Source organism: Acidobacteriota bacterium (assembly GCA_016208495.1).
Taxonomy (GTDB): Bacteria; Acidobacteriota; Blastocatellia; order Chloracidobacteriales; family Chloracidobacteriaceae; genus JACQXX01.
In genome coordinates, this window is sequence record JACQXX010000037.1 from 1 (window position 1) to 115,343 (window position 115,343).

Genomic DNA, 115,343 nt, shown 5'->3' on the forward strand with positions numbered 1-115,343 from the left:
AGAGTTGGTGCCGAGCATACCAAACGAAGAGTAAATGACCCTGAAATCCGGACGTGGACGCCGCGCTGGAGGGTCAAGGAACTTCTTTTGGCACGTCATCTGGCGTGGAAAAAGGCCCGCTTGGAACCGCCTGAACGCCCGATGGTGGAGTCACCACCGGATGACGGGAAGGTAGACTGTTGCGGGGCCGACTCAAGAAGCTGGTCAACCGGAAGCTGGGGCAACCGGGAGGACACGACCTGTCCGCAGGGGAGAGCGCCAGAGGCTCGTCACGACCTGCCAGCCACTCTGAGCGCGAAACTTCCGAAGGCAATCCGCTCACGCGGCAAAACCGTCGGAGCAAAGCATATAGCAACTTAATATGTTTTGTGGAACAGTCCGCAACACAGGCGCTCCAGCCATCGGATTTGCTGGACCGGGCTGAACCCCGGACAAAGAGCGGGAAGCCAAGTGCTTCGCCAACGGAAGCGGTTTCTTCGAGGCTGGTCAGTGTCCGGCTTTCGGGTGTGAGTCCTGAGAGCAGCGGGTAAGCGCGGTCAAATTCCTGGGCGGTCAGATGTTCATCAATCGAATTGATGAGCCGGATGCCTTTTTTGAGCGCTTTGGTGTAAATCGCCGCGTAGCGTTCCGCCGATGGAATGAACCCAATCCACACGCCCACAGTTTCGGTTGTCTGTTCCGGGATATGCCAGAGTGCATTTTCAGCCGTTTCACACACTGAAAAATCACTCGGGATGAAATACACCTTGCATCCAGCCATCTGTGCGGCATCGGTCAAGTCGAGGTTATTTTGCTCGCTCGGCGTGGTTGGATTTTGGAGCGTGGCTTCACTGAGGATGATCATAGGATTAGGGTTTAGGGGCATAAGCGCCAGGATAAGAAAGCCAGTGCCCTTTCCGTTGGTATTGAATGATGCTCTTGTAGGATCTGGATTCGATCCTGGCCGTGACCGTGGGCTTCGCACCACGGCTATTAAACGACGACCCTCCGGGCCTAAAACCCTTATCCTGGCACTTATGGGTTCAGGGGGCAGGAGGTTCGAACCCTTTTTCGTTCTTCTTGTCCTTCTTTGTCTTTTGATTTTCTGGAACTCGAATTCCTAAACTGCTTCATATCCTGGCGGGTTACCATATTTGACCCGATTCCAGGCTTGTTCGAACAGCAGATGATGCGGTTGGAGCGGCAACACGAGGTTGAATGGCATTTCGTAGGTGCTGCCTGTTTGCCACACAATACCGTAGAGCGGCAGTTTCCAGGTTTCGAGCGGTAAATTCGGCGTTTTCAAAACCGTCCAACCACCTGGGAGAAAGAATGTACGTCCGGCACGGGCGCGTTTGGCTTCCATCAGAAGCGACCGACTGACGAGTTCTGCCACCGCTTTTTTGGTACGTTTGGCTTCCCAGCCGTTCCATTTCTTGAGGTTGCTGGTGGTTGGTTCAGCCAGTGCCAGAACCTGAAGGTATAAAATCGTAGCATCTTCGCTGAGTGCAAGCGTGGTTTTGACTTCGGCCACGAGTTCCGGAGCGGAATAGAACGGGTTGGTTTCCCATTGTCCAGCCGGCACGGGTGTTGACCGGATGCGCTCGGCGATTGCGGCCATTCCTTCCGATTTGAGCTGAGCAATGTGATTTGGCCGGGCCTGAAAATTGGCGCTCTTCGCAATTTTGTTCAGCGCTTCGAAGTCTATCACCTTCGCTGGACGAAAACAGACGCCAAAGGAGCCGGTTGTCATAGTTGGGTGCATTTTCAGAAAAGCAACCATATCTCCGGTGTCCCGGCCTGTTATTGATGCTCCTGCTTGTTGTTCAAACACCTGGTAGGGTTCATCCCCAAAGGCTCGAAGTGCGATATCTCCTTCATTTTGTGAACTTACCCAGCGAAAGCCAAGATCCACCAACAATTCAGGGTTTTTGAGTCGTTCACGGCTCAACTGAAAAACCTCAGCGCAATTGGTACGGAGTGCATGGCCCACAGGTAAGTTTTCAAATAAGAACGGCACCCAGTAGGCAATCGTCGTGGCTACGTCGTGGCTAAAATGTCGAGTTCGCCAGTGAGGATTGACCAGATGTTCATCCGGCGACAGCGGTCTCACTGGCTTACAGGTCTTGGAGTAATAAGACCAGTCACTTTGAATTTCCCAAACTACGTCTGTTGTGAGGTACCCCAAATTCTCAGGTCTTGAAATCAACTGCAGGAGAAGACTGGTTTTGAGCGGCAGCCTTTTGAGTTTCTTTTGAACCAGAGTTCGAATGGCGTCTGAGACGGAGATTCGCTTACCAAACCGAGTATTCCAGACGTGAGCCAGACGTGACACCAGGCTGGTTTCATCATCTGGCCCCGTGCCCAGCGGATTCCACAATGTCTCAACTGCCTCCGGCATAATCTCGGCATAGAGTTCCAGACTGTCTTCAGTCGAACACTCAGCGCTCAACTCTTCTTCGCGAGCGGTGTAGGCCATTCCTTTTTTCAACCCAAACTGGGTGAGAAACGCTTGAGGAAGAAAATTGGGTTCATACAACGACACATCAAAATGCAAACACCCAAACCACAACAAAATCGCAGCAGTTCGACTCAGACCGGTTTTTTGTGAGAGCGTTTCAGCAATTGTTTCACTCCAGGGAATCCCTCCGCGTTGACGGACCAGTTCGACGAATGTACGAATGCGTTCTGTACCGTTCCAGCTTCTGATTGGAATACTGGTATGGATAATTGTATGACCCAGTGGCTTAAAGTCTCCGATTGGTGCCAGCTCCAGAGCTGAAAAGGTGATTTTATATTCAGCCGCCTGCCATTCCTTGGCGACGCGGGTGAAATAAATATTGCCATTCTCCACGAATGCCGAGAAACTCCCTGGTCTCTTCCATTTGGCATCTTCCTCGCTAGAACTGGTACATGTGCCTTTGAAAAACCGAAACTGGAGTGTGTCGTCCGCAAAAATGGTGTTGGCCCAGCTTTCAAGGAAGTCCAGGATTTCAGAGCTATGCACCAGTGGACCATCCAGCGCTGACTGATAGTTCACCGCTGCGATAAATGCTGGCCCACCAATTTTTCCCATCAATCGAATGAAATGAAAATCTGATGAGCTTAATGGGCAAGCCTTCAGTTTATTCAGTTCTTCTTGATTCCCAAGGTATGCTGCCCGAAACCAGTTGCTGATTTCTCCGATATGTTTGCCGATGGATTTGCCCTGGTTTGAGTTGGAATAGATTCCAAAGGGTTTCAAGGCCAGGTTGATCTTTTCATCGAGTGGAAATGGAATCAGATCAAGATTTTCAGCTTCAACAACAGGAGCTGGTTTGGGAGGTGACACCAGTTTGTGTAATTTTTTGTTCAAAGTGGCTGTCTCCAGGATGATTCCAGCGACCCCGCGTTTTAAATTTGAATGCGTTAATTCTGGAAGTAGATGCGACAGTTTCTCGACAAGCGAATCAAGGCTTTGCTTGAGATCAGCTTCAAGGTTGAATACTTCTTCGATCCCAAAATCGAATAACAGGTGTGCGGTTTCGTCCGACAGCTTGCGCAGGGCAAGTGACCCGGCTTCATCGCGAACTTTGAGAAAATGCCACCAGACAGGAGGTAAAAACTTATAGGTCCCTCGGGCATACTCTGAGTTAACGTTTGGTGAATAGATATAGGTGCCGATGCGCCCTGATTCAGCCAGGTTCCAAACAGTAACACTATCACGATGTGGGGCAACGGCATGAAAGTCTTCGCATCCAGGAAATTTGAGCATGGCCTGAATGGTTGAATCCCCAAAATCTTTTCTCAAACTCCGTCCATCAATCCCCTCATATTCACGGGGTTGAAAGGCTGTTCCTGGTAGTTGATCCCATTTTCGAGAGCGCCACCCGGCCATCCCATCACGACTGCCGAGCAATGTTCCTTCCAGCTCCTTGGGTAATGGAAACAACTGGACCCGCTCAAAATCAATAGTCGTGCCATCAATTTTATATTCTTCGATAAATGCCGGCACCGAAGCCCGACCTTCTTCATCAGTTTGTGGATTGAATTCCTGGTAGGCATAGGCCCCCAGCTTCTGGACATACTGGTAACGCCAAAATGTCGAACCATCAAACAAGAGTTTAGTTTGAACCTTGATGTTTGGCTCTGTGTCACCAGCTCGTACCACACGACCACCAAAGGTAAATCCACCACCTGGGACTGGAAAGCTCAATCCTTCCAATGATGAGGTGTCATATAAGGCTGGGATTGTAAACAGAGTGGCCGGGTCATGAGACCAGTATGCTTTCGATTTGTCGTTTTTATAGTTCATAACCAGAAGCTGACCATCCACAAATCGTGCTACCCGAATTGGAAACTGTAGTTCGAAGACCCCCACTCTTCCTGGCGGTCCGATGACTATGGCCTGCCTTTGATTTGAAACCACCAGATAGGGAAATGCGCCTTGAAAGATCAGTCCTTCGTGTCGGCGAATGCTTAAGTCATCAATGGCGGCTTCCAGCTCAGGCCATCCAAATTCATCCATCACACCACCGCGCAATGTGCGGCCTAACCCTGGTGAAAGATTGACTTTTTTCAGCCGTTCAAAAATTTCAGGAAATTCATTCCATACCTGTGGAGAGGCAACTTTAGACAACTGGCGCAGGGCATCACCAATATCAAGAAGGAGCCCTGTTTCAATAGTGGTAATTTGCTGGTCAAACCACGCCTGTCGGACAGGTCCAAGACTTTTTTTCCTGACCGAAAGCAAGCGAAATGGTTCAGAATGAATAATCAAAGAGGCAAAGCTTTGATGGACCAGTGGGAGAAATCGCGGATCCTGGGCGACAAAAATCGGATCACGTTGAAATTCAGATGCCTGGGGTGGTTTGAGCCAGTTGTCCCATTTCAACTTTGTTCCTTCGGTTGGATCGGCAATTGGAATTTCCAGTTCAAGAGCCTGATCCAGCAGATCAACATCAAGACCATGATTTGGAATCGCCAGTGATAAAAGAGTCTTTTCAGCTTTGAGTCGATAGGTCATTTGCCTCAGTAATTGAAACAAGCGTACTGGCGGGTAATGGGTCCACCAGCTAGTCGTATGGACTACTTCTTGTTCAAACCATCGGGCGGCACCTTCTTCCGGTTTTGTTTCCGGAGTGGATGAGTCGGCTGGCATCCACAGTGATTCCAATGCCTTACAGTCATCCAGAAAATCAAGCCACCAGATGTGGAACTCCATCGGAGAGTATATTGAGCCGGGGAACAGATTTAATAAAATGCCTCGAATCCGGGGCGATTTCCTGGCCATTGTCACCAGCGGTGCCCGATACGCCCGCCAGAATTGCGGCTGGGCACGGCCAATCACGGATGACTCGATGATTTTTTCAAGTAGTGTCTGATCTTCCTGGTCAATATCCAGTCCAGCCTCAGCGGCAAGTGCGCGCAGGTGTTTGGCCATACCTCCCCAGGGCGGCAAGCCACCACTTGTTCGCCGAATACACAGTTCCTTAAAATATTCATAAGCCTTTGCCGCGCCATATTTTCGGCGCAATTGATCCGCATACTGGGTTAATGCGGAGGTTCGAAGCGCTCCGGCCAGGGCAAATTCCAGAAATGTTTCGCGCCGCTGGGCTTCATCTACTGGCAGGGCGTAGGTTTCTTCCGCCAGACGGGCTTTTTGAAAGTACTGGGCCGCCAGGGTTGGACTTCCCAGGTCAATGAACACACGCCCAACTTCTTCAAAATAGGATGGAAGAAAATGCGGGACAGCCCGTTCTAATCTGACAGCCAGATTGTCAAAACCCTCTATCGCCGCACTCTTTTTCCGCCGGGCCGTTTGGGTGTGCTGGCGCATTTCTTTGACTACGTTGAGCGCAAACGAAGCGTGATCTGGATGGTGAACCAGTGCCCAGCCGGGAAATCCAATTGCCCGCCGCCGTTGTTGGGCCAGGCTGGCTGTGATGTCAGGTGCATCAAATCCCAAGATTTCCATTTCCCGATCAATGCCGGGTGCCAGCACGTCGGCTACCAGCCGCGTCACGATTTGACCCGGAAACGCCCGGTGGCGATAGGTTCGGGCACTAACCTGATCAACCCGAACCTGTTCCGGCACCGGCACATCATGGAGAGCAAGCCCACCAGAATGAAGAATTTCGAGCGGTGAAATCGAAATACCGGGTGTTCTCTGGGCAGGATGCGTTTCAACTGTCTGGGAAATCAGTGGCTGGGGTGACTCCTGGCTGCTGAGTTTTCGAGCTGCGAAAATAAGTGCTGCCATTCGGTTGCCTTCCGAAAACGCAACCGGCCCCACATCAGCCACTTTAAGAATTTTTCCGGAGTCATCCACCCATTCGAGGTTGCCAGTAACCATTGACCCGCTTGAGGAGTCGGTGATGGCATAGCGGGCTTCAATCAGATGCCCACCTTCCCACACCGGACAACGAGCGTGCCCGGCCTGCAATCGGAAGCCCAGTTTCTGACACCGTCCCCAGACATAGCCAAATTTCGAGAATTTCCCATTCGCATACGTGTCCAATCTCTTTAAAGAAGAGAGACTGGCTGGTCGTGGCCAAATTTCCCGAAAAATCTGGTCAATGCCTTGTTTGATGTTTAATTCCACGAGCAATTCTCGAAAATCATTCAGGTCTGGCAACAAAATCGGATGGGGAATTAACATCAAGGGCAGGGAAGTCCACCACGTTTCGCCATCCAGGTTGACCAGCCCGAGTCCTTTCTGAGAGTCAGCACCGCGCAACAAACCTGCCGATTCAAACTGAATCGGGACTGTATGATCAACAGGACTCACGACTGTGTTTTCAAGTGCTTTGCGCCAGGTCAGGTCTTCCCAGAGGGCCTCAATGATCCGCCTCGGCACCGGGAGCGACCGCAACATCCAGCTTTCAACGGTCTGCTGGCACGCCTGTTTGTGAAGTTCGAGAAACTCAAGGGTTGATCGAAGTTGTTCTGCGACCTGGCTTTCTCTGACTGCTTTGGGAATCGAAGTCAGGCTTTCGCCCGCTGCATTGCGACAGATGAGTTTCTGACTTTTGATCGCCAGCGCGTAACCATTTTCAAGTTCAATCCATGGATATTCTTGGGGTTGCGTATTTTTTGATTTGGCCATGTTGAAAACCTTCCGGTTGGGGGGACTGGTAAAAACTCCACCCGCTGACGCAGGTGGTGCTGACTGGTTCAGTATGAAACGGCTAGACCCGTTGCCACTTGTCCGCCATAATCTCTGGCAATCCAAACATTCACCTTCATTCCCACAAGGAGAGTAAACGCACACTTGATGAAACGCCTTGCCGTTACGGTTTTGCTCCTACTCGTGCTGAGTTCAATGGCTCTTGGACAAAAGCAAAAAATTTTCCCGTATCCAATTCATAAAAAACAACTTCCCAACGGTCTTAAACTGGTAGTCGTGCCCTTTGACAGCCCCGGTATTATGGCCTATTACACCGTGGTTCGGGTTGGTTCACGCAACGAAGTCGAGCCCGGCGTCACCGGATTTGCCCACTTCTTTGAACACATGATGTTTCGGGGCACGCCGAAATATTCAAATGAGAAGTATCAGGCCATCTTGAAAGACCTGGGGGTTGATTCCAACGCCTTCACGTCAGACGACTGGACCTGCTATCACAGTACCGCTCCGGCCAGCGCGCTTGAAACCATTATGGATATGGAATCAGACCGCTTCCAGAATCTGAAATATTCACTCGAAGATTTTCAGAAAGAAGCCAAGGCCGTGCTTGGTGAATACAACAAAAGTGCCGCGTCTCCATTTCTGGCGATCAATGAAGCCGAACGCGACACCATGTATAGCAAACACACCTACAAACACTCAACGATTGGGTTTTTAAAAGACATTGTGGATATGCCCAATCAATATGACTACAGCCTCAAATTCTTTGACCGGTTTTATCGTCCGGAATACTGCACGGTGATGGTGGTTGGCGATGTGAAGCCGGAACAGTTCTTTAAACTGGCTGAAAAATACTACGGTCCGTGGAAACACGGCAACCACGTAGCTGATATTCCGGTCGAACCAGCCCAATCCGGAGAAAAAGTCGCTGACATCCCGTGGAAAGGTCGCACGTTACCTTATCTGGTGGTGGCATTTCACGCGCCAGCATTCTCAACTGAAACCAAAGACAAAGTGGCGCTCAATCTGCTGGCGAAACTGGCCTTTGGCAACACGTCGGCGCTCTATCAAAAGCTGGTGCTTTCTGAACAACGCGCCGATTTGCTCGCCGCAAGTGCCGACGACAGCCGGGACCCAGGTTCATTTGAAATCTACGTTCGGGTCAAAAATGAAGCCGAACTGGCCAAAGTCCGCGATGAAGTCTATGCCAAATTGGAAGAATTAAAAATCAAGCCGGTGGATGACGATAAACTGGCCGAAGTGAAATCAAACTTCCGCTACAACTTTGCCATGCAACTGCGAACCCCAGATGAAGTCGCCTATACACTTGGCAACTACATCAAGCTGACGGGTGAACCCGAAGCCGTCAACAAAGCCTTCGAACTCTATGACCAGGTCACTCCGGCTGACATTCAGCGCGTGGCCCAACAGATTTTCACGAAAGAAAACCGCACCGTTTTGACATTGAAAGGAGGGAGCGCGAAATGAAGTTCACCACTCTTTTCAATCGTTTGATGCTGGGGCTGGTGGTCACGGGAATGATGGCGCCAGGACTGGTGCAGGCAATCGGGCCGAAAACTGGTCAATCAAAAGCCAAAAGCGGCATCAGTAAAGTGGTGCTGCCCAGTCAGTCGCCATTGATTACCATCCGGGTGATGTTCCGGGCTGGTTCCGCCTATGATCCGCCAGGAAAAGAAGGCATCGCCAAACTGACCGCCGGGTTAATCGAAGAAGGTGGCAGCCAGTCAATGACCTTTAAAGACATTCTCAAGAAGCTCTACCCCATGGCCGCCGATGTCTCGGTCAAAGTCGAAAAAGAAACCGTGACGATGGTCGGGGAAGTCCACAAAGACCACCTCGACAAGTTTTATGCGATTTTTTCTGACGTGTTGCTCCATCCCCGGTTTGAGCAGGCTGAATTTGATCGGGTCCGCGAAGATGCGGTCAATTACTTGAAGACCTCGCTTCGCAGCACCAACGACGAAGAATTTGGCAAACAGACGCTTGAAACCGAAATTTTCCGGGGCCACGCCTATGATCACGTGATCGGTGGTTCGGTGCGGTCGCTCAACGCGTTGAAACTGGAGGATGTGAAAGCGTTTTACCAGGAGTATTACACCCAGGCCAACCTGATGATCGGCGTGGCCGGCGATGTGCCCAAGACCTTTGTTGCCCAGATGGAGAAAGATTTTTCAGCGCTTCCCGTTGGAAAACCGGCAGACCTCCGGGCTGGAACCATCACGCCGCCTTCGGGGCTGGAAGTCACGTTGATTGAAAAAGATACCGATGCCACGGCGGTTTCACTCGGCTTCCCGGTCAATGTGACGCGCAAAGATTCAGAGTTTTACGCCTTGCTGGTGGCCAATTCCTATCTTGGCGAACACCGGACCTTTAACGGTGTGCTGATGCAGAATATGCGTGGCAAGCGCGGGTTAAACTATGGAGATTATTCCTACGTCGAGCACTTTGTTCAGGAAGGCGGCTCGACCTTTGCACTGCCCAACGTGCCCCGCCAGAAGCAATATTTCAGCATCTGGATCCGACCCGTACCAAATGCCGTCCGGTTATTTGCACTCCGGGAAGCAATGTGGGAAACCGACCGGCTGGTGAAAAACGGGATGACTCAGGAACAATTTGAATCAACCCGCAAGTTCCTGCTCAATTACAGCCGGTTGTGGGTTCAGACATTGAGCCGTCGTTTGGGATACCGAATGGATTCAAAGTTTTACGGAATTGAAGATTACATCCAGGAAATCCAGACGCGGTTACCGAAACTCACCCTGGCCGAAGTCAACGCCGCAATCAAAAAACACCTCAATTCACAGTCATTCAAAGTGGTGATGATTACGCGTGATGCCGAGTCGCTCAAACAGCACATGCTCGCCAACACAGTATCACCCATGAAATATGACAGCACCACTCCGGATGATATTCTCAAGGAAGACAAGGAGATTGAAAAATTCCCGCTGGCTGCCACTGAGAAGAAAATTCGGATTGTGAAGGCTGAAGAGATGTTTGAGTGATTGAGGGGTCAGGGTTCCGGGTTCCGGGTTCCGGGTTCCGGGTTCCGGGTTCCGGGTTCCGGGTTCCGGGTTTTCAAATTTGGGTCCTTTTCGTCCTTTTTGTCTTTTTCTGTTTCTGAACCCGGAACCCGGAACCCTCATCGGTGCAATTATGAAAGCCATGATTTTTGAGCAAGTCGGTCAACCGCTTCGAATGGTTGAACTTCCAGACCCGGTGCCTGGCCCGAAGCAAGTACGGTTGCGGGTTTTAGCCTGTGCCGTATGTCGGACAGATTTGCACGTGGTGGATGGTGAACTCCCCAATCCAAAGCTGCCACTGATTCCTGGTCATCAAATCGTTGGCATCATTGAAGCGGTGGGTGAACAGGTGACGCATCTCAAACCTGGTCAACGGGTTGGTGTGCCGTGGCTTGGTTCGACCTGTGGCATCTGCCCGTTTTGCCAGCGGGGAAAAGAAAACCTCTGCGATGACGCCAGATTCACCGGCTATCATCTGGATGGTGGCTATGCCGAACAAACTGTTGCGGATGAACGATATTGCTTCCCGATTCCAGAAGGCTACCCGGATTTGCAAGCCGCACCGCTGTTGTGTGGCGGACTGATTGGCTATCGGGCCTTGCGAATGACTGAATCGGCTCAAATCCTGGGGTTTTACGGCTTTGGTTCAGCGGCACATATGTTGATTCAGGTGGCGCGATACCAGGGCCGGCGGGTGTATGCTTTCACCAGAAAAGGCGATAGCGAAGGACAGGAATTTGCGCGAAAATTGGGGGCCGTTTGGGCTGGCGACCCAGGTCAGGAAGCTCCAGAAAAACTGGATGCGGCGATTCTTTTTGCCCCGGCGGGAGAGTTGGTGCCGGCAGCACTGCGGGCAGTGACCAAAGGTGGGATTGTGGTCTGTGCTGGAATTCACATGAGCGACATTCCGTCGTTTCCATATCGGATTTTATGGGAAGAGCGGGTGATTCGGTCAGTTGCCAATCTGACCCGTCAGGATGGCGAGGAATTTCTGGAAATTGCTCCGAAAGTGCCAGTTCACACTGAGGTTACGGTGTATCCGCTGGAACATGCCAATGATGCCCTCAATGATTTGCGTGCGGGGCGTATTTGCGGAACGGCTGTGCTGGCAATTCAGTAGAGGGAAAATCAAAAGGAAGGCAAGAACGTAAGGACGCTGTTGCTTTGAACCGCGTCCTACTCAAACACCCGATCATAAATTTCCGTCATCTCAAGTCGGCACCCAACCGAAGTCAGTTCCACAACTCCCTGTTCATCAGTTGTTTCCAATCTACTCCATTCACCTGATTCCTGTTTGATAAACTGGATGACCTGCCGTTTGGTCGAATAAATCACCAGATACTCTTTGACCGAAGGAATCGCCTGATAGATCTCCAGTTTTCTTTCCAGGTCGCGCTTTTCCGAAGTCGGAGAGATAATCTCGACCAGCAACACCGGGTTTACCAGAACATCAATCCCCTGAATGTTTTCAAAGATGGCTTTGCCACAAACGGCTGAAGCGTCTGGGTAACGATACGGAGGAAAGATGGGGGTTTTGACGGCTGAATCTGCGGTATGAACACGACACGATGAGCCTCTAAGCTGGCTAAACAGATTACCCGCAACATTCATCGAGATTTCACCATGCTCTCGGCTACCACCGCTCATGCAAATGATTTCTCCATCCCAGTATTCATACCGGGCGTCATCTGCGTGTTCGAGAGCGAAATATTCTTCAAGCGTGTAGAGATGAACTGGATTGGCAGACATAAAAAACCTCTGTGGGTTGAAGAAATCGGGCTGAAGAAATCGGGCTGAAAACAGATGGAGAGAACTTGGGTTCAATGCTAGACCCGATCATAAATATCCGTCATCTCAAGTCGGCACCCAACCGAAGTCAGTTCCACAACTCCCTGTTCATCAGTTGTTTCCAATCTACTCCATTCACCTGATTCCTGCTTGATAAACTGGATGACCTGCCGTTTGGTCGAATAAATCACCAGATATTCTTTGACCGAAGGAATCGCCTGATAGATCTCCAGTTTTCTTTCCATGTCGCGCTTTTCCGAGGTTGGAGAAATAATCTCGACTAGCAACACCGGATTCACCAGAACATCAATCCCCTGAATATTTTCAAAGATCGCCTTCCCACAGACAACTGAAGCATCAGGATACCGGTACGGCGGAAGTTCAGGTGTTTTGACGGCTGAGTCACTGTTGAATGCTTCGCAGGAAGACCCTGTTGTCTTTGAAAACAAGTGGCCATTCACATTGCGGGCAATGCGACTATGTTCCTTGCTGCCGCCGCTCATACAGACGACTTCGCCTTGCCAGTATTCATAGCGGGCATCGCCAGCGTGTTCGAGGGCGAAATATTCTTCAAGTGTGTAGAGATGGATAGGATTGGCAGACATAGGATTTAGGGTTCAGGGTTCAGGGTTCAGGGTTCAGGGTTCAGGGTTCAGGGCTGAAGATTTTTAACCTGAAGTTTTTAGGTTAGATCTGTCTTCAACCCCGGTCTTTTCAGCCGTATACCATTTTGGATTGACTCCCTTGTATTATGGCAAGGCTAAAACCATTTTGGAATGAAATCCCCGCATTAGAAAATAGTCAGTAATTCAATCAAATAAAGTTAGTGGACTACTGACTACGATCTACTAACTACAAACTGGTATAAATTATTGAAAAGATTGTATTTCCCTGAACCCTGAACCCTGAACCCTGAACCCTAAATGGTATTAGTCCTCATCCCCATTTTCATCTGGCGCATTGATCTCCGGATCATTTGGGGTGGCGCGCAATCCTTGCCGATCTGCCCCGTGGAGCGTTCCGCTTTCTTCGATTACAAATGAGCGGCGTCCAGATTTGTTGTATTCGTTCGGGGTGGCATAGAGCGCAAAGACCGGCGGGCGCTGGTTGTTATTGACGACCAGTTCCAGGCGATAGCCCTTCACTTTGCCGCTCGCAATGTCAGTCCCGACCAGTCCTTCACGGCGCAGATCATCCAGCGACATAGCATAGCGCACCTGTTTTCCATTACCGATAAAGTATTGAGCCTGGGAGTTTTGAACGTTGCGCAAAATCTGCATGATTGCTTCTTCATTGGATTGGATCCGGAGCGCAACCAGTCGCTCAGGGCTGAAGAACTCATCGAGTTTTCCGCCTTCGGCAATACTGTAAAAAGAAGCAATCTGCCAGGGCTTATCTTTTTTCTTTTTGTTTTTGAGCAAAATCACCTGATAGGCAAGGGCGGCTGGTTCGCCTTCAAACTGCGTCAGCCGAACCTCGATGATGGAAAGGTCTTCAGAAACAGCCGGACCGGCAATTTCTGAAAACTGAACTTCTCCGGAAATTTTCCCACCGGAACGGAGCTGAACACGTCGCTGACCACCTGCGCCAGTAATGACTTCGGTGCGGATTCCGGTTTCGGCCAGTTTGGTCAACGGGTGATTGCTCAAAATAGCGCGTTTGATTTCCGCGTACCCGCTGGCATCGGTCGTGGCCATATTGGCAAGCACGGTCTGGGCGCTATCAGTCATAAAGCCACGGATTTTGGTGTCATCATTATTAAAAAATGCCTCTACGCATTGAATGACCACCTCCATCGGTTGCGGGCCTTTGTCTGCCGCAAGTACACTGGAATTCGGCAATCGAACCGCCAGTGGCGCAACCATCAAAAAACACATCGCGACCATCAGGGTCACTTTCCATCCACGCACAAACACATTTTGAAACGGCATATTCGAAACAGTCTCTTTCGGAAGTTATTGTTTTTTTAGTGGTTAGTGATGAGTGGTTAGTGGTTGGTATTTCCTCAAAATGAATGACTAACCACTCATCACTCACCACTAACCACTAACTCACAGCTTATGCACCTTGAAGAAAAAGTCTCCAGTTTACCAACCAGTCCGGGATGTTATCTGCACAAGGATAAATCCGGAAGGATTATCTATGTTGGAAAAGCGAAAAACCTGCGCAATCGGGTTCGCAGTTATTTCCAGGAATCGCGGGCATATGATGCCAAAACCCGTGAACTGGTGTCACGGATTGTTGATTTTGAGTTTATTGTCACTGATACGGAAATCGAAGCGTTGATCCTGGAAAGCAATCTGATCAAGGAATACAAGCCTCGCTACAATGTGATGCTCAAGGACGATAAACAGTATCCCCACTTGAAGCTAACGTTAAATGAGCGATTTCCCCGTGTGATTAAAACCCGGCGTGTGCTCAACGACAAGGCGCTATACCACGGGCCCTATTTGCCGGCGTCGCTGGCGCAGCAGACATTAAAGCTCATCAATCAATTATTTCAACTTCGAACCTGCGAGATTGAAATTGATGGCAGACGCGAACGGCCCTGTCTGGAATACCACATCAAGCGCTGTCTTGGTCCATGTGTCAAAGATCTCTGCTCGAAAACCCAGTATAATGAAGCAGTTAAGGACGTGAAGCTGTTTTTCGAAGGCAAGAAACAGGATCTGATTGTCAGTCTGCGCGAACGAATGGAGAAAGCCGCGGAAGATCTTCGGTTTGAACAAGCCGCGCGCTATCGAGACCAGATCAAGTTGATTGAACGGCTTGGGGAAGAGCAGAAAATGATGCTCAAAACAGCGGCGGACATTGATATTTTTGGGTACTTTCGCGAGGGTGCCCGGGCCGCACTCCAGTTGTTTACCATGCGCGACGGAAAAATCATCGGGCGACGCGAATTTTTCTGGGAAGATTTGCCGCTCGAAGGCTTTGACCCGCGTGACTTTATTGGTGACGCGCTCAAACAGTACTACAGCCTGGGCAACTATGTCCCAAGTGAAGCCCACGTTCCAGTTGACTTCGAAGACCGCCCGTTGCTTGAGGAATTCCTCACCCAGCGGCGTGGCACGCGGGTGAAAATTCTCGATCCGCAGCGTGGTCCGAAACGCGATTTGATTGATCTGGTGGAACGCAACGCCAGGATTTCATTTGACCAGCGGTTTCGGGTGCTCAAACCCGATATGCAGAAAGTGCTCGAAGACTTTGCCGACACGCTCGAATTGCCTTGTTTTCCTGGCCGAATCGAGTGCTTTGACATCTCGCACATTCAAGGCGCTGAAACCGTGGCCTCAATGGTGGTATGCGACAACGGCGTGATGAACAAGGCCGAATACCGCAAGTTTATGATTAAGACGGTGGAGGGCATTGATGACTTTAAATCAATGAAAGAAGTCGTCGGGCGCCGGTACAAGCGGCTCTTGCGGGAAGAAAAACCACTTCCGGATGTCGTGCTGATTGACGGAGGGAAGGGTCAGTTGTCAGCCGCCGCTGCGGCGATGCGTCAGCTTGGGCTCGAAGCCGTGCCGATGGTGGCAATTGCCAAGCGCGAGGAACTGCTCTTCGTCAAAGGCCGCGAACGCGACCCGGTGCGGATTGATCACCATTCGCCGCTGATTCACCTGGTCCAGATGGTTCGTGACGAAGCCCACCGCTTTGCCGTGACCTATCACCGCAAACGCCGTGAAATGCGGGATTTCGATTCGGAACTGCTGGCGATTCCTGGCGTCGGCCCCAAGCTCAAAACCCGGCTGCTGCGCAATCTTGGCAGTCTGGAGAATGTCCGGCGGGCATCCGAAGTTGAATTGACGCCGTTTGTCGGTCCGATCAAAGCCAAACAGATTGTCGAATATTTTGCCACCCGGCGAGCTGAAGAGGCTGAAGTCGCTGTGTCACCAACCGATGATGTGTTTGATGAGGAATTTTGGTTGGAGTGAGTAGCCAGGGTTCAGGGCCGAAACCAAGGGATGAGGGATGAGGGATGAGGGATGAAAAAAATCCCTTGTCACCTTGTCATCTTGTCATCTTGTCCCCTTGTCCCCCTGTCACCTTGTCATTTTGTCACCTTGTCATTTTGTCACCTTGTCACTCTGTCACCTTGTCACCCTGTCACTTTGTCACCCTGTCACCTTGTCATTTTGTCACTTTGTTATCTGGTCGGTGATGTCACGCCAGTGGACTATTTCTGGAAAAGGTTGTTGATGGCGAAAAGCCAGGAAGACCTCAATCACCTGCTCAATTGTGAACCACTCGTTTTGGGATAATCGAAGTTGACTTCCCGCAAAGCTGAGTACCGCGCCATCAAATTCCAGTGGAATAACAGGTTGTTCTTGGAAAGCTCGGAAAATACGCCCAGTTTCAGCATTTTTGTACTCAACAACACAGGTCGCTCGACCACCTCCGACCTGAACCCAGTTTCCCTGAGCATCTGTCAGCGACGCATAGGCTGACCGACCATAGCTTTTGAGAAACCGGAGTTGACGGGCGATCTGGTTGTCAGACGGATGAATCAGATCTTTGGCATTTTGTCGCTGAAAAAGCATTCTTCTTTTAGAAAATAAACGAGGCGGATGACTGAAGGATTTTCTTTTGTTGAATTACCGTTCAGCAACTTGAGCAAATAAATCACCCTGAATCACATTCTTCCGCCGATGATTATGAATTGAGACCACTTTGAAATCATCTGCCGAGGCTTCAGGATTTTCCACAACTTCATTACCCCACTGTGTCCACCCTGGTCGTGGATTACGGGCAAAAAGCTCAAGGTAGGGACCCAAGCTGCAAGCTTCAATCAGAGGATAAAGTTCATCTGGTTTGCGTGAATGTTCGCGTTTTTGGGTTGCGACAAGGTTCACCTGGCGGCGTCCGGGTTTCAGCGTTCGCATACTTCCACGAACACCAAACAACACCAGTTCGGTGACATTGCGAAAGTAGAAACCAACGCCTCGACCATCCGGGCCACCATCTTTGCGGATCTTGTACCACACCAGGTTGGTTTTATAGGTAAACCCCCAACGCTTCATGGTTTCCAGTCCTTCAGCGAGCAAAGCATTTGGAACCCAGAGGTAAAGATGGCTTGTTGCTGCAGCAAGTTGAGACACCGGAAGCTCATAAATTTCTTCAAATTCGAGGGTTGGGTACCGCAATAAGCGTTTGTGCTCAGGTGCCATTTTTCCGGTTCGATTATCAAATCGCCAGGGGGGATCTGCAAGAATGGTCTGATAGGTTCCAGAGACTCGTTGGAGCAAGTCTTGTGCCGCAGTTGGCTGGATCATGCGCGTGGTCCTTTCAGCGTTTAGGATTTTGAAAACCGGGTTCCGGACAGGCATTTTTAACTTGTAGCCAGCAATTGCCTGAAGACCAGCTTGTGGAAAGCAAAGCAACATTGATCGGCGGAACCCGGAACCTGATATCCTGGACCCTAAATGGTATTACCACCGGAAATCATTGTTGATCGTCAACACCTGCCGGGCGAGTTCGGCGGAACGCGGTAGACCTTTTTGGGCGACATCCCAGACCAGTTCGGAATAGGGTGCCAATCCGAAGTTATCCAATCCGGCCAGGATCTGATACACCGTGTTGTCCGGGTGGTTTGACCATTGTTCCAGGGCTTGAGCCAGTGCTTCGCGGGCGCCGTCTTCGCTGGTGCGACCAAGTGCCCAGGCGGCCATTCCAGCGTGGGGTGGGTCAGTTTTCAGGAGTTCACTGAGGGCAGCAATTAAGGCAATGGATTCTTCTTCAGTCAGTGAATGGTGCAGCAAGTCAGGCGTCAGCATGGCTTGATAGAAGCCTTCGTTTTCAATCGCAAACGTGTAGCGCTCCAGCAGAAGTCCAGCCTGGGTAATGGCTCGCAGAATGGGCGAATCACCTGGAGTGGTACTTCCTTCTGGCGGTACCTGGCGACCGGCTGGTTTTCCCTGGATTTGATCGAGGAGATCAGAAATGAGAACGCTGATCATTTCGAATGAATCCTTTCAATGGACAAAGTTGACCGGCATTTACCGAAGAGCCTGGTCTGATCGGTTACAATCAGTCCTGAATCTCCGTCTGTGATCTGAATTCGACTTCCTTCCTGGTCACTTTGAAGCATACCTTGAATGTGCTTGTGATGGGGAATATTTCACCGCATTCCAGGCTACCTTGTCCACAAGATTTCGGTTGGGGAACAGTGGCATCCCGCTGGTATTGAATTCAGGGTTGATCAAGGATTACCTCATTCGTCAGCAGACAATGCGACAGGTCTATTTTATGATGCCCAGGTGCATCAAGCGAAAGATTTGAGGCCCGCAGGGGCGTCATCGGACCGTGGTGCGAAGCCCACGGCCCCGGCCAGGACGGGATTCAGGCCCGACACAAACGTTGTTCAATACCAGCGGAAAGGACATGGTTTTCCTTCTCCTGGCGCTTATGCCTTGTCACCCTGTCATTTTGTCATCTTAGGCGTGATGGTGATTTTTTGCTCGCGGGTACATTTCCCCGTGGAGTCAATGCCACGCACCAGATATGTTCCTCTGGGTAAAACCAGTGCTGGCTGGTTGCTGGGGGTGGTGATCAGGAGTTGATCAACGGGCACTGCCTGAACGCCTTCTTTGGCATGAAATGCCTGAATCAGAACGGGTAATGATGCCTTGAACCACTCCTCTGGAATTGTCCACAGGTGTTTGGATGTGTCTCGCAGCAACCAGTCTGGACGGCTTTGCCGATAGCCGGTTCGAGGATGGAACACCTGCATATCGAAATCGGCTTTGGAACTGGCGCTCACAAAAAACTGTGCCTCTGGGTTTTGAAAAACGGTCGGTGTTTTGACGAGTCCGGCTTCAGTCGCATACCGATAGACGGCTCCTTCAAAGTCTGGGCTGCTGTGCTCCATCATCTTGATCTGGTCAATTGTAAAAGGCGTGATGCCGGTGAGTTCCTGAAATTTCTGGGCCATGCTCGGCGCCGTGGCTGAGAACCCACCCTTTTGAATATGGGCATACCCTGCATAAACCACAATTTTGGCCTTTGGGTTTTTGACCAGAATCCGATCCTTTAAGTTTTTCGCCTGCCCGGTTTCCCGCTCCCGGATGCATTTTTCAGGATCTGCAGCATCAAATTCACAGGGAGACAATTCCTCATAGCCAATCGGAATGTAGCCCAATTGAACCGCCGTTCGAATTAAATTTCCAAAAACTGGTTCATCCGAGTAGAATCCAGTTTTGGTATAGAGCGGGAAGCCCCGTTTCGATAAACCGGTCATTTCAAGATGATCGAATGTCTCAGCCGCGAAGTGGGTAAATCCTTTTCGCCGCAGCACTTTTAACACATCAATCATAAACTGCCGGTGCCGGGCTACGTGGTGGGCTTCGTTGACCATAATCACCTGGTGCTGGTCGGCAATTGTTTCAATCGCTTTGATCGCATCCACCGGTTTGAAGTTCTCCAGAACCGCCGCTTGTTTGGCAATATCGTCACGCGATTTTGGTTTCGGAGGCTGGCCCATTGAGTCCATCCAGGCCATTGCTTTTTGATGGTCACCAGTCAGGCTGCAGTACCAGGCTTCATTTTGGATATATGACGAGGCCAGGTTTGAGTTCAAATAGGCGTTTTCTTGATGGTGGAGTTCAGTCATCGCCACCAGCAACTTGCCATGATCGAGTGTCTGACGGGCATCAAATGCAATTTTATACGGGCTGGGAAGTTGCTGGGCTGGTGGCTCACTGGTTTGGGCAATTGCAGTCAGAACATTGAAAGAAATCGTGAACAGAATCCAGCCAATCACGAACCGATTGTTTTTCATATGAACACAACACCTTATATTTCAGCAATTTATCAGTTGTGGATACCAGAAAGTAGCACTCGCCTGATTGGACACCGCGATACCCACCTCTTCAGCAGGTTTATACATGGCAGTCAGTGTGATTTCAGTCAAGATAAAGTTGGTTTCCTTCGTTGGCAGCAATTCTTTATTTCCAAACAAAGAATTCCTGCTACTGGCGACTGGCTACAAACTGGTGCGAGTTGATTGCCTCTGAAATGAATGTAATTTCGTGCAACTCAACCCAATAACCACTTGTCCTGGTCGTTTTTTGTGCCTAAGATACGTGTATCCAGCAAAAAACTGAAAAGATCCTTAATCCGCATGTGGGGCGACTCTGAGTCGGAAAGTTGCCCAATTAGCCCACTGAAAACACCATGCGCCTGGAACCTGATCAAACAGGAGGAGTGATAATGTCTGAGAATCGCGTTTTCAGGATGAAATTTGCAAAGGTTTATCCGCTGTATGTTCAAAAGGCGGAACGCAAGAGTCGGACAAAAGAAGAAGTTGATCAAGTCATTTGCTGGTTGACGGGTTATGACCAGGCAGGATTACAACGGCAAATCGAACAGGAAACTGATCTTGAAACCTTTTTTGCTCAGGCACCGGGTATTCATCCAAAAAGCGAGCTGATCAAGGGTGCGGTGTGCGGTGTGCGTGTGGAAGAAATCGAAGATCCGCTGATGCAAAAAATTCGCTTTTTAGACAAGCTGATTGATGAACTGGCAAAAGGAAAAACGATGGAGAAGATTCTGCGGCAATGACTTGTTTCACCACACAGACCGGATCTGATTTTAGCCAGTGCGTGCATCGGATGCGTTTGGCGCTACTGATGTCAACCTTAGAGGATTGAAATCAATGTCGATAAAACTCTTAATTGCTATCTTCTCTTTATTACTCATGTCAATTGCAGCTAACGGGCAGGAGGTTGCTAAAGTCCGTTGGGAGAATGGCTTTCACCTGGTGAAGTCAGATAAACCCTTTCCTCTGACCAGGTATCCAGGAGTTGACTATTTTGATTTGCGTAGCGACCAACCCGCGCATTGCACTCAAGCAGGTAAAAACTTACGCATATGCAAAGTTCTATCTGATACAGGAATAGATTTCGTCTTTAAACAAAAAGGGAAGCGGATTGGAAAATGGCCGACTTCTGTCCTCGCTGGTAGCGGCAACTCAATCTTTGAGGTCTTGAAGGGAGACCTTGATGGAGATCAAATAGACGAGATCATCGTTGCCAACCTGGATTACATCAGTAATGGCATGGGAATTCAAACCTGGACAATCTCCATATTTCCAAACCCAGACATTTTTGGCTTTCAGCCGCCGCTCGAGTTTTCAGTCGAGGAGTTTGGCGCCAGAGGAACATTTGTAAAGCATTCGACCGACAAACGCTGTCAAATTCTCGTTACGGAATGGCATTCCCTGGAGCATCCGAAGCGCGGAGACGGAATGTATATCATCGGGCGGTGGTATCACTACTGGAAAGGTTCCTTAATTCCGGTCAAAGATCGGCCACCAGTTGCGAGGCGGTACCTTAACAAATTTGCGGAACTCGTGAGCCGAACGCAAGAGAATCCAAAAGTGCCTCTCTGGTGGTTCCAAGATGACCAGACAGAAACCCTCAATGTTGATCCAGCGATTTTGGAGAAGGAAATAAGGAGCATCAATGGAGTCATTTCGAAAGTTATACCTGCTGGGGGCGAAGAGGGGGATGGGATTTTAAAGATACAAGTCAGGTTAGACTCCGGTCAGACCCGAGTCTATCAAGAATCGGCAAAGGCATTTGAGGATACGGACGATTACTTCTTCCGTCTCGGGTCTGGCAAATTTGAGAGACCCTATCCAATGGATTACACCCCTGCTGACATAAATAAGTGGCTACTCGGAAAAAAAGTTAAAATCACAACCTATGGATCTGGTGATCTGTATACGCGTCAGATCATTTGGCTTGAGAATCAGTAGAACTCCTTGGGGTGCTTCATACCGAAGACTTATGTGAAAGGCTGTGGCTCGCTTTGATTTAATTGCTGCCCGACAGAAAACTGCTGGTGCAAGTGTTTCACTCACGGAAGATCCGATTGTCAGAACGCTCTATCGCCAGGATAGAAACACCCATTGGATTCGGGATGCCGGATCAAATCGGTTCGACTCATAACTCAGGCCACCCGTAAAACAAGCCGCTCGCGAGTCACATTGAAGTGGTGAGCAAGTTTCTGTTCGGCAGTTTCGCGGTTGGCTTCCAGAATCATTTCGACCGCATCAGCCAGGTTATCCCGGCATTCTTCAAGTGTTTCGCCCTGGGTGTTCGCGCCAGGGAGTTCAGCAATATATCCGATATACCCCACCCTCTTCGGCAGGTTCATACATGGCAGTCAGTGTGATTTCAGTCATCATAAAGGTGGCTTCCTTAATGAGATATCAAATCGTCAAAAAATTGATTCAAAAAGGGATAGGGATATTATGCTTGGCCATTCGCCCATTCTACTTTGATGTCAAATCTTCCGGCTAAAGCTTCAAATTGAGTTTGAAATTCAGAGAGAGGCATTTGCAAAGTTTCTGAGGCTTTTTTGGCTTTTCCCTCATCAATTTGTATAACTTCCAGCAAAAAGAATTCATGCCAGAGACGAGGGTGGGTACAGACTACCATTATTTGCTCAGGACCATCCAGACAAGCAAACAAGGCGCGTGCAGCAGCGGTTCGAATACTTGCTTGCTCGTCTTTCAGCCGCTTTCGGATTGGTTCGATAACCTGTTTCTTTCCTATGAGTCCTAATGCCTCAATTACCCTATGTCGTACTTCTAAATCATCATCATCCAAGCAAGCAAGGAGTGGCTCAATAGCACGCTCACTTTCAATTCTCCCAAGAAGGTTTGCCACTATTGGACGGATGCTTGACGGGGCATCGTTCAACCGAGCTAAAAGGTAGTCAACTGCCGGTTCGCCAATTTGAACAATAGAATGTGCGACATCATTTCTGTCTCCATCGGAACTTACCAGTAAATCAAACAGGGGTTCTGTAGCGCGAGGATCTGCAATTTGACCAAGTGCCTCAACAATAACACGATTTACATCAATATCTATTTCTTGCAATCCTGCCAAAAGTTTATCTATAGCTCGGGGATCTTTCAGCTTTCCCAGTGCAGCCAAAACTACAAGGCGCGTCTCTTTATCACTATTTTCCAAACAATCCAGCAAAGGCTCAGTTGCCAGTTTATCACCTATTTCACCAAGTGCGGAGATCGCCGCCTGGCGAACTTCGGTACTTTCATCATTTAAGAGTAATATAAGTGGTTCAACTGCTTGGGGATCTTTGAGATATGCAAGCGCGCCAATCACCCCTTTTTTGAGTTCACTATATGGATAATTAATCCAGAAAAGGAGTGGTTCAACAGCAGCAAAAACCTCAGATTTACCCAAAATCCAGGCGAGAAACCGTACTGTTCCAGGATCGGCTTCTGCATTACTTATATAGTCGAGAATTTGATTGAGTTGCGCAGAAGTCGGTTCCCAAAATCCCTTGATGAGCGACCACTGTAATGCCCAGGCGGCTGCATAAGCTACCGGGTGATTTTCTGATAGCTTTGCTAGAAGTTTTACTTCTAACTCAGCAATAGCTACAGGTTCATTCTCAAAGGCATATTCCATAATGCCAAGGGCCGCTTCGATAACCTCATTTTCATTTGGTGAATCAAGGCGGCGTACCTGGTTAAATAGCCAGGCAACTGGATCACCAAAATCACTTATTTCAGATAACTTGGCCACTCCACATAACCCGCCTAAATTTGGGCGTATGGAAATTTCACATGCTTTGAATCTTACAATGAGTTCTGTAAATAACGTGGCCTTCCATCGTGTTTTGGTTAACTCTATTGCGGCTAAATCAATACCTGTTCTTAGTCGTCCGGTTCCATCCCCTCTTTTAACCTGAGCAACAAACTCTTTTATTACCCGAACCGCTAGTTCCTCACTTACATTTGGCTCATCAGCCAAACACGATGCAGCTAACATCGCACGGGCGCGAATCGTACCAACTGGCTCTCCTTCGAGCGGAGTTAAAATTGCAAGTAGAACTTGATCTACCTGGTCTACTGGGTTGTCAGAGTATATTGAGACACACAGTCGCAAAGACTCTTGCCAGGCTTCAACAACAACCGTATCCAACACCTTTGCCTCTTGAGCTGCCTCAGTAAGAGCGGTTTCAAATATCCGACCAGCGAGCGGGGCTACATTTTCAGCCAGTGACAAAGCAGAGTTTCGTCCTGGAAATCGACCATATACCAGTGCCCGTGCGGCCAAATATTCCTGAAAAGTCAGGTGGCGGAATTTATAAACTGACTCCTTTAGCCCTTCGTGAAATTCGGTACCGATTTCAACCAAAAGCCCGGTGCGGGCTTCAACGCGTTTTAAAAAATCATTTGGCAAAGCATTGTGAATGTCGTCGAGATTTGGAAACTCCCGGCGCATTTGTCTAAGTAAACTCAGGATTTCATCTCTTCGCAGTTGCTGGACACCACGGTCACACATTGCATAGGCCACAAATTCCAGTTGTGGAATTGCCTCATGCGGGTTGAGAGATAGACCTACTTCACTGCGCCAGTTGAGCAAAACTTGAACCGCTTCACGATATAAATCTACCCGGCTACTGGGGAGTTTCCCCACTTTGCGTTTTACCAGAGCCATGGTTGTCAGCAGCATTGGGTTTCCAGTAAGGCGCTCAATCCGGTTGGAGCTATGAATGTCATCAATGAAGCCTGTGATTGCGATTTCTCTGTGTTCTGGTCGTTCGGTTAATGTAAACCAGCGTCTCGCAAAATCGTCTTTTTCTTCAGGTAAAAGGTCTGCCAGGGTAACGCGTTGAAAATCCCCCCCTAACACGTGCCTCATTTCGCGGTATCCCACAATGCGTGAAGTTACGATGATTGGTGACTGAGGGTAAGCCTCACTAATTTGCTTTAATTGCCCACAAACGCGGCTGAGCAACCTGGTATCAGTAATTTCGTCCAACCCATCCAGTATCAAGAGAGCTTGCCCCTCTTTGAGGCGTGTGCGCAAAAGCTCAACAAGCACTTGAGATTTCTGGGTACTCAATTCAGCTTTTCGAAGGGTAAACTGCAAGATATCTTCCAGAGAGTCAACGACAGCGGATGGATTCAAATCACCACACCTCACAATAATTGGAAGCCAGGATTCATCAGGCAGTGTCTGGGCATTGGGGAATGTCTGCCAATCTGGATCGTTCTTTAACCGGAGCAAGTAGGCTGTCGCCATCCAGTGGACAAACGTGGTTTTTCCAGCACCTGGGTCGCCAAGCACAACCAATCGCCTATGTTTGGTGAGGCATTCACCGATTGACAGGCGCAAGTGTTCAGCCTTTTCAAAGTGCTGTTCTGGTGAACTCTGTTCCGAACCTGGTTCGATACCTCGCTCCCTATTGATTTTTGGTTCAACCCACACACGCAATGGGACATATAACCGACGAAGCTCCAACTCTTTCTGTGCCAGGTGGCGATCCGGCTCTGGCAGATTGGCCAGGTTGATGATGTCACAGGTCTTCAAAAGAAGCTCGCAGTACAGGCGTTCATCTGGCTGGATTGATGGAACTTCGGTAACCCCGGATTCAGTGGCAAACGCCGCCTGTTCTTCTGGGCGTTCATCTGGCTGGATTGATAGAACTTCGGTAACCTTTTCTTCAGGTAGATAATTCTGATGTGGCATTTCAGAACCTACTGTGAGCAAAGGCTTAGCAGGATCTTCAGTGAAAACTTCTTCTTTGGGAGGGGCAATAGGAACTTTGAGTTTTATTGGAACAATGATTGGTACTGTTTGATTGTCTACGGTTTGAGATCGTGAAAGCACAGGAAGACCGCTAGATATATAACTGATTGTAAATGCAGCGGCAGTATCAGCGGCGTATAGTTTCCACTTATCTCTCTCAATTGTTCCACGCTCTGAGTTTTCCTGACCTTCAGCATGATTGTGGGCAGACGGTTGGCGAGGTTGGTCGGAGATCCCCCGAATCATCATAAACCCCACGCCTTTTCCTAATGCCTGACTCTCTTCAATAGCAAGTGCAGCACCTGCGCCTTCCATTTCGACGGCTTTGACCTTTGGGAATTTCTTGAGTACTGCATCAAAGAATTCGTTTGAGGGGTTATCAACAACTTTGTCCCCTGATGCGATATTTTCTATAAAAACCTCATTGATGCATTTTTGAGGTGGTTTAATTTGTATCAATCGCTCCCAGTCTGAAAATATATGAGTTGCGGTACCGCTTAACAATCCTTGATTTGTTCTATATGTCTGATCAGAGCGTGGATCATACTCTTCGTTAATTTTGCCGTATTCATAACCATGTATAACATTTGCAATCACAACCTGCCCTTTTTCTAAATTTGGGAAGCCACCTGCAACCCCAACAAAGAAAACATAATGTGGTTCCCAACGCTGGATAGCATCAAGTGTTGCTGCAACAGCCTTATTTGTGCCAGACCGAACCGTTATACCTACAGCAACTGTGTATTCTTCAACTCTACCAATGCTCCACGAATATAAGTTCGGATTATCTTGGGGTGATATGACTTTCCCCAATTCAGATACTTTATTGCAAACAGCATAAAATTCTTCAGGTAACACTGTCAGAATAACCACATCAATGGGTGGGAGGTTAACCATACTTCTCCAAAAATTAAAAAGAAAACAAACGGAAGTTTAAGTACCCAAACACAAGGAAAAATCTGAGGTATTCATTATCCTCAATTCTCTCCGTTTCTAAAACCTAAATTTCAGGTTATGGCATTTTTATTCCCTCATCTCCATAGTCACCTGGAGGAGACCCCCTGTGTTTCTTCCGTTGATGCAGAGCGACGCCCCTTCAGGGCTTGAATTTTGATTTGACTGTGATCGCGGGCTTCGCGCCACGGCTATTACACAGCGACCCTGCGGGCCTGAAATCAATGAGAAGGCTGAAATCAAGGGAGAAGGGATGACGAAAACAGCAATCACAAACCTGTTCACGTTCAGGTTTTTGGTTTTGCACCTCGAAGAGTTGCCGTTCAGATAGCCGGTGTGTTGGCCGCTTTGGGCCTACCACCGGTCTCCAAAGCCACCTCATCTTTTCTCCACGCGCTGCGGGCCCGCAGCGTGGGAGGGGGAGGGAAACGGCTTGTTCCGGTGGTAGCTCGCAAAGCCTCGCAACCGACCGGCTAAACTTGCTCCATCCTTTCAGGATGAGAACCAATGTCTTCAGCCCAAGTTCTTCAGCCCAAATTCTTCAGCCCGAATTCTTCAGCCCTCAGCCCCCAGCCCTCAGCCCCAGTTTTTCAACGCCATTCGCCTTGCAGTTGAAACGCGGCCCAGAAGTATGGCGCCCGCCAGCGTTTGTCGCCGAGCATCTGGATTTGGGCGGCGCGTAAGGCCGCTGCCGGACGATTCCCATCACGGAGCATTCCCTGGTAAAACTTCGTCATCAGTTGCGCCGTGGCCTGGTCGCTTACGTTCCACGAACTCACCACCACGCGGCGCGCTCCGGCATACATCAGGCCACGCGTCAGCCCCACGATGCCTTCACCCTTGATGTCGGCGCCAAGGCCCGTCTGGCACGCGCTCAAGGTCACCACTTCGGCTGGCCAGTTGAGGTTATAGAGGTCTTCGAGCCGAAGAAACCCATCCACCGTTTCACCCTGTTCATTCACCAGCGACAGCAACACGGCTGACAATTCCGGGCGGCTGGCATTCAAATACCCATGTGTGGCCAGATGGATATAGCGGTATTTGCTCAGTTCTGGGTTCAGCGCCGCTTCGCGATTGGCCTGGAAATCGAGCCGGATCAAACTGGTGTCACCCGTGATTTTCCGAATCGCTTCGGCTTCGACGCGGGTGCCGGGCAGGCGGGGAATCCGCAATTGCAGCACTTTATTGCCGGATTCATCGGTGGTTGGTGGGGAACTAAATTGATCCAGATGCCGGGTGATGGTGTCTGGAAGCTGGGCAACCGATAGGTTTTGTCCTTTGGCCCGTTCGTCCCGAGCGGTAAACACCGGGTCGGCCAGCACGGCTACGCTATTGATCGTCGCTCCCTGGCTGCGTCGGATCCGACGTAACGCCACCAGCGTCGAAGCCGATGGCACAACCACGATTTCGTGACGTTCGATCAGGTACGGCGTTGATTTTGATTCAGGTTTGGGATTGGGAACGGGAAGGGCTGCAAATGGAACAATTTGCAGCGCCCCATCCGCCACGATCACCAGCCGCTGGCCGCGAATTTCCTTTTGAACCGGCCCCAGCAGCATCCGACTCAGTTCCGCCGCAGCTTGCGGATAGGCCCGATCAGCGGCAGCTACTCGTGCCTGATAGTCCTCGGGCGAAATATCGGTGCGGCTGCGTTCCTGGGCCAGTTCTTTGAGCGCCGTGCTGCGTTTGGTCAAGAGTTCGTACACCTGACGGGCGGCTTTGGTGAGTTCGTCCCGGCCCGGCAGTGGATACACGGCAAAATTGCCCTGGGAAACCGCAAACAGGTGGCTTTGTTCGGCGCCTAAAACATATTCGAGCAGGATGGTGTCGGGGTCGAGCACCTGGGTTTGGAGTTCTTCGACCGTGATGGTTCTGGCCTGGGTGAGTGAGGCATACTGCGGGCTTTTCTGACGAATTTCAGCCTGGACCTGCCGGTATTCATCGGTCAGGGTTCCGATTTCTTTTTCCGCTTCGTTCTTTTGCGCTTGGGTATGTTTCCCAGTGAGCAGACGCGAGAGTCGTTCAAGTTTATTCGTGATCCGTTTTTTGAGAGCTTGCTCGTGTTCGAGGAGTTGCGGTTCGGCGCCCTGTCGAATGTTCATCCGGGCTTCAGCCAGCAAATCCAGCAACGACCGGGCGCGGGCTTGCTCGCTGATTTGAAACGCCTGGCGGTCATATCCATCCAGCGGGTTTTCGCGGTGCAATTGCAGCAACAGGTTGATATAGAGCCGGTAATAGTTCTGAATCCGGGCAAAAAACGAAGTTCGCAAATCCTGGCTTCCGGCACGGGCGCGAATAAACTCGACCTGTTCGAGCGCCTGTTCAAAGTGAGTTTTGGCGTCCTGTAATTGACCCACCGCCTGCTCGGTTTCCGCCAGGGAACTGAGCGCCCGGGCAAGCCCTGACCGGTTGCCGGTATTTTGCCAGAGTCGAACCGATTCGGTGAGGAGCGGCAGGCTCTCCTGAGGCTTGTTGATTCGCAGGGAAGCCCCGCCGATGTTTTGCAAGGCAAGGGCAATGCTTTCCTTATCGCCACTTTCCTGAGCGATGGTCAGACTTTGCTGAAAGTACTCCAGCGCTTTGGTGTACTCCGTGTCGTTCACCATGACCGTGCCCAGATTATTGAGGGTCACTGCCTGTCCAGACCGGTCACCAAGGCTTTTTCTGAGTTCCAAGGATTGCTGATAGTACTGTATCCCAAGCGTCGTTTCCGAAATTCGGGAGTACCCCAGACCCAAATTATTGAGAGCCGTTGCTTCTGACTGGCGGTCTCCGGTGGCCTGCCAGATGTGTTGGGCTTGTTTGAAAAGATCAATGCTTTTGCGTGGTTCACCTAAGTCCAGGTAGACCATGCCGGTATTTAAGAGAACCAGGGCTTCGGCATTGCGATTGCCGGTTTTTCGATTGTAGGCCAGGGCCTGAGTGTAATAGTCCAGGGCTCTTTGTGGTTCACCAAGTCGGTTACAGGTGAGCGCGATGTTATTAAGGAGAATTCCTTCGGGAAACGGCTTGCCAGTCTCCCGGCAGAGCGCCAGCGCTTGAAAGTAATACTCTTGCGCCAGTTTGGCTTCGCCCAAATCAATATAGGTTGTTCCAATATTACTAATGGTCTCAGCCAGACTCGACTTGGTGCCATGGATTTGTTTGATTGGAATGGCTCGCCGGAAATAGTCCAGTGCTTTTTGCGCGTCACCCAAATTATTATAGACCCGGCCTATGTTGGAGAGAATAATTCCTTGCGATTCGTTATCATCAAACTCCATCGAGATTTTGAGGGCTTCTTCATTGACGGTCAGGGCTTCCTGAAACTCTCCGAGTCGGTTGTGAATAATCGCCAGATTATTGAGCGTGGTGGCTTCATTGAGCCGGAAATCAACCGTTCTTTTCAGCGCCAGTGCTTGCAAATTCAACTCTTTCGCTTCTTTGGTGCGACCAAACTCCTCAATAATTTTTGCCATCCAGTCCAGGGCATTGGCTTCACCCAGTGGATCCTTGACCCGGTGAAAAACCCCACGGATCAATTCAAGTTCCTGGAGGGCGGCTTCTTTCGCTTCTTTGGTGTGTTTGAAATGAGTTCGGAGTGCTTGCTGGAATCTCTGCTGGGCCTGCATTCGGTCACGGTCATCCTGGGTTGCCGGGCGAAGTTCCAGAATTTGAACCGTATAGCGTCCAGGTTCGGCCTGATTGTCAAATGGTTTCAATTCCAGATGATAGATGCCGGCCACATCCGCGACGAAGGTCAAAAAATCCGGCCCGGTGAACTCCTGTGTGTAATCAGCCATGGTCATCTCTTTGTCGTCAGATCCGACCACGCGCAGCATGACATTGAGTTTGTTTTGGTCAACTTTGACATTGAGACAATACCCGGCAGGCACGTTCACGGCATAGCGATGGGTCTCACCGCCTTTCATTTCGCGTTCAACCGGTTGTGACAGCGTGAGTGTTGGTTCTTCGGTTTGTAGACGTGGCGCTGGTATTGGATCGGCATCGGCCTGTATCTGTATGATGGGGAAGCTGACCAGGAGACACAGCAACCCGCACAAGATGAAAGCGAACTGGTTGAGCTTCGTCATGATCGGGTTAGCTCCCTTCGTAGCCAGAGACGGGCTGAAGTCCATTCCCGTCCAATCGTTGCCGGTGAAATCCCAAGTGCCTCGGCGGTTTCCTCAATCGTCAAGCCGGCAAAAAACCGCAATTCCACAATCTGAGCCTGGGTTGGATCAAGTCCGGCTAATTCGTTGAGGGCATCATCGAGTCGAACCAGATCAATGGCCCGTTGTTGAAACACACCGAAGGTTTCATCCAGGGAAAGCGGGGCTTCGCCGCTGCCGCGTTTCTGTGCCTGTCGCTTGCGGGCGTGGTCAACCAGGATCTGGCGCATGGCGTTGGCGGCAATTCCGAAAAAATGGGCCCGGTTTTGCCAGGTAACCTGTGGACCATCAATGAGCCGCATGAAGGCTTCGTTCACCAGTGCCGTCGGTTGCAGGGTATGGTTTGGCCGTTCGCGATGGAGATACCCCGCCGCTAATCGTCGAAGTTCGTCATAAATGACTGTGATCAATTCGGCCTGTGCCTGCTGGTCACCAGCATTCCAGGCAAGCAGAAGCTCAGTCACATTTGGTGAAGAAGGGCCATCCATAAAAAATAATTTTCTGTTTGAGTAAAATCGGATTAAGTTTGCGCATGAGGCAAATATCAGCCTCGTCACTCTACCGCAAATAAAAAATGATGAAAACCGAATTCAGGGTTCAGGGTTCAGGGTTCAGGGTTTGAAAAACCAGGGTTCAGGGTTCAGAAATAGAAAGAGACAAAAAGGACATAAGAGACGAAAAGGACGAAAACGTAAAAACATGGGGACTCAGACCCTGAGCCCTGAACCCTGAACCCTGGTTTTCGAACCCTGAACCCTGAACCCTGAACCCTGGCTTTCAAACCCTGAACCCTGAACCCGAATGTCATGACTCCACACCGCTGGCAACAGGTCAAAACCGTGCTCAACGAAGTCCTGGAACAACCGCTGGACCAGCAACTGGTCTATCTGGAGCGGGTTTGTGGAGATGACCTGGAATTGCGCCGTGAGGTTGAATCGTTGCTTGAATGTTCCGAAGACATCGAGCCGGAGTTTTTAGCTCCAATTTCAAGTTCTTCGGAAAGTGGCTTGACCTGTCCAGAGGAGAGGTGTCTGACCAGCCCGTTTCTTGAATCAGGAACGGTCATTGACGGGCGGTATGAAATTGAACGCGAACTTGGGCGCGGCGGGTTTAGCGTGGTGTATCTGGCGCGGGAACGGCTGTATCAGGCCGCTGGAGGCCCTCCGATTTTGCGGCCCGTGGTGATCAAATGTTTGCTTTCCGAACATGTGAGATCAGAGTGGCTTCACCGCAAGTTTCAGCACGAAATCGAAGCGCTTTCTCAGATTGATCATCCACACGTGGTTGGGTTACTCAAAGCTGGTGAATTGCCCGACGGCCAGCCCTATCTGGTCATGCCATATATTAAAGGAGAGACGCTCCGGTCAGTGATTGCCTCCCCAGGAATGCCGGTCTCCAGCGCCCTGGGTATTTTTCAGCAACTGTGTGAGGCACTGACGGCGGTTCACACGCATGGCATTATCCATCGGGACCTGAAGCCGGAAAACATCATGCTCCAACCCCAGGCGAATGATGAGTTTCAGGTGAAGCTGATTGATTTCGGAATTGCCCGGCTCAGCGTTTCGCAGGTTGGGGACACGACGCATCGGTCCACCGCTGTGGGAACGCTTCGCTATATGTCGCCGGAACAACTCCTCGAAGGCAAAACCAGCGTGCAGAGCGATATTTACTCACTCGGGATCATTTTGGTTGAGCTTTTAACCGGACGGCGGCCTTTTGATTCGAAAGCGCCCACGCCGTATTCGGTCGTGATGGAGTTGATTGCCCAGCAACGAAATGGAATGCCGGCACTCGATGTTGACCTCCCGGATGCCGTCAGACGGGTGCTGGCCAGGGCGCTGGCGTTTGAACCCGAACAGCGCTGGCGTTCCGTTGCGGAATTCCAATCCCGGCTTCTCGAAAGCTTTGACCAGCCGTCAGTAAAATCACCGGTTACGCTCAAGCCATCTAGCAGGCCCTTTCGGTGGTCGCGTGCCATTCTGGCAACAATGGTGTGTGGTGGTCTTGGGGCCGGTGTGTGGTGGTACGAGACGGCTGATTCAAAGTCTCCGGCATCCATAAAGTCAGTTCCACCAGTTGTTTCTGGCGAAGTTCAGCTTGGCTGGTCGCTGACGGTCCAAAAGTTGAAAAACGGTCAGCCGGACGGTCCCGCCTTTGAACTCTTGAAAGAAGCCGTATTTGATCACGCCACCGCCTACCGGGTGCGAATCAACCTGACACCAACCCAAACTGGCCATGTGTATGTCATCAATGAAGGTCCTGGGAAAGTCGCCTCCGTCGAATATGTGAAGGTCTTCCCAACGCCGACTGCCAATGAGAATCAATCGGCGGTGACTGCACACCGCACGGTTCACATTCCAGAACGTGACTGGCTGGAATTTACTGGCGGTGCCGGAACCGAGACCTTCTGGCTCATCTGGTCAGCCAAACCACAACCAACGCTGGAAACGCTGCCCGTGGGGAGGCTTGCTTCGCCAGAACTTGCTGATTCGGTTCGAATGTTTCTTGGGAAAACAACTGGAACACGGAGCGAGGTTGTTTCCTCGACCCTGGATCGCACGCTGATTCGATCCACCAGAGATTTGGTTGTGTATCCGCTCCGATTTGAACGGCGATGAGTAAGCTGGCGAAAATTTCCGGGCAGTTTTAACCACGAAAAACACGAAAAACACGAAAAAAACCAAAGACTTACAAAATTTCAATCTCTCATTCAAGTTATGAAAAGGTACTGAATTTGAAAAACAAAGCCCCAGTCCCCAAATGGTATTTTATGAAAAACACGGTTCAGATTTTCTTTTCCATCGTGCTGATTGCAATGTGTTTATTGGATAGCAATGCCGTCCTTGCCCAATCGCCAGATGTGCGAATTGTCGAAGACACCGGTCTGAAATTAATGACCAGCCGACCAAAACCCAAAAAGGCGCGTCGGATGAACCGCCGATACCGGGTTGTCTCACCTCCTCTGGCTGGAAAGCCCGCGACAACGGCACTTGAACTGGGTGTCACGCTCTGGCGATTGCGCCCAATGATGGCGACTGATGACCCGACGGTTCGGTTTCTGGATCAATCAGATGGCGTCGGTAGCCTGGACACCCCACCGCAGAGCCTGACCGGAGAACGAGTTTCGACCGACACCCAGCTCAAGGAAGGCGACCGCTTGCGGCTCAGTATCGAAGCCGGCCAGCGCGGGTATCTCTACATTATTGATCGCGAACAATACACCGATGGCAGTTTGGGTGACCCCTATCTGATTTTTCCAACTACCCAAACTCGCCAGGGCAACAACCGGGTCGAGCCTGGCAGTGTGATTGAGATTCCAGCGCAGACTGACCGGAATTCGTTTTACACCATCCGCCTCAAGGAAACCGGCACGGGAAAAGTACTTGCCGGGGACGTGCTGATTTTGCTTGTCACGCCGCAACCACTGACGGAAATTGAAATCCCGCGTCGGACACTCAAATTGACACCTGAACAACTGGCTGGCTGGGAAAAATGGAAGGTCTCGACGGAAAAGCTGGATCTGGAAAATGGTGCCGGGCAAACCTATTCAAAAATTGAAAAACAGGTGGGGGCGGATTCGTCCCGGCATCTGGATCAGGGAGACCCGCTGCCTCAGACCGTCTATCGAATTGCGGCAAAACCAGGGACTCCGTTTTGGGTCACGCTGCCGCTGGTGGTGAAAAGCGCTGATTCCCGGTTATCGCAACGGTAAAGAGGACAGGGTGACAGGGTGACAGGGTGACAAGGTGACAAGGTGACAAGGTGACAAAGTGATAGGGGATTTTTTTCATCCCTCATCCCTTGGTTCGGCTCGGAACCCCAAAATAGGTAGAACTACCTAGTCAAATTAGGTAGCTCTACCGATGTACTTGCCCAATTAACTCCTTATTATTCGGCACGTTATGAGCCCCATGCACTATTCTGATTTAAATTTTTCTAAAAAATTCTTTTTTTGTGAGTGAAATCGCTTCGGCTTTGCGCATGTGGTGAGCTGAAGGGAGTTTACTCCCCAGAGTGTCTGAGGGCTGTTTGGAAATACAGTGAATCCCGCGCAAGCTGATTCCTTGTGCCTTCACGTGTGTCGAGAGAGAAGTCATTTTGGTCCTAATTTCCAAACAGCTTCTCAGCCGGTATAGCTGAGATCACTGTACCCCAGTATTGCCTCCAAAGAATCCCTGCTTTCAATCTCTCAAACCACTTTCCTCAATCAATTCAATACCATTTTGGAATGGGATCCTCGCATTAGAAAATAGTCAAGTAATTCAATAAAATAGACTTAGTGAACTACTGACTACTGACTACTGACTACTGACTGGTATCAGTTTCATTCGTTGCAGCAAGGCCGTAAACTCGGGTTTTGTTCGGAGCAGGTCCAGCCGGGGATCAATCTTGAGGTACATCGCCTGCTGGTTGTGGTTTTGAACGGCACGTTCCAGCCACGTCAGGGCTACCTGATGCTGGCCAAGCCCCGTGTGCATGACACCGATTTCATAACAGACTTCGGGTTGTTGCGGTGCGGCGTTTTCGTACATAGCCAGCACTTCCATGGCTTTTTCTTTTTTCCCCCAGGCCAGCGACATATGGGCGCCGCGGCTGCGCCGGGTTTCCCCGGTTTTTTCAAATGCTTCAGCCGCCTGCGGATACAGACCTTTCTGTTCATAGGCCATTCCCAACCCCAAATAGGCCCCTGAAAATTGGGGAGAGAGTTCAAGTGATTTATTGAACTGGGCAATTGCCTGATCAAATTTCCGATTGTAAAAGTATCCCCAACCCAGTCCATTGCTGATCGCAATTGAAAGCGGATCAAGTTCCTGGGCCCGGCGCAATTCGGTTTCGGCTTCGTCCATCCGGCCCATAAACATCAGGAATTCGCCATACCAGTGATGGCCGGTTGGATAATTTGGGTTGAGTTCGAGGGCGTATTTGAATTCTTTTTCGGCGCCTTCCCAGTCCCATTCATACCGGGTTTTGGCAAAGGCGAGGGCGGTGTGGGCTTCGGCCAGGGTTTGATCGAGTTCAATCGCCTTGCGGGCAGCCAGGATTGCCTGTGGGAAGGTGATTTTGGGCGAAGTTGAACTGTAGAGACTGAGCACGTTATAGGCATCCGCCAGTCCCGCATAGGCCATGGCGTAGGTCGGATCCATGGTCACCGCATCATGGAAATTGGTGATGGCCTGTTCCAAACCCGGTCCCGTACGAAGGTTCCAAAAGTACCGGCCTTTGAGGTAGGCATGAAAGGCGAGCGGATTTTGAGTATCACGGTGTGTAAGCTGGCGGCGATCCTGGGCGCTCAGTTGAATGGCAAACGCATTGAGTACTCGCTCGGAGATTGCATCCTGAACCGTAAAAACGTCGGTCAGTTCGGCATCAAAACTGTCAGCCCAGAGCGGCATGCCATCGCTGACTTTGATCATTTGCACTGTTACGCGCAGTTTGTTTCCCGATTGCTGAATTTTTCCTTCAAGGAGCGCGTCAACGTGTAAATCTTGTCCAACTTGAGTCAGGTCATAGGCTCCTTGCTCATATTTCAAAATGGCACTGGTTGGACTGACGGCAATTTGTTTGAGCCGGCTAAATTTGGTAATCAGCGCGTCGGCCAATCCAATGCGCAAATAATCGTTTTCATTTGAATTCAATACTTTAAATGGCAGGACCGCCAGAGATTTGATGGCTCCCGAACTTTGCGAAGCTGATCGCAGTGTCCACATCCACCCCAGCACCGCCACCACCGCCACCACCATCATTCCCCCCGTGACCATTTTCCAGCTCAACCAGTGTGTCCAGGTCGCCATGAAAGCCCTCGGCGCCATCGGTACTGGTTCGCTGGACGGTGGTTGGGCGTCCTGGTCTGTCAATGGCCCCTCATCCGTTCCCGGAACAGGTTCACCGACCTCTTCGACTGGAGACGCCACTGGTTCATCGGTTATCACCGAGGTCACCGGCGCCACAAAACAGTACCCGCGCCGGGGAACGGTCACAATGAAGCGATGTTCGTCAGATTGTTCGCCCAGGGCTTTGCGCAACGAGGAAATATTGACCGTTAAATTGGTGTCCTCCACAAAGGTGTCAGGCCACAGGGTCTGCATCAAGGTTTCCCGTTCGACCACTTGCCCGCTGTTTTGAAGCAGGCACACCAGGGTATCAAACGCTTTGGGTGCCAACTGGACTGGCTCATTGTCTCGCCAGAGCAGGCGCTTGCTGGTGTCCAGCCGAAACAAATCAAACTGGTAGATGAGAGGGGCTGGTTGATTCATGGGCAGGGTGTCCTTGTGAAAAGGATTGCCTTCGGGGTGACTTTTCGGCCTGGAACAAAACGAAAAATCGAAAAATGTGAGATTTTGAAGGCCCTTCGATTATTGGTTGGGCATTCTGTGAATGCAAGTGCCACAGCCAGTCAGCTTCATAATAAGATTGAAAATATATAGATTTTTTAGATGAATATTGTTTAATTTAAAGAAATAATAGATAAAAAGAGCTTTGACTTGAATGTAAAGAAGGAAAAGAACCAGGGAAACGTCAAATTTAGGTTTCTTAATAAAAATTAACCTGTTTCAAACCAGGGCTAAAGGATTTTTGAAGGCTGATTCGTCAACTCTTCGACCAAACCAGGCGATTGATTTGATGTATTTCCATTCAGGATTTGGAAGGAGCGTTTTCATGCCACGCAAGATTTGGTTTTTGGTGCTTTTGGTGGTCGTTGTGTGCTCAGTCAACGGCACTGGTTTTCAACAATGGGGAGTGCCAGTACAGGCGCAAGTCGAGGAAAGTACACGTACCAGCCTGGCGCCTGAAGTTCGGCAATTTGATTTTTTCATTGGAAAATGGAAAGTGACAACTGGTTCAGCCACTGTGGTCAGTAGTGTATCAACCTTCGGAGTCGGGGGGATTGCGATGTTGGAAACATACAACCCAGGCGGTGAATACCAGGCGACCAGTGTCACGGTTTATAACTCCAAAACCCGAAAATGGACGCAAAACTGGCTTGATTCAGACGGATTACTGCTTGAATTAAGCGGGGAACTGCAAAACGGGATGATGGTGCTGACCGGAGATTATATTGGTTCGCAAGGTCAACCGACCCAGGCACGACTCACCTATTTCAATATTTCCAGAACTGAATTTGACCAAACCTTTGAAATCTCAACCGATACTGGTGCCACCTGGAGCCGGACTTATTCGGCGCATTACGTCAAAGACTTGAGTCCATTGCCGGCCAGTAGCTCGCCTGAAATCAAACGCCTTGAAAAACAGCAGTTTACAGCGGCATCCCTCCCATCAAAGGCGCGGGATTTTGATTTCTGGGTTGGGAAATGGACGGTGGATATCGCGGGGTCAAATGTGCCAGGGCTGAGCAACATTCGGTCATTTGGGTTAGGCGGCGGGCTGGCGATTTTGGAAGACTACAACCAGGGCAGCTATCGCGGGACGAGCGTCAGTGTCTTCAGCTTGAAAAACAATCAGTGGCACCAATTTTGGTATGATAATGGTGAGCAGGCGCTGCTGCTGGAAATTGATGGGAATTTGGAAAACGGGATGATGGACCTGGAAGGCGAGTATGATGACAACAATAGTTCACGTCGGTTATATAGTCGTCTTCGCTACTTCAATATCAAGGGAGATACTTTTTCACAACATTTTGATGTTTCTCCCGATGGTGGAAAGACCTTCCAAACCACCTATAACGCGTTCTATACCAAACAAATTCTGGCGGTACCGCAAAACTTCGCGGCGAATCAGGTCAAATCCACCAAAGTGGTGCTTTCGTGGAAAGACACCTCAACCATCGAAGACCGATTTGAAATTCAGCAACTTCAAGATGGAAAATGGGTTACTATTGCCACGACTCGTTCTGATGCAACCAGGTCGAAAATCAAAAAGCTCCAGACGCAAACCACCTACCGGTTTGCGGTCCGGGCTTGTGCCGGGGCTGAGTGCTCTGAATCAGCGGAATTGACTGTCACAACCCCATAAACCTTTTCGGAGTGCGGCGGCTTGACGCCGCTTTGATCTTTGGTCTGAATTGAGGTCGTATGAACCTGGTGCGTCGTTGCCTGTTTATTTGTATCGGGATCTGGCTCGTCTGTGCTTTTCAATTGACAACTTCCTTTGGGAGTGCCGCCAGTGATGAAAAAATTGACGGTCCAGTGCTGGCAGCCATGGCCGAAAATACATCTGTTCCAGTGCTTTTGCTTGGGAAACCCCAATTGATTGATGGACCAGCCGCTTTACAAACATTCATTACAAATCACACGGGGCAACCTCGGAGCGCAATCCAAACCGAAGTGATTTCCCAGTTGAAAAAGATTGCGGCTGATGAGCAGGCCCGCATCTTGCAGAAACTCGGCTCTCCGCCTGGGGCGCGGTCGTTGTGGTTGATCAATGCGGTTGTGGTGACGCTTTCGCCAGAAAATATCCGCAAAGCAGCAGCGCTTGAGGAAGTAAAATATGTCTACCACGGCCAGCAAGCCCCACCAGAATTGGGGGATGCCGGGAAAGTGGCCACGGTGCTTTCCCCATCCCAACGTCCGGCATTTTCCACCCGTGGGAAACGCATCAACTGGGATCTGAACAAAATCGGGGCAACCCGAGTCTGGAAGAAGTTGAAAATCACCGGTGATGGCGTGGTGATTGCCATGCTGGATGGAGGCGTGGATTACACTCATCAGGACCTGCGCTCAAACATCTGGATCAACCCCAAAGAGGTGCCCAACAACGGCGTTGACGACGATACCAACGGCTATGTTGATGATGTGTATGGGTTTGACTTTGGTCGGTTGAAGGCCGAAGTCAAAACACCGGGCACGGCGGCCAATCACGGGACGTGGACTTCGGGGATTGCCGCAGGTGACGGCACCGGCGGTACGCTGACCGGCGTCGCTCCACGAGCCAGACTGATGCCGCTGGTATTTGGCCCGAGCGTGTACACGGCTGTACTGGCTCACCAGTATGCGCTTGAACAAGGCGCCGACGTGATCAATATGAGCTTTAGCATTCCAGACCTGAGGAACTTGCGCGGGCTCTGGCGAATGATGGCCGACCACGCCATGTGTGCCGGACTGGTACTGGTGTCAGGGGCCGGGAACTTTCAGCAAAACCAGCCGATTCCGGTTCAGCAGCGCATCCCGGAAGATATTCCGACGGTGTTATCCATTGGCGGTGTGGATCAGAAATTGAACCTTGCGTCATTTAGCAGCCTGGGGCCAGTGGAATGGGGTTCGGTCAAGTGGTACGGAGACTTCCCCATGCCTCCGGGATTGACCAAACCCGATGTCGTGGCGTTTCCCGGGCCGGGTTATGTGCTCATTCATCCTTCCGGAAGCGGTTATGTGGATCCAAACACCAATTTAATGGGCAATTCCTTCAGCAGCCCGCACGGTTCGGGGGTGGTCGCCTTGATGATGTCAGCCGCCCCGGAACTGCCCGCCTGGCGAATCCAGGAAATTTTAAAAGCCACGGCCAGAGATTTGGATGCACCGGGCAAAGACAATCGAACCGGGCACGGGCTGATTCAGGCGTTTGAGGCGGTTCAGACGGTTAGAAGAGAGGCTAGGAAATGATGACTGCGTGCAAACCTGGTTGAACGCAAACGCAAAACTGCCGCTCCGGTTTGGGATGCTTACCGGAGCGGAGACGCTTTGCCTGAAATTGAGCGGTTGTTTGAAAAACCTCACGGCCTGGAGGTACCGCTTTTTCTCAGGCAAAGCTATTTTTTTGCCACAATGAAGCGACAATTCATCTGGAGAGCCCAAAGCCATAACGAGTAACCACGCTCCAAGGTGACGCAGGCTGGCCTATCATTCAGGTTTTGAAGGATGTGTCAGTACCACCTGCGTGAGCGGGTGGGATAAGAAGCAAACCAGCTTACCACTGATGCGGGTGGTACTGACTCATTGGTTCGTCTGGTTTGTTTCCAACACAAAATCTCGTAGAAGTAGAAAAATCATTCTAAGAATAATATAAATTATATCGGTTTCTTGAACGAAGAAAACTCTTGAATATAGGGAATAAATGATGAGTTTGACATTTATGGGGCATTGATGAATGAAGGTATGTAACTAGCTGATTATAAACATGTAGTCCAGAAAGGTGAGTGCGATTTATACTCATTTCCATGTGAGATGGATGCAGGATTTTTCTGGTCGAAACCTTGATTTACTCCATCTTTCGTGAAATAAAGAACCCTCTCTTCTTCCATCAGTCTCCTGGTTTTCATTTTATTGTCCTTCACCAATTTCAAACCAAATTCCACCCTGGTTTTGATTGGTGTCAAAAACGTGCCAGGATCAACTCAATGACCGGCTTGCCTTCCACCTTCCATTGGTGGTTCCTGCTCGTTTTGATTCTGAGTCTTTCATTGCGAAGAGATGGATTTTTTTCTTCAAGCCCAGAAGATTCGTCATTTTTAGAATCAAGCTTTCGACACCATTAAACAATTTCTGGAAAGGTACTCCACCCAAATCTTTCCCCGCGACTGTGTAAAGATCACAAGGTCTTTTTCCAAAGTTAGGAGAATGGTTCGTATGAAATCACATCGTTTCACTGCTGCATCAGGCGCAACCCTGACCGTTCGCGCCGGTATCCTGGCCCTGGCGCTGCTGATCACGGGCATCGTTGCCATAAGTTTCACCCCTTCACAAACTGAAGCCCGGCGGCAGGGCGAGGGAATCAGTACCTTGTCCAATCGGGTGGCGCCTGGTGGTGCTTCAACGGCGGAGGATTTGGTCTTTGAGCCCAGGCACGCACTGGCTGACGTGCTCAATGCCGATGGTACGATCAATATTACCAAAGGGAAAAACGGCAATTTTGATGCGAGCGGGTATCGTCTGGTGTCTGGACCGCAGGATGAACCGCGATTTGTTCCCAATGCGAGTGGGAACTTCGCAAACCAGCGGCCAACCGGCGGTAGCTTCGCCGCTCAGGCTGGAAACGTGATTTATGACACCACCCATGCCTCAAACCAGGGAGCTGAAATTACGGCTGCTGCCAATGGACCGGCAACCAGCATGGGCGACGTGATTGTGTTGGGCGGCACGGACCGGGCTATTTGCCAAATTCAGATTGAACTCTTTACCCTGGCAAGTACCGCGCCATTTGATCTGACCATGAGTCTGTATACTGACTGTTCAACCAATGGTGCGGGCAACTCACCCTGTGGAAATGGTGTCGGGACACTCATCCCTGGTTCAGTCGTCACGGTGAACAACGTCACCCCGCCCGCCCTCGGGACCATTTTCCCGGTAACGTTTCCCTATCCGAATGTGGACGTCTCCAGCGAAGTTGACAATACGATTTCGGTGGTGGTCAACGCCAGCCGCTCAGATGTTTTCTGGCGGATTGGTGAAACCCCGGTGGTTGGAAGCCAGCCGGACGCTGCACCAAGTTTTGTCACGCGGTGTGGCAGCACCGCCGCCAACAACGGGTGCCAGCGCAATTTTGGGTTAACCAACAATTTCTCGATCCAAATCCAGGCGACGGCGGTTGGTGGCACCGGCACCTGTGCCAACGGCACGATCAATGGTATTGCAGTGGACAGCGTCGGCAATATTTATGTCGGTGGCACCTTTACCGAACTGGATACACTTCCCTTGAGCCGGGTGGCCATGTGGAATGGCACCGCCTGGGAAGCACTGGGAGATATTTCAGCCCTGACCAGCAACGGTGTGGATAACAATGTCAATGCCGTGGTGGTGGACAGCAACGACAACGTCTATGTCGGTGGCACGTTCCAGCAAGCGCGTAACAATGCAGGGTCAACCGTGCCCACCAGTCGGGTGGCGATGTGGAACGGCACCACCTGGTCAGCCCTGGGTGATGCAGGCAGTGTCAATGACAACGGCGTCAACAATGCTGTCCAGTCACTGGCGCTTGAGAGCAACGACAACTTGCTGGTCGGAGGAAATTTCACCGAAGCCCGAACCAATGCCGGTACCAAACCCTTGACCAGTCGCTTTGCCCGATGGAACGGCACCATGTGGTCCGCATTCGGCGATGGCACGGTCCTGACCAACAACGGTGTTGGAAACCCGGTCTCGGCGATTGCGGTCGGGACCAACGGCGATATCTTCATCGGAGGCAATTTCACCCAGGCTCGAAATGGTCCCGGCTCAACCGTTCCCACGGCCCGGGTGGCCAGGTGGAATGGGTCGGTTTGGTCCGCATTGGGTGATGGATCAAGTGTGAACAACAATGGCCTTGCCGGTGGCGGTGTCAACTCGATTGTGGTCGGCACCAACGGCGATGTCTTTATCGGGTTTGCTTCCAGCAATCTGTCAGTGCGCACCAATGGTTCGACCAGTGTGCCAGCCAGCCGGGTGGCCAGGTGGGATGGTTCGGCCTGGTTTGCACTTGGCGATCCAACCAGTGCCACGACCAACGGGGTGGATTTTGATGTGGCGAAGATGGCCAGGATCGGGAACAACCTCTTTGTCGGAGGCCGGTTTACCCAGGCGCGCAACAGTGCCGGTTCCACCGTTCCCACGGCTGGAATTGCGATGTGGGATGGCACCACCTGGACGGCGCTGGGCGATGGATCAGCGCTCGGCAACAACGGGATTGGTCCAAACAATCCAACGCCACCGCTTGGTTCCGCCATTACGGGGCTCGGGGTGGATGGCACCACCTTGCTGGTCGGTGGGGATTTTGACGAAGCCCGAACCGACAGCACGAATATTCTGGAAACTGAAAATCTGGCGGCCTGGACTGGAACGGCCTGGATTGGCGTCAGTAGCTGTCCGGATCTTGTTCCCGCCGTTCCGCCGACACTGGCCAAGAATTTTAGCCCCAACCAGATTCCGGTTGGGACGACCTCAACCCTGACGTTTACACTGTCTAACTCAAATACCATTCCGTTGACCGGGGTTGGGTTTACCGACACACTCCCGACTGGATTGGTTGTGGCCACACCCAATGGGCTCACCAGTACCTGTTCCGGAGGAACGGTGACCGCCGTGGAGGGAACGCAGGTTATTACCTTTAGCGGCGGCACCTTGCCCGCCATGGGCACCTGCACCTTCAGTGTGGATGTGTTGGGAACAACCGCCGGGGTGTACACCAACACCACCGAGGCGATTACCTCAATCGAAGGCGGAACGGGCAGCACCGCTTCAGCCATGATTACGGTGGTGGGGCCGCCAACGCTGACCAAGGCGTTTGAACCGGACACGATTTTGCTGACGCAAACTTCGGTGCTGACTTTCACGATGAGCAATGGGAACCCCACAGTCCCATTGACGGGAATCAGCTTTACCGACACGCTCCCGGATGGTGTCATTGTTGCCACACCTGCCTCAGTGATGAATACCTGTAGCAGCGGCACGGTAACAGCGGTTGAAGGAAGCTCGATGATTACGTTCTCGGGCGGCACGCTGGCCCCCAACACCAGTTGTAGCTTTAGTGTGACCGTCCAGGGCATAACCTATGGTGAAAAGGTCAACACCACGAGCACCATTTCCTCGGTTGAAGGGGGAACTGGGGCGGCGGCCATGGCCACGCTCATTGTCCAACCCACGGTTGAACTGGCAACTCTCTATGTGCCCGATACAGTCAACAATCGGGTACAGAAATTTGATGGCAATGTCTGGTCACAAGTCGGACCGGTCGGGCTCTTCAAAACTCCGGAAGCCGTCACGGCGGATCCGTTTGGACAGCGGATTTATGTGGCCGATACGGGAAATAACCGCCTTGAATGGTCAACTGATGGTGGTGTGACCTGGGCGCTGTTTGCTTCGATTGGCTCTGGTCTCAATCAGGTACGGGCGCCGCAAGGTCTGGCGCTTGACCCGGATGGAAACCTGTATGTGGCCGACACCGGAAATAACCGGGTCACGCGGTTTGACGGAGGTGTTCCAGGTTTCGCAACCGTGCTCTTAACCAATGGCAGTACGCTTACCCAGGTGAGGACGCCACACGGCCTGGCGGTGGACACGGCGTTCAATCTGTTTGTGGCTGATTATGGGAATAACCGGATCCTCAGAGTGGCCGGCGCTGATCAACCCGGGCCGGTTGTAACGCTAGTGGCCAGTCTCGGTTCTGCTTCGAATCAGGTTCGGCAACCACAGGGAGTTGGTGTTGATAATGCCGGAAATCTCTATGTCGCCGACACTGGCAACAATCGGGTATTGCAGTTTGCCGGTGGCAACCCAGGACCGGCAACGGTGCTGGCAACAATCGGGTCAACATTAGGGAAAGTTCGGTTGCCGGAAGGTGTCACGGTTAATTTGTTTACCGTTGGACCGCTGGCTGGAATTTCATTCCTCTCAGTGGGTGATACGGCCAATAACCGGATTGTCGGAAGACCGGTTGATACCGCAACCTGGCAACTGGTTGGTGCGCCAAATAATGTTGGCTCCGCCATTGGCCAGTTCCGGTCGCCGTCCAAGATTCGGTGACAAGGAGACAAGGAGACAAGGAGACAAGGAGACAAGGAGACAAGGAGACAAGGTGACAAGGTGACAGTCTAACCATTTGTCATTTTGTCACCCGTCATCTTGTCAAGCTCCGTTGCGGAAAGGTCGGTTTTCGCCCGGATGGGCGCCGGACAATAGCCGGTGGTTGGCCGCTTTGGGCACACCACCGGATCGTCGGTGCGCAGTGGTTTGCGCCCGGATTGGCGCTGGAACACTGGTGAGCGGGGAGCTAAAAAGCTCAGACCCCATTGAAGTCTTTGGATTTCTTTTTCGTGTTTTTCGTGTATTTCGTGGTTTCCTGTTCTGAAATTGGATCTCTCCGGGTGACTTTCGATAAAAACGGGAAGTTGTATTTTTACAGTCCCTTAGCTTGATGCATATGGGGAAACCCCAAACGTTTGCGAGCGAGGTTGCTATATCAGAGTGATCCAGTAGTAGCATTTCAACGGTCTGTTCGCATCGAGGACCCTGGTTTCCCGCAACAAGCCTCCGTTCCTTTCAATCACGCGGATGGAGGCCGCGTTTGTGGCGTTACACGTGAGAAGGACTTCAGTCAATCCGAGTGCGTGTGCCACCGGCAAAGCCTGACGCAGCATCTCCGTGGCAACGCCGCGACCTCGGAAGGATGGCACGGTATCATAGCCGATATGGCCGCCTTCGACGCGAAGTGCATCATTGAGTTCGTGATGAATGGAAATACGCCCCACGAACTGTTCCCCAGCCACGGCCCAGAGATGCGTCTTGGGAACGAACGCTTCGGTTCTTCGATTCGAGTCCGCCAGCTTCTTTGCCACAAACGCGGCAAAGTCCTGTTCGGCAATCTCAAGATCGCCTCCGACCCACCAGGGAAGACCTTCTTGTTGGAATTCTCGAAGCCCACGCAAGAAGCTTTCTCGATATCTCTCTGTCGGCGGAACCAACTGGATCTTCATTTGAACCTTCACCCTCATTCCTTACCCAATATCTCAGAAAACTTATGACAAGGTACTTATCCAGTCATCTTGTCGTTCTACCCCAATCCGTCACTATAATCCAGGTTGCTGCCTCTGGCACGGGTGGATTATGATGCGCATTGGCTTTTGGGGGGCATTCCCAAACCGGGGAACGCCCCCCAAATTTCTCTTGCGACCCCAACTCCCTCCCGTGGCCATGCGAGTACCTGATTCCTCCTTCCTCCACCCATCCTTCCACTTTCTGGCTCGACTCTGCCTGGCTGCTTTCTGCGTGCTGGTGTGGATGATGACCTCGCCGTCGGTGGCATTTGCCCAATACCGGTTTGACACCTGGACCACCGACGATGGGCTGCCGCAGAACGCAGTCTTTGCAGTGACGCAAACACGTGACGGATACCTCTGGTTGACAACACTTGATGGACTGGTGCGGTTTGATGGGGTGACGTTTACGGTGTTCAATAAGGGCAATTCCAGGGGATTGACAAGTCATCGGTTTTCGGCGCTTTTTGAAGATTCTGACGGGACGCTCTGGATTGGCACCATTGACGGTGGTTTAACACGATATCGCGATGGTGTCTTCACGACCTTCACCAAGGTTGATGGGTTGCCGCATGATGGAGTGCGGGCGATCCAGGGCGATTTGAACGGGGATTTGATCATCACGACGGATGGAGGCTTTGCCTACTGGCGCGGGGGGCGTCTCGTGGCTGATCCAGAGCAACTCGATTCTGATCGGGCGGTATTGTATGTGAGTCCGACGGGTACACGCTGGCGGTGGGATGAACAGGGAGTTCATCGGATGACGGGGCGGACCGCGACCTTTCCGATCCAGTTCCCGCATCGAAAAAACATCAACCTCACTTTAATTGAAGACCGGCAGGGGAACCTCTGGGTTGGGGCCTACAATGATGGGATCTATTGCATTTCAGGGGACAGGCTCACTCATTTCACGACGAGCGACGGGTTACCTGCCGGGCGACTCATTCTTCCACGGTGCCAGGATCGGACCGAGGGCATCTGGTTTAGCGCGGAAGACTGGCTTGGCAATCTTCCATCCCGGTTGCTGTTGTTTAAAAATGGACGATTTTCAACTTACCCCACGTCGTTGCTCGTCAAGACCATTTTTGAAGACCGTGAGGGAACACTCTGGATCGGCACCAATGGGCAAGGCTTGAATCGCCTGACGCATCAATTCATCACGACCTATTCAACCGCCAATGGATTGGTCAGCAATAACGTCTATCCTATCTACCAGGACCGCGCCGGCAATATCTGGATTGGTGCCTTTGGTGGCGTGAGTCGGTTCAACGACGGCGTTTTTACCAACTACACGGTGAAGGACGGGTTGCTCTCGCCCAATGTGCAGGCATTCTGTGAAGACGATGCCGGGCGGTTGTGGATGGGCGGAAGGCCAAGCTATTTTCAGAATAGCCAGTTTCATCTTCCACTCGGTGACATCCCTTTCAACGATTACGTCTGTTATTCGATTTATCAAGATCGTTCCGGAGTACTCTGGTTTGGAACACACCGTGGGCTGGTCAAATACGATCATGGGAAGACGCTCTTTCTGACGGTTGAAGATGGATTACCAGGGAGCAATGTCTCAGCCATTCATCAGGACCGTCAGGGCGTGTTGTGGTTTGCTACCAGCGGAGGCATCGCACGGCTGGAAAATGGCAAATTTACCGCACTCACGGTCAAGGACGGATTGACCAGTAATTTTGTGCGCTGTATTTATGAAGATGCCGACGGTGTGCTCTGGTTTGGCACCTATGATGGGGGACTCAGCCGGTACCAAGCCGGACGGTTTACCAGCTACACGACCAGAGAGGGGCTTCATAACAACGGGGTTTTTCAAATCCTCGAAGATGATCGCGGTAATTTTTGGATCAGTTGTAACCAGGGAATTTACCGGGTGAGCCGGGCGCGACTCAACGATTTGGCCGCCGGGAAGGTTCAGACTGTTACATCCATTGCCTATAACAAACAAGATGGCCTGCTCAACATCGAATGTAATGGTGGACGGCAACCAGCCGGAATCAAAGCCCGCGACGGGAAACTCTGGTTTCCGACTCAGCAGGGCGTTGCCGTTATCAACCCGGAAGCCGTGCCGACAAACCCGCTCGCGCCACCAGTGCGGATCGAAACCTGTACCCTTGACCGGAAACTCGTTCCTTTTCGTGATAACCTCCAGGTCAATCCAGGCCAATCCAACCTGGAGATCAAGTACACGGGGTTGAGTTTTATCAAGCCCGAACAGGTGCGTTTTAAGTATCAATTGATCGGACAGGATCCGGATTGGGTTGATGTCGGCACGCGACGCACCGCGAATTATTCCTACTTGCCGCCTGGGGGCTATACGTTCAAAGTCACCGCCGCCAACAGCGACGGCGTGTGGAATCCTGTCGGCGCCGAACTGCACATTGTCGTGCTGCCAAGGTTTTATCAAACCTGGTGGTTTCGAGTGCTCGCGGTGCTGACGCTGGTGGGGATTGTTGGGGTGGCGTTCAAAATCCGGCTTGATCAAGTTGAGCGCGCCCGTCGGGTGCAGGAAGCCTTCTCTCGCCGCTTGATTGATTCACAGGAACAGGAGCGCCAGCGCATCGCCGCCGAATTGCACGACAGTCTGGGGCAAAATCTGCTGGTCATTAAAAACTATGCATTGATGGGGCTCAATGCTGCCCAGAATGATAATCCAATGCGCGAGCATCTGGCCGAAATCTCCGACGCGGCCACGCTGTCTATTGATGAAGTTCGCCAAATTGCACATAACCTGCGGCCCTATCAATTGGAACGGCTGGGGCTGACCAATACATTGCAGGCGATGCTGAGGCAAATTGCCAATGCTTCGGATATCGGCTTTGACTGCGAAATTGATCAAATTGACGGATTGCTCTCAAAAGAAGGGGAGATTGGTCTCTATCGTATCGTGCAGGAAGCCCTCAACAATATTCTGAAACATTCTCAAGCCACTGAAGCTGTCGTCCGAGTCAAACTGGCCGGCAACGAAATCCGAATCACGATTGCAGATAATGGGTGCGGGTTTACGGTCGAGCCAGAGGGCAGGGCTGAATTGCAAAAACGCGGGTTTGGCTTGACGGGGAGCGTCGAGCGCGTGAGGATGCTGGGCGGAACGCAAACCATCCATTCGGCGCCCGGTCAGGGTACGACCATTTCCATCACCATCTCCACAAACCAACATGTCAACCGAAAGTGAACTGCACATTATCATTGCCGATGATCACCCAATCTTTCGGCGCGGGCTGCATATGATTATCGAAGCCGATCCAGGGCTAAAAGTCGTGGCTGAAGCCGATGACGGGGCGGTGGCGCTGGCCGAAGTCAAACGGCTTCAACCACACGTGATTGTGCTTGATATGGATATGCCCGTGCTCGACGGGATGGCTGTCGCGCGCGAGATCCTTCAGCAGCGCTGGCCAGTCGAGGTGGCCTTTCTGACTATGCACAAGGAAGAAGCCATCTTCAATGCGGCACTTGACCTGGGTGTGAAAGGCTATGTGGTCAAAGACAGTGCGGCCACCGAAATCATTGGCTGCATCAAAGCGGTTGCGGCTGGACAACGTTTTATCAGCCCGGTGCTTTCCGGCTTTTTGCTCAACCGGGTTTCTCCGGGGACACCGCACACACCTTCTGGTCTCAGCGCCCTGACGCCAGCCGAGCGACGCGTTTTGCGCTTGATTGCCGACGGCAAACTGAACAATGAGATTGCCACTGAACTTTTCGTCAGCGTCCGCACCGTCGAGCATCACCGTTCGAACATCTGCTCGAAATTGGGGCTCAACGGCAAACACGGGCTACTCAGGTTTGCCCTGACGCACAAATCGGAAATTTAGCAAAGTTGAGCGAGTCGCCAGGCGTCAATCCGGAACAGTGAAGAGCGAAGGAGCGAAGAGCAAAAAACTTCTCCGTATCATTTTGTCACTCTGTTTCCCCTGTCACCCCAGAAGGGCATAAGCGCCAGGAGAAGGAAACAAAGCCCGATCTGGACAAGGGGACAAGCGGAAAGGGGACACGGAGAGAAAAACATTCTCCCGCTCCCAACGTCGGTAGCAGGATCTCCTTGTCCCCTTGTCTCCCCAGCTCCTTGTCTCAAACAGGTCCAAATTTCCTTCTCCTGGCGCTTATGCCCCAGAAGGGCCTGCCCCAAAACTCACGAACCAAATTGGATTAAAGCCTCGGGCCGTAGCGACGTCAGCGAGCAAGGTCCGTGGAACACAAATCACACATTCCGCCCGCCGCTTCCCACCTTCCACGGATTCCGCCATAAACGCCAGGATCAGGATTTCAGGCCCCACCAGAGCGTCGTTCAATGCCAACGGAAAGGACACGGGTTTTCTTATACCATTTTGGAATGAAGTGATCGTATTAAAAAACAGTCAAGTAATTCAATCAATTGAAGTTAGTAAACTACTGACTACGATCTACTGACTACAAACTGGTATTATCCTGGCCCTCAGCCCAAATTCTTCAGCCCCGAGTTTGCGAATCTTCAGCTCCCAAATAGGTGCCACCACCTATATGAAATTAGGTGGCGGCACCGATGTGCAAGGGGTTCTTCTCGTCTAATAATTCCGCCTGGAGTCTTCCACCTTTTCGACCAAACCTCGCAAACAAGGAATGTTAGGAGAAATGATGTTGTTGATCGTTGATGACCATGCCCCAATGCGCCGGCTCATTCGGCGAGTGACTGGTGATTTGGCCGACCGGATTGAAGAATGTGCCGCAGGGGAGGCAGTGTTGGCAGCGTATGAACAGCATCATTTCGGTGAGGCCGATTGGGTACTGATGGATGTCGAGATGGGAGGGATGGACGGGTTGACCGCGACACGGGAGTTGCGAGCGGCGCATCCGGAAGCCCGCATCATCATCGTCACCAAATATAACGATGAGCAGTTGCGAGCGGCAGCCTTCCAAAATGGGGCGTGCGGCTTTGTCCCCAAAGAAAATCTGCTGGAGTTACGTGCGCTGCTGAGCGGCGCCAGTCAAAACCCCTGAAATCATCCAGACCAATACTGAAATAATTGCCTTCTAAGAAGCTATCTTGTTGAAAAACAAGTGGTTAATATTTTCATAATTCATGATTTGTATTGAGAGGAAGTGGTTGGGTATGTTACGCAAAATCCTGGGAATGAGCTTGTTTGCCGTTGTGATCGTCAGTTCAAGTCTTGGACTTACCTCAACTTCAGCCCGCAAGTCGGTTGATACCAATCTCAAATCAGTGACCCGTCTCCAGCAAGACCAGCGAGGGAAACTTCTTCACCCTCTGGCGCCAGATGGATTTTTGATCGGGCGCAATGCTCCCGCCATGGATGTGCGGTCATTGGTGAAGCCCGTTTCCAGAACTCAGGTTCAAACGGTGACAGCGCAACCATTTCGGGAACTGCAATCGCAACTCCTTGTTTCAAACGGCCTGTTGCCCCAGCAGATCGCCCCAGGGCTTGATCGCCGGGTGACGGGTGTTCCCGAAAATATGGAAATTGAATGGACAGTTGCCCCCTGGACAGATCCGACTCAGCTTCAACTTGAGTTTCCTGAGGTTGAGTGGGTTGAGTATGACGGCGACCAGAATTTGATTCTGCACACAGCGGCTGAAGATATCCTGATTCGGGATGCCAAAGCCTGGCAGGAAGTGTCATACCAGACGATTGAAGTTCCACTCACGGTTGATTTTTTGGGTGAAGGCCGGGTGAGTATCACACCTGGGGTGTATTCGACCGCCGATGTGCTTCAGATTGGGTTGAGAGTGGTGTCGGCGTCGCGGGCAGCGACCGGGGGTGGTTTTACGACCAATGCCACGTTGACGGTGACCAATGGCAATGACAGTGGTTCGGGGTCATTGCGCGACCGGATTACGGCGGCGGCCTCGGGCGACACGATCCAGTTTTCCGGCGTGACGACCGTGACATTGACGTCGGACGAACTCTTGATCGACAAAAATTTGACCATCAACGGCGGCACCAATGGGGTGACGATTACGCGTTCCGGAGCGACGCAATTCCGCATTTTCAATATCAGCAGCGGGACGGTTTCGCTGACCAAACTGACAATCAGCAACGGCAATAATCCAGGACAGGCCGGCGGGATCCAAAACTCCGGGACCTTGACCATGACCGAGTGTGTGGTGACTGGAAACACCTCGCCACAGGCCGGCGGCGTGCAAAACGACAGCGTGATCACGCTCAACCGATGCACGATTGCCAATAATACTGCGACCGGTGCGGGTGGCGGGTTGGTCAGTTTTGGAACATCAAATACCCTGACCAACTGTACGATCAGCAACAATCAGGCCGCCAGTGGTGGTGGTGGCTTGAGCATCTCAGCCGGGACATTGACCATGACCAACTGCACGGTGGCATACAATCAGTCTACGAGTGGTTCCGGTGGTGGGATAAGTTTTGCAAATGGGCTGACGGTTGTCTTAAAAAACACCATTGTTGTCAGCAATACGGGTTCATCCAATCAAAACATTAATGGAACGCTTGATGCGTCCAGTTCTTACAATCTTGTCGGTACCTCCGGGTCAGGTGGACTCGTCAACGGTACCAATGGAAACCAAACCGGTGTGACCAGCCCTGGATTGGATGTACTGGCCAGCAACGGTGGGTATACACAAACCATTGCGCTGCTTGCTGGCAGTCCGGCACTGGATAAAGGCGCCGCCGCCGCTGGGGTCACAACCGATCAGCGCGGTCAGACACGACCCACGAACATTACCACGATCCCGGCGGCATCTGGGGGGGACGACAGCGACATTGGCGCTTTTGAGATAATTCCGAGTTGTTCAACCCTGTCATTTAGCCCGTCATCGTTGCCAGGTGGCACAGTTGGATTAAGTTACTTGCAAACGATTTCAGCCAGCGGTGGAACGGCACCCTACACCTATGCGGTGACCAGCGGAAGTCTTCCGCCTGGGTTAACGTTGCTCAGTGATGGAACGTTAAGCGGCGTGCCGACGACCAATGGCTCGTTTAGCTTTACCGTAACCGCAACCTATGGGTTTGGATGTACCGGAAATAAAGCATACACACTCGTCATTGCCGCCTGTACTCCAGGAACATCATTTACGGTCAATGACCTGGGGGATGCCCCAGATGCCAATCCAGGGGATGGCGTCTGTCAAACGGCAGGTGGGGTTTGTACGTTACGTGCCGCGATTCAGGAAAACAACGCCGTGCCGAGCTGTGGCAGGACCATTAGTTTTAGCGTGATGGGCACCATCAATCTGACAAGCGCCTTACCTGACCTTTCAGCCAGTGTCACGCTCAACAATTCGCTGGGAGAAATAACCGTCAATCGGAGTTCCGGCGGAAATTATCCGATTTTCAATGTCGCCAGTGGTATCGCGGTGACGATCAATACCCTGGTGATCAGTAATGGCCTTGGGGTTGAAGGTGGCGGTATCCGCAACGCCGGGTCCTTGACCTTGACCAATTCCATGTTGATAGGCAATGGGACGGTGGGTGCCAGACCGGTGACAGGTGGCGGCGGCGGTATTTTTAATACTTCCACTGGCGTACTGACCCTGAATCGGTGTGCGCTGGTCAATAACACCGCCACGGGTCAAGTTGGGAATGGTGGTGCTGGCAGCGGCGGCGGCGGCGGCGGCCTTGGCGGAGCGGTTTATAACAATGGCGGCACGGTCAGCATTACCAACACCACATTTTCCGGCAATCAGGCCGTTGGCGGCGCTGGCGGGAATAGTGGCGGTGGGTGTTGTGTCGGCGGCGGTGGTGCCGGCGGTGGCAATGGTGGTGCTGGTGGAATTGTCATACCTACCTCAACTGCACCGCAATCAGGTGGTTTTGGTGGTGGCGGCGGCGGCGGCGGGAACGGTCGAGATGGTGCTGCTGGTGGACGCTACGGCGGCGGCGGCGGCGGTGGGTATGGCGCCGGTTTTGGAACAAGCGGTGCTGGTGGTGGTTTCTTAGGCGGTGCGGGAGCAAATTCAAGCTCTTCATTCTCACGAAACGGTGCCGGCGGCGGCGGTGGTGGCGTGGGTGGTGCCATTTACCAGAACAGCGGCAGTATGACGCTGGTTAATGTGACGATTGCCAGCAATACCGCCATGGGTGGCGCCGGTGGAACAAATTCATCAAATGTGGCCCAAAACGGTGCGGCTGGCAGCAGCCGAGGCGGTGGTATTTACAATGAAGCCGGAACGCTGACACTCCAGAATTCCATTGTTGCTGGCAACACCGCGCAACAGGCAAGTTTTGCCGACTGCGACAGCAACAGTACCGCGATTGTGACCAATGGCTACAATCTGTTTGGCAGTGGAACTGGCTGCCCAACCGGCGGAACACAAGACCAAACCGTGACACCGGCGAATGTGTTCACGACAGCACTTAGTCCATTGGGATATTTTGGCGGCGGACTCACCCAGACTCATCGGTTGTTGACTGGAAGCCCGGCGATTGACAAGGGAAGTGCTTTCACCGGTGTGAGTGTTGACCAGCGGAGCCGACCACGCCCGGTTGACGTTCCTGGCGTTTCTTCAGCTTCAGGTGGCAACGCCAGTGACATCGGGGCTTATGAAGTCCAAAACTGTGTCGGTGGGGTAACGATTTCCCCAACTTCATTGCCTCTGATTGGATCCAACGTGCCATATAGTCAGACATTTACGGGGAGTGGAGGGACGTCACCATACTTTTTCAGTGTCAGTTCTGGGGCGTTACCGACTGGGTTAGCTTTATCTTCGGATGGGATCTTGTCAGGAACTCCAACCACTGATGGAACTTATAATTTTACAATTCTGGTTTCAGACAACAACGGGTGTTTCTCAACTCAGGCATACACGCTGGAAGTATCGTGTCCGACAATCACCACACATCCGGTCAGTCAGGTTATTTGTGACGGCGGTTCAGCCACGGTGTCGGTGACAACGACTGGAACTGGGGTGACGTATCAGTGGCGCAAGGGCGGTGTTGATATTAACGGGGCGACGAACAGCAGCTATACCATACCAGTCTTTACCGCAGCCGATGCCGGTAGTTACGACGTGGTCGTGGATACGGCGGCCTGCGCGCCAATTACCTCAAACCCAGCGACGTTGAGCTTGCTTGGGCCAACCGTGATGACCAGCACCATGCCGTTATGGGGCGGACGGTTGAACGGCGCCCAGTTTGAAGTTGGGACCAATGGCGCCTCGGCTTCCGAATCGCCCGACAAAGCCTTTGACGGAACGTTTTCCAAATCGTTGATTCGATACACCGCCAATGTCGGATATATCGTTTCGCCAATCAATTGCAGTCCATCGGGGCGAGTCATCAACCGGTTTCGAGTTTATACCGCGAATGATTTTCCAGACCGTGATCCGGCCAGTTATGAGTTGTATGGAACGAACAGTCCGATTTCCGGCAACGGGCCCTTTGCCGCCAATCTCTTTACCTTAATCAGCTCTGGCAGCCTGGCGTTACCATCCGGGCGCAATACCAGTACGCTTGACGATGCCAATTCCCAGGAAATCAGCTTTTCCAATACCACGCCGTATCAGACATTTATGCTGATTTTCCCAACCGTGAAGAATGCTGGGGCTGTTCTCAGCACACAGGTGGCTGAAATCAAATTTTATCCGGAAAACTCTCAACCCACGCTTTCGACCACACCGGTTTCGCTGTTGCAAGGGGCAACAATCGCTGGGAGTGCGATTGGAACCGCCGGTCCTGGGACATCCCAGGCAGCAAATACGCTGACCATCGCTGTGAGCAGTGATGGAACGAATTTCGGTTCATCAGCGACACTCAACGGAGTCACGATCAACGATCTGGTGGTGGCTGCCAATGGGACAGTGACGGCCACGATTGCCGCGACTTGTTCAGCTTCCAATGCCAGTTTTACTGTCAGAGTGACAAATAACCAGAATCAGAGCGCAACTGCAACGCTGAATGTAACGGTGACGGCCAATACTGCTCCGACCTTGAGCTATAACAACGATTCGGTCGCCAACGGCAGTGCACTTGTGATTAACCCGGCGACCGGGCCCAGTGATGATGGAACGATTTCGAGCATTGTCGTTCAGGATCAGGGGACGTACACCGGAACAATCTCGGTTAACAATACAAATGGTGTGGTTTCAATTTCCAATGCTGGTCCAGTTGGAACCCACACCATCACGATCCGGGCCACTGATGATTGTACTCTGACAAGTGACGCGACGTTTACTCTCACGGTGACCTCGGTTGGAACGGCTGTTTCTTCAATCATTCGTGCTTCCAGCAATCCGGCCTGTGCCAGTACCTCAGTGAGCTGGACGGTGACGTTTGTGGGATCAGTCACGGGAGTAACCGCGTCGAATTTTGCGCTTGCTGGTGGCACCGGAGCCAGTATTACCAACGTCACCGGGTCTGGAACAACCTGGACCGTCACTGCCAATACTGGAACCGCAGCCGCAGTTTCACTTGGGCTGAATATGGTCAATGACACCGGGGTAAATCCGGTTTTGACCAACCTTCCGTTCACAAGTGGCCAGACCTATACGGTGAATGGTGTTCCAACCACGGCGAGCGCGGGGTCAGATCAAACCCTCTGTCTGGCAAGTCCGACAGCCACGCTGGCCGCCAATGCACCATCAACCGGAACAGGATTGTGGTCAGTTGTCACTGCGCCGGCTGGTGGCTCAACGTTGTCAAATCAGTTTAGTGTCGTAACTTCGCCCACGGCGACATTTACCCCTAACCCTGGGGCCGTCGGTAGCTATACCTTGCGGTGGACGATTTCAAATGCGCCCTGTACGGCGTCAACTGATGATGTGGTGATTACCTATCAGGCGTCCCCCACTCCTTCAAATGCCGGGCCGGACCAGACGTTGTGTGTTGGAACAAACGCCACGCTGGCCGCCAACAACCCGAGCGTGGGAACTGGACAATGGTCAGTTGTCAGCGGGCCGAGTACATCCAGTGCCCAATTTAGCAACACCGCAAGCCAGTCGGCTACGTTCACACCAGCCGGAGGCGCCGGGACGTACACCTTGCGGTGGACGATTTCAAATTCACCTTGCGCTCCGTCAACCGATGATGTGGTCTTGACCTACCAGGCGGCACCGACCACGTCGAATGCCGGACCGGATCAGACTCTGTGTGTGACCAATCCGGCGGCGACTCTGGCTGCCAATGCCGCATCAACCGGAACGGGGCAGTGGAGTGTTGTTACGGCACCACCTGGAGGTTCAACTGCTTCTGGTCAGTTTAGCAATGTCAATCTGGCAACTGCGACGTTTACTCCAGCTCCAACCGTAACTGGCACCTACACCTTGCGGTGGACGATTTCAAATTCACCTTGTACTGCTTCGACTGACGATGTGGTTTTGACCTATCAGGCAACACCAACCACGTCAAATGCCGGGCCGGATCAGGCCATCTGTGCTGGTTCAAGTGCCACGTTGGCCGCCAACAATCCGACCGTCGGAACCGGGCAATGGTCGGTCGTCAGCGGACCAAGTACGTCAAGTGCGCAATTTAGCAACACAGCAAGCCGGACAGCGACCTTTACGCCTGGTGGTGGAGCTGGGGTCTATACTCTGCGGTGGACGATTTCAAATTCACCTTGCACTCCGTCAACCGATGATGTGGTGGTGACAGTCAATTCAGCTCCTTCCGTCAATCCAGTGTCGCCAACCGCGATTTGCAGTGGCGGAACGACGAGCATCGCGCTGACCAGCACGCCCGGCGGAGCCAGCTTTAGCTGGACGATTGGAACGGTGACGGGAAGCGTGACCGGACAGTCAGCCGGTTCGGGCAGCAGCATCGCCCAGACCTTAACCGGAAACGGAACAGTTACTTACGTGGTGACCGGAACCCTGAGCGGTTGCCCGAGCGCACCCGTCAACATCGTCCAAACCGTGAATCCAAACCCGGTGGTGAATCCAGTTTCGCCAACCGCGATTTGCAGTGGTGGAATAACGAACATCGCGTTGACCAGCACACCATCAGGTGCCAGCTTTAGCTGGACGATTGGAACAGTGACGGGAAGCGTGACGGGACAAACGGCAGGTTCGGGCAGCAGCATCGCCCAGACCTTAACCGGAAGCGGATCAGTGACGTATGTGGTAACAGGCACGCTGAGTGGCTGTCCGAGCGCGCCGGTCAACATCGTGCAGTCCGTGACTGGACCGCCATCGGTCAATCCAGTGTCGCCAACGGCAATTTGTAGTGGCGGAACAACCAACATCGCCCTGACCAGTACGCCAGGTGGAGCGACGTTTAGCTGGACGATTGGAACAGTGACTGGATCAGTCACGGGACAAACGGCAGGTTCGGGCAGCACAATTGCCCAGACCTTAACCGGAAGTGGGACAGTGACTTATGTTGTAACGCCATCCTTGAGTGGTTGTACTGGAACGCCGGTCAACATCGTGCAAACCGTCAATCCAACACCATCAGTCAACCCGGTATCGCCAACCGCGATTTGTAGTGGCGGAACGACCAGCATCGCCCTGACCAGTACTCCAGGTGGAGCGAGCTTTAGCTGGACGATTGGAACAGTGACCGGAACCGTGACCGGACAGTCAGCCGGTTCGGGCAGCAGCATCGCCCAGACCTTAACCGGAAACGGGACAGTGACCTACGTGGTAACTGGGACGCTGAGCGGTTGCCCGAGCGCACCAGTCAACATCGTTCAATCTGTCAATCCAGCGGCAACGACCAATGCCGGACCAGACCAGACGGTGTGTGCCGACAACCCGGCGGTTACCCTGGCGGGTGTGATTGGCGGTGGTGCCGCGACCGGAACGTGGAGTGGTGGAGCGGGAAGCTTCAGCCCGGATGCAAACACCCTCAACGCGGTCTACACGCCATCAACTGGTGAAATCACGGCTGGAACGGTGACGTTGACGCTGACAACCGACGATCCATCTGGACCGTGCGGTGCGGTGAGCGATACGGTGACCATTACAATCGTGAATTGTACGGTGGTGCAGTATTCGCTGATGGTGGCGGATACAACCAATAACCGGATTCAGGGTTTTGACGGAACGAACTGGGCTGTGATCGGAGTCGGCACGGTGGGTTCTGGACCGGGTCAGTTCCGGTTGCCGGAAGCCGTGGCCTTTGACCTGACGGGACGAATCTACGTGGCGGACACCGGAAACAATCGAATCCAATGGTCAACCGATGGTGGAACGACCTGGGCGGACTTTGCGACTAATGGAACTGGAACCAATCAGGTGAAAGCCCCGCAAGGACTGACGCTTGATTCAGAAGGCAACCTGTATGTTTCCGACACTGGAAACGGACGGGTCATGCGCTTTGACGACGGTAATCCTGGAACCGGAGTGGTGATTGCCAGCAATGGTACCGGAGGCGGTCAGGTCGGAAGCCCACGTGGGCTGGCGATTGATGCCACGTTCCGCTTATTTATTACTGACGAAACCAACAGCCGAATTTTGCGCATTACAAATGCCCACACAACGGTGGCGACAGCCAGCGGAACGATCCTGGCAACCTCTGGAACAGGGATGAACAAGGTCCAGAATCCACAGGGCATTACGATTGATTCCAATGGGACACTCTTTATTGCTGATACTGGTAACTCACGCATCCTGCGCTGGGTGAATGCCAACCCGAACAATGCCAGTACCATGGCCTTGATCGGAAGCCAGCTTGGGCAGGTCAATCGTCCTGAAGGAGTTACCGTGGTGACTTTCACCAGTGGACCATTTGCCGGCGGTCCAATGTTGATTGTCGGAGACACCTCAAACAATCGAATTCAAGGCCGGTATATCCCAACCGGACAGTGGAATCTGGTCGGTTCGCCAAACAACATCGGCAGTGGAACAGGGCAATTCCGCTCACCGAGTAAAATCCAGTAACCAGACGGAAGGCATCAAGCGGAAGACATTGGGCTTTGAGGTTGAAGGTTCAGTGTCTGAAGGGATGAAGATGAGGGGTGAAGAATCTCTTTTGCTTCATCCCTTTTTTCTTGTCTCGGGACCAACGCGTAGTGGGCTCAACCTATTGAATTGATTTCATTCCTCATCCTTTGAATTTAGACCGGTTCCTCCGGTCCCTGGCCCAAAAATAGGTGCCACCACCTATATGAAGTAGGTGGTGGCGCCGATGTGCATCTGGTCCTCTTGCCTGATAATCCAGTCTGATGTCGCTACTCGCTTTCCGAACTCTACAAAACAAGGACTATAAAAAGAAATGGTGATGTTTGTGATTGATGGCCCTGACCTGAGGCGTTTCATCTGAAAGAAAAACAGATTGATTTAGCCGCCAAAGGATTGATGAATCAACAGAAATCCTATTCACCCAACCCTTTTCGCAAAAAGGCGAGACACCACGATTCAATTGAATATTTAGAGGGAGTTACAGGCCATGCTACGCCAGATACTGGGGATTTGTCTGTTCGCGATTACCATATTGAGTTTCAGTATTGGACTCACATCAATTTCAGCCTACAAAGCGGTGGATACCAGTTTGAATCCGGTAGTTCATCTGCAGAAGGATCAGCCACGTGGTTTAGCGTTGGGATCGGTTTCCAACCTGCTTCAGCCAAAAGCGCAGGATATCCGCGCCATGATAAAACCGGTTTCGCGCCTTCAAACTCAGGGAGTTACCTCACACCTCTTTCCTGAGGTGCAATCTGAACTGCTCCGTGCGGGAGGCACCCTGGAACAGCAAATCGCACCAGGACTTGAACGGCGCATCAGTGGGATTCCGGAAAGCGCCGCCGTGGAGTGGACCGTTGCTCCCTGGGCGGATCCCGGCCAGATTGAACTGGAGTTTCCAGGTGTTGAGTGGGCTGAGACGCTGGCTGACCAGACGCTGGTTTTGCACATGGGAGGGAGCAAGGAAATTCGGCTTTCAGAGGCCGTAGCCCGGCAGGAAGGACCGAACCAAACCCTGGAGGTGCCAGTCTCGGCGGTCTATTACGGTGGTGGTCGAGTTGGAATCTCGGTTGGCATCTATTCAAGGAGCGAACCACTCGTGGTCTCAACGCGGGTGTTTGTCTCAAATGCCACGTTTAACGTGACCAATCTCAATGATTCAGGATCAGGTTCACTCAGGCAGGCGATTACCGATGCTAATAACAACGGATCCGCTGCTGATACCATTACCTTTCAGTCTGGACTGACCGGAACAATCTCGCTGTCGAGTAGCCTGCCGCTCATCAGTGGAACATTAACGATTACCGGGCCTGGCGCCTCAACGCTGACGGTCAACGGCGGGAGCTTCACAATTTTCAGTGTGGCTAACGGTATTACCTTGCAGATGAGCGGTTTACGGGTGACAGGCGGAGGTGTCTCCAGCGGGCTCAATGCGGCTCACCTGGATGTTGGCGGAGGCACCGCAACCCTTTCCAACTGTGAATTCTCTGGCGCCAATGGTACGGCGGTGGCCTCTTTTATTTCAATCACCATGACAAACTGCGCCATCATCAATGCCAGCCAATTTGGCTTGAGGAATGGACGCACGGCGGCGCTTACCAATGTGACGATCAGTAACTGTGGAACAATTGGACTCGAATCATCATCAGGGGTGACGGTCTCAACCACGTTGGTGAATTGCACGATTGCCAATAATGCGTCAGTCGGTTATAGCGCGAATTTGCGAGCTGGGGAAACCCATTCCCTCACCTTAAAAAACACCATTATTGCAAATAATTTGAATCCTCAAATTCGGTTTATTTCAAATGGCGGGACGTCCAACCTGACCTCGCAAGGATTCAATCTGCTGAGCGACAATAGTCTGTCGCCATCGGTTGCCAGTGACCTCCTCAATACCAATCCCATCCTGGCGGCATTGGCGAGCAACGGCGGAACGACCCAAACCCGCGCCTTACTCCCAGGCAGTCCCGCCATCAATGCCGGGACGGCAACCGGTGCTCCAACCACCGACCAGCGTGGCATCAGCCGGGTTGGAACGACCGACATCGGTGCGTTTGAATCGCGTGGGTTTACGATGGCCCTGTCAAACGGGAACAACCAGAGCACGGCGGTGAATACAAGCTTTGCCACTCCATTGTCGGTGACGGTGAGCAGCGCCAATAGCGAGCCGGTCAACGGTGGGCAAGTCACCTTTACCCCGCCCGTAAGCGGTGCCAGTTGTACCATTGCCGGAAATCCGGCCACAATTTCGAGCGGTACCGCCACGACTGGCACCGTTACCGCCAATGGAACAACCGGTGGGCCATACACGGTGGCGGCCAGCGCCCAAGGGGTTACAACCGGAGTCAATTTCAGCCTGACGAACAATGTGGCTGGGACGACGGTGAGTTCAATGAGCCGGGCTTCGACCAATCCAGCCTGTATCAATACTTCGGTAAGCTGGACGGTGACCTTTGCCGCATCGGTGACGGGTGTAACGACGTCAAACTTCTCACTGGTGGGAGGAACTGGCGCCAGTATCACGGGGGTAAGCGGTTCGGGAACAACCCGAACGGTAACGGCCAATACCGGAACGGCAGCGGCAACCCTGGGATTGAATATGGTCAATGCGACGGGAGTGAGCCCCGGTCCGACGAATCTACCATTCACCGGCCAGACCTATACCGTCAACGGCAACCCGACGACGGCCAATGCCGGCTCTGATCAGGCGATTTGTAGTGGTTCGGCCACGCTGGCAGCCAACAATCCGTCAGTGGGAACAGGACAGTGGTCAGTTGTGAGCGGACCGAGTACGTCATCCGCCCAATTTAGCAGCACATCAAGTCCAACGGCGACGTTTACGCCAGCCGGTGGGGCCGGAACGTACACCTTGCGGTGGACGATTTCAAATTCACCCTGCACGGCTTCGACCGATGATGTGGTCATCACCCTGGTATCAACCGTGGTCACCAACGGGAATGACAGCGGTGCCGGGAGCTTACGGCAGATCATTACCGATGCCTGCGCCGGGAGCACGATTACGTTCTCTGGTGTGACAACCGTGACCTTGACGACGGCGGAACTGGCGATCAACAAAAATCTGACCATCAATGGTGGTTCAGGTGTGACAGTGACCCGGAGCACGGCTGGGGGAACACCGAATTTCCGGATTTTCAACATCACCAGCGGCAGCGTGGCGATGAACAATCTGACCATCAGCAATGGAAATCAGACGCTTGGCGGCGGCGTGAGAGTTGACGCCGGCTGCAGTTTGAACCTGCAAACGTGTCTTGTTTCAGGAAATACCGCAACCGGGAATACGTCGGGTGATGGCGGTGGTGGGCTCTGGATTGCCGCCAATGCTGGAAATATTACAATCAACCAGTCAACGATTTCAGGGAATAGCTGTACCAATGCCAATGGATTTGGAGGAGGACTGCGGACCCAAGGTGCATTGAGCGGTGGTTCAACTTTAACCGTTACGAACTCAACCATTAACAATAATACGATTCAGACATCAGGTGCCGGTCTCTATATTGACGGTGCCGCCACCACGATGACGAACTGTACCATCAGTAATAACAGTGGTAACAGTTTGGGAGGTGGAATTCTGTTTAGTGCTTCGACGGCGACACTTACAAATGTGACTATTGCCAATAATAGTGCGAACAATGGTGGTGGAATTAGCAGCGGAGGTTCAACCATTACCCTCACCAATTGCCTGATTGCCCAGAACCAGGGCGCCGGTGGCGATATTGACGTGCAGGCAGCCATTACATCTTCAAGCTCGTTTAACCTGATTGGTGTAGATTTTCAGTTGACTGGTATTACCAACGGCACCAATGGGAACCAGATTGGGACTCAGGCAAATCCAGTGATTCCACGCCTGGGCGGATTGGCTTCCAATGGCGGACCAACCCAAACCAGAGCCTTATTGCCTGGAAGCCCGGCGGTCAATGCCGGGACCAACGCCGGAGCGCCCACAACCGATCAGCGCGGGATTTCGCGGCCACAACAAAGCACAGTGGATATTGGCGCCTTTGAATCGCGTGGCTTTACGATGGCGATTTCGAGTGGAAACAACCAGAGCACCCTGGCGAGTACAAACTTTACCAATCCTCTGGCAGTCACCGTGAGCAGTGCCAATAGTGAGCCGGTCAACGGTGGGCGGGTGACGTTTACCCCGCCCGGAAGCGGTGCCAGTTGTACGCTGGCTGGCAATCCAGCCACCATCACCAGTGGAACGGCGACAACCGGAACGGTAACAGCCAACGCCACGACGGGTTCATACACGGTGGCCGCCAGCGCCGCCGGGGTTACAACCGGTGTCAGTTTCAACCTGAACAACACCGGAACGTCGGTGACGTCAATCAATCGGGCTTCAACCAATCCAGCCTGCACCAGTACCTCAGTTACCTGGACGGTGACCTTTGCGGCGTCGGTGACAGGGGTGAGTACCTCGAATTTCTCAGTTGTTGGTGGGACCGGTGCCAGCGTGACCAGTGTGACTGGTTCTGGCACCACGCGAACCGTAACGGCCAACACTGGAACGGCGGCCACGGCTTCGCTGGGATTAAATATGGTCAATTCAACCGGAGTGAATCCTGGCATTACCAATCTGCCATTTACCGGACAAACCTATTCCGTCAATGGCGCACCGACGACCGCGAATGCCGGTCCAGATCAATCACGGTGCGTCTCAACGCCGACCACGACGCTGGCAGCCAATACCCCAACCACGGGGAACGGGCTCTGGACGGTCGTGACGGCACCGCCGGGAGGGAACACGTTATCCGCCCAATTCAGCAATACCAGCTCAGCAACCTCGAACTTTACGCCAAGCCCAGCCGTGACAGGGAATTACACGTTGCGGTGGACGATCTCAAATTCACCCTGTACGGCATCAACCGATGATGTGGTGATTACCTACCAGGGAGCACCGACCGTTTCGAATGCCGGTCCGGATCAAACGTTATGTCTGGGAACGAATGCGACCCTGGCCGCCAATAATCCAACTGTGGGAACGGGACAATGGTCGGTGGTGAGTGGTCCAAGTACTTCAACCGCACAGTTTAGCAACACCGCCAGCCAGACCGCGACCTTTACTCCAGCCAGCGGCGCTGGGGCGTACACACTGCGGTGGACGATTTCAAATTCACCCTGTACCGCTTCAACCGATGATGTGGTGATTACCTATCAGGCCAATCCGACTGCCTCGAATGCCGGCCCAGATCAGACATTGTGCGTGGGATCAAATGCGACGCTAGCGGCCAACAACCCGACAGTCGGAACCGGTCAATGGTCAGTGGTCAGTGGTCCAAGTACTTCAACCGCACAGTTTAGCAGCGTTTCAAATCGAACCGCGACCTTTACCCCAGCCGGCGGGCCTGGAGCGTACACGCTACGGTGGACGATTTCAAATTCACCATGCACGGCGTCAACCGATGATGTGGTGATTACCTATCAGGCCAATCCGACCGGTTCGAATGCCGGTCCGGATCAGACGTTGTGTCTGGGAACGAACGCCACGCTGGCAGCTAACACGCCAGGCACGGGAACTGGTCAGTGGTCGGTGGTAACTGGCCCAAGCACCTCAAGCGCCCAATTCAGCAGCACTTCAAACCCAACCGCAACGTTTACGCCAGCCAGTGGCACCGGGACATATACCTTGCGGTGGACGATTTCAAATGCACCCTGCACAGCTTCAACGGATGATGTGGCCATCACGATCAATTCTGTTCCAACCGTGAACCCGGTTACTCCGACGGCGATTTGCAGTGATGGAACAACGAACATCGCCCTGACGAGCACGCCATCAGGTGCGACGTTTAGCTGGACGATTGGCACGGTGACCGGAACCGTGACCGGCCAGACGGCAGGTTCAGGCAGCAGCATCGCCCAGACCTTAACCGGAAGCGGAGCAGTGACGTATGTGGTGACCGGCACGCTCAGTGGCTGCCCAAGTGCACCAGTCAACATCGTTCAAACAGTCAATCCGAACCCGGTGGTGAATCCAGTAAGCCCGACGGCGATTTGCAGTGGCGGAACAACCAGCATCGCGCTGACCAGCACGCCATCAGGCGCCACCTTTAGCTGGACGATTGGCACGGTAACCGGAACCGTCACAGGTCAAACCGCAAGTTCGGGCAGCACGATTGCCCAGACCTTAACCGGAAGCGGAACGGTGACCTACGTGGTGACCGGGACGCTGAGTGGTTGCCCGAGCGCGCCAGTCAACATTGTCCAGACCGTGAATCCAAACCCGGTGGTGAATCCAGCTTCTCCACCAGCGATTTGCAGTGGCGGGACGACGAATATTGCTTTGACCAGCACCCCATCAGGTGCCAGCTTTAGCTGGACCATCGGCACCGTGACGGGAAGCGTGACAGGCCAAACAGCAGGTTCGGGCAGCACGATTGCCCAGACCTTAACCGGAAGTGGGACAGTGACCTACGTGGTGACCGGGACGCTCAGTGGCTGCCCAAGCGCACCAGTGAACATTGTCCAAACCGTCAATCCAAACCCAACCGTCAACCCAGTATCGCCAACGGCAATCTGCAATGGCGGAACCACAAATATCACCCTGACGAGCACACCATCAGGTGCAAGCTTTAGCTGGACGATTGGAACGGTGACCGGAACCGTGACGGGCCAGACAGCCGGTTCGGGCAGCAGCATCGCCCAGACCTTAACCGGAAGTGGGACAGTGACCTACGTGGTGACCGGGACGCTGAGCGGTTGCCCAAGTGCACCAGTCAACGTGGTGCAAACCGTGACCGGACCGCCTTCAGTTAACCCAGTATCACCAGCGGCGATTTGCAGTGGCGGAACAACCAGTATCGCCCTGACCAGTACTCCAGGTGGAGCGACGTTTGACTGGACCATCGGCACAGTAACTGGAACGGTGACCGGACAAACCGCCGGTTCGGGCAGCACGATTGCCCAGACGCTGACGGGAAGTGGAACGGTAACCTACGTCGTGACACCATCCTTGAGTGGTTGCACCGGAACACCAGTCAATATTGTCCAGACCGTGAATCCAAACCCGGTGGTGAACCCGGTGTCACCAACCGCGATTTGCAGTGGCGGAACAACGAACATTGCCCTGACCAGCACGCCATCAGGTGCAAGCTTTAGCTGGACGATTGGAACGGTGACCGGAACGGTTACGGGCCAAACCGCAAGCTCAGGCAACACGATTGCCCAGACCTTAACCGGAAATGGAACGGTGACTTACGTTGTGACGGGGACACTCAATGGCTGCCCAAGTGCGCCAGTCAACATCGTGCAAACAGTCAATCCAAACCCGGTCGTAAATCCTGTTTCACCAACGGCAATTTGCAGTGGTGGAACGACCAACATTGCATTGACCAGTACTCCAGGTGGAGCCAGCTTTAGCTGGACCATCGGAACCGTGACCGGAACAGTCACCGGCCAAACGGCAAGCTCCGGCAGCACGATTGCCCAGACCTTAACCGGAAGCGGATCAGTCACTTATATTGTGACAGGCACGCTCAATGGTTGTCCGAGTGCGCCAGTCAACATCGTGCAATCAGTAACTGGACCACCATCGGTGAATCCAGTGTCACCAACCGCGATTTGCAGTGGCGGAACAACCAATATCGCGCTAACGAGCACGCCGGGAGGCGCTTCGTTTAGCTGGACCATCGGAACGGTGACTGGATCAGTCACGGGACAAACGGCAGGTTCGGGCAGCACAATTGCCCAGACCTTAACCGGAAGCGGGACAGTGACTTATGTTGTAACGCCGTCACTCAGTGGTTGTACGGGAAGCCCGGTCCAACCGCGATTTGTAGTGGCGGAACAACCAGCATCGCGCTGACCAGTACTCCAGGTGGAGCGAGCTTTAGCTGGACAATCGGCACGGTAGCGGGAAGCGTGACCGGACAGTCAGCCGGTTCGGGCAGCAGCATCGCCCAGACCTTAACCGGAAACGGAACAGTGACCTACGTGGTGACCGGGACGCTGAGCGGTTGCCCAGGCGCACCAGTGAACATCGTCCAAACCGTGAATCCAAACCCAACCGTCAATCCAGTTTCCCCACCAGCGATTTGCAGTGGAGGAACGACCAGCATCGCCCTGACCAGCACGCCATCAGGAGCGAGCTTTAGCTGGACGATTGGAACGGTGACGGGAACGGTGACAGGCCAGACGGCAGGTTCAGGCAGCAGCATCGCCCAGACCTTAACCGGAAGCGGGACAGTTACTTACGTGGTGACCGGGACGCTGAGTGGCTGTCCGAGCGCACCAGTCAACATCGTGCAATCAGTCACTGGACCACCATCAGTCAATCCAGTGTCACCAACCGCGATTTGTACTGGTGGAACCACAAATATCGCCCTGATGAGCACGCCATCAGGTGCGACATTTAGCTGGACCATCGGAACGGTGACTGGATCAGTCACCGGCCAGACAGCAGGTTCGGGCAGCAGCATCGCCCAGACCTTAACCGGAAGCGGGACAGTCACTTATATCGTGACGCCATCCTTGAGTGGGTGTACGGGAAGCCCGGTCAACATCGTGCAAACGGTCAATCCAACACCAACCGTGAATCCAGTTTCGCCAACGGCAATCTGCAGTGGCGGAACGACCAACATCGCCCTGACCAGCACCCCATCAGGTGCGAGCTTTAGCTGGACGATTGGAACGGTGACCGGAAGCGTCACGGGCCAGTCAGCCGGTTCAGGCAGCACAATTGCCCAGACCTTAACCCTACGTGGTGACCGGGACGCTGAGCGGTTGTCCAAGCACACCAGTCAACATTGTCCAGACCGTGAATCCAAACCCAACCATCAATCCAGTGTCGCCAACCGCGATCTGCAGTGGCGGAACGACCAGCATCGCGTTGACCAGCACGCCATCAGGTGCAAGCTTTAGCTGGACGATTGGAACCGTGACGGGAACAGTCACGGGCCAGACGGCAGGTTCAGGCAGCAGCATCGCCCAGACCTTAACCGGAAGTGGAACAGTGACGTACGTGGTAACGGCAACCTTGAACGGCTGTCCAAGTGCGCCAGTCAATATCGTTCAATCAGTCACCGGACCGCCATCAGTCAATCCAGTAACACCAACCGCGATTTGCAGTGGAGGAACGACCAGCATCGCGTTGACCAGCACGCCATCAGGAGCGAGCTTTAGCTGGACGATTGGAACGGTGACCGGAAGCGTCACGGGCCAGTCAGCCGGTTCAGGCAGCACAATTGCCCAGACCTTAACCGGAAGCGGGACAGTGACTTATATCGTGACGCCGTCGCTCAGTGGTTGTACTGGAAGCCCGGTCAACATCGTGCAGACGGTCAATCCAACACCAACCGTGAATCCAGTTTCGCCAACGGCAATCTGCAGTGGATGAACAACAAACATTGCCCTGACCAGCACCCCAGGTGGATCGAGCTTTAGCTGGACGATTGGAACGGTAATGGGAAGCGTGACGGGCCAAACAGCAGGTTCAGGAAGCAGCATCGCCCAGACCTTAACCGGAAGCGGGACAGTGACCTACGTGGTGACCGGCACGCTTGGTGGTTGCCCGAGTGCACCCGTCAACATCGTGCAAACGGTGAATCCAAACCCAACCATCAATCCTGTTTCACCAACGGCAATCTGCAGTGGCGGAACGACCAGCATCGCGCTGACCAGTACCCCAGGAGGTGCGAGCTTTAGCTGGACCATCGGAACCGTAACCGGAACGGTGACGGGCCAGACGGCGGGTTCGGGCAGCAGCATCGCCCAGACCTTAACCGGAAATGGATCTGTGACATACGTGGTAACCGCGACGTTGAATGGCTGTCCGAGTGCCCCAGTCAATATCGTGCAGTCAGTAACCGGACCGCCTTCAGTCAATCCAGTTTCACCGACGGCGATTTGCAGTGGTGGAACAACCAACATCGCCCTGACGAGCACACCAGGTGGAGCGAGCTTTAGCTGGACGATTGGAACCGTGACGGGCAGCGTCACGGGACAAACCGCTGGTTCGGGCAGCACCATTGCTCAAACCTTAACCGGAAGTGGATCAGTGACCTACGTGGTGACACCATCCCTGAGCGGTTGCACCGGAAGCCCGGTCAACATCGTGCAAACCGTCAATTCTTCACCATCGGTCAATCCAGTGTCGCCAACCGCAATCTGCAGTGGCGGAACGACCAGCATTGCCTTGACCAGCACCCCAGGTGGAGCAAGCTTTAGCTGGACGATTGGAACGGTGACCGGAAGTGTGACGGGCCAGTCAGCCGGTTCAGGCAGCACGATTGCCCAGACCTTAACCGGAAATGGGACAGTCACGTACGTGGTGACCGCAACTGCCAGCGGTTGCCCAAGCGTGCCAGTCAACATCGTGCAAACCGTGAATCCAGTGGCCACGGTCAATGCCGGACCAGACCAGACGGTGTGTGCCGACAACCCGGCGGTCACTCTGGCGGGTGTGATTGGCGGCGGTGCCTCAACCGGTACCTGGAGTGGCGGTGCGGGAACATTCAATCCAGATGCCAGCACACTCAACGCGGTCTATACGCCATCAGCCGGTGAAATCACGGCTGGAACGGTGACCTTGACGCTGACAACCGACGATCCATCCGGACCGTGCGGTGCAGTGAGCAACACAGTGACCATTACAATCGTGAATTGTGCGGTGACTCAGTTTGCACTGCTGGTGGCAGATACAAACAATAACCGGGTTCAGGGTTTTGACGGGACTGATTGGACAGTGCTTGGAGTCGGGACGGTGGGTTCTGGAAACGGGCAGTTCCGGTTGCCGGAAGCCGTGGCCTTTGACCTGACGGGGCGAATCTACGTGGCGGATACCGGAAACAACCGGATTCAGTGGTCAACCGACAGTGGTACAACCTGGGCGGACTTTGCGACGAACGGCACCGGGAACTCCCAGGTGAAAGCCCCGCAAGGGCTGGCACTGGATTCCGAAGGCAACCTCTATGTGTCAGATACTGGAAATGGCCGGGTGATGCGGTTTGACAACGGCACGCCAGGAACGGGCGTGGTGATTGCCACCAACGGGACAGCCAGCGGTCAGGTCGGCAGCCCACGCGGGCTGGTGATTGACAGCACGTTCCGCTTGTTTGTAACGGATGAAAGTAACAGCCGAATCCTCCGCATCAACAATGCCAACACAACGGTGAGCGGGACGAGCGGAAGCATCGTCGCCTCAACCGGAGTCGGGATGAATCAGGTCCGCAACCCACAGGGGATCACCATTGACGGGAGTGGGACGCTCTATGTGGCCGATACTGGAAACTCCCGCATCCTGCGCTGGACCAATGGCAATCCGAACAATGCGAGCACGATGGCATTGGTCGGAAGCCAGTTGGGACAGGTCAACCGACCGGAAGGCGTGACGGTGGTGAATTTCACCAGCGGACCACTGACCGGAGGACCGACCCTGGTCATCGGTGATACCTCAAACAATCGGATTCAGGGCCGGTTTATCCCAACTGGTTCGTGGTCGTTGATTGGTTCGCCAAACAACATCGGGAGCGGTGTCGGGCAATTCCGCTCACCGAGCAAAATCCAATAATCGGGTTCCGGGTTCCGGGTTCCGGGTTCCGGTTTTCGGGTTTTCGACGAGGGTGTGGCTCAAAGGAGCCACACCCTTATTTTTTGTCACCCGGTCACTTTGTCATTTTTCACCTTGTCAGTCAGTCACCTTGTCACCTTGTGAATTCAGATCAGGAGTTTCTTAGATTTATCCTGGATTTTCCCCTGTAGCTCGTATATGGTAAATGCGTTTTCCGTCACCACTTTCCATCATTCAACAACATTGGTAATAAGCATTTAGCCAGAATCTTCCCTGCCTTACTCCTCCTGCCACATGACCGGGGCCGATAAGATTTCGCAGCCTGCCCAATCCTGGAAAAATGCTACGCCCAATCATTTTCTGCTTTTGTCTGTTTTACCTTCGATAAAAACTCATCAGCTTTCAATTTGCCTTTAAATTTTTCTGACGTTTCCTTGCAGGAAAAATCAATCACCATGGCGGTGTACACCTGCAACACTTTGATGAATAACAGTTTGTTATACCAATTTGTGATGAAGTCTTCGTATTAGAAAATAGTCAGATAGTTCAATCAGATAAACTTAGTGAACTACTGACTACTGACTACAAACTGGTATTAGTAACTGTAACTCAATAACTTTTCGAAAACCAATGAGCAAGTTTTTATAAATTGCTTTGATGGACAAACTGCCCGAGGCCGCCCCGGTGATCCACCGGGTGAAGGGTAAAAATATATGACGAAGACAACGCGCATGCTCCTGGCATTGCTGTGCGGATGTGTGGTCTTGACCGCTGCCGCGATGACACCTATTGGACAATTCCCATTTCACGCTTCAATCAAACCAGACACCACTTCTCAACTGCGAGTACCATCGCCAGCTTTCCCTCAAACTCAAATTGCGTCAGGGCAAAACCTGACGCCGGATGAAGCCGTGATTGCCGCTGTCAACCGGTTGGATGCCATTGACACCGGCTGGAGGCTCAAGAATCCCCAGCATTGGGTTACATTTACAGCCGAAGGTATCACTTTCCGACCACGCCACGGCGGCCCGGAATGGAAATGGAAGTTGAGCGCCGTCGGGACCGCCCAGGTGAAAACGCCGCTGGTTCACCTCCAGGAAGTGATGCCGGTCACTGAATCGGCAGAGGGTGTGGCCTTTCACCGGCTGGGAATTACCGAGCGGTATCTGGCTAAAGCCAGAACCATTGAGCAACAATTTGTGGTGCTCCAACCACTTGACCTTGGCAGTGAAGATCTGGTGATTGCTGGGCAGATTGACTGTGTTGGAGCCTTTAGCCAGGAAGGCAAGCAGTGGATATGGAAAACTGGGAATGGGGCCGTCACGCTCGGTGACGTCTTTGTCTATGATGCTGATGGAAAAGAACTTGAAGCCCACATGGAAGTCAGTTCCAATGGGACGAAAATTGTTGTGGCAAACAGCGGTCTGGCGGCTGCCACATACCCGGTGACGATTGATCCAGAAATCGGAACCAACGATTTTCGGCTGAGCGATATGGGACCGGATGGAGATGCAAATTTTGATGCGGTAACTTCCGCCGTCGCCTATAACAGCACCAACAACGAGTATCTGGTGGTTTGGTCTGGAGAAGACAATACGTCTCCACTGGTTGATGGTGAAGGGGAAATTTTCGGACAGCGGGTCAGTGCGGCAACTGGGGCCGAGATCGGTGTGAATGATTTTCGAATCAGCGATATGGGGCCAAACGGGAATGCTAATTTTGACGCCTTTACACCATCTGTGGCCTATAACAGCACCAATAATGAATATTTGGTGACGTGGCAAGGTGATGACGATACCGCTCCACTGGTTGATGAAGAATTCGAGATTTTTGGACAACGGCTCAATGCCGCAACTGGCACCGAAGTCGGAACCAATGATTTTCGCCTCAGTGATATGGGGACGAATGGGAGTTTGTTCTTTTTAGCTGCAAATCCATCGGTGGCTTATAATGCCACCAACAACGAGTATCTGGTCGTGTGGGGAGGCGATGATGATACTGCCCCTCTGGTGGATAATGAATTTGAGATTTTCGGCCAACGAGTTAATGCGGCAACTGGCGCCGAGGTTGGGACCAATGACTTTCGATTGAGTGATTTGGGGACGAACGGAGATATTAATTTTGGAGGAAATAACCCGAAAGTGGCCTATAACAGCACCGATAATCAGTATCTGGTGGTATGGCAAGGCGATGATGATACTCCTCCTTTAATTAACAATGAACGTGAAATTTTTGGCCAACGGGTCAATGCGGCAACCGGTGCCGAGATTGGAACTGATACACGGTTCAGCGACGTCGGGGTTGATGGGGTTGGCTCCGCCGATGCGAATCAGCCGGCAGTTGCCTACAACAGCACTAATAACGAATATCTGGTGGTGTGGTACGGTGATGATGCCACCGCTCCGCTCATTGATAATGAAAATGAGGTTTTTGGCCAACGGATCAACGCGGCGACGGGTGCCGAAGTCGGCACCAATGATTTTCGTCTCAGCGATATGGGACCGGATGGAAATTCAAATTTTAATGCCATTAGCCCATCTGTAATCTACAATAGCTTCAACAACGAGTATCTGGTGGTGTGGAGTGGGGATGACAACACCTCTCCGCTGGTCGATAATGAAAATGAGATTTTTGGACAGCGAGTTAACGCCGCGACCGGAGCTGAAATTGGTACCGACACCCGCCTGAGTGATATGGGTGCGGATGGGAATACCACTTTTTCAGCGTCAAGTCCGGCCACAGGCTTTAACAACACCAACAATGAGTACCTGGCTGTCTGGTCCGGAGAGGATGTAACCAATGATGAAGATGAAATCTACGGGCAGCGATTTAATACCACGATAGCTTCGACCACACTGACTTCGATCAATACTTCTGGGACGAATCCGCTGTGCAACGGGGTTTCCGGAACAACCGTGATGTGGAATTTGACTTTTGCCGACCCTGTTTCCGGATTATTTACCGGTAACTTTACCCTGACAGATGTCGGAAACACCCTAACCGGAGAAGGAAGTTTGTCGGTGTCAGGTTCCGGGACAGCCTGGACCGTTTCGGCCAACACCGGTACTGGCGGAGGGACGCTCCGGCTGGATATGGTGAATTCAACCGCCGTGACCCCAGCGGTGAGCAATGTGCCGTTTACCACCGGGCAATCATTTACGATCAACGCACCACCAACGACGGCGACAGTCGGTGGACCACAGACCATCTGTGCCAGTGGAATCACGACCGGACTCGGAGGTAATACCCCGACGGTCGGGACCGGGACCTGGAGTATTGATGGAGGTGGAACCGGAACGTTCAATCCAAATGCAACGACACCGAATGCCACCTTTACCCACACGGGCGGTACTGGACCCGTGACGGTGCGGTGGACCATCTCAAGTCCCATGTGCACGTCTTCATCAGCGACGGTGGCCATCACTATCAACCAGCCGCCAACGACGGCAACGGTCGGTGGGCCAAAGACCATCTGCGCGAATGGAACCACGACCGGATTGGGAGGCAACACACCATCGAGCGGCACTGGAAACTGGAGCGTGGTCAGTGGAGGAACGGGAACGTTTAATCCAAATGCGACGACGGCAAACGCAACCTTTACCCACACGGGCGGGACGGGGCCGGTGACGGTGCGGTGGACAATTTCAAGTTCGCCATGCACACCAAATTCAACCGCTGATGTCACGGTCACCATCACGCCGGGACCGACGACGGCGACGGTAGGTGGACCACAGACGGTTTGTGTGAATGGGACAACCCTGGGACTGGGAGGGAATGTTCCCGTGGTTGGCAGTGGAAGCTGGAGCGTCGCGGGTGGCGGAACGGGAATATTCAGCCCGAATGCCGTGACACCAAACGCGACCTTTACCCATACCGGCGGGGCGGGACCAGTGATGGTGCAGTGGACGATTTCCAACGGTTCGTGCACGGCGTCATCCGCGATAGTGATGGTTTTCATCACCCAGGCACCGACGGCGACAGCGGGTGGACCCCAGACGATCTGTGCCAACGGAACCACAACCGGTTTGGGCGGGAATACGCCAGCGGTCGGAACCGGGAGTTGGAGCGTGATGGGCGGTGGAACGGGAACGTTTAGTCCGAACGCGACGACGCCAAATGCAACCTTTAGCCATACGGGCGGCAACGGTCCAGTCACAGTGCGCTGGACGGTGACGAATCTGCCTTGTGCCAATGCAACGGCGGATGTGGTGATTACAATTACACCGCCACCGACGGCCAATGCCGGGCCGGATTTGAGATCCTGTATCGTGAATCCGACGGTAACACTGGGCGGCAGCATCGGAGGAGGCGCGACGACGGGAACGTGGAGCGGGGGAACGGGAACGTTCACGCCAAACAATACAACACTCACGGCAACTTACACCCCGTCACCAGCGGAAGTAACGGCTGGAAGCGTGACCTTAACGCTGACGACCGACAATCCGGGCGGACTGTGCGGACCAGCCAGCGATACCGTGACCATTACAATCGGGAGTTGCCTGGAATTACTGGTGGCGGATACGTCAAACAATCGAATCCAGGGGTATGATGGAACGAACTGGACGGTGATCGGAGTGGGGACGGTCGGAAATGGATCTGGTCAGTTCCGATTGCCGGAAGGTGTGGCCTTTGACGCGACGGGTCGGATTTATGTGGCGGATACCGGAAACAACCGGATTCAGTGGTCAACCGACAGCGGAGCGACCTGGGCGGACTTTGCCACGAATGGAACCGGGACCAATCAGGTCAAAGCGCCGCAAGGATTGGCGCTGGATGCCGATGGCAACCTGTATGTGGCGGATGCCGGCAATGGTCGGGTGATGCGCTTCACTGGTGGTGTTCCAGGAGCTGGATTTGTCATCGCGACGAATGGAGCCGCCAGCGGCCAGGTGACCAAACCGGTCGGACTCGCGATTGACAGCACGTTCCGGCTCTTTATCGCCGATGAAACCACAAGTCGGATTCTGCGGATCGTGAATGCCAACACGACCGTGAGTGGAACGAGTGCGACGATTGTGGCAACTTCGGGGACAGCCTTAAATAAAGTGCAGAACCCGCAAGGGGTGGCCATTGATTCAACGACTGGAATTCTCTATGTGGCTGACACCGGAAATTCGCGTATCGTGCGGTGGATCAACGCCAACCCGTCGAATTCGGCGACGATGGCGTTGAGCGGAATCAACCTGGGACAGGTCAACCGACCGGAAGGGGTGACGGTGACGACCTTCACCAGTGGGTCACAGGCCGGCAACCGATTCCTGATTATCGGAGACACGGCCAACAGCCGGATTGTTGGCCGTCCAGTGGGAACGGGCGGCTGGTCAGTGATTGGTTCACCCAACAACATTGGCTCAGGTGTCGGCCAGTTCCGGGCTCCATCGAAGATCCAGTGACAACTGACCCGATGACAAGGTGACAATTGACACTGTGACCAAAGCTTATCACCGTGTCAGTTGTCATTGTGTCAGATGTCAGATGTCATACCAGTTTGTAGTCAGTAGATCGTAGTCAGTAGTTCACTAACTTCAATTGATTGAATTACTTGACTGTTTTCTAATACGATCACTTCATTCCAAAATGGTATCAGATGTCATTGTGTCACCTTGTCACCTTGTCAGTCTGTCACAGTGTCATCATTTTACCACCGGAAATTCTCGACCATGATCAAATCACTGCCAAATTGATCCTTTTGGGCAAAAACCAGGTTGGTCATGTCGGGTGAGATGGCTAAACCAGCAGGACCGCGCAGGATAAGACCGCGAATGGGCATAATCTCTTGAATTCTGCGGGTTTTGAAATCAAAAAAGTTGATAATTAAAGTTTGGGAGGCATTTAGGGTGGCAAAAAAATCCCATCCCGTGAGACCGCCCAGTACCGATAACGACCGGCCTCCGCCAGTTCTGGAATTGGAGATTCCGTATGGGTGACAAGGTCCAGTTGCCAGAGCCCGGCTACCGCTCGATCTTTGGTGTAATAGAGATACCTGCCATCGGTTGATTCCGTACATTCCCATCCGCCGCCTTGCGTGACCTGTACTGGTATGCCTCCCGTTGAGGAGATTTTCCAGATTTGGCGAGTTCCAGTCTGCATGGTGCAAAAATAAGTACCTTTTCATAAATACACTGAGAAGTACCTTTTCATAAATTTCCTGAGATATTGGATTTGGTAAGCGGTTGATTCTTTTCGTGTATTTCGTGTGTTTCGTGGTTCAAAATATCTGGAAATTTTCGGTAAGGTACTTATAAACCTCAACCCTCAGCCCGATTTCTTCAGTCCAATCATTCACCGGGTCGTCGTGGCGCTCACAATGACTTGCCGGTCGCCGCCAGCAACCGCCCCGGCGACATACATCCGAAAGCGTCCATCCGGTAGCCGCACCACGAGCGGGTCATGCAACGAAATCAAGGAAATATCAGTAAAGTCTGACGGGGACAAACGAGTCCCTGGTTCGAGCGAAAAAGCAGAGGTGTCGGCAGTGCGAATGAAGCTGTAAATGACGCCTTTTTTCATTACAAACAGGCGTCGTCGGCCATCCGGGAGTTGAATGGATTTTTGATCAACATATGAATTCGGGCCGCCGCCAGCGGTGGCGTCTCCCAGGACATTGTCACGCTCAAAGACAAAGGTTCGTCCATTGTCGGTTGAAACAGCCTGCCGAACATTGTTAAGTCCCATCAAATCACCAATATAGAGCATTGTGACCTGTCCATTGGTTTCAGAAAAAACGTCATACACGCCGAGTGTGTTGTTGTCGGCGGGTTGCGGCAGGTACCGAACGCCATCTTCTGGCCGAAATATAAGCCCGTCGGTTGAAAACTGGCTGCGCATCTCTTTACGCTGCAGGTCAAACTGGTATTTGCGCCAGGTTCCATCGGGGAGGAGCGTCCGACGTGGATCGTTGGCGGAACTTGTCGGCTGAGTGCCGGGTGGAAACGTCAGTCCATCAGTCGAAATGGAAAGAAGTTCACGGCGACTTTGCTGATCATTGTAATAAAGGTAAATGCTACCTGACGCATCAACTCCTGGTAACGCGTTGGCCGCATAGTCCATGCGAATGCCCGCATCCGGGACAAACGTCAGTTCTTCATCTGATGGATTTGGTGGTTGAGCATTCGAGTTGACGGCAAATCCAGGGCTTTCAACATTGACCTGATCGCCCAGGCCCAATCCGGCGCCAGTAAGGACAGTTGTCCAGTCGGTTTCCGTGAGCGGATGGGAGAAATCAGCGTGAATCGCGCGGCGAATGACAGCTCTTCCGTTTTGAATGATATGGCTGAAGGTCCAGTACTTTCCGCTGGCTTGATCAAAGTAGCCCGACGGAATACCGCCTGTTCCATTTGAGAGCAGTCCGACTTTGGTGAACCCATCGTGTAACGTTGAGGCCGTCCAAACCGAAATACTCGGCCCATGTGAGATGTAGAGTACAAACTGCCGTCCATCAAAAAAAATATCCGGGTCAGAGGCTGTTCTGAGGCCATCTGACCCACCAAGCTCAACCACTGCGCGGTGACCACTGTCAAGCGTGAATGCTGTTCCATCGCTGCCATCAACTTCAGTGGCTGAATCAAAGTAGTTTTCACAAGTTGTCTGACCTGATGCACATTGTGCCGGATCACCTCCGGGTTGGCCGCGCAGAAAGAAGAGAATCAGTCGTCCCTGGTCATCAACAAAAAGCGATGGATCCACAAATCCAGTCTCCAACCCGTTGATGGTGACACGGGCCGGTGGTTCGAGGGTCTGGGTATCAAGGTTATACCGGGTGACTTCACTGCTGGCGGTAAAAACATAGAGCTTGTTTCCACGTCGAATGACATCCGGCACTGAACCAGGGATGGGTTGCCAGTTGGGAACTGGCGACCAGTTGATGGCATTGCTGCTCTGGGCCAGATAGGTCTTGTGGGTTCGCGGGTCGTTACAATTGCCTTGAGCCGGGTCACAGGCGTGAAAACTCAGAAAATAGTTGGCCGGGCCTTGTGACTGAGTATTGTCCTGGAATTTGTAGAACATCTTCCACGTTCCGTTTGGCAGCCGGACAACATACGGATCGGTAATTTCCTGGCCTTCAGGGACTTCCAGCCGGATGCCGGGCTCTTGCGTCCAGGTGAGCGCATCATTTGAAATAAAACTGACAAAGGTTCGTTGTCCACGCTGATTGAACGCATACAGGCGATATCTTCCATCTGAAAGTTTAATGGGGGCAGTGGTCCCAAAGCCCTGGATTTCAAAGGGTTTGAGGTAGGTAAAGTTCAGCCCGTCGCGGCTGCGGGCGACAATGGTTTTGCCATCCGTGGCCGAAAAGACATACATCAGCCATTCTTTGGGGCGCTTGAAAATATCTGGATCAACCAGGCCAGGATATGTCAGGTTGGTTTGTTCCTCAGTGAAATTGACACCGTCGGTGGAAATCGCGCTGTTAATGCGGTGTGGGTTGGTGGTATCGCCTGGTTCGGAAGCCAGGTAGTACAACCGATAGCGTCCGTCACGGAGCCGTACAATGCACGGATCCAGGGCTTTGCGGCTGGAAAGCCCGTTGATCTTGAGCCCCAGGACTTTGAAGGTTTCTCCGCCGTCGGTTGATTCAGCAACGTTGGCGGTCTCTGGCGGCACACTCGCATCCACATAATAGATTCGAATCGCGCCGCCCGGTGTGACAATTGCGGCTGGAACTGAGGCGTGGTCGAGCAGCACACGATTATCCGGTGTCCAGTTCAGACCATCGGAACTGGTGGCGCTCAGGACTTTGTGGAGGAATGGACCCTGGGGCGGAGGTTGTTGTTTCGGTTGAAGCGTGCCGGCAGCCGGGGCTATCAGCGGGTTGAACGTTATGGCAACCAGCCATCCAAGTATTGAGCACACAAGCGATGTCAGTCTGGGCATCATCATGGCAAACCACCTGAATGAAATATGAAAAGGCAACCTGGTCTGAAAATCAGAGGGTTGAGGAATCCATACTTCAGAATTTGTTGTGAGATTGGTGGGAGAGATCGGTTTGATGACTCCAACGAATTGTGTTCACCTAATTGGTCATAACTGGGCCGAAGTTTTTCCTTCTGTAAATTTTTTTGTGATGGATTCGATGAATTGGAAATTTAGGGTTTCAACCTGCGAAGCCTAGATTTTGTGCAAACAGGATGGGTCACCAAGGTGACAGAATGAAGCCTGGCTTGCTCATCAAAATCCAGCCATTTAAGTTATTTTTCCGGTTTTGTCTATTGAGGCTCAGCAACTTCAACCACCTGGTTCAAATTCTACAAACAGGATTTTGAGAGAGGGGGCTGTTTGCACAAAATCTAGGCGAAGCAGGTGGCAGAGAGTGCCCGAGGAAGTTCACGGCACTCGGGGGATACAGGCATAAGCGCCAGGATAAGGAAACAAAGCCCGATCTGGACAAGAGGACAAGCGGACACGGGGACAAGGAGAAAAAGTATTCTCCCGCTCCCAAACGTCGAGACTTTTCAGTTTTTTGTGTAAATGGCTAAACTGAATTTTTTAGCTCGTTTTTTAAGTTTAGATAAACTGTTTATATTCAATATTTAGTGACTAAAGAAAGAGCCCATCACCTGGTTTTTCCAGGTTAAATTGACTGGTTACAGAAAAAATTGAACAGTCCCACTGATCATTCCTTCATATTGTCACCCTGTCACCTTGTCACCCTGTCACCCCATAAACGCCAGAATAAGAAAACCCCTGTCCTTCCCGTTGGTATTGAACGATGCTCTGGTAGGGTCTGGATCCCGTCCTGGCCGTGACCGTGGGCTTCGCACCACGGCTATTGAACGACGACCCTCCGGGCCTCAAATCCTTATCCTGGCGCTTATGCCCTGTCACCTTGTCACTCAGTCACCCAGTCACCTTGTCACCTTGTCACCTTGTCACTCCGGCAGGTTTCCACCCCGAACACTAGTTAATGCCAGATTCGGGGTTTTCCATTTGATGGAACAAATTAGACGCAGAATGTTCAGAAAAAGTCCTGGAGAAAACTTTTCTTTACTGGACTATGGTGTTTTTTGATAGACAAAACTATAATCGCCGCTCTTCTCAGACAATCTACGCCCCCAATTTTTATCTCCATCACCACCGATCAAACGCCGCATTTGCTTGGTCTCCAGGAAGAATAGGTTGCTGTGTGTCAAAATCTTCAAACTGAGGTTTGAATGACCCCATCCTCTATTCTTATGGTATTGCCTATTTGGATAGAGGAATGTCTATGCACCAACACACTCGACGGTTAGCTATCATCCTTTTCATGACTGGCATCATTTCGGTCCCGTATTGGTTTGGGCCGATTGAAAGTGCCAGTTCAGATCAGAAATCCAAGTCTACCCAATCAAAGACTCAGACAAAGAGCCCAACTTCGGCTGGGTCAAAGTCTTTACCAGAGAATCAGTTAAAGGGTCGAAATCCACGCCGACAAAGCAGCGTAGGCGGGGCAGTCTCGGGTGGGGTAGCTGGGAAGCCCTCGACCCAGGCGGTTGATACCTCAAATGTGCCAACCCCGGCGATTCCGGTTGGACAAAGTGGAGAAATGATTGGCGTTCCCTGGACGGGCGCAGCGGGAATCATCGAGACGACGGAACAAATGATGATTCGGGAACGACAGGCCCAGCTCCTGCCGAAAAAACCCCGTCCACTCCGGAAGGAGCTTGAACACGAGCGGGACAAAGATCTTCCGCAAAACCCGGATGCGCCAGCCGTGTCGCAGTGGCCACCAGTGAATGAAAACGATGTGTCTCAACGACCTGGTCAGCCGGGTTTAACGGTTCAGCCGTTGGCACCACAAACGACGAGCACGTCATTTACGGGTGCGACGTTGGCCGATACCGGGGCCTTTCCACCAGATACCATGGGAGCAGTGGGGCCGACCCAGTATTGTGTGGCCATCAATGGTCGGTTTCGGACCTTTAATAAAACAACGGGGGTTGCCGACGGCAATCTGGACATCAGCCCGGATGTATTTTTCGCTTCGGTCCTGACGACCCCGAGTGCCGGGGGGGTCAATTTCACGACTGACCCTCAAATTCGATTTGACCGGTTGTCAGATCGGTGGTTTCTGGTGATGCTGGATGTCCCTCTCAATAGTAGTTTTCAGACCGATAAGCCCAATCGTATTTTGCTGGCCGTGAGCAATACGGCAACGATTACGTCGTCCACAGCCTGGACACTCTATCAGTTTCAGGGCGACGCGACGCTTTTTACCGATTATGAATCACTGGGAATTGATGCCAATGCGCTCTATATCGGCGGGGATATGTTTGCGCTTGATACGGCTGGAGGCGCCTTTAACAGCACCAAAGGGTTTGTGGTGCGCAAAGCGGAGATGCTGACAGCGTCACCGCTGGTGGTGACAGCGTTTCCAAATCTGGCTGTTGGTACAGGTGCTGGTCCCTTTGCCCCGCGTGGGGCGGACAATTACGATCCAACCAATACGGGGCCGACGGCGACGGGTTATTTTGTCGGCGTGGACAATGCCACCTTTTCAACTCTGATGTTTCGGCGGGTCACCAACCCGGCTGGCACCACGCCGACCATTTCAGCCAACATCAGTGTCACAGTGCCGACAACATCGAGTTCGGCGGGTGTTCCGCAATCAGGAGGAACGACGCTAGACAGTTTAGATGACCGGCTTTATGCCGCGCACATCCGCAATGGTCGGTTATGGACGGCTCATAACCTGCGGGTCAATACCAGTGGCGTTGCCAGTACGGCGACTGGTAACCGCCATGGTGTTCGGTGGTATGAATTCCAGAACTTGGGAACCACGCCGACGCTGGTTCAGTCAGGCACCCAGTTTGACAATACGGTAACCAATCCGCGCCATCACTTCATTCCCTCGATTATGGTTTCAGGCCAGGGACACGCGGCGATGGGGTGCAGTGTTTCTGGTTCGACCCAGTTTGCCGGTGCCTTTACCAATGGACGTTTGGTAACCGATACCCTCAACACCCTGCAGGCAGGAGTGGTCTATCAGGCCGGGGCAGCCAACTACAATCCGGCGGATGGATCTAATCCCCATCGGTGGGGAGATTACTCATATACCTCACTTGACCCCTGTGATGACATGACCATGTGGACAATCCAGGAGTTCTGTGATGCCACCAATTCCTATGGAGTACGGGTCGTGAAATTGCTGGCACCAGTGCCAACGGTGACAGCGTGCGGTACAGCGACTGATGTGCCGCAGGGGACGACGAATATGAATATCGTGGTGACGGGGACCGGATTCTATGACCCGCCAGCCACTGGAATATCAGCCTGTCGAGTCCCGATTTCGGCCTCGGTGAGCGGAACTGGTGTGACGGTCAACAGCACCACCTTTAGCAGCCCAACTTCGGTCACCATCAACATTTCGGTTTCCGGCGCGGCCACGACTGGATTGCGCAATATTGTGATTACCAATCCCGATGGCCAATCAAGCACTGGAAGCAACGGCTGTATCAATATTACTGGTGTCCCAACTCCAAATGTCATCGCTGCCGGTTCGAGTATTACGGCTGGAGCCTGTGGATCACCGGTGACATCAGCCATTGATCCTGGTGAAACCGTGACGGTTGATTTCAGTCTTCAAAACAACGGAGCTGCCAATACCACGAATCTGGTGGCTACGCTCCAGGCTTCAGGCGGCGTGACCCCCATTACCACCAGCCAGAATTATGGGGTTCTGGTGGCGAGCGGCGCCGCTGTAACCCGGTCGTTCCAATTTACCGCCAGCGGTGCCTGCGGCTCAACGATCACGGCTACGTTCCAACTCCAGGACGGAGCGCTCAATTTAGGGACAGCAACCTTCAACTTTACACTTGGGGGAAGTGCCCAGGTGATTTTCTCACAGGATTTTGAAGGAGCAACCGTCCCTGCCCTCCCTGCAGGATGGACCTCACCGGTGACTGGGATTGGAACCGCCTGGGGAACCACCTCCACCAATCCAGACGCCGGGACAAAAACCGCCTTTGTCAATGGCGTCACCAATATTGGCAGCAGCAGCCTGACATCTCCGTCAATTGCAATACCCGCAGGTGCCACCGGTCTGAGCCTGACGTTCAGACAGGCACGGAACTTAGAAAGCACATTTGATGGCGGAGTGCTCGAATTGAGCACCAATGGTGGGGCAAACTTCAATGACGTGACCAGTGGTGCCGTCGGCGGTTCGTTTGCCGTCGGTGGCTATAACGGTACCATTGATTCAGGTTTTTCAAGCCCAATTGCTGGGCGACAAGCCTGGACGGGGGTACAAGCCACCTACATCACATCCACTGTGAATCTCCCAGCTACTCTGGCTGGTCAAAACATCATTTTACGATGGCAGGGTGCGTGGGATAGTTCGACGGCGAATGCTAATCCGAACTGGCGAGTGGATACCATTTCATTGTCAGGCATCATCTGTTCATCGTGTGTGGTGTGCCCAACGCTGACCGGAACGGTAACCGGTGGTGGAACGATCTGTGCCGGAGGCAGTTCGACTGTGACCGTGACCGTAACCGGTGGCGGGACACCTCCGTATACCGTGACCTTAAATAATGGCGGCGGTACACAAACCGGGTCGAGCCCCCTCACCTTTATGGTTTCTCCTTCTTCGACAACAACGTACTCGGTGATGTCCGGAAGTGACTCCGCCACCTGCCCGATTACGGGAAGCGGCAGCGCTACAGTGACCGTCAACCAGCCACCGACGACGGCGACGGTAGGTAGCTCACAGACGATTTGTGCGAATGGGACCACAACCGACCTGGGCGGGAATACACCGTCGAGTGGCACTGGTCAGTGGAGTATTGATAGTGGTGGAACAGGAACATTTAATCCAAATGCGACCACGCCAAATGCGACGTTCACCCACACGGGCGGGACCGGACCGGTAATAGTGCGGTGGACGATCTCAAATTCACCGTGCACGGCGTCATCGGCAACCGTGACCATCACCATTACCCAGGCACCAACGACGGCGACGGTGGGTGGACCACAGACGATTTGTGTCAACGGGACAACCACCGGGCTTGGAGGCAACACGCCAACGGTCGGCACCGGGACCTGGAGTATTGATAGTGGCGGAACCGGAACATTTAATCCGAATGCGACCACACCGAATGCGACGTTCACCCACACGGGTGGGGCCGGACCGGTGACAGTGCGATGGACGATTTCAAATTCGCCATGCACGGCGTCATCAGCGACAGTGGTCATCACCATCAACCAGCCACCAACGACAGCAGCAGTGGGTGGACCACAAACGATTTGCGCCAATGGGACCACAAACGGTTTGGGTGGTAACACGCCAGCCAGCGGGACTGGAACCTGGAGTGTCGTGGGTGGTGGCACCGGAACATTCAATCCGAATGCGACCACGCCGAATGCGACCTTTACTCACACGGGTGGAGCCGGACCGGTGATGGTGCGCTGGACGATCTCAAGTTCGCCATGCACACCTGATTCAACCGCCGATGTCACAATCACGATCACCCAGGCGCCAACCACAGCCACAGTCGGTGGACCACAGACGATTTGTGCCAGCGGGACGACAGTGGGACTGGGTGGCAACACACCAGTGGTCGGCTCTGGGAGCTGGAGTGTTGTAGGCGGAGGCACGGGAACATTCAATCCGAATGCCGCGACACCAAATGCAGCCTTCACCCACACGGGCGGGACTGGGTCAGTGATGGTGCAGTGGACGATTTCCAACGGATCCTGTACGGCTTCATCGGCGACAGTGAACATTACCATCACCCAGCCGCCAACAACGGCGACAGTAGGCGGGCCACAGACGATTTGTACAAACGGAGCCACGACCGGTTTGGGCGGCAACACACCATCCAGCGGCACCGGGACCTGGAGTGTCGTGGGTGGTGGCACCGGAACATTCAATCCGAATGCGACCACGCCGAATGCGACCTTTACTCACACGGGTGGAGCCGGACCGGTGATGGTGCGCTGGACAATTTCAAATTCGCCCTGTACGCCAAATTCAACCGCGGATGTCATCATCACCATCAGCCCCGCAGCAACGGTCAACGCCGGACCAGATCAAACGATTTGTGCCGGACTGAATGTTGTATTGGCTGGATCACGTGGTGGCAGCTCATCAAGTGCCACCTGGAGTGGCGGTGGCGGAACGTTTGCCCCGAATGCCACCACGTTGAATGCATTCTACACCCCATCACCGGCTGAAGTTATCGCCGGGTTTGTTACCCTCACCTTGACGACCGACGATCCAACCGGTGGGTGCGCGGCGGTGAGTGACACGGTGACCATCAACTTTATCAACTGCAATCTGCAGTATGCGTTGATGGTGGCCGATACTTCAAATAACCGGGTCCAGGGCTTTGACGGGACAAATTGGGCAGTCATCGGAGTTGGAACCGTCGGCTCTGGAAACGGTCAGTTCCGATTGCCGGAAGCCGTGACCTTTAGTTTTGATGGTCAACGGATTTATGTTGCTGATACCGGAAACAATCGCATCCAGTGGTCAACCGATGCTGGTGTCACCTGGGCGGACTTTGCTACCAATGGCACCGCCACCAACCAGGTGAAAGCACCACAGGGACTGGCACTCGATACAAATGGCAACCTGTATGTGTCGGATACCGGAAACGGACGGGTAATGCGGTTTAACGGTGGTGTCCCAGGCTTTGGAACTGTAATTGCCAGCAACGGTGCGGCCAGCGGTCAAGTCGGCAGTCCACGCGGGCTGGCCGTTGACAGTACCTTCCGGTTGTTTGTCACCGACGAAACCAACAGTCGTATCCTTCGCATCAACAACGCCAACACGGTGGTGGCGGCAACCAGTGGAACGGTCATTGCCACGGCGGGAACGGGAATGAACAAGGTCCAGAATCCACAAGGAATCACCATTGACAGCAATGGAACGATCTTTGTGGCAGACACTGGAAATTCACGCATTCTGCGATGGATCAATGCGAATCCAGCCAACGCCACGGCGTTGGCACTGGTTGGAAGCCAGCTTGGACAGGTCAATCGTCCGGAAGGTGTGACCGTAACCCAATTTGCCACTGGACCATTTGCCGGTGGACCATTCCTGGTGGTGGGTGACACCTCCAATAACCGTATTCAAGGGCGGTTTATCCCAACTGGACAATGGAATCTGGTTGGTTCGCCCAACAACATCGGAAGTGGTGTCGGACAGTTCCGCGCACCATCCAAAATCCAATAGCCGGGTTCCGGGTTCCGGGTTCCGGGTTCCGGGTTCCGGGTTCCGGGTTCCGGGTTCCGGGTTCCGGGTTCCGGGTTCCGGGTTCCGGGTTTTCGAAGAGGGCGTGGCTCAAGGGAGCCGCGCCTTTTTCATTCTAAAAGCAGGCACTGGAAAGGCTGCCTTGACGGGAATGCCTGTTCTTTCCAAGAATGAGGAATTCCCGATCACATTCACCTTCAACAAATTCAAACCACAAAGAGGAACTTATGCCCAACGTCGGCGATGCCGCCCCAGACTTTTCGCTTCCGGCCAATGATGGAAAAACCTATTCACTCAGCCAGTTTAAAGGCCAGAAGAATGTCGTGCTGGTCTTCTATCCTGGCGACGACACCCCAACCTGCACCAAACAACTATGCGATTACCGCGACGGCTGGGGGCAGTTTAAGCAATACAACTCAGTCATTTTGGGCGTGAGTACCAATGACATGAATTCACATTTGAGCTTTGCCGAAAAGTTCAACCTTCCATTTCCGTTGCTCGAAGATGCTGACCTGGTGATGTGCAAAGCCTATGATGCGCTGATGTTGATGGGCCTGCTCAAAGTCTCGAAGCGAGCTGTGTATATTATTGATAAAAAAGGGATTATTCGTTATAAGCACGTTGAAACCCTGCCGATTTTCAAACGTGGTAAAGAAGAACTCCTCGAAGAACTGAAGAAAATCGAAGGGTAATGAAGAATGAGGAATTGAGAATGAAGGACGTGGTTAGTGGTTAGTGGTTAGTAGTTAGTGGTGCCAGTTAAGGGTTGAAAAAAGAGCGGTTTTGAGCCCAGGAACTCCCGCGTAGGCATGTAGCCCAGGGTGCAAACCCTGGGAAAACGTTGCCTCCTCACCCCCTTCCGGCCAGCCGCCGCCTCGGGCAGCGGCTGGCCGGAAGGGGAAAAGGTGGGGAATGACCAGGGTTCCCAGGGTTCGAAGACTCGCCCTGGGCTACGAGCCGGCGCCCACTTCGTGGGCTGAGAACCAAAACTGCTTCAACCCTTAATTCGCATCACTAATCACTAATCACTAATCACTAACCACTAACCACTTTCTTCATTCCTCATTCTCAATTCTTCATTCCAATAATGGCCTCGGCCAGGGCATCGGTGGTGTATTCGGCGGGCTGAATCTGCACCGTAAGTCCAAGTTTGTAGGCGGCTTCAGCCGTAATTGGCCCAATACAGGCCACAGTTGTGTGTCGCAACAATTCCAAAACAGAAACTTCCGGGAACATTTCAGCAAAATGAGTGACGGTTGAAGCACTGGTAAATGTCACGACATCCACCTGCCCATTCAAAAACAACGTTTGCCAGTATGCGGTATCCACACTGGGGCGGACCGTTTGGTAGACTGGGACCACATCCACCTGGACGCCCAGTTTGCCAAGTTCGACCGGCAAGACTTCACGGGCCAGTTGGGCGCGGGGCAGTAAGATCCGCATTCCCTTGATTAGTTCGGGGCCTCCGCTGGCAGTTACTAGACTTTCGACCGCACCTTCAGCTTTAAATTCCTTTGGTATTAAATCAACCTGAATGTGACGGCGGGAGAGCGCTTCAGCCGTTGCTTTGCCAATGGCGCAAATTTTAGGCCACTCATTGAGATCGGCGGGTACCCCGAGTGTTTCCAGTCGCTTCCAGAAAAACTCGACCCCATTGGTGCTGGTCAAAACCAGCCAATCATAGGTATTCAACGACGCAATGGCCTGATCAACTGCCTCCCACGAATCTGGCTCAGTAAAGGCAATTGTTGGAAATAAAAGGATCTCAGCGCCCTGGGCTGAAAGTTTTTGGGCGAACTCGCCTGCTTGACTTTCAGCGCGGGTGATGACAATTCGTTTGCTCTGGAGTGGTAAAGCAGCAGATGGTTGGTGCATAGTGGATAGATGAGGGTTCAGGGTCATAAGCGCCAGGATAAGAGAACAAAGTCCGATCTGGACAAGGGGACAGGGAGACAGGGAGACACGGAGAAAAACAAATGGTCGCATTCACCCGCTCTCAATCGGAGTTTATTCAAACTTACAAACCTTGTGAATTGTCTCCGTGTCTCCCCATCTCCTTGTCTCAAACAGGCTCACATTTCCATCCTGGCGCTTATGGGGGTCAGGGTTCAGGGTTTCGACTCGTTGCTGTTTGAGTCCCTTTTGTCCTTTCAGTCCTTATTAAGTACCTTACCGAAAGTTTCCAGGCATTTTAACCACGAAACACACGAACTACACGAAAAGAATCAAACACTTACCCAATCCAAATATCTCAGGAAACTTATGACAAAGTACTTAGATCTTTTCACATTATTTCTGACCCTGACTGGTCAGTCACACGATTTTGAGTTTTAAGGAAGAACTATGGAGCAATTTTCAATTTTTCAGGTTCTGGCAGCCCGTGAACGGATTGGAAAGCTGGTTCACCGTACGCCAGTACTGACCTCGCATACTTTTGACCAACGAACGCACACCCGCACTTTTTTCAAATGCGAAAATTTTCAACGGGGCGGGTCTTTCAAAATCCGAGGTGCCCTGAGCCGCATGACTTTGCTGTCCGATGAAGAAAAAAAGCGCGGCGTGGTAGCATTTTCCTCGGGAAATCACGCCCAGGGTGTGGCGATGGCCGCCAGGGATTTGGGGATTTCCGCGACAATTGTGATGCCCACCGATGCCCCACATCCCAAAAGTGATGCCACTGCCGGATATGGGGCGACGATTGTCTGGTATGACCGCGACCACGACGACCGCGAAGCCATTGCCAGTGATCTGGCCGAGCGTGAAGGCCGGACCCTGATTCCACCCTTTGATGATCATCAGGTGATGGCCGGGCAGGGAACGGCTGCCCTGGAACTTCTTGAAGAAATTGAACATCTCGATGTTTTACTGGCACCAGTTGGTGGTGGTGGCCTGCTCAGTGGATGTAGCACGGTCGCCCAGGCAAAAAATCCTGGTATTCAGATTTTTGGTATCGAAGCCGAAGCCGCCAACGATACCTTTCTTTCATTTCAATCAGGTCAGCGGGTTTCGATTCCAGTGCCGGCAACGATTGCTGATGGTATGCGCAATACCGCTCCTGGAAAACTGACCTTTCCCGTCCTGCAACGCAACATTCAGGGCGTTGTGCTGGTCTCAGATGAAGAAATCCTGGAGGCCATGCGCTTTTTGCTCTTCCGAATGAAAATGCTGGTCGAACCAACCGGCGCCGTTGGCGTGGCCGCACTGCTGGCAGGGAAAGTGCCGGTTGACGGCAGACGGGTTGGCGTGATTTTGTCGGGTGGAAATGTGGATCCTGAAATGCTGGGCCGCCTGACTCAATGACACCATCGGAAAACCCTCCTGGTTGAGTGTTCAAATATCAGAAATTAGACAAATCTTATCCAGTTTGTAGTCAGTAGATCGTAGTCAGTAGTTCACTAACTTCAATTGATTGAATTATTTGACTATTTTCTAATACGATCCCTTCATTCCAAAATGGTATAAAACCAGAAATCAGCAACCAGGTACCATCCTCAATGGTATCTGCCAGTCCAATTCGCCATATTGGACTGGTTAAATGAAAGTTGAATGAGCCAGACTTTGCCAGATGGAGGAGTCCACTTCAGAAGAAATCAAAATAAAAGCCAGTCCAATGCAAGTTTTTCTTGCGCTGGCTGGCTTTTTTCTTTAGTATTGGCTGGCTTGGATTAGGCCAATTCCTCCACTCTTCAACCGTTCGATAAAAACACAACACAAAATAGAAAAGCTGCACCGACCTGTTTTCGGTTAGGCGATCTTTGCTCTGCTAAAAACCCGTGGTTGCGCTTTCCCAGCGTTGGGAGTCTTTAGAATGAAGCTCGAAGTTGAATTTGACGAAAAAACGCCAGTGTATTTGCAAATCAAGCAGGCCATTGCCGATCAGATTCAGCACGGAGTGTTCCCGATTGGGGCTCGACTGCCGGCAACGCGCGATCTTGCTCACCAGTTGGGTGTCAATCGTGGCACAGTGACGATGGCCTATGATGAACTGGTGGATGACGGCTATTTGGAATCACACGTCGGACGCGGAACATTTGTGGCCCGGCGTCTGGTCACCAATACGGCGACCGAAGCTGGTCAGGTGAACTCGGTCATTCCCCGCATGACCTGGGAAGGATTGTTTGCTGACCATATTGAAAGCCCGGTGATTGATTCGCTGCTGGATTTGTATCAGGTCAGTATGTTGCAGGACGTGATTTCTTTTTCGGGGTCATTTCCAGACAGTGCATCATTTCCAGCCCAGGAGTTTCAGCGTTCGCTCAATACCGTCATTGATCAACTTGGAAGCACGGTGCTGGCTTATGGTCCGGCCCAGGGATTTGATTTGCTTCGGGAGTTTTTAGCCCGTGAAATGACAGACCATGGCATTTCAGTTTTACCCGACCAGATTCTTGTCACCAATGGTTCGCAACAGGCATTGGATCTGATTGCCCGGGCATTTCTTTCGCCGGGTGATACCGTTGTGATTGAAAACCCAACCTATCCTGGTGCTGTAAATGCGTTTACGCTGGCTGGGGCTCATCTGGTGGGCATACCGGTTGATGAGCAGGGAATTCGAACCGAAGCCATTGAAAAAGTTATTGAATTCAAGCGACCCAAATTGATTTACACCGTTCCCAGTTTTCAAAATCCAACCGGAGTCACCTTGAGCCTGGAACGTCGCCAGCATCTGCTCAATCTGGCCTGGGATCATGGAATTCCAATTGTCGAGGATGATTATGGCTCCTGTTTGCATTTCGACGGCGCCGGCACCCCGATCCTCAAAACGCAGGATGCTGGCGACCATGTGATCTATGTCAACACCTTTTCCAAGAGCTTGCTCCCTGGCCTCCGGCTTGGGTGGTGTGCCGCGGCCAAACCCGTCATCAGCCGCCTGACGGCGCTCAAGCAAAACAGCGATATTTCCAGTTCAACGTTGTTGCAAGCGGCACTCTGGGAGTTTTGTCAGCGCGGGCAATATCAGGCCCATCTGGAGCGGGTTCGCCCCCTCTATCGCGAGCGACGTGATCGAGCAATTCAGATTTTGGACCGGGAATTTCCAAAGGGGACAACCTGGACCAACCCCAATGGCGGATTATTCTTGTGGGTGACACTGCCGGAAACTGTTGACGCAACGGAGCTGCTGTATCATTCACGACAAAAAGGTGTTGTGTTTAGTCGAGGGCACTTGTTTTATGTAGAGAACCCCGCCAAAAACACACTTCGGTTGAGTTATGGAAATGTCAGTCTTGATCAGATTGAAACTGGACTGAGCATCATTGGACGCACCACCCAGGAACTGGTCGCTCGCAGCAGCGAACGGACACCGGTTCGATTTCGAACACACACTGTGCCACTGGTCTAAGGAGAATGAAGAATGAAGAATTGAGAATGAAGAATGAAGAGTGAAGAATGAAGAAAGTCGGCTGCTTTTCCTTAACTCCGGTCACTCAAATTTCTTTTTCATTTCTTCTCTCCGACTTTTGATTTTTTTCTTCATTCTCAATTCTTCATTCTTCATTCTCCAGGTGGTACTAAACTGCACTTTTATTATTGAAAGGGGATTTTCTTATGGCATTAGAAGGAATTGCATACTTTGAGGGAAAATTCGTTCCACTGGCAGACGCCAAGATCAGTGTCATGACCCACGCGTTTAACTATGGAACAGGAGTGTTCGAAGGAATCCGGGGATACTACAACGCCGATCATGAAGAGATTTATCTGTTCCGATTGGCAGATCACTTTGTACGGCTGATGCAGAACGCAAAGATCATCAAAGTCGAAATGCCATACACGGCAGATCAGCTCTGTACTATTGCCACCGAACTGGTCAAGCGAAATGGGTTTCATACCGATATTTATATTCGACCGCTGGCGTATAAAAATGTCTGCCAGATTGGCACCAAACTCTCTCCTGGCGCTGACTTGACCATGTTTGCAGTGCCGATGGGTGATTATGTTGACACGACCCGCCCACTCAATGTGTGTGTGTCATCGTGGCGCCGAGTGGAAGACAATGCCATTCCAGCCCGTGGCAAAATCTGCGGCTCGTATGTCAATTCCGCTTTGACCGCGACTGAAGCCCGCGACAATGGGTTTGACGAAGCGATTGTACTCAATGAAAACGGCCAGGTTGCCGAAGGGTCGGCCATGAATTTCTTTATTGTGCGTGATGGCCGGCTGATTTCACCCCCGGTCTATTCCAATATCCTGGAAGGCATTACCCGCAACACCGTGATGCGTCTGGCCCAGGAAGAACTCGGGATTGAAACCCGCTTCCGCCCAATGGATCGGTCTGAACTCTATGTCGCCGACGAGGCATTCTTCTGCGGCACAGGTGCCCAAATCGCTGCTATTTCAACTATTGATCATCGTCCAGTTGGAAACGGCAACGTTGGCCCGATCACCGAGAAATTGACCGTCCTCTACAACAAGATGGTCCACGGCGAACTGTCAAAGTACAACCACTGGTTGACTCCGTGTTTTGGCCATAAGGCTTCAAGCGTCGCCGGGTAGTTTGGAAAGGGAGCCAGGTGGGAAACCAGAAGCAGAACACAGAGCCGCAGAGACAAGGGGACCAGGGAGGTTTTCTTCAACTCCCAGCCCCCAGCCCCCAGCCCCCAGCCCTCCTGGTGGCCGCCGTTGCCAAAGAAGCCAGAGGCGTTTGTGCACAGATCCAGAACCAGCAGACCGTGAGTTTTCCGGCAGGTGTTTCAGCCATTTTTGGAACGCTTGTCGGGCACCCAGTGGCCCTGGTGTTGACCGGTGTCGGCTCAGTTCGAGCGGCAGCGGTTCTGGCGGTGGTTCTGGCGCAAACGCCCTTTTCGTGTGTTTTGCAGTTTGGTGTTGGTGGTGCTTACCCACGGTCAGGTTTAAACATTGGCGATCTGGTACTGGCTGAGAGCGAATGCGATCCGCAAGCCGGGCTTGAATCACCCGAAGGGTTTCGCGATCTGCAGGGACTTGGGTTCCCCATCACTGATCACTTTCCCAATAAGCAATTGCTTGAAAACAAATGGATTGAGTTTATTACCCAGGCACTGCCCGGTGTCGTGCGAGCCGGCGTTGCCACTGTTGCCACCTGTTCGGCCACAGATGCTCTGGCCGACCGAATGGAACATCTGACCGGCGCCAAAGTTGAAGCCATGGAAGGGTTTCCAGCCGCCTGGGTGTCGGCTCAGTTTGGAATTCCATTTGCCGAACTCCGCGCTGTTAGCAACACGACTGGTGACCGGACTCGTCAACAGTGGGATCTCTCCAAAGGTTGTGACGTCGCCACCGAAGCCATCCTCACGATCTTCCGGAAACTGACAGAGTGACTAGATGACAAATGACAAGGAGACAAGGAGACAAGGAGACCGGGTGACAAAATGATCAGTTAAAGAGACTTTTCAGTTTTTTGTGTAAATGGCTAAACTAGATTTTTAGCTCGGTTTTTAAGCTTAGATAAACTGTTTATATTCAATACTTAATGGCTAAAGAAAGAGCCGACCACCTGGTTTCTCCAGGTTAAATTGACTGGTTACAGAAAAATTTGGACAGTCCCCAGTTAAAAGTTCACTTTGTCACCCTGTCAGTTGTCACCCGGTCTCCTTGTCTCCTTGTCTCCTTGTCTCCTTGTCATTTGTCATTTGTCATTTTGTCATCCGGTCTCCTTGCCTCCTTGTCATTTGTCATCCGGTCTCCTTGCCTCCTTGTCATTTGTCATCCGGTCACCTTGTCACCTGGTCATAATGTCATTTTGTCACCTTGTCAGGTTTCCCCATCCTAAATTTGCTTGCCTCTTGATCCCCATCTCTGCTTTGCTCTGACCACACATTTTGAAATTCATAGAAAGCCTCAGCTCATTTTGAATTTGAGGTCAGGTGTTTATTGCCCATGAAGTTGACATTGGGATATTCGCCCTGTCCGAATGACACCTACATTTTTGGCGCCCTGGCGTTGGGATTGGTTCAACTTCCGGGTCTGGACTTTGAGATTCGACTTGAAGATGTCGAAACGCTCAATCAACTGGCCAAAGCCGGGACACTGGATGTGACTAAGATTTCCTACGCGGCGCTTGCTGATGGATTGTTGGAGGAATACCAGATCCTGGCCAGCGGAGGGGCACTCGGACGTGGATGCGGTCCATTGATTATTTCGCGTACTCCATTGAATTCAAACGATTTAGCCTCAGCCCGGTTGGTGACTCCGGGAAAGCTGACTACCGCCCATTTGTTAACCCGTCTTTTTGCTCCGACCGCTCAAATCGCTGAAACCAGGCCCTTTGATCAAATTATGCCCGCTGTGGCCGCTGGTGAGTTTGACGCCGGAGTGATCATCCACGAAAGCCGCTTTACTTATCCGGAATTCGGACTTCATCTGGTGGCTGATTTGGGGGAATGGTGGGAACAGACAACTGGAAAGCCGATTCCGCTGGGAGGCATCATTGCCCGGCGTTCATTGGGGACTGAGTTGATTGCTCAACTCGAAGAGGGAATTGCCCGCAGCCTCGAATTTGCACGCCACGATCCAGATCAGGTACAACCCTATATTGCCAGCCATGCCCAGGAAATGGACCCACAGGTTCAGCAGCAACACATTGGGCTCTATGTCAACGAATTCAGTTCGAATCTGGGTGAAGACGGTTGGGCAGCAGTCAATGAGTTGTTAACACGGGCGGCAGCAATCAGAATGAAGAACGAAGAAAGTGATTAGTGGTTAGTGCTTAGTGGTTAGTGCTTAGAAATCAATATCTTCCAAGAACCAGTCACCAGGAATTTAGCTCCACGAAAGAGACGGTCATGGCCCAGCAAAATCCATATTTGAATCGGGTGGCAATTAAAGACCACACCCAATTTTTTGGACGGCGAAAGGAAGCGTCGCGCATTTTTTCGCGTATCGGTGCTTCACGTCCTCAGTCAATTTCAGTGGTCGGAGACCGCCGGATTGGGAAATCCTCGCTATTGAACTATTTATGTTCTCCGGTGATTCAAAAACAGTTCCTGGACCGTCCGGAAAACTACGTGTTTGTGTTTATGGATTTGCAGCAGCGGCGCAATTTGTCACTCAAGGATTTTCTGCACGAGTGGCTCCAACAACTTCAACGGGCTTTGGGAACAGGAAGTCTCACGATCAATGGCGATTATGATGCCGTGCGCGATGCCCTGGAATTGTTACAGGCACGACGTAAAAAGTTGATTGCTGTGTTTGATGAATTTGACGTCGTCACCACCAACCGGCTGTTTTCGGCTGACTTCTTTGCCTTTTTGCGGTCGCTGGCCAATAACTATGAAGTCGCCTACATCACGTCGTCCGGACGTGATTTACAAGAACTCTGCCACACTGATCAAATTGCCGATTCGCCGTTTTTCAACATCTTCACCAATGTGTATTTGCGCCAGTTTGCACCAGATGAAGCACTGGAGCTGGTGACCCGGCCTTCAGGCGCAGTCGGACTTCCGCTAGAACCCTATAAAGACGAAATTTTCAATCTGGGCGGCTATTTTCCATTTTTCCTTCAAATTGCCTGTTCCAGTTTTTTTGAGCATTTGCAGGATGGGTCACCGGTGGATCGTCAGGCTGTCGAAGACACCTTTCACGATGAAGCCCGGGCTCATTTTCGCTACATTTGGGATCACTTTGACGAAGAAAAACACACGGTGTGCCGGGCAATTGCTGAAAATTCAGCCGTGGCCAAAGAGCAAACTCATGTGTTCCAGGACTTGAAGCGTTCCGGGTATGTGATTGAGGATGCTGGCGGTCTCCGGTTATTTTCCCGGAAGTTTGTTGAACTCGCCAGCCGGGTTCCGCGCTCAACGCCTTCGATTACGGGGAGTCATCCGGTTCTTCCAGCCGTGATGCCCGTTCCGGAACTGTCGTATTTTGAAATTCCAGCCACTGACCCAGCGATTGACAGCAGTATGCTCTCGGGCGAGATCACTCGACGGTGGGCGAATCCCAACCAGCAACCACCGCCACAGGCCACTATTCCAGCCCAGATCGGACGGTTTTTGCTTCGGGAACGGATTGGCGGCGGCGGAATGGGTGATGTGTTTCTGGCGCGTGATACCGAACTCGGGCGGTTTGTGGCGCTCAAAATCTTGAAACCACGCTATGGCAACGATCAGGAGATCCGGCGGCGGTTTTTACGCGAAGCCCGCATGGCATCAAGCCTCAACCATCCCAACATCGCCACGATTTATGAAATCGGCGAAATTATGGAAGTTCCCTATCTGGTGATGGAGTATGTGCGCGGACGGACGCTCAGTCAGTGGGTGAAAGAAGACGGTCCGATGCCAATTTCTTCAATTCTGCACGTCGGAGCCCAAACCGCACGAGCGCTGCAGGAGGCCCACTCCAGCGGGATTGTTCATCGGGACATCAAATCATCTAATCTGGTGGTCAATAAAAAGGGCGATGTCAAAGTCCTGGATTTCGGACTGGCCAAACCTGGTTTGTTTCACCTGCATCGGCCACAAGATTCTCTGGGAGATGACGCCGAACTCAAAGTGATTCCAGACATTACAGAGCCAGGGATTTTGGTGGGAACTGTAACCTATATGTCGCCGGAACAGGCCCACGGTGAAGCTGAAATTGGGCCCCCCAGCGATATTTTCTCGCTGGGAATTGTGCTCTATGAAATCACCACCGGAAAACTTCCGTTTGACGGCCAAACCTATTTTCAGACCATCGAAGGCATTACCAAACGCGAACCCAAATCTGTTCAGGAGCTTCGACCCGATGCGCCCCAACGTCTCATTGACGTGATCAATCGGGCACTGCGCAAAGCCCCCGAAGATCGCTTCCAATCAGCCGCTGAAATGGCTGAAGCATTGGAAGAATGAAGAATTGAGAATGAAGAATGAAGAATGAAGAAATCTTCTGGTGCTTGGTGCTTGGTGCTTGGTGCTTGGAAGATATTAGTTCCAAACACTAGGTTCTGTTGACATTTCTTCGCCGCGTAGCGGTGGCTGAATTGAGACCGGTGCTTCAGCGCCGGGAAAGATCAAATTTGGGATCCATCGCCGCCAGATGATCGCCATTTTCGTTTCCCGGCCTTGAAAGACCGGTCTCAACTCACAGCTCCGCTACGCGGCTCAATACACGACCCAAAATGTCAACAAAACCTAATAGATATAAAAAATAAAACTGAATTCAATACCAATTTGGGGTCAGGGTATCGAGGTCAGGGGTCAAGGAAATACAATTTTTTCAATAGTTTGACCTTGCCGTAATACGTGGGCTCATTCCAAAATGGTATCAAACACTTCATTCTTCATTCTCAATTCTTCATTGGCTCCGTCCTTCAAACACGGCCACCATTTGACGGCCAAAGGCGATTGGTTCACGTGAAGGCGTCCACAACGTGTAGCTATGGTGACCAAACCCTTCACTCAGAGCGGTGACTTCGCTTTCGAGCAGCCACCAGTCGTCAGGTCTGGCTTCGGAAACAGATCGAAATTCAAGCCACCAGGAAACAGTACTGGCCCAAATTGGATGATTGGCCAGCGCCAGCGCGGCAGGCGGAATCGCATCAGACAGAAGAACGGTCAATAACTCTGAATCAACCGGTATGTCTTTCAATTTCAAATAAATGCGGTTGTGTCGGAGCGAACTTCCTGAAAATGGAATCCCGCCTTCAACCGGGCGTGAAAAAAGATGCTGGGTAAATACAGGCATCAGGCCCGGAATATATGGCCGATCCTGAAACGCTTGAGGCGGTTCAATCGGGGTCAGTTCTGGACAAAACGATGGCAATGTCGTGGGGCGTGATTCGCCAAAGATCGCCAGCAAGACACAGGTGGGTTGTTCATTTTGGAAAATCGTCGCCTGAACCTGGGACATAGATTTTCCCTGCCGCAATGACTGAACCAAAACTGTAAACGGTCCGGGTCCAATCGGACCCACAAAATTGGTTTGGAGCGAGCGCACCGGGCGATCAATCGCGGTCACATCGCGCATGGCGGCCAGCGCCAGGGACGCGGCAACGCCTCCGAACGCAGTACGGCCCTGGAGCCAGTCTTCCGGAAGCGTAAACTCTACCTGCTGATCATGTTTGGTGCGGTTTGCGAGGATGGTTGAAAAAGGATTCAAACTCATAGCCGAAAAGAAATTTAGTTCAGAGTTCCGCCTTGAGGCGGTTGGGGGATTTGTGCCTGGAGACTGGTTCGTTGTCGTGCGGCTTCATAGAGCAGAATGGCCGTGGCGACGGTGATGTTGAGTGATTCAAGCTGACCCGCCATCGGAATCCGCACGCTGGTATCAGCGGTTTGCACGGCCTCGTTTGGTAGTCCATTGCCTTCTGAACCGAGCCACAACAGGGTTGGTTGCGTCCAGTCATATTCAGAAAACAGCATCGGGGCTTTGGCATCAGCCGTCACAATCCGAATACCAGCCTTCCGCGCTTTTTCAAGTACCTGAGGGGTTTGCTGGTGTGTGGCAATCGGAAGCCTAAACGCCGAGCCGGCACTGCTGCGCAACGCCCTGGCTTGAAACGGGTCAACTGACTGACGGGAGGTAATCACACCTGTCGTGCCGGTAGCTTCGGCGGTTCGGACCAGTGCCCCAAGATTGCCCGGATCCTGCAACCCATCAGCAAAGATAAGCAGTTGCGGTGTCACATCTTCGATCACATCGGTCAGGTCAAAATGGAGGCGATGGGCAAGCGCAATGATGCCCTGTGGTGTTTCAACTCCAGACACGCTTTGCATCAGTTTTTCGGTAAGCAAGGTGCCACGACAGGGAAGGGTTTGGATGCGGTCATAGAGTGCCTGTCCCCGGTCAGTGTCGTGCAGCACCGGGCTATAGGCAATCGCATCCACATGAAGCGAGGTTTTGAGCAAGTCTTCGACCAATCGAATGCCTTCCACAAACAGAACGTGGCGTTCTCGACCCTGGCGGGCACTGATCAATCGTTTGACAAATGGATTCTGGCGACTGGTAATGGTTTCAATCAGCATGGCAAGTAAGGGGAGGTCAGTACCACCTGCGTGAGCGGGTGGGTTGGGAAGAAGGAAGCCCACCCGCTCACGCAGGTGGTACTGACTCGTGATTCATTCAAAAGATGACTTCCCGTAGGTGGGTATAGAGATCATCCCAGTTAACGGACGAGTTGATTTCAAAATATTGCGGATAACAGCGAATGGAATCTATCGTCACAAAGCGCAACGGGCAAATTTGTTTGCCGAGAACTTCATACTGGCGTTGCAAAACCTGCCGGGCTTCGGGGATGCGATGGAGGTCAATTTCCAGATGTGGGCCGCGAACAGTGAACCCTTCCGATGGGTCGGAAAGTGAATGAATCGGGGCATTTGGACTGAGAATGTGATGGAGCAAGGCGAGTACTGTATAGGCCGTGGCGCGTTGCCACAGGGTTGAACCGTGGGCTGAAACATCTCCGGCCTGAACCAGATACAGGCGGTGGCGATAGGGCGTGAAGATAATTTTTTCGACCCGGAGCGGAATAGTTAATCGGGCCAGAAAAAAGCGTTCACTTTGGGCCGAAAGCGAAAAAAAGCCTTCTTCGACGTCAACCAGTGCCTGCCGGACACCTTCCAGTTTGGCCTCAGCGAGCAATTCGTTCACTTTTTGCTCTGATACTCGAAGTTGACCTTGAGCGAGTCTGGCCAGCGAATTATCGTGCTGCAATTCTTCAAGGGCTTCAAACGCCAGATTGCTTCGGTCCCAGGCTTCACGCAACCAGCTAAACATAGAGTATTTTCCCGCCTCGTTGGTTTTGGCATTTACTGAACCAACGATACCAAAAAAACCTCCTGATCAACCCGGAAAACTGTAAAAAGCGGCTGGAATTACCGCAGAGAGCTTGCCGAGCGGCAGGACTTTGAGTAACATCCGGCCCGTTCTTCAATCAAGGTTCATTCCTTTGTGTGAAACATCCACTACCTGAGTGGTTCCTGTTTCACTCGTTCAAGGTTCTCAATCAATTGATTCTCGCGTCCGTCTGAGGTGAGCCGCCGGGTGGGTTCCGCTTTCATCCACCTTGTGTGTCTTGTGTGCCTCACCCAACTGATTTTTGCAAGTGGGACTTCGCGTTCCCCTGCGTTTTTCCAGGGAGGTCTGTGCTTCATGGGATTTTTTTGTTTGTCCACTGGCAAACTCAGCTTGTTGATCGTCGCCAGTGCCTGGCTTGTCGGCTCCGCCACAACCATCAGGGCACAGGAATTGAATCCGGCTTTATCATCGGCTACTCCAGACTCAGTCACGCGGCCCCGGCGGGCAGTGATTACTGAAGAAACCCTCAAGACGGCCAATGGTTCAACACCTGAAGACAAAAATGAATCAACCGAGCCGGTAAAACCCAGGCCACGTGTATTTACCAACGCCGACTTTCCCTCGGGAAACCCCATCCCCACCAACCGCCCTGGTGAATTAGGCCCAGAACTGCAGCGGCTGCAACTCTCAATTGATTCCAAGCTTGGCTTTCCGTATCGCTATCATTCACAAGGCGAAGGCGCCTATGATTGCTCCGGATTTGTCTGGAGCGTGTTTCGCGATGTTGGTGTTTCGTTTACCCGGAGTTGCGCGGCTGAATACTTTCATGCCTTTCCACCAGCAACGCCTGAGCAGAAAACCCAGTTTGGAACACTGATTTTCTTCAACGGCCTGGGGCACATTGGCATTGTCAAAGATGCCAATCATTTCTATCACGCTTCAACCCGAGTCGGAACCACGCTGACCAAACTCAATGATTATTGGAAAGCGCGCATCACAGGCTATCGGGTTGTGCCTGGGTTGGTCGCTCCGTCGCCGGAACTGTCGGCCAGCAGCAATGAGGAATAGCCACCACCACCCGCGAGATCATCAAGATATGGACATCTCAAAACGCCGCCGGAATGTGGTTCGGGCGGCGTTTTCTGTTTTTCAAGCAACCCATTGGCGGTTTGAGTGAGTCATTATTGAGGGAAAGGTGGATCAAGAACAAAGGACTTTGAAAAAAAGCGGTTCAAGGTACAGACTTAGTTCAGTTTAGATATTTGTCAGAAAGAGCAATCTTGAAGCTGGATGTGGACTACTGTCCGGCTCAGTTTGTTCGCTATTGAACCGTCAAATTGAAAATCACTGGTAAAATCTCAATTCTTCAGTGGCGACTCTTTACTCCTCATTCTTGTAATCAACCACCGCTAAACTCTCATTTACCCAGTACCTATAACATCACAATTATCACACGAGGAGCCATGCGTTTATGACCTATCATCTTTTGGCGAAATCAAGGCTTCAATCCGTATTTGCTTTGTTTTTCATGAGTTTATTGGTTTTTGGAACCTTGCCTTTGTCTGCGAAGCAAACCCGGAATCGCCCACGGACCACCGCTGCCGATCAGATTCCCCAGTCACCGCTGGATCGTGAAGCGAATGTGATCCGAATTGACTCACCTGGGGTTCAAGTCGGGTACAACCAGCGCATTCGGGCGACGAAAATCGAATTCCGTAGCCCCGACGACCCCCAAACCGGGAAACTCCCCAATGGCTTGCCGCACCGGGGTGATGCCAAAGTTGAAACCAAGGGTGGATTCACTGAAATTGATGTGCAGGGCAACATTGTGCTGCCTGGGCCGGCTGGCGGCATTGACCCGAAATTGAATACCTATGTGTTGTGGTCAATTACCCCGACCGGCACGGCGCAAAATCTGAGCGAAGTGCTCTATGAAGACGATCTCGGCGGCGCCGGCAGTGATGCCCGCGAAGCAAACGTGACCACGACCCAGCCAGTATTTGCGCTGATGATTACTGCCGAGCCGCATTTTGCGGTCAGCCGGCCAAGCCGCCATGTCGTTTTGGTGAGCCGTCCACAAACACAAGGAACTGACAATGCGGGATTGAAAGTGGCTGATTATATTGCTTATAGCCCGTCAAATGCCCCGAACGATATTTCTCCGGAAGTGCTCAATCAGGTTCCAGCGATTCCAACCGCACTGGACGTGACCATTTCCGCCAAATTCCGTCAATTGTACACCACGTTAAACCAGGCCCGGATGTCAATTGCGATGTCCCAAACCGCGATTGACACCATGCGGGATATCCGCGCCATTGCCCGTGACCGCACGATTGAAGAAGCCGAACTGCTGATCAAAGATCCAGGGCACAAATCACTCTATGACCGGATGCAGGTGGCGCTCGAAAATCGGTTGCGCGTGCCGCTCTATGAAGAAACCCAGGCCAAATTTTCGCTTGAAGACGCCAATAGCGCCTATGAACGTGCCCGCGTCGCCAGCGAACGGCTCAACCCTAAAACCACGGATCGGCTGCCATTTTTGCCGATTATGCGCGATGCCCGTCTGGCGGTGCAGTCGGCGGCTGCCGCCAAGGAATTTGCCGACATTGCTTCAGCGCGGGTTGAAGTCTATCGTCTGCGAATTATGAAAGATACGCTGGTTGATTTCTCGGATGAACTGGCCAATGAAATCAAACAACGCAATGAACGCATTGCCCAGCTCGAAGGCGAACTTCGCCGGGCGAATGAAAAGATTCGTCAGTTGGAAGATCGCATTTCCGACCTGGAACGCCGACTGGAAGATGCCCAACGCCGGATTGCGGATCTGGAACGTGAAAACGCCGCGCTCCGCGCCGAACTGGATCGCTTCTGCCAGGAACTGCGCCGGGTGGTTGGAAATCTCGGTGAAATCATCCAGTCTGGAAATACCATCACCGTGCGACTCAAATCAGACATCCTGTTCCCCGAAGGCGTCTGGCTGCTGACCGTTGACCGCGATTTGAACAAAGATGCGCGGCCACGCCTGGCCCAGCTTGCGCTTTTGCTGCAAATGTTTTATTCCAATTCACAATTTGCCTTTGTCGGCCACACCGACACCGTGGATGAACCTGATTATAACCAGTGGCTTTCAGAACAACGGGCCCTGGAAGTCATGCGGTTTTTCTACATTCAGCGGGCGCAATTTATGGATTCCGGTGACCCACTCTATGGCGATTATCAGCAGAAAATCTCGCTTTCGGATCAGTTGCTTGATAACCGGCTCTTCCCTGAATGGTTGTCCAGTCGCCGGAAAGGCGGCCTTGGTGCTGACCGCCGCAAACAGGAAGAACGGGCAGTTTTGCTTGATCAATTGCGGGATGTCGTCCGTGGGATGGGCGAAACCCAACTGGCCGTTCCAACTGCTGATAACACCACCGAAGCTCGGAACCGGCGGGTTGAAATCCAGATCACGCTGCCTCCGCAATCGGCCTTGCCATACTGCAACAGCCGGTAACCACTCCAGGAGATAGAGGATAGGGGATGGAGGATAGAGTTTAAGGATAATTTGTCTAATTCAACTTTGGGGTTTGGTGGGTTTTGTTTTAAAGTTGCCCGCCAAACCCCAGTTTCATTTTTAAAGCCAGGGTTCAGGGAAAAGACAAAAAGAATAAAAAGGACTTAAAGGACTTAAAGGACTCAAATTCGAAAACCCTGAACCCTGAACCCGGTTTTCTTGAAAGGATTAAGCTATGATTGCAGGTCATGCGTCGGCATATCTCATTTCGATAGTGTTGATTTTCCAAATGCTTTTTGGTTTTGGAGGTTTCACTGACCGAAAACCGATTTCCGGGCCAACCGGCGTGGCGGTCATTACCGAAGATACCATCCGAAAACACGTTGTATATCTGGCCTCGGACGAGTTAAGCGGGCGGCTGCCAGGGACACCCGGCGCGGAAAAGGCAGCCCGCTACATTGCCGACAATTTCAAACAGGCAGGACTCAAACCATCTGGTACCAAAGGGTTTTTCCAGGAATTCCCGTTTGTGTCAAAGCTCAAACTTGGCAAGAAAAATCAGCTTGTCATGACGCTTGCCGGTACAAAATCAGAAGCCAAATTGAATCAGGACTTTGCCCCGGCTGGTTTTTCGTCTCCGGGAATGGTCAGCGGAGACGTTGTTTTTGCTGGGTTTGGCATCAGTGCTGCCGAAGATGCAAAGTATGACGACTATGCCGGTCTCGATGTCAAAGGCAAACTGGTGCTGGTGCTGCCGTACAGCCCGACTGGCGCCAATCCACACGCCAAATTTGGGGCTTACTCGACGTTGCGCTATAAGGCTGCCACGGCGAAGTCCAAAGGGGCCACCGGCATTTTGATCATTGCGGAAGATGAAGATTTCAAAAGTGCGCCATCGGCCCGGCTGGTGTATGACGAAAGTTATGGCGATTCGGGGATTCCGGCGGTTGTTGTGAGTCGGGCGTTGGGCAATCAGCTCCTCAAGTCAAAGAATCAGGATGTGGCGGGACTTGAAAAACGCCTGGCCGAATCGCTCACCCCCGAAGCATTTGCCCTCCCTCAGACACAGGTTGTTCTCCAAACCGAAGTCATCAAAGAACGCCAGACGGGTCAAAATGTCGTCGGCTGGCTTGAAGGCAGCGACCCACAGTTGAAAAATGAAATTGTGGTGATTGGGGCGCACTATGATCATTTGGGGTTGGGTGGTGCCAGCTCGCTGGCACCGAAAGAAGGCGAAATCCATAATGGTGCCGATGACAATGCTTCTGGAACGGCTGGCGTGATCGAGCTGGCCCGCGCCTTTGCCTCAACACCCGAACGCCCGAAACGCAGCCTGATGTTTATGGCGTTCTCGGCGGAAGAAAAAGGCTTGCTTGGGTCAGCCTACTTTACCGAACATCCGATCAAGCCGTTATCGCAGGTCGTCGCCATGATCAACATGGATATGGTGGGCCGGTTACGCGATAACAACCTGATGATCCAGGGGATGGGCACCGCTACTGAATGGAAGGGAATTGTCGAGAAGGTCAACCAGACCGCCAGTTTTAATCTGAAATTACAAGACGACGGATTTGGGCCAAGCGACCATTCGTCGTTTTATCGCAAGCAAATTCCGGTGCTGTTCTTCTTTACCGGAAACCACGAAGACTATCATCGCCCATCGGATGACGCCGACAAAATCAACTATGTAGGCGAACGCAACATTTTGAGCTTTATCTTCCACACGGCGACGGCTATCTCCAACCAACCTGTCAAACCAACCTATCAAAAAGCGAAAAGTGATGATCAGGGACGGCGTGGCGGTGGGTTCCGGGTGTATGTCGGCTCGATTCCAGACTATGCCGCTGAAGTTGAAGGTGTAAAATTGTCGGGTGTTCGCGAAGGAAGTCCGGCGGAAAAAGCCGGCATCAAAGCGGGCGATGTGATTGTCAAAATGGCCGGACGGGATGTGAAAAACGTGTATGACTACACGTACGTTTTGCAGGAACTCAAACCCGACCAGGAAGTTGAAGTTGTGGTCCTGCGCGGTACCGAACGCGTCACCCTGAAATTAACACCAGGAAAACGATAATCCCGAGTCAGTACCACCCGCGTCAGTGGGTGGGAGAAGTCGAACCCACCCGCTCACGCAGGTGGTACTGACCAGAGTTAATATGGAAACCGTTGAAGCTATTCTCAAGGAACTCGAACAAAAATACCCGAATGCCAAATATGAACTGGATTGGGAGACGCCGTTGCAGTTGCTGGTGGCGACGATTCTGGCGGCTCAATGTACTGACGAACGGGTCAACCGGGTGACCAAATCATTGTTTCCGAAATATCCAGATGCCAGAGCCTATGCTGAGGCTGATCTTTCAGAACTGGAAGAAGACGTCAAACCGACGGGCTTCTATAAAAACAAAGCCAAAACGGTTCAAAATGTCTGTCAAGCACTGGTCAACCGCTTTGATGGCGAAGTCCCGAAAACCATCCAGGAACTTATCACCCTGCCCGGTGTTGCCCGAAAAACCGCCAATGTAGTGCTTAACACAGCCTTTAATATTGCCTCCGGTGTGATTGTTGATACCCACGTGGCACGTGTCACCCAGCGGCTTGGATTGACCAGAACCGACAAGCCCGAGCAAATCGAAGTTGACCTGATGCGACTGGTTCCACAAGAGAAATGGACCTTTTGGGGACCGGCCATGGTTTTGCACGGACGGTACACCTGCACGGCAAAAAAGCCGAAATGCGAAGAGTGTATTTTGGAAAGTGTTTGTCAGAAGATCGGTGTATAGCCTCTGAACAGGGCTAAGGGCTTGGGGCTACTGAAGGGATGAGGGATGAAGGATGAGGGATGAAATAAAACCAATTCCTCTTTGAAAAAGAACAAATAGCTAAACTCTATTTTAATCAATGACTTAAAGGAGTCTCTGAATGCGTCTCAATTTTCCCGAATCGTGGCACACCGTGCTGTCCGATGAATTTGAAAAACCATATTTCACCAAACTCAAATCATTTCTTGAAACCGAACGGGCCAATCACACTATTTTTCCGCCCGAGGATGATGTTTTTTCAGCTTTTTCATTAACTCCCTATGATGAGGTCCGCGTGTTCTTGCTCGGGCAGGATCCGTACCACGATGACAACCAGGCGCATGGATTGTGTTTTTCGGTCCGGCCTGGGATTAAGCCTCCGCCATCGCTGGTCAATATGTACAAAGAACTGAAAGAAGACCTCGGTCACAGCATTCCCAACCACGGCTATCTCGTTCCCTGGGCCAAACAGGGAATGTTGATGCTCAACGCCGTCCTCACCGTGCGGGCCCATTCGCCAAATTCGCATAAAGATCAAGGCTGGGAACAATTTACTGATGCGGTCATTCGCAAGGTAAATGACAAAACAGAGCCGGTGGTTTTTGTGCTGTGGGGCGGCTACGCGCAAAAGAAAGCCAAATTGATTGATGGCAATCGTCACAAAGTCATTCAAACCGCGCATCCATCACCACTTTCAGCGCGCAACGGCTTTTTCGGCAGCAAACCTTATTCAAAAATTAACGAGTTGCTGCGTGAAGCTGGCCACCCTGAAATCAACTGGAAACTGGAAAACCTTTAGAATGATACCAGTCAGTAGTCAGTAGTCAGTAGTTGATAAGTCAGTAGTCAGTAGACCAACCCCAGATATTTCAGTCTACAAAGATCTTGAAAAGAACTCTTTACAAATAACTCAAAAAGAACCAGATACACTTGACACAAGCCCCAAATCCCAACACTTGACTACTGACTACTGACTACTGACTACTGACTACTGACTACTGACTACTGACTACTGACTACTGACTACTGACTACTAACTACTGACTACTGACTACTGACTACAAGTATGAAGCCGAACAGAAGGCGAAACGGACGGAAAAACAGGCAGATCCAGAATCACAACCAGACCCAGCCGCTCAGGCCAAACGCGCAGCCCAACGCGAAGCCAAAGTGGCTGCCGGGATGAAGGAGCTGGAATTGTGGTTGAGCGACCAGATGCGGCACGGGTTGGCGGCGCTTCAGCGGGAAGGGTACACATATTGGGACACGCCAGCGGCACGGATGGTTGATGCCCAGTCACCTGGTATCGCCCGGATTCTGCGTGATATGGCTGGCCTTGCTTCTTCTGGGTCAGGCTGGGAATCGCGAATGCTGGAACAATTTGGACGCCTTCAGTTACTCCTTGAAGGCTACAAACGATTGGAAACCTTGCCACAACCCGTCCAGGCTGATATTCGCAGCCGGATTGGCTGGACGCAAAATCAAGACGAATTACTTGCCCAACCGGGCATCACCGACACCTGGGCGGTGCTTGGCCAGCGGGTTGAAGAAGATGACCGCTTGCGGGTGCAACGCACCTGGCTGACTGGTCAGACCACTGGAAAGCGGGCATTGATTTTGGATTTTTCGGCTCATTCGAGTCAGCCGCTTGATAAAAGCCTGGTGCCAAATACCTGCCTTGACGCTGAACTGGTATTTTATCCAGGGAATTTCCCACTCCGGGCGCTGGTCAAGCAGCGACTTCAGTCACCAACCGCGCTGGCTGAAATTCCATCCGCGACTGATATTGCGGCTGAGGTTGCCGTCTACGCCCAGGGACTGGCCGCCAATCCCTGGTTAGAATTATTTCCAATGATGGTGTCAGCCGTTGTTCCAGTGCCGAAAAAAAACGATACATGGTTTTTGTGTGATGTTCACGGACAGTCTTTACCGGTGGCGAGAAAATTCTCTTTTGGCTGGCATCTTTTGGCTCTGAGTGGCGGCCATCCCTGTCAGGTCTTTGGCGAATGGAACGGACGTGAATTTTTGCCCATCAGCCTCTGGGTTGATGGCACCTTTGTGCACTTTGACCTCGCTCAAGTGTAGCGAAGCAAAAGGGACAAAAATCGAAAACCCTGACCCCTGCCCTTGCCCCAAATTTCAGGCCGTAAACGACCTGCCTCAATTCAACCACCGCTCCGCGGTGAAAACCCTGAACCCTGAACCCTGAACCCTAAAATATGCAACTTTGGGATGATCTTGTCAGCACGGCTCTGGTCGGAACTGACCGCCAATCGGTAGAGTTACCGTCTGGAGCTTCACCTTTGATGGAGCTTCTCAGGGGGCTTGAGGGCAAAGCGCCTGCCCAGAAACTTCTGGCGGCGGCTGGAACGGTGGCCTGGTATCGTCAGGTTGGGCAACTCCCCAGCCGTGAATCTGAATCATCGGTAACCCTTTGTGAACCGGATGAATTGCCTGTCTGTAGCTATCGGGCTGGTGAGCAGCTCCTGGCAATGCTCGGCGGTCAGCACAGCGAAGTTTTACCTGAGTGGCTGTCATTGATGACCACGCACGGAAAACGTGTTCCACCACGTCATCTTCCGGCGTTGCTTGAGTATGGTCGCCAGCATCAGGAATTGCGCGATGCAATATTGCCGGTTCTCGGGAAGCGTGGAATATGGTTGGCCGGGTATAACCCAAACTGGAGCTATGTGTTAGACCGAAGTGAGAGCCAGCCCGATGAACAAATTTGGGAAACCGGAAATCGCGAAGCTCGCCAGGTCGTGCTCCAACGCCTGCGAGCCAAAGACCCGGCCAAAGCACGCAAACTGGTGGCGTCAAGCTGGGCACAGGATCCAGCCGAACAACGTGCCCTCTGGCTGGCAACTTTTGAAACCGGGCTGAGTTTGGACGATGAACCGCTTCTGGAATCCGCCCTTGATGACCGCCGCAAAGAAGTGCGTGTCAACGCCGCCGAACTGCTGCAACGACTTTCAGGTTCGCAGTTGCAACAGCGGATGCTGGATCGGGTGCGACCGCTGATTTCCATTCAGCGTGAAGACAAACCAAAACTTCAAGTAACTTTACCCCAGGAATGCGACAAGGCGATGATTCGCGATGGGATTGAACCCAAACCGCCGCATTCCCAGATTGGGGAAAAAGCCTGGTGGCTGGGGCAGATGCTCAAAAGCGTGCCGCCCGCCTTGTGGTGTCAAACACTGGCTGTTTCACCAGAAGTTTTGCTCTTACTGGCGAAAAAATCAGACTGGGAAGACCTTTTGATCGAAGGCTGGCTGGTTGCCGCAACCCGACACCGGGATGCCCGATGGACAGCGACTTTGTTTGATCAGGCAGGGAAGTTGCCACAGAAATGGAACTACCTGTTAACTGAGCTTTTGAGGACACTCACGCCAGCTTTCCGCGAACAGTATGTCACTGAGCGGCTGAGGTCTAGTAATGAAGCCTTACAAGGTTCAGGCTTTCTGTTTGATGTTCTCAGAAATTGTGATCACGCCTGGAATCCAGAACTTTCAGCCAGTTTCGTCCGGTGTCTGAGAGCAACTGTTGCCACAAAGCCAAATCATCGGGATTGGGGACTGGTGCACGAACTCAGCTCATTTGTCGTGCGAATATCACCCGATTGTCTGGCTGAAACCGTGCGGGACTGGCCTGCTGATCGAACTGAACTGGGCGGGTGGGGTGATGCCATCGAACGATTTCTGGCCGTTGCCCAATTTCGTCTGGAAATGCACCAGGAAATGAACTTATTGTGAGTTTTCCTGGTGTGGGATCTTGATTGTGTTCGGGGGGAAAAATATGGAAATCACGGTTGAAGCAATCTATGAAGCAGGTGTTTTGAAACTCCTTCATCCGTTACCTCAGCTCAGAGAACACGAAAAAGTTCAGCTTGTGATCCAAACGACCACGCAAAATGACCGTGATCGTGCAACAGAGGTTCTCCGTCAGGCAGGATTATTGGCTGAACCTGGCCCTGGGACGAAAGAGCGGGCGACTCGTTCAGTCGCATCACTGGCTGAGGTCCAGCAAGCATTTTCCAGGTCGAGTGGTAAGCCGCTGAGTGAGATTGTGATTGAGCAGCGGGGACCAAAAGAATGAGCCTTTCAGCCCTCAGCCCCAAACCCATTTTCTTCAGCCCGTTTTCTTCAGCCCTAATTCCTTAGAGGAGATACCTATCCATGACGACTCTGCTGCGCGAGCACGCTGAACAGCAATTTGCCGAAGAACTCCACGAACTCCAGAAAGCCGACAAACATCAACGACCACCCAACTGGAAGCTTTCTCCCTGGGCAGTGATGATGTATTTGCTCGGCGGGAAACTGGAAGATGGCTTCGAGATTTCTCCGAAATACATCGGCCAGCGGCGCATTATCGAGATTGCAATTGCGACGTTGACGACTGACCGGGCGCTGCTGCTGATTGGTGTGCCGGGAACTGCCAAATCATGGGTTTCAGAGCATTTAACGGCTGCCATTTCGGGTGATTCGACTCTGTTGATTCAGGGCACGGCGGGAACGGGCGAAGAAGCTATCCGCTATGGCTGGAACTATGCGAAATTGCTGGCCGACGGGCCGTCAATGGGTGCACTGGTTCCCAGCCCGGTGATGCGCGGGATGAAGGACGGCAAAGTGGTGCGACTGGAAGAATTAACTCGTGTTCCGTCTGATGTGCAGGACACGCTGATTACGATTCTTTCGGAAAAGACGCTGCCGATTCCCGAACTCAATTCAGAAATTCAAGCTCGTAAAGGGTTTACCGTGATTGCCACGGCAAATGACCGTGATCGTGGTGTGAATGAGCTTTCCAGCGCTTTAAAACGGCGGTTTAACACCGTGGTCCTTCCGCTTCCGGCGACAGTGGATGAAGAAGTGGATATTGTCGAACGTCGTGTTGCCAGCATGGGACGCGCCCTGGAATTGCCGGCTGAACCTCCGGCGCTGGAAGAAATCCGCCGCGTCGTGACGATTTTCCGCGAACTCCGCAACGGTGTGACCACCGATGGAAAATCAAAGTTGAAAACACCAAGCTCGACCTTGAGCACCGCCGAAGCCATTTCCGTCGTCAACAACGGCCTGGCCCTGGCCGCGCATTTCGGAGACGGGCAAATGAACGCCCACGACGTTGCCGCCGGGCTGATTGGCGCCGTGGTGAAGGATCCGGTTCAGGATAAAGTGGTCTGGCACGAATACCTGGAAACCGTGGTCAAAGAACGCGACGGCTGGAAAGACCTCTATCGCGCCTGCCGCGAAGTCAGCTAGAGGATAGAGGATAGAGGATAGGGGATAGAGGATAGGGGATAGGGGATAGAGGATAGGGGATAGAGGTATGAGTATTCAAAATTTTCGAGACTTGCGTGTTTGGCAAATTGGAATGGATCTAGTTGAACAGATTTACCGGCTAACAGAAGGTTTTCCATCCAGAGAAATGTATGGGTTGACTGATCAATTGCGAAGAGCTGCCGTTTCAATTCCCTCAAACATTGCAGAAGGACACACCCGAGAATCAAGCAAAGAATTCCTGTATCATTTATCCATCGCTCAGGCTTCACTGGCTGAGGTTCAAACGCAAATTGAGATAGCAAAACGCCTTAACTATCTTTCACAACAACAAACAGATAAAGTTTTAGAGCACTCTATACAATTGAGTAAGCAACTTTTTGCACTACGAAATGCTTTGATCAAGCGAGGCCAATAATGGCTAAACCCAAATTGCCCCAATCTCTATTTCCCAACCCCCAACCCCCAACCCCTAACCCCTGTCCCCCAACCCCTAACCCCTGTCCCCCAACCCCTAACCCCTGTCCCCCAACCCCTAACCCCTGTCCCCTAACCCCCAACCCCCAGATCCTCGGCATTCGACATCACGGACCGGGTTCGGCGCGGAGCGTGCGGCAGGCGCTCGAAGCTATGCAGCCGGATGTGATCCTGGTCGAAGGGCCTCCGGATGGTGATGGTGTATTGCCGTTGCTTACCCACGCTGAGATGAAGCCACCGGTGGCACTTCTGATTTATGCCGTGGATGACCCAAAGCAGGCCGTGTTTTATCCATTTGCCGTGTTTTCTCCGGAGTGGCAGGCGATTCAATTTGGATTAAAACACGAAATTCCGGTTCGGTTTATGGATCTCCCGCAGGCGCATCAACTGGCTGTGGTTCATGAACCCCAGACTCAATCTACGGACCAGCCATCAAACTCCAAAACCCAGACCCCGGATGTCCAATCGCTGACGCCAGACCCTCGACCGCTGACGGCTGAGTCACAACCCTTGATTTCAGATCCATTGCACTGGCTGGCCCAGGCCGCCGGGTTTGAAGATAGCGAGCGCTGGTGGGAATACATGGTTGAGCATCGGCGCGATACGACCGACGTGTTTGCCGCCATTTTGGAAGCAATGGCGGCACTGCGCAGTTCAGGAGTTGGATTTAAGGATTCGCCCGCCGACGCCACAACCGAAGTCCAGCGCGAAGCCAGTATGCGCCAGATCATCCGGGCGGCTCAGAAAGAAGGGTTCCACAAGATTGCCGTCGTGTGTGGCGCCTGGCATGGTCCAGCACTGGCGGAAATGCCTCCGGCGCGGGCCGATGCCGAAGTTCTCAAAGGCTTGCCGAAAGTCAAAGTGAATGCCACGTGGGTGCCGTGGACCTACAGCCGATTGAGCTTTCAGAATGGATATGGGGCTGGGGTCGAATCACCCGGCTGGTATCACCATTTATGGCACATCCGGGAAGCGTCGGGGCAGGGAGTTTCACCGACCACGGTGACCATCCGCTGGATGTCCCGCGTTGCCCAGTTGATGCGAGCCGAAGATTTGCAGGCGTCAGTTGCTCACATTATCGAAGCTGTTCGGCTGGCTGAATCGCTGGCAACCCTGAGAGGTCGGCCATTGCCTGGGCTGGCTGAACTCAACGAAGCGGCGCAGGCAATTATGTGTTTCGGAAGCGATGCCCCCATGCGGCTGATTCACGAAAAACTCGTCGTTGGCGAATTACTTGGCACGGTGCCAGATGAAACGCCAATGGTGCCGCTCCAGCAGGATTTGCAACGCGAACAAAAACGCCTCCGGCTGCAACCTGAAGCAGCGCATAAAGATCTTGATCTGGATTTGCGCAAGCCCACTGACCTGGAACGCAGCCATTTGCTCCATCGGCTGAATCTGCTTGAAATTCCCTGGGGGATGACAGGTCACGTATCCGGCAAGTCGGGCACCTTTCACGAACAATGGCGGTTGCAGTGGAAACCCGAATTCTCTGTCAGAGTGATCGAAGTTGCGGTCTGGGGGAACAGTGTCCTGAATGCCGCCACGGCCTATGTGTGCCATCTGGGGGAACTGCCAGACCCGGCTGGCGCACCACTCCCAAAGCTGACAGAGTTGCTCAACCAGGTATTGCTGGCCAATTTGCCGGCGGCGATTGAACCGTTGATGGAGCGAGTCCAAAATGAAGCCGCCCTGGCCAGTGATGTAACCCACCTGATGCAATCGCTTCCGTCGCTGGCCAATATCCTGCGCTATGGCAATGTGCGCCAGACCGATGTTTCAGCCGTTGGGCATGTTGTGGATGGCATGGTGGCACGGATCTGTGTTGGATTACCGGTCGCATGTGCTTCGCTTGATGATGCAGCGGCGGCGGTCATGTTTGACCATATTGCCAATGTCAACCGGGCGGTGAGTTTGCTCCAAACGGAAGAGCATGTGGCAAACTGGCATTCTGTTTTGCGGCAAATCACCGATCAGCAAGGAGTTCATGGTTTAGTCGCCGGACGATGTGCCCGATTGCTGCTTGATGGGCACTTCTTTACGGCTGAAGATACTGCCCGGCGAATGAGTCTGGCGCTTTCTGTCGGGAATGACCCAACTCACGCAGCCGCCTGGGTTGAAGGAT

At 52.4% G+C, this 115,343-nt stretch carries 64 protein-coding genes (1 of these 64 running past the window's edge); 41 read left to right on the plus strand and 23 right to left on the minus strand.

What is annotated here, in order from left to right:
• Positions 1 to 73 precede the first annotated feature (73 nt).
• Both HY774_06310 and HY774_06315 read right to left on the minus strand, forming a co-directional pair.
• The gene (locus HY774_06310) at positions 74 to 844 is read right to left on the minus strand and encodes a hypothetical protein (GenBank protein MBI4748083.1); all 771 of its coding nucleotides are present in this window, start codon (positions 842 to 844) and stop codon (positions 74 to 76) included.
• 255 nt (positions 845 to 1,099) lie between these two features.
• On the minus strand, positions 1,100 to 7,066 hold the full coding sequence (locus HY774_06315) for a DUF4132 domain-containing protein (GenBank protein MBI4748084.1): 5,967 nt from the start codon (positions 7,064 to 7,066) through the stop codon (positions 1,100 to 1,102).
• 168 nt (positions 7,067 to 7,234) lie between these two features.
• Between HY774_06315 and HY774_06320 the strand changes: the two genes are divergently transcribed.
• From HY774_06320 to HY774_06330, 3 genes are all read left to right on the plus strand, one after another.
• Positions 7,235 to 8,572, plus strand: a complete 1,338-nt coding sequence (locus HY774_06320) for an insulinase family protein (GenBank protein MBI4748085.1) — start codon at positions 7,235 to 7,237, stop codon at positions 8,570 to 8,572.
• The gene (locus tag HY774_06325) at positions 8,569 to 10,107 is read left to right on the plus strand and encodes an insulinase family protein (GenBank protein ID MBI4748086.1); all 1,539 of its coding nucleotides are present in this window, start codon (positions 8,569 to 8,571) and stop codon (positions 10,105 to 10,107) included. The genes HY774_06320 and HY774_06325 overlap by 4 nt, the downstream gene beginning before the upstream one ends.
• A gap of 151 nt (positions 10,108 to 10,258) precedes the next feature.
• Positions 10,259 to 11,245, plus strand: a complete 987-nt coding sequence (locus tag HY774_06330) for a zinc-dependent alcohol dehydrogenase family protein (protein MBI4748087.1) — start codon at positions 10,259 to 10,261, stop codon at positions 11,243 to 11,245.
• 56 nt (positions 11,246 to 11,301) lie between these two features.
• Here the strand turns inward: HY774_06330 and HY774_06335 are convergent, their stop codons facing one another.
• From HY774_06335 to HY774_06345, 3 genes are all read right to left on the minus strand, one after another.
• Positions 11,302 to 11,874 (minus strand): Uma2 family endonuclease, encoded by a 573-nt coding sequence (locus HY774_06335; GenBank protein MBI4748088.1) that lies wholly within the window; start codon positions 11,872 to 11,874, stop codon positions 11,302 to 11,304.
• A 77-nt stretch (positions 11,875 to 11,951) separates the two neighbouring features.
• Positions 11,952 to 12,518 (minus strand): Uma2 family endonuclease, encoded by a 567-nt coding sequence (locus tag HY774_06340; protein MBI4748089.1) that lies wholly within the window; start codon positions 12,516 to 12,518, stop codon positions 11,952 to 11,954.
• 324 nt (positions 12,519 to 12,842) lie between these two features.
• Entirely contained in the window at positions 12,843 to 13,844 is a 1,002-nt protein-coding gene (locus tag HY774_06345; protein ID MBI4748090.1) for a hypothetical protein, read from the minus strand.
• A gap of 129 nt (positions 13,845 to 13,973) precedes the next feature.
• On the opposite strand from HY774_06345, the gene uvrC reads away from it, so the two are divergent.
• Positions 13,974 to 15,848, plus strand: a complete 1,875-nt coding sequence (gene uvrC, locus HY774_06350; GenBank protein ID MBI4748091.1) for an excinuclease ABC subunit UvrC — start codon at positions 13,974 to 13,976, stop codon at positions 15,846 to 15,848.
• 204 nt (positions 15,849 to 16,052) lie between these two features.
• On the opposite strand, the gene HY774_06355 is transcribed toward uvrC, so the two are convergent.
• The 4 genes from HY774_06355 to HY774_06370 form a co-directional block, all read right to left on the minus strand.
• Positions 16,053 to 16,454 (minus strand): hypothetical protein, encoded by a 402-nt coding sequence (locus HY774_06355; protein MBI4748092.1) that lies wholly within the window; start codon positions 16,452 to 16,454, stop codon positions 16,053 to 16,055.
• Positions 16,455 to 16,508: 54 nt separating this feature from the next.
• On the minus strand, positions 16,509 to 17,186 hold the full coding sequence (locus HY774_06360) for an S-adenosylmethionine-binding protein (GenBank protein ID MBI4748093.1): 678 nt from the start codon (positions 17,184 to 17,186) through the stop codon (positions 16,509 to 16,511).
• A 156-nt stretch (positions 17,187 to 17,342) separates the two neighbouring features.
• Entirely contained in the window at positions 17,343 to 17,870 is a 528-nt protein-coding gene (locus tag HY774_06365) for a hypothetical protein (GenBank protein ID MBI4748094.1), read from the minus strand.
• Positions 17,871 to 18,334: 464 nt separating this feature from the next.
• The gene (locus HY774_06370; GenBank protein ID MBI4748095.1) at positions 18,335 to 19,690 is read right to left on the minus strand and encodes a hypothetical protein; all 1,356 of its coding nucleotides are present in this window, start codon (positions 19,688 to 19,690) and stop codon (positions 18,335 to 18,337) included.
• Here HY774_06370 and HY774_06375 point away from each other — a divergent pair, their 5' ends adjacent.
• From HY774_06375 to HY774_06390, 4 genes are all read left to right on the plus strand, one after another.
• Complete coding sequence (locus tag HY774_06375; protein MBI4748096.1) at positions 19,691 to 19,915, plus strand: hypothetical protein; 225 nt, start codon at positions 19,691 to 19,693, stop codon at positions 19,913 to 19,915. It abuts the gene before it with no gap.
• 206 nt (positions 19,916 to 20,121) lie between these two features.
• A complete protein-coding gene (locus tag HY774_06380; GenBank protein MBI4748097.1) occupies positions 20,122 to 20,472 on the plus strand; it encodes a DUF2200 domain-containing protein in 351 nt (116 codons plus the stop codon).
• Positions 20,473 to 20,509: 37 nt separating this feature from the next.
• A complete protein-coding gene (locus HY774_06385) occupies positions 20,510 to 21,670 on the plus strand; it encodes a hypothetical protein (GenBank protein ID MBI4748098.1) in 1,161 nt (386 codons plus the stop codon).
• 43 nt (positions 21,671 to 21,713) lie between these two features.
• A complete protein-coding gene (locus HY774_06390; protein ID MBI4748099.1) occupies positions 21,714 to 21,863 on the plus strand; it encodes a hypothetical protein in 150 nt (49 codons plus the stop codon).
• A gap of 1 nt (position 21,864) precedes the next feature.
• On the opposite strand, the gene HY774_06395 is transcribed toward HY774_06390, so the two are convergent.
• The 4 genes from HY774_06395 to HY774_06410 form a co-directional block, all read right to left on the minus strand.
• Positions 21,865 to 22,071, minus strand: coding sequence for a type II toxin-antitoxin system HicB family antitoxin (locus tag HY774_06395; protein ID MBI4748100.1), 207 nt, complete (start codon positions 22,069 to 22,071; stop codon positions 21,865 to 21,867).
• A 95-nt stretch (positions 22,072 to 22,166) separates the two neighbouring features.
• Positions 22,167 to 26,381, minus strand: a complete 4,215-nt coding sequence (locus tag HY774_06400; protein MBI4748101.1) for a HEAT repeat domain-containing protein — start codon at positions 26,379 to 26,381, stop codon at positions 22,167 to 22,169.
• Positions 26,382 to 27,028: 647 nt separating this feature from the next.
• Positions 27,029 to 30,511 (minus strand): CHAT domain-containing protein, encoded by a 3,483-nt coding sequence (locus tag HY774_06405; GenBank protein ID MBI4748102.1) that lies wholly within the window; start codon positions 30,509 to 30,511, stop codon positions 27,029 to 27,031.
• Positions 30,508 to 31,077, minus strand: coding sequence for a sigma-70 family RNA polymerase sigma factor (locus tag HY774_06410; GenBank protein ID MBI4748103.1), 570 nt, complete (start codon positions 31,075 to 31,077; stop codon positions 30,508 to 30,510). The genes HY774_06405 and HY774_06410 overlap by 4 nt, the downstream gene beginning before the upstream one ends.
• Before the next feature lie 318 nt (positions 31,078 to 31,395).
• On the opposite strand from HY774_06410, the gene HY774_06415 reads away from it, so the two are divergent.
• Positions 31,396 to 33,207: a protein kinase gene (locus HY774_06415; protein ID MBI4748104.1), complete on the plus strand. Its 1,812-nt coding sequence runs from the start codon at positions 31,396 to 31,398 to the stop codon at positions 33,205 to 33,207.
• A gap of 116 nt (positions 33,208 to 33,323) precedes the next feature.
• A complete protein-coding gene (locus HY774_06420) occupies positions 33,324 to 34,301 on the plus strand; it encodes a DUF4384 domain-containing protein (protein ID MBI4748105.1) in 978 nt (325 codons plus the stop codon).
• Positions 34,302 to 34,887: 586 nt separating this feature from the next.
• Here HY774_06420 and HY774_06425 read toward each other — a convergent pair.
• A complete protein-coding gene (locus HY774_06425) occupies positions 34,888 to 36,843 on the minus strand; it encodes a winged helix-turn-helix domain-containing protein (protein ID MBI4748106.1) in 1,956 nt (651 codons plus the stop codon).
• A gap of 403 nt (positions 36,844 to 37,246) precedes the next feature.
• Here HY774_06425 and HY774_06430 point away from each other — a divergent pair, with 403 nt between their 5' ends.
• From HY774_06430 to HY774_06440, 3 genes are all read left to right on the plus strand, one after another.
• On the plus strand, positions 37,247 to 38,560 hold the full coding sequence (locus HY774_06430; GenBank protein ID MBI4748107.1) for a fibronectin type III domain-containing protein: 1,314 nt from the start codon (positions 37,247 to 37,249) through the stop codon (positions 38,558 to 38,560).
• A 59-nt stretch (positions 38,561 to 38,619) separates the two neighbouring features.
• The gene (locus HY774_06435) at positions 38,620 to 40,146 is read left to right on the plus strand and encodes a S8 family serine peptidase (GenBank protein MBI4748108.1); all 1,527 of its coding nucleotides are present in this window, start codon (positions 38,620 to 38,622) and stop codon (positions 40,144 to 40,146) included.
• 963 nt (positions 40,147 to 41,109) lie between these two features.
• Entirely contained in the window at positions 41,110 to 44,976 is a 3,867-nt protein-coding gene (locus HY774_06440) for a hypothetical protein (GenBank protein ID MBI4748109.1), read from the plus strand.
• Positions 44,977 to 45,044: 68 nt separating this feature from the next.
• Here the strand turns inward: HY774_06440 and HY774_06445 are convergent, their stop codons facing one another.
• Entirely contained in the window at positions 45,045 to 45,209 is a 165-nt protein-coding gene (locus HY774_06445; protein MBI4748110.1) for a hypothetical protein, read from the minus strand.
• Between the two features lie 198 nt (positions 45,210 to 45,407).
• Positions 45,408 to 45,944, minus strand: a complete 537-nt coding sequence (locus HY774_06450) for a GNAT family N-acetyltransferase (protein ID MBI4748111.1) — start codon at positions 45,942 to 45,944, stop codon at positions 45,408 to 45,410.
• 112 nt (positions 45,945 to 46,056) lie between these two features.
• Here HY774_06450 and HY774_06455 point away from each other — a divergent pair, with 112 nt between their 5' ends.
• Both HY774_06455 and HY774_06460 read left to right on the plus strand, forming a co-directional pair.
• The gene (locus HY774_06455; GenBank protein ID MBI4748112.1) at positions 46,057 to 49,164 is read left to right on the plus strand and encodes a hypothetical protein; all 3,108 of its coding nucleotides are present in this window, start codon (positions 46,057 to 46,059) and stop codon (positions 49,162 to 49,164) included.
• The gene (locus tag HY774_06460) at positions 49,148 to 49,801 is read left to right on the plus strand and encodes a response regulator transcription factor (protein ID MBI4748113.1); all 654 of its coding nucleotides are present in this window, start codon (positions 49,148 to 49,150) and stop codon (positions 49,799 to 49,801) included. The genes HY774_06455 and HY774_06460 overlap by 17 nt, the downstream gene beginning before the upstream one ends.
• 288 nt (positions 49,802 to 50,089) lie before the next feature.
• Here the strand turns inward: HY774_06460 and HY774_06465 are convergent, their stop codons facing one another.
• The gene (locus HY774_06465; protein MBI4748114.1) at positions 50,090 to 50,296 is read right to left on the minus strand and encodes a hypothetical protein; all 207 of its coding nucleotides are present in this window, start codon (positions 50,294 to 50,296) and stop codon (positions 50,090 to 50,092) included.
• Positions 50,297 to 50,597: 301 nt separating this feature from the next.
• Between HY774_06465 and HY774_06470 the strand changes: the two genes are divergently transcribed.
• From HY774_06470 to HY774_06500, 7 genes are all read left to right on the plus strand, one after another.
• Positions 50,598 to 50,963 (plus strand): response regulator transcription factor, encoded by a 366-nt coding sequence (locus HY774_06470; GenBank protein ID MBI4748115.1) that lies wholly within the window; start codon positions 50,598 to 50,600, stop codon positions 50,961 to 50,963.
• 112 nt (positions 50,964 to 51,075) lie between these two features.
• Positions 51,076 to 59,772, plus strand: a complete 8,697-nt coding sequence (locus HY774_06475; GenBank protein MBI4748116.1) for a putative Ig domain-containing protein — start codon at positions 51,076 to 51,078, stop codon at positions 59,770 to 59,772.
• Between the two features lie 508 nt (positions 59,773 to 60,280).
• A complete protein-coding gene (locus HY774_06480; GenBank protein MBI4748117.1) occupies positions 60,281 to 67,615 on the plus strand; it encodes a right-handed parallel beta-helix repeat-containing protein in 7,335 nt (2,444 codons plus the stop codon).
• Positions 67,555 to 68,670: a hypothetical protein gene (locus tag HY774_06485; GenBank protein ID MBI4748118.1), complete on the plus strand. Its 1,116-nt coding sequence runs from the start codon at positions 67,555 to 67,557 to the stop codon at positions 68,668 to 68,670. The genes HY774_06480 and HY774_06485 overlap by 61 nt, the downstream gene beginning before the upstream one ends.
• On the plus strand, positions 68,639 to 69,145 hold the full coding sequence (locus HY774_06490) for a hypothetical protein (GenBank protein MBI4748119.1): 507 nt from the start codon (positions 68,639 to 68,641) through the stop codon (positions 69,143 to 69,145). The genes HY774_06485 and HY774_06490 overlap by 32 nt, the downstream gene beginning before the upstream one ends.
• Positions 69,146 to 69,211: 66 nt before the next feature.
• Positions 69,212 to 71,317 (plus strand): hypothetical protein, encoded by a 2,106-nt coding sequence (locus HY774_06495; GenBank protein ID MBI4748120.1) that lies wholly within the window; start codon positions 69,212 to 69,214, stop codon positions 71,315 to 71,317.
• A gap of 713 nt (positions 71,318 to 72,030) precedes the next feature.
• Positions 72,031 to 76,710, plus strand: coding sequence for a hypothetical protein (locus HY774_06500; protein MBI4748121.1), 4,680 nt, complete (start codon positions 72,031 to 72,033; stop codon positions 76,708 to 76,710).
• 439 nt (positions 76,711 to 77,149) lie between these two features.
• Here HY774_06500 and HY774_06505 read toward each other — a convergent pair whose 3' ends face one another.
• Both HY774_06505 and HY774_06510 read right to left on the minus strand, forming a co-directional pair.
• The gene (locus tag HY774_06505) at positions 77,150 to 77,407 is read right to left on the minus strand and encodes a hypothetical protein (protein ID MBI4748122.1); all 258 of its coding nucleotides are present in this window, start codon (positions 77,405 to 77,407) and stop codon (positions 77,150 to 77,152) included.
• A 192-nt stretch (positions 77,408 to 77,599) separates the two neighbouring features.
• Entirely contained in the window at positions 77,600 to 80,200 is a 2,601-nt protein-coding gene (locus HY774_06510) for a hypothetical protein (GenBank protein MBI4748123.1), read from the minus strand.
• 1,324 nt (positions 80,201 to 81,524) lie between these two features.
• Here HY774_06510 and HY774_06515 point away from each other — a divergent pair.
• Positions 81,525 to 87,473 carry a hypothetical protein gene (locus tag HY774_06515; GenBank protein MBI4748124.1) on the plus strand — a complete coding sequence of 1,983 codons (5,949 nt, stop codon included), beginning with the start codon at positions 81,525 to 81,527 and terminating at the stop codon, positions 87,471 to 87,473.
• A gap of 245 nt (positions 87,474 to 87,718) precedes the next feature.
• Positions 87,719 to 88,183, plus strand: coding sequence for a peroxiredoxin (locus HY774_06520; GenBank protein MBI4748125.1), 465 nt, complete (start codon positions 87,719 to 87,721; stop codon positions 88,181 to 88,183).
• A gap of 376 nt (positions 88,184 to 88,559) precedes the next feature.
• Here the strand turns inward: HY774_06520 and HY774_06525 are convergent, their stop codons facing one another.
• The gene (locus HY774_06525) at positions 88,560 to 89,366 is read right to left on the minus strand and encodes a uroporphyrinogen-III synthase (protein ID MBI4748126.1); all 807 of its coding nucleotides are present in this window, start codon (positions 89,364 to 89,366) and stop codon (positions 88,560 to 88,562) included.
• A 468-nt stretch (positions 89,367 to 89,834) separates the two neighbouring features.
• Between HY774_06525 and HY774_06530 the strand changes: the two genes are divergently transcribed.
• The 6 genes from HY774_06530 to HY774_06555 all read left to right on the plus strand — a co-directional run bounded on the left by HY774_06530 (position 89,835) and on the right by HY774_06555 (position 98,293).
• Positions 89,835 to 90,791 carry a pyridoxal-phosphate dependent enzyme gene (locus HY774_06530; protein MBI4748127.1) on the plus strand — a complete coding sequence of 319 codons (957 nt, stop codon included), beginning with the start codon at positions 89,835 to 89,837 and terminating at the stop codon, positions 90,789 to 90,791.
• A 508-nt stretch (positions 90,792 to 91,299) separates the two neighbouring features.
• Positions 91,300 to 92,832: a PLP-dependent aminotransferase family protein gene (locus tag HY774_06535; GenBank protein MBI4748128.1), complete on the plus strand. Its 1,533-nt coding sequence runs from the start codon at positions 91,300 to 91,302 to the stop codon at positions 92,830 to 92,832.
• A 206-nt stretch (positions 92,833 to 93,038) separates the two neighbouring features.
• A complete protein-coding gene (locus HY774_06540; GenBank protein MBI4748129.1) occupies positions 93,039 to 93,983 on the plus strand; it encodes a branched-chain amino acid transaminase in 945 nt (314 codons plus the stop codon).
• Between the two features lie 17 nt (positions 93,984 to 94,000).
• The gene (gene mqnB, locus HY774_06545) at positions 94,001 to 94,786 is read left to right on the plus strand and encodes a futalosine hydrolase (GenBank protein ID MBI4748130.1); all 786 of its coding nucleotides are present in this window, start codon (positions 94,001 to 94,003) and stop codon (positions 94,784 to 94,786) included.
• A 559-nt stretch (positions 94,787 to 95,345) separates the two neighbouring features.
• The gene (locus HY774_06550; protein MBI4748131.1) at positions 95,346 to 96,164 is read left to right on the plus strand and encodes a 1,4-dihydroxy-6-naphthoate synthase; all 819 of its coding nucleotides are present in this window, start codon (positions 95,346 to 95,348) and stop codon (positions 96,162 to 96,164) included.
• 86 nt (positions 96,165 to 96,250) lie between these two features.
• Complete coding sequence (locus tag HY774_06555) at positions 96,251 to 98,293, plus strand: protein kinase (protein ID MBI4748132.1); 2,043 nt, start codon at positions 96,251 to 96,253, stop codon at positions 98,291 to 98,293.
• 445 nt (positions 98,294 to 98,738) lie between these two features.
• Here HY774_06555 and HY774_06560 read toward each other — a convergent pair whose 3' ends face one another.
• The 3 genes from HY774_06560 to HY774_06570 form a co-directional block, all read right to left on the minus strand.
• On the minus strand, positions 98,739 to 99,548 hold the full coding sequence (locus HY774_06560; protein ID MBI4748133.1) for a thioesterase family protein: 810 nt from the start codon (positions 99,546 to 99,548) through the stop codon (positions 98,739 to 98,741).
• 14 nt (positions 99,549 to 99,562) lie between these two features.
• On the minus strand, positions 99,563 to 100,408 hold the full coding sequence (locus HY774_06565; protein ID MBI4748134.1) for an RNA methyltransferase: 846 nt from the start codon (positions 100,406 to 100,408) through the stop codon (positions 99,563 to 99,565).
• 97 nt (positions 100,409 to 100,505) lie between these two features.
• Entirely contained in the window at positions 100,506 to 101,159 is a 654-nt protein-coding gene (locus HY774_06570) for a hypothetical protein (protein ID MBI4748135.1), read from the minus strand.
• Positions 101,160 to 101,534: 375 nt separating this feature from the next.
• Between HY774_06570 and HY774_06575 the strand changes: the two genes are divergently transcribed.
• From HY774_06575 to HY774_06625, 11 genes are all read left to right on the plus strand, one after another.
• Positions 101,535 to 102,248: a C40 family peptidase gene (locus tag HY774_06575; GenBank protein MBI4748136.1), complete on the plus strand. Its 714-nt coding sequence runs from the start codon at positions 101,535 to 101,537 to the stop codon at positions 102,246 to 102,248.
• Positions 102,249 to 102,738: 490 nt separating this feature from the next.
• The gene (locus HY774_06580) at positions 102,739 to 104,673 is read left to right on the plus strand and encodes a hypothetical protein (GenBank protein MBI4748137.1); all 1,935 of its coding nucleotides are present in this window, start codon (positions 102,739 to 102,741) and stop codon (positions 104,671 to 104,673) included.
• A gap of 235 nt (positions 104,674 to 104,908) precedes the next feature.
• A complete protein-coding gene (locus tag HY774_06585; GenBank protein ID MBI4748138.1) occupies positions 104,909 to 106,744 on the plus strand; it encodes a M20/M25/M40 family metallo-hydrolase in 1,836 nt (611 codons plus the stop codon).
• A gap of 82 nt (positions 106,745 to 106,826) precedes the next feature.
• Positions 106,827 to 107,450: an endonuclease III gene (gene nth, locus HY774_06590; GenBank protein ID MBI4748139.1), complete on the plus strand. Its 624-nt coding sequence runs from the start codon at positions 106,827 to 106,829 to the stop codon at positions 107,448 to 107,450.
• Between the two features lie 139 nt (positions 107,451 to 107,589).
• Positions 107,590 to 108,267, plus strand: a complete 678-nt coding sequence (gene ung / locus HY774_06595; GenBank protein ID MBI4748140.1) for a uracil-DNA glycosylase — start codon at positions 107,590 to 107,592, stop codon at positions 108,265 to 108,267.
• A 383-nt stretch (positions 108,268 to 108,650) separates the two neighbouring features.
• The gene (locus HY774_06600) at positions 108,651 to 109,553 is read left to right on the plus strand and encodes a hypothetical protein (GenBank protein ID MBI4748141.1); all 903 of its coding nucleotides are present in this window, start codon (positions 108,651 to 108,653) and stop codon (positions 109,551 to 109,553) included.
• Positions 109,554 to 109,687: 134 nt separating this feature from the next.
• Entirely contained in the window at positions 109,688 to 111,220 is a 1,533-nt protein-coding gene (locus HY774_06605) for a hypothetical protein (protein MBI4748142.1), read from the plus strand.
• A gap of 43 nt (positions 111,221 to 111,263) precedes the next feature.
• Positions 111,264 to 111,563, plus strand: coding sequence for an antitoxin family protein (locus HY774_06610; protein ID MBI4748143.1), 300 nt, complete (start codon positions 111,264 to 111,266; stop codon positions 111,561 to 111,563).
• Positions 111,564 to 111,643: 80 nt separating this feature from the next.
• The gene (locus HY774_06615) at positions 111,644 to 112,723 is read left to right on the plus strand and encodes an AAA family ATPase (protein MBI4748144.1); all 1,080 of its coding nucleotides are present in this window, start codon (positions 111,644 to 111,646) and stop codon (positions 112,721 to 112,723) included.
• Positions 112,724 to 112,796: 73 nt separating this feature from the next.
• Complete coding sequence (locus HY774_06620) at positions 112,797 to 113,159, plus strand: four helix bundle protein (GenBank protein ID MBI4748145.1); 363 nt, start codon at positions 112,797 to 112,799, stop codon at positions 113,157 to 113,159.
• 149 nt (positions 113,160 to 113,308) lie between these two features.
• Positions 113,309 to 115,343, plus strand: the 5' portion of a protein-coding gene (locus tag HY774_06625; GenBank protein MBI4748146.1) for a hypothetical protein. 296 nt of this gene lie beyond the right edge of the window; only the first 2,035 of its 2,331 coding nucleotides appear in the window; its start codon is at positions 113,309 to 113,311; the stop codon falls past the right edge of the window.

What these genes read in the sequence shown, in the direction of transcription:
- HY774_06310 (MBI4748083.1), bottom strand. Translation starts at nt 844, where the DNA reads ATGATCATCCTCAGTGAAGCCACGCTCCAAAATCCAACCACGCCGAGC.
- HY774_06315 (MBI4748084.1), bottom strand. Translation starts at nt 7,066, where the DNA reads ATGGCCAAATCAAAAAATACGCAACCCCAAGAATATCCATGGATTGAA.
- HY774_06320 (MBI4748085.1), top strand. Translation starts at nt 7,235, where the DNA reads ATGAAACGCCTTGCCGTTACGGTTTTGCTCCTACTCGTGCTGAGTTCA.
- HY774_06325 (MBI4748086.1), top strand. Translation starts at nt 8,569, where the DNA reads ATGAAGTTCACCACTCTTTTCAATCGTTTGATGCTGGGGCTGGTGGTC.
- HY774_06330 (MBI4748087.1), top strand. Translation starts at nt 10,259, where the DNA reads ATGAAAGCCATGATTTTTGAGCAAGTCGGTCAACCGCTTCGAATGGTT.
- HY774_06335 (MBI4748088.1), bottom strand. Translation starts at nt 11,874, where the DNA reads ATGTCTGCCAATCCAGTTCATCTCTACACGCTTGAAGAATATTTCGCT.
- HY774_06340 (MBI4748089.1), bottom strand. Translation starts at nt 12,518, where the DNA reads ATGTCTGCCAATCCTATCCATCTCTACACACTTGAAGAATATTTCGCC.
- HY774_06345 (MBI4748090.1), bottom strand. Translation starts at nt 13,844, where the DNA reads ATGCCGTTTCAAAATGTGTTTGTGCGTGGATGGAAAGTGACCCTGATG.
- uvrC (MBI4748091.1), top strand. Translation starts at nt 13,974, where the DNA reads ATGCACCTTGAAGAAAAAGTCTCCAGTTTACCAACCAGTCCGGGATGT.
- HY774_06355 (MBI4748092.1), bottom strand. Translation starts at nt 16,454, where the DNA reads ATGCTTTTTCAGCGACAAAATGCCAAAGATCTGATTCATCCGTCTGAC.
- HY774_06360 (MBI4748093.1), bottom strand. Translation starts at nt 17,186, where the DNA reads ATGATCCAGCCAACTGCGGCACAAGACTTGCTCCAACGAGTCTCTGGA.
- HY774_06365 (MBI4748094.1), bottom strand. Translation starts at nt 17,870, where the DNA reads ATGATCAGCGTTCTCATTTCTGATCTCCTCGATCAAATCCAGGGAAAA.
- HY774_06370 (MBI4748095.1), bottom strand. Translation starts at nt 19,690, where the DNA reads ATGAAAAACAATCGGTTCGTGATTGGCTGGATTCTGTTCACGATTTCT.
- HY774_06375 (MBI4748096.1), top strand. Translation starts at nt 19,691, where the DNA reads ATGAACACAACACCTTATATTTCAGCAATTTATCAGTTGTGGATACCA.
- HY774_06380 (MBI4748097.1), top strand. Translation starts at nt 20,122, where the DNA reads ATGTCTGAGAATCGCGTTTTCAGGATGAAATTTGCAAAGGTTTATCCG.
- HY774_06395 (MBI4748100.1), bottom strand. Translation starts at nt 22,071, where the DNA reads ATGAACCTGCCGAAGAGGGTGGGGTATATCGGATATATTGCTGAACTC.
- HY774_06400 (MBI4748101.1), bottom strand. Translation starts at nt 26,381, where the DNA reads ATGGTTAACCTCCCACCCATTGATGTGGTTATTCTGACAGTGTTACCT.
- HY774_06405 (MBI4748102.1), bottom strand. Translation starts at nt 30,511, where the DNA reads ATGACGAAGCTCAACCAGTTCGCTTTCATCTTGTGCGGGTTGCTGTGT.
- HY774_06410 (MBI4748103.1), bottom strand. Translation starts at nt 31,077, where the DNA reads ATGGATGGCCCTTCTTCACCAAATGTGACTGAGCTTCTGCTTGCCTGG.
- HY774_06415 (MBI4748104.1), top strand. Translation starts at nt 31,396, where the DNA reads ATGACTCCACACCGCTGGCAACAGGTCAAAACCGTGCTCAACGAAGTC.
- HY774_06425 (MBI4748106.1), bottom strand. Translation starts at nt 36,843, where the DNA reads ATGAATCAACCAGCCCCTCTCATCTACCAGTTTGATTTGTTTCGGCTG.
- HY774_06430 (MBI4748107.1), top strand. Translation starts at nt 37,247, where the DNA reads ATGCCACGCAAGATTTGGTTTTTGGTGCTTTTGGTGGTCGTTGTGTGC.
- HY774_06435 (MBI4748108.1), top strand. Translation starts at nt 38,620, where the DNA reads ATGAACCTGGTGCGTCGTTGCCTGTTTATTTGTATCGGGATCTGGCTC.
- HY774_06440 (MBI4748109.1), top strand. Translation starts at nt 41,110, where the DNA reads ATGAAATCACATCGTTTCACTGCTGCATCAGGCGCAACCCTGACCGTT.
- HY774_06450 (MBI4748111.1), bottom strand. Translation starts at nt 45,944, where the DNA reads ATGAGGGTGAAGGTTCAAATGAAGATCCAGTTGGTTCCGCCGACAGAG.
- HY774_06455 (MBI4748112.1), top strand. Translation starts at nt 46,057, where the DNA reads ATGATGCGCATTGGCTTTTGGGGGGCATTCCCAAACCGGGGAACGCCC.
- HY774_06460 (MBI4748113.1), top strand. Translation starts at nt 49,148, where the DNA reads ATGTCAACCGAAAGTGAACTGCACATTATCATTGCCGATGATCACCCA.
- HY774_06470 (MBI4748115.1), top strand. Translation starts at nt 50,598, where the DNA reads ATGATGTTGTTGATCGTTGATGACCATGCCCCAATGCGCCGGCTCATT.
- HY774_06475 (MBI4748116.1), top strand. Translation starts at nt 51,076, where the DNA reads ATGTTACGCAAAATCCTGGGAATGAGCTTGTTTGCCGTTGTGATCGTC.
- HY774_06480 (MBI4748117.1), top strand. Translation starts at nt 60,281, where the DNA reads ATGCTACGCCAGATACTGGGGATTTGTCTGTTCGCGATTACCATATTG.
- HY774_06495 (MBI4748120.1), top strand. Translation starts at nt 69,212, where the DNA reads ATGGGAAGCGTGACGGGCCAAACAGCAGGTTCAGGAAGCAGCATCGCC.
- HY774_06500 (MBI4748121.1), top strand. Translation starts at nt 72,031, where the DNA reads ATGACGAAGACAACGCGCATGCTCCTGGCATTGCTGTGCGGATGTGTG.
- HY774_06505 (MBI4748122.1), bottom strand. Translation starts at nt 77,407, where the DNA reads ATGCAGACTGGAACTCGCCAAATCTGGAAAATCTCCTCAACGGGAGGC.
- HY774_06510 (MBI4748123.1), bottom strand. Translation starts at nt 80,200, where the DNA reads ATGATGATGCCCAGACTGACATCGCTTGTGTGCTCAATACTTGGATGG.
- HY774_06515 (MBI4748124.1), top strand. Translation starts at nt 81,525, where the DNA reads ATGCACCAACACACTCGACGGTTAGCTATCATCCTTTTCATGACTGGC.
- HY774_06520 (MBI4748125.1), top strand. Translation starts at nt 87,719, where the DNA reads ATGCCCAACGTCGGCGATGCCGCCCCAGACTTTTCGCTTCCGGCCAAT.
- HY774_06525 (MBI4748126.1), bottom strand. Translation starts at nt 89,366, where the DNA reads ATGCACCAACCATCTGCTGCTTTACCACTCCAGAGCAAACGAATTGTC.
- HY774_06530 (MBI4748127.1), top strand. Translation starts at nt 89,835, where the DNA reads ATGGAGCAATTTTCAATTTTTCAGGTTCTGGCAGCCCGTGAACGGATT.
- HY774_06535 (MBI4748128.1), top strand. Translation starts at nt 91,300, where the DNA reads ATGAAGCTCGAAGTTGAATTTGACGAAAAAACGCCAGTGTATTTGCAA.
- HY774_06540 (MBI4748129.1), top strand. Translation starts at nt 93,039, where the DNA reads ATGGCATTAGAAGGAATTGCATACTTTGAGGGAAAATTCGTTCCACTG.
- HY774_06550 (MBI4748131.1), top strand. Translation starts at nt 95,346, where the DNA reads ATGAAGTTGACATTGGGATATTCGCCCTGTCCGAATGACACCTACATT.
- HY774_06555 (MBI4748132.1), top strand. Translation starts at nt 96,251, where the DNA reads ATGGCCCAGCAAAATCCATATTTGAATCGGGTGGCAATTAAAGACCAC.
- HY774_06560 (MBI4748133.1), bottom strand. Translation starts at nt 99,548, where the DNA reads ATGAGTTTGAATCCTTTTTCAACCATCCTCGCAAACCGCACCAAACAT.
- HY774_06565 (MBI4748134.1), bottom strand. Translation starts at nt 100,408, where the DNA reads ATGCTGATTGAAACCATTACCAGTCGCCAGAATCCATTTGTCAAACGA.
- HY774_06570 (MBI4748135.1), bottom strand. Translation starts at nt 101,159, where the DNA reads ATGTTTAGCTGGTTGCGTGAAGCCTGGGACCGAAGCAATCTGGCGTTT.
- HY774_06575 (MBI4748136.1), top strand. Translation starts at nt 101,535, where the DNA reads ATGGGATTTTTTTGTTTGTCCACTGGCAAACTCAGCTTGTTGATCGTC.
- HY774_06585 (MBI4748138.1), top strand. Translation starts at nt 104,909, where the DNA reads ATGATTGCAGGTCATGCGTCGGCATATCTCATTTCGATAGTGTTGATT.
- nth (MBI4748139.1), top strand. Translation starts at nt 106,827, where the DNA reads ATGGAAACCGTTGAAGCTATTCTCAAGGAACTCGAACAAAAATACCCG.
- ung (MBI4748140.1), top strand. Translation starts at nt 107,590, where the DNA reads ATGCGTCTCAATTTTCCCGAATCGTGGCACACCGTGCTGTCCGATGAA.
- HY774_06600 (MBI4748141.1), top strand. Translation starts at nt 108,651, where the DNA reads ATGAAGGAGCTGGAATTGTGGTTGAGCGACCAGATGCGGCACGGGTTG.
- HY774_06605 (MBI4748142.1), top strand. Translation starts at nt 109,688, where the DNA reads ATGCAACTTTGGGATGATCTTGTCAGCACGGCTCTGGTCGGAACTGAC.
- HY774_06610 (MBI4748143.1), top strand. Translation starts at nt 111,264, where the DNA reads ATGGAAATCACGGTTGAAGCAATCTATGAAGCAGGTGTTTTGAAACTC.
- HY774_06615 (MBI4748144.1), top strand. Translation starts at nt 111,644, where the DNA reads ATGACGACTCTGCTGCGCGAGCACGCTGAACAGCAATTTGCCGAAGAA.